The organism is Serratia sp. root2 (genome assembly GCF_031931805.1).
GTDB classification, from domain to species: Bacteria; Pseudomonadota; Gammaproteobacteria; order Enterobacterales; family Enterobacteriaceae; genus Serratia; species Serratia inhibens.
Genome location: NZ_JAUJXB010000001.1, coordinates 342668 through 456352 on the forward strand (window position 1 = coordinate 342668; position 113685 = coordinate 456352).

Annotated in this window: 108 protein-coding genes and 1 tRNA gene (2 of these 109 only partly in view); 58 read left to right on the plus strand and 51 right to left on the minus strand. The window is 55.4% G+C overall.

The window, feature by feature from the left end:
* On the plus strand, positions 1–188 hold the final stretch of the coding sequence (locus QZQ97_RS01570; protein ID WP_311991939.1) for a LysR family transcriptional regulator. The gene continues 739 nt to the left of window position 1, outside the view; the window shows 188 of its 927 coding nt (coding positions 740–927); the start codon falls outside the window, past its left edge; its stop codon occupies positions 186–188.
* A gap of 72 nt (positions 189–260) precedes the next feature.
* Here QZQ97_RS01570 and QZQ97_RS01575 read toward each other — a convergent pair whose 3' ends face one another.
* A complete protein-coding gene (locus QZQ97_RS01575; RefSeq protein WP_311991940.1) occupies positions 261–854 on the minus strand; it encodes an NAD(P)H-dependent oxidoreductase in 594 nt (197 codons plus the stop codon).
* Positions 855–1051: 197 nt separating this feature from the next.
* Between QZQ97_RS01575 and QZQ97_RS01580 the strand changes: the two genes are divergently transcribed.
* Complete coding sequence (locus tag QZQ97_RS01580) at positions 1052–1951, plus strand: AraC family transcriptional regulator (protein WP_311991941.1); 900 nt, start codon at positions 1052–1054, stop codon at positions 1949–1951.
* A 71-nt stretch (positions 1952–2022) separates the two neighbouring features.
* On the opposite strand, the gene katG is transcribed toward QZQ97_RS01580, so the two are convergent.
* Positions 2023–4221, minus strand: coding sequence for a catalase/peroxidase HPI (katG, locus tag QZQ97_RS01585; RefSeq protein ID WP_311991942.1), 2199 nt, complete (start codon positions 4219–4221; stop codon positions 2023–2025).
* A gap of 404 nt (positions 4222–4625) precedes the next feature.
* On the opposite strand from katG, the gene QZQ97_RS01590 reads away from it, so the two are divergent.
* Positions 4626–5189, plus strand: coding sequence for a YagU family protein (locus QZQ97_RS01590; protein ID WP_004946879.1), 564 nt, complete (start codon positions 4626–4628; stop codon positions 5187–5189).
* A gap of 64 nt (positions 5190–5253) precedes the next feature.
* Here QZQ97_RS01590 and QZQ97_RS01595 read toward each other — a convergent pair whose 3' ends face one another.
* Positions 5254–8013 (minus strand): LuxR C-terminal-related transcriptional regulator, encoded by a 2760-nt coding sequence (locus QZQ97_RS01595; RefSeq protein ID WP_311991943.1) that lies wholly within the window; start codon positions 8011–8013, stop codon positions 5254–5256.
* 251 nt (positions 8014–8264) lie between these two features.
* On the opposite strand from QZQ97_RS01595, the gene QZQ97_RS01600 reads away from it, so the two are divergent.
* The 5 genes from QZQ97_RS01600 to QZQ97_RS01620 all read left to right on the plus strand — a co-directional run bounded on the left by QZQ97_RS01600 (position 8265) and on the right by QZQ97_RS01620 (position 14065).
* Complete coding sequence (locus tag QZQ97_RS01600) at positions 8265–9227, plus strand: thiamine pyrophosphate-dependent dehydrogenase E1 component subunit alpha (RefSeq protein ID WP_311991944.1); 963 nt, start codon at positions 8265–8267, stop codon at positions 9225–9227.
* An 11-nt stretch (positions 9228–9238) separates the two neighbouring features.
* The gene (locus QZQ97_RS01605; RefSeq protein ID WP_311993857.1) at positions 9239–10258 is read left to right on the plus strand and encodes an alpha-ketoacid dehydrogenase subunit beta; all 1020 of its coding nucleotides are present in this window, start codon (positions 9239–9241) and stop codon (positions 10256–10258) included.
* A gap of 3 nt (positions 10259–10261) precedes the next feature.
* Positions 10262–11776, plus strand: a complete 1515-nt coding sequence (locus tag QZQ97_RS01610; RefSeq protein ID WP_311991945.1) for a 2-oxo acid dehydrogenase subunit E2 — start codon at positions 10262–10264, stop codon at positions 11774–11776.
* Positions 11777–11786: 10 nt separating this feature from the next.
* Complete coding sequence (lpdA, locus tag QZQ97_RS01615; protein ID WP_311991946.1) at positions 11787–13184, plus strand: dihydrolipoyl dehydrogenase; 1398 nt, start codon at positions 11787–11789, stop codon at positions 13182–13184.
* Positions 13185–13279: 95 nt separating this feature from the next.
* Positions 13280–14065 carry an acetoin reductase gene (locus QZQ97_RS01620; RefSeq protein WP_311991947.1) on the plus strand — a complete coding sequence of 262 codons (786 nt, stop codon included), beginning with the start codon at positions 13280–13282 and terminating at the stop codon, positions 14063–14065.
* A 239-nt stretch (positions 14066–14304) separates the two neighbouring features.
* Here QZQ97_RS01620 and QZQ97_RS01625 read toward each other — a convergent pair whose 3' ends face one another.
* Positions 14305–14781: an SRPBCC family protein gene (locus QZQ97_RS01625; RefSeq protein WP_311991948.1), complete on the minus strand. Its 477-nt coding sequence runs from the start codon at positions 14779–14781 to the stop codon at positions 14305–14307.
* A 15-nt stretch (positions 14782–14796) separates the two neighbouring features.
* Entirely contained in the window at positions 14797–15474 is a 678-nt protein-coding gene (locus QZQ97_RS01630) for a DUF1571 domain-containing protein (RefSeq protein ID WP_442994791.1), read from the minus strand.
* Positions 15475–15791: 317 nt separating this feature from the next.
* Here QZQ97_RS01630 and QZQ97_RS01635 point away from each other — a divergent pair, with 317 nt between their 5' ends.
* Positions 15792–15896: a hypothetical protein gene (locus tag QZQ97_RS01635; RefSeq protein WP_442995183.1), complete on the plus strand. Its 105-nt coding sequence runs from the start codon at positions 15792–15794 to the stop codon at positions 15894–15896.
* A 169-nt stretch (positions 15897–16065) separates the two neighbouring features.
* Here QZQ97_RS01635 and QZQ97_RS01640 read toward each other — a convergent pair whose 3' ends face one another.
* Positions 16066–16989, minus strand: coding sequence for a LysR family transcriptional regulator (locus tag QZQ97_RS01640; RefSeq protein WP_311991950.1), 924 nt, complete (start codon positions 16987–16989; stop codon positions 16066–16068).
* Between the two features lie 371 nt (positions 16990–17360).
* Here QZQ97_RS01640 and QZQ97_RS01645 point away from each other — a divergent pair, with 371 nt between their 5' ends.
* The 12 genes from QZQ97_RS01645 to QZQ97_RS01700 all read left to right on the plus strand — a co-directional run bounded on the left by QZQ97_RS01645 (position 17361) and on the right by QZQ97_RS01700 (position 29497).
* A complete protein-coding gene (locus QZQ97_RS01645; protein ID WP_311991951.1) occupies positions 17361–18374 on the plus strand; it encodes a C-terminal binding protein in 1014 nt (337 codons plus the stop codon).
* A gap of 18 nt (positions 18375–18392) precedes the next feature.
* A complete protein-coding gene (locus QZQ97_RS01650; RefSeq protein ID WP_311991952.1) occupies positions 18393–19418 on the plus strand; it encodes a KamA family radical SAM protein in 1026 nt (341 codons plus the stop codon).
* Position 19419: 1 nt separating this feature from the next.
* The gene (locus QZQ97_RS01655) at positions 19420–20682 is read left to right on the plus strand and encodes an ATP-grasp domain-containing protein (protein ID WP_311991953.1); all 1263 of its coding nucleotides are present in this window, start codon (positions 19420–19422) and stop codon (positions 20680–20682) included.
* Entirely contained in the window at positions 20679–21893 is a 1215-nt protein-coding gene (locus QZQ97_RS01660) for a hypothetical protein (RefSeq protein ID WP_311991954.1), read from the plus strand. The genes QZQ97_RS01655 and QZQ97_RS01660 overlap by 4 nt, the downstream gene beginning before the upstream one ends.
* Positions 21894–22028: 135 nt before the next feature.
* Entirely contained in the window at positions 22029–23369 is a 1341-nt protein-coding gene (locus QZQ97_RS01665) for a KamA family radical SAM protein (protein ID WP_311991955.1), read from the plus strand.
* Positions 23370–23387: 18 nt separating this feature from the next.
* On the plus strand, positions 23388–24197 hold the full coding sequence (locus QZQ97_RS01670; protein WP_311991956.1) for an N-acyl homoserine lactonase family protein: 810 nt from the start codon (positions 23388–23390) through the stop codon (positions 24195–24197).
* A complete protein-coding gene (locus QZQ97_RS01675; RefSeq protein WP_311991957.1) occupies positions 24187–26037 on the plus strand; it encodes an FAD/NAD(P)-binding protein in 1851 nt (616 codons plus the stop codon). The genes QZQ97_RS01670 and QZQ97_RS01675 overlap by 11 nt, the downstream gene beginning before the upstream one ends.
* Positions 26034–26537, plus strand: a complete 504-nt coding sequence (locus tag QZQ97_RS01680; RefSeq protein ID WP_311991958.1) for a cupin domain-containing protein — start codon at positions 26034–26036, stop codon at positions 26535–26537. The genes QZQ97_RS01675 and QZQ97_RS01680 overlap by 4 nt, the downstream gene beginning before the upstream one ends.
* A 26-nt stretch (positions 26538–26563) precedes the next feature.
* Positions 26564–27832, plus strand: coding sequence for an MFS transporter (locus QZQ97_RS01685; protein WP_311991959.1), 1269 nt, complete (start codon positions 26564–26566; stop codon positions 27830–27832).
* Positions 27829–28443 carry a maleylacetoacetate isomerase gene (gene maiA / locus QZQ97_RS01690; protein ID WP_311991960.1) on the plus strand — a complete coding sequence of 205 codons (615 nt, stop codon included), beginning with the start codon at positions 27829–27831 and terminating at the stop codon, positions 28441–28443. Before QZQ97_RS01685 ends, maiA begins: the two co-directional genes overlap by 4 nt.
* Before the next feature lie 88 nt (positions 28444–28531).
* Entirely contained in the window at positions 28532–29242 is a 711-nt protein-coding gene (locus QZQ97_RS01695) for a carboxymuconolactone decarboxylase family protein (RefSeq protein ID WP_311991961.1), read from the plus strand.
* A 9-nt stretch (positions 29243–29251) separates the two neighbouring features.
* Complete coding sequence (locus QZQ97_RS01700; RefSeq protein WP_311991962.1) at positions 29252–29497, plus strand: YfhL family 4Fe-4S dicluster ferredoxin; 246 nt, start codon at positions 29252–29254, stop codon at positions 29495–29497.
* Positions 29498–29682: 185 nt separating this feature from the next.
* On the opposite strand, the gene QZQ97_RS01705 is transcribed toward QZQ97_RS01700, so the two are convergent.
* Positions 29683–29758 (minus strand) — tRNA-Asn (locus QZQ97_RS01705).
* A 222-nt stretch (positions 29759–29980) separates the two neighbouring features.
* A complete protein-coding gene (gene dpiA / locus QZQ97_RS01710; protein ID WP_311991963.1) occupies positions 29981–30667 on the minus strand; it encodes a two-component response regulator DpiA in 687 nt (228 codons plus the stop codon).
* Between the two features lie 312 nt (positions 30668–30979).
* Here dpiA and citC point away from each other — a divergent pair, with 312 nt between their 5' ends.
* The 10 genes from citC (at position 30980) to QZQ97_RS01760 (ending at position 40451) form a co-directional block, all read left to right on the plus strand.
* Positions 30980–32077 carry a [citrate (pro-3S)-lyase] ligase gene (gene citC, locus QZQ97_RS01715; RefSeq protein WP_311991964.1) on the plus strand — a complete coding sequence of 366 codons (1098 nt, stop codon included), beginning with the start codon at positions 30980–30982 and terminating at the stop codon, positions 32075–32077.
* Positions 32078–32182: 105 nt separating this feature from the next.
* Entirely contained in the window at positions 32183–32491 is a 309-nt protein-coding gene (gene citD / locus QZQ97_RS01720) for a citrate lyase acyl carrier protein (RefSeq protein WP_311991965.1), read from the plus strand.
* Complete coding sequence (locus QZQ97_RS01725) at positions 32475–33395, plus strand: aldolase/citrate lyase family protein (protein WP_311991966.1); 921 nt, start codon at positions 32475–32477, stop codon at positions 33393–33395. The genes citD and QZQ97_RS01725 overlap by 17 nt, the downstream gene beginning before the upstream one ends.
* A complete protein-coding gene (gene citF / locus QZQ97_RS01730) occupies positions 33395–34900 on the plus strand; it encodes a citrate lyase subunit alpha (RefSeq protein WP_311991967.1) in 1506 nt (501 codons plus the stop codon). Before QZQ97_RS01725 ends, citF begins: the two co-directional genes overlap by 1 nt.
* Before the next feature lie 4 nt (positions 34901–34904).
* Positions 34905–35453 carry a citrate lyase holo-[acyl-carrier protein] synthase gene (citX, locus tag QZQ97_RS01735; protein ID WP_311991968.1) on the plus strand — a complete coding sequence of 183 codons (549 nt, stop codon included), beginning with the start codon at positions 34905–34907 and terminating at the stop codon, positions 35451–35453.
* Positions 35434–36348 (plus strand): triphosphoribosyl-dephospho-CoA synthase CitG, encoded by a 915-nt coding sequence (gene citG / locus QZQ97_RS01740; RefSeq protein ID WP_311993859.1) that lies wholly within the window; start codon positions 35434–35436, stop codon positions 36346–36348. The genes citX and citG overlap by 20 nt, the downstream gene beginning before the upstream one ends.
* A 48-nt stretch (positions 36349–36396) precedes the next feature.
* Positions 36397–37860: an anion permease gene (locus QZQ97_RS01745; RefSeq protein WP_311991969.1), complete on the plus strand. Its 1464-nt coding sequence runs from the start codon at positions 36397–36399 to the stop codon at positions 37858–37860.
* Between the two features lie 143 nt (positions 37861–38003).
* Positions 38004–39233, plus strand: coding sequence for a bifunctional glucose-1-phosphatase/inositol phosphatase (agp, locus tag QZQ97_RS01750; protein WP_311991970.1), 1230 nt, complete (start codon positions 38004–38006; stop codon positions 39231–39233).
* 116 nt (positions 39234–39349) lie between these two features.
* Positions 39350–39640 carry a nucleotidyltransferase family protein gene (locus QZQ97_RS01755; protein ID WP_311991971.1) on the plus strand — a complete coding sequence of 97 codons (291 nt, stop codon included), beginning with the start codon at positions 39350–39352 and terminating at the stop codon, positions 39638–39640.
* A 58-nt stretch (positions 39641–39698) separates the two neighbouring features.
* Positions 39699–40451: a 4'-phosphopantetheinyl transferase family protein gene (locus tag QZQ97_RS01760; RefSeq protein WP_311991972.1), complete on the plus strand. Its 753-nt coding sequence runs from the start codon at positions 39699–39701 to the stop codon at positions 40449–40451.
* Positions 40452–40478: 27 nt separating this feature from the next.
* On the opposite strand, the gene rarD is transcribed toward QZQ97_RS01760, so the two are convergent.
* Positions 40479–41363 (minus strand): EamA family transporter RarD, encoded by an 885-nt coding sequence (gene rarD / locus QZQ97_RS01765; protein WP_311991973.1) that lies wholly within the window; start codon positions 41361–41363, stop codon positions 40479–40481.
* A gap of 139 nt (positions 41364–41502) precedes the next feature.
* Between rarD and alkB the strand changes: the two genes are divergently transcribed.
* Positions 41503–42150, plus strand: a complete 648-nt coding sequence (gene alkB / locus QZQ97_RS01770; protein WP_311991974.1) for a DNA oxidative demethylase AlkB — start codon at positions 41503–41505, stop codon at positions 42148–42150.
* On the opposite strand, the gene QZQ97_RS01775 is transcribed toward alkB, so the two are convergent.
* Entirely contained in the window at positions 42133–43068 is a 936-nt protein-coding gene (locus QZQ97_RS01775; protein ID WP_311991975.1) for a LysR family transcriptional regulator, read from the minus strand. The two genes, alkB and QZQ97_RS01775, sit on opposite strands and share 18 nt — an antisense overlap.
* Positions 43069–43156: 88 nt before the next feature.
* On the opposite strand from QZQ97_RS01775, the gene QZQ97_RS01780 reads away from it, so the two are divergent.
* Entirely contained in the window at positions 43157–43786 is a 630-nt protein-coding gene (locus QZQ97_RS01780) for an alanyl-tRNA editing protein (protein ID WP_311991976.1), read from the plus strand.
* Positions 43787–43813: 27 nt separating this feature from the next.
* On the opposite strand, the gene idnD is transcribed toward QZQ97_RS01780, so the two are convergent.
* The 3 genes from idnD to QZQ97_RS01795 form a co-directional block, all read right to left on the minus strand.
* Positions 43814–44860, minus strand: a complete 1047-nt coding sequence (idnD, locus tag QZQ97_RS01785) for an L-idonate 5-dehydrogenase (protein ID WP_311991977.1) — start codon at positions 44858–44860, stop codon at positions 43814–43816.
* A gap of 3 nt (positions 44861–44863) precedes the next feature.
* Entirely contained in the window at positions 44864–46228 is a 1365-nt protein-coding gene (locus tag QZQ97_RS01790; protein ID WP_311991978.1) for an MFS transporter, read from the minus strand.
* Between the two features lie 98 nt (positions 46229–46326).
* The gene (locus tag QZQ97_RS01795) at positions 46327–47094 is read right to left on the minus strand and encodes an SDR family oxidoreductase (RefSeq protein ID WP_311991979.1); all 768 of its coding nucleotides are present in this window, start codon (positions 47092–47094) and stop codon (positions 46327–46329) included.
* Positions 47095–47449: 355 nt separating this feature from the next.
* Between QZQ97_RS01795 and QZQ97_RS01800 the strand changes: the two genes are divergently transcribed.
* A complete protein-coding gene (locus QZQ97_RS01800; protein ID WP_073439835.1) occupies positions 47450–48703 on the plus strand; it encodes an enolase C-terminal domain-like protein in 1254 nt (417 codons plus the stop codon).
* Between the two features lie 41 nt (positions 48704–48744).
* Here the strand turns inward: QZQ97_RS01800 and QZQ97_RS01805 are convergent, their stop codons facing one another.
* A complete protein-coding gene (locus tag QZQ97_RS01805) occupies positions 48745–49461 on the minus strand; it encodes a FadR/GntR family transcriptional regulator (RefSeq protein WP_126483922.1) in 717 nt (238 codons plus the stop codon).
* A 305-nt stretch (positions 49462–49766) separates the two neighbouring features.
* Between QZQ97_RS01805 and QZQ97_RS01810 the strand changes: the two genes are divergently transcribed.
* A complete protein-coding gene (locus QZQ97_RS01810) occupies positions 49767–51062 on the plus strand; it encodes an MFS transporter (protein WP_311991980.1) in 1296 nt (431 codons plus the stop codon).
* 15 nt (positions 51063–51077) lie between these two features.
* Here QZQ97_RS01810 and QZQ97_RS01815 read toward each other — a convergent pair whose 3' ends face one another.
* Entirely contained in the window at positions 51078–51326 is a 249-nt protein-coding gene (locus QZQ97_RS01815; RefSeq protein WP_311991981.1) for a hypothetical protein, read from the minus strand.
* A 176-nt stretch (positions 51327–51502) separates the two neighbouring features.
* On the opposite strand from QZQ97_RS01815, the gene QZQ97_RS01820 reads away from it, so the two are divergent.
* From QZQ97_RS01820 to QZQ97_RS01845, 6 genes are read left to right on the plus strand one after another with little or no spacing between them, the layout of a single operon-like run.
* A complete protein-coding gene (locus QZQ97_RS01820; RefSeq protein WP_311991982.1) occupies positions 51503–53128 on the plus strand; it encodes a TIGR04028 family ABC transporter substrate-binding protein in 1626 nt (541 codons plus the stop codon).
* A 10-nt stretch (positions 53129–53138) separates the two neighbouring features.
* The gene (locus QZQ97_RS01825; RefSeq protein WP_311991983.1) at positions 53139–54083 is read left to right on the plus strand and encodes an ABC transporter permease; all 945 of its coding nucleotides are present in this window, start codon (positions 53139–53141) and stop codon (positions 54081–54083) included.
* Positions 54080–54970, plus strand: coding sequence for an ABC transporter permease (locus QZQ97_RS01830; RefSeq protein WP_311991984.1), 891 nt, complete (start codon positions 54080–54082; stop codon positions 54968–54970). Before QZQ97_RS01825 ends, QZQ97_RS01830 begins: the two co-directional genes overlap by 4 nt.
* Complete coding sequence (locus QZQ97_RS01835) at positions 54970–56643, plus strand: ABC transporter ATP-binding protein (RefSeq protein WP_311991985.1); 1674 nt, start codon at positions 54970–54972, stop codon at positions 56641–56643. The genes QZQ97_RS01830 and QZQ97_RS01835 overlap by 1 nt, the downstream gene beginning before the upstream one ends.
* Positions 56633–57679 (plus strand): putative FMN-dependent luciferase-like monooxygenase, encoded by a 1047-nt coding sequence (locus QZQ97_RS01840; RefSeq protein ID WP_311991986.1) that lies wholly within the window; start codon positions 56633–56635, stop codon positions 57677–57679. The genes QZQ97_RS01835 and QZQ97_RS01840 overlap by 11 nt, the downstream gene beginning before the upstream one ends.
* Positions 57676–58788 carry an alkylhydroperoxidase domain protein gene (locus QZQ97_RS01845; protein WP_311991987.1) on the plus strand — a complete coding sequence of 371 codons (1113 nt, stop codon included), beginning with the start codon at positions 57676–57678 and terminating at the stop codon, positions 58786–58788. The genes QZQ97_RS01840 and QZQ97_RS01845 overlap by 4 nt, the downstream gene beginning before the upstream one ends.
* Before the next feature lie 14 nt (positions 58789–58802).
* On the opposite strand, the gene QZQ97_RS01850 is transcribed toward QZQ97_RS01845, so the two are convergent.
* Positions 58803–60710 carry a sigma-54-dependent Fis family transcriptional regulator gene (locus tag QZQ97_RS01850; RefSeq protein WP_311991988.1) on the minus strand — a complete coding sequence of 636 codons (1908 nt, stop codon included), beginning with the start codon at positions 60708–60710 and terminating at the stop codon, positions 58803–58805.
* A 283-nt stretch (positions 60711–60993) separates the two neighbouring features.
* Between QZQ97_RS01850 and ssuD the strand changes: the two genes are divergently transcribed.
* Positions 60994–62166 carry an FMNH2-dependent alkanesulfonate monooxygenase gene (gene ssuD, locus QZQ97_RS01855; RefSeq protein ID WP_311991989.1) on the plus strand — a complete coding sequence of 391 codons (1173 nt, stop codon included), beginning with the start codon at positions 60994–60996 and terminating at the stop codon, positions 62164–62166.
* A gap of 39 nt (positions 62167–62205) precedes the next feature.
* Here ssuD and QZQ97_RS01860 read toward each other — a convergent pair whose 3' ends face one another.
* Positions 62206–62841 carry a flavodoxin family protein gene (locus QZQ97_RS01860; protein ID WP_311991990.1) on the minus strand — a complete coding sequence of 212 codons (636 nt, stop codon included), beginning with the start codon at positions 62839–62841 and terminating at the stop codon, positions 62206–62208.
* Between the two features lie 121 nt (positions 62842–62962).
* Between QZQ97_RS01860 and QZQ97_RS01865 the strand changes: the two genes are divergently transcribed.
* Together QZQ97_RS01865 and QZQ97_RS01870 are read left to right on the plus strand one after the other, a co-directional pair.
* A complete protein-coding gene (locus QZQ97_RS01865; RefSeq protein WP_311991991.1) occupies positions 62963–63841 on the plus strand; it encodes a LysR substrate-binding domain-containing protein in 879 nt (292 codons plus the stop codon).
* Positions 63842–63930: 89 nt separating this feature from the next.
* A complete protein-coding gene (locus QZQ97_RS01870; protein ID WP_065506367.1) occupies positions 63931–64518 on the plus strand; it encodes a nitroreductase family protein in 588 nt (195 codons plus the stop codon).
* A gap of 61 nt (positions 64519–64579) precedes the next feature.
* Here QZQ97_RS01870 and QZQ97_RS01875 read toward each other — a convergent pair whose 3' ends face one another.
* Positions 64580–65149 carry a helix-turn-helix domain-containing protein gene (locus QZQ97_RS01875; protein WP_311991992.1) on the minus strand — a complete coding sequence of 190 codons (570 nt, stop codon included), beginning with the start codon at positions 65147–65149 and terminating at the stop codon, positions 64580–64582.
* A gap of 39 nt (positions 65150–65188) precedes the next feature.
* On the opposite strand from QZQ97_RS01875, the gene QZQ97_RS01880 reads away from it, so the two are divergent.
* Complete coding sequence (locus QZQ97_RS01880) at positions 65189–65707, plus strand: GNAT family N-acetyltransferase (protein WP_311991993.1); 519 nt, start codon at positions 65189–65191, stop codon at positions 65705–65707.
* A gap of 4 nt (positions 65708–65711) precedes the next feature.
* A complete protein-coding gene (locus QZQ97_RS01885; protein ID WP_311991994.1) occupies positions 65712–66155 on the plus strand; it encodes a DMT family transporter in 444 nt (147 codons plus the stop codon).
* A 73-nt stretch (positions 66156–66228) separates the two neighbouring features.
* On the opposite strand, the gene QZQ97_RS01890 is transcribed toward QZQ97_RS01885, so the two are convergent.
* The 16 genes from QZQ97_RS01890 to QZQ97_RS01965 form a co-directional block, all read right to left on the minus strand.
* The gene (locus tag QZQ97_RS01890; protein WP_311991995.1) at positions 66229–67488 is read right to left on the minus strand and encodes an MFS transporter; all 1260 of its coding nucleotides are present in this window, start codon (positions 67486–67488) and stop codon (positions 66229–66231) included.
* Positions 67489–67530: 42 nt separating this feature from the next.
* Positions 67531–68823: an ATP-grasp domain-containing protein gene (locus QZQ97_RS01895; protein ID WP_311991996.1), complete on the minus strand. Its 1293-nt coding sequence runs from the start codon at positions 68821–68823 to the stop codon at positions 67531–67533.
* A gap of 29 nt (positions 68824–68852) precedes the next feature.
* Complete coding sequence (locus QZQ97_RS01900; protein WP_311991997.1) at positions 68853–69482, minus strand: CDP-alcohol phosphatidyltransferase family protein; 630 nt, start codon at positions 69480–69482, stop codon at positions 68853–68855.
* The gene (locus tag QZQ97_RS01905; protein ID WP_311991998.1) at positions 69479–70765 is read right to left on the minus strand and encodes a pyridoxal phosphate-dependent aminotransferase; all 1287 of its coding nucleotides are present in this window, start codon (positions 70763–70765) and stop codon (positions 69479–69481) included. The genes QZQ97_RS01900 and QZQ97_RS01905 overlap by 4 nt, the downstream gene beginning before the upstream one ends.
* Positions 70762–71502, minus strand: a complete 741-nt coding sequence (locus QZQ97_RS01910) for a phosphocholine cytidylyltransferase family protein (protein ID WP_311991999.1) — start codon at positions 71500–71502, stop codon at positions 70762–70764. The genes QZQ97_RS01905 and QZQ97_RS01910 overlap by 4 nt, the downstream gene beginning before the upstream one ends.
* 46 nt (positions 71503–71548) lie before the next feature.
* Positions 71549–72889 carry a hypothetical protein gene (locus tag QZQ97_RS01915; RefSeq protein ID WP_311992000.1) on the minus strand — a complete coding sequence of 447 codons (1341 nt, stop codon included), beginning with the start codon at positions 72887–72889 and terminating at the stop codon, positions 71549–71551.
* 1 nt (position 72890) lies between these two features.
* Positions 72891–74105, minus strand: a complete 1215-nt coding sequence (locus QZQ97_RS01920; RefSeq protein WP_311992001.1) for a pyridoxal phosphate-dependent aminotransferase — start codon at positions 74103–74105, stop codon at positions 72891–72893.
* Positions 74106–74115: 10 nt separating this feature from the next.
* Positions 74116–75036: a hypothetical protein gene (locus tag QZQ97_RS01925; RefSeq protein WP_311992002.1), complete on the minus strand. Its 921-nt coding sequence runs from the start codon at positions 75034–75036 to the stop codon at positions 74116–74118.
* 1 nt (position 75037) lies between these two features.
* Positions 75038–76057 carry a GNAT family N-acetyltransferase gene (locus tag QZQ97_RS01930; RefSeq protein WP_311992003.1) on the minus strand — a complete coding sequence of 340 codons (1020 nt, stop codon included), beginning with the start codon at positions 76055–76057 and terminating at the stop codon, positions 75038–75040.
* Positions 76054–77193 (minus strand): 2-aminoethylphosphonate--pyruvate transaminase, encoded by a 1140-nt coding sequence (locus QZQ97_RS01935; protein ID WP_311992004.1) that lies wholly within the window; start codon positions 77191–77193, stop codon positions 76054–76056. The genes QZQ97_RS01930 and QZQ97_RS01935 overlap by 4 nt, the downstream gene beginning before the upstream one ends.
* A gap of 12 nt (positions 77194–77205) precedes the next feature.
* Positions 77206–78042 carry a phytanoyl-CoA dioxygenase family protein gene (locus QZQ97_RS01940; protein ID WP_311992005.1) on the minus strand — a complete coding sequence of 279 codons (837 nt, stop codon included), beginning with the start codon at positions 78040–78042 and terminating at the stop codon, positions 77206–77208.
* A gap of 56 nt (positions 78043–78098) precedes the next feature.
* A complete protein-coding gene (gene aepY, locus QZQ97_RS01945) occupies positions 78099–80519 on the minus strand; it encodes a phosphonopyruvate decarboxylase (RefSeq protein WP_311992006.1) in 2421 nt (806 codons plus the stop codon).
* A gap of 47 nt (positions 80520–80566) precedes the next feature.
* Positions 80567–81436, minus strand: coding sequence for a phosphoenolpyruvate mutase (gene aepX, locus QZQ97_RS01950; protein ID WP_004946681.1), 870 nt, complete (start codon positions 81434–81436; stop codon positions 80567–80569).
* Between the two features lie 222 nt (positions 81437–81658).
* Positions 81659–82633 (minus strand): iron-containing redox enzyme family protein, encoded by a 975-nt coding sequence (locus QZQ97_RS01955; RefSeq protein WP_311993860.1) that lies wholly within the window; start codon positions 82631–82633, stop codon positions 81659–81661.
* Positions 82634–83016: 383 nt separating this feature from the next.
* A complete protein-coding gene (locus tag QZQ97_RS01960; protein ID WP_311992007.1) occupies positions 83017–83592 on the minus strand; it encodes a TetR/AcrR family transcriptional regulator in 576 nt (191 codons plus the stop codon).
* A 120-nt stretch (positions 83593–83712) separates the two neighbouring features.
* The gene (locus QZQ97_RS01965) at positions 83713–84777 is read right to left on the minus strand and encodes a LacI family DNA-binding transcriptional regulator (protein WP_311992008.1); all 1065 of its coding nucleotides are present in this window, start codon (positions 84775–84777) and stop codon (positions 83713–83715) included.
* A gap of 391 nt (positions 84778–85168) precedes the next feature.
* On the opposite strand from QZQ97_RS01965, the gene QZQ97_RS01970 reads away from it, so the two are divergent.
* Positions 85169–88294, plus strand: coding sequence for a beta-galactosidase (locus QZQ97_RS01970; RefSeq protein ID WP_311992009.1), 3126 nt, complete (start codon positions 85169–85171; stop codon positions 88292–88294).
* A 176-nt stretch (positions 88295–88470) separates the two neighbouring features.
* Positions 88471–89736, plus strand: a complete 1266-nt coding sequence (locus QZQ97_RS01975) for an MFS transporter (RefSeq protein WP_311992010.1) — start codon at positions 88471–88473, stop codon at positions 89734–89736.
* A 102-nt stretch (positions 89737–89838) separates the two neighbouring features.
* On the opposite strand, the gene QZQ97_RS01980 is transcribed toward QZQ97_RS01975, so the two are convergent.
* On the minus strand, positions 89839–91968 hold the full coding sequence (locus QZQ97_RS01980; RefSeq protein WP_311992011.1) for a TonB-dependent siderophore receptor: 2130 nt from the start codon (positions 91966–91968) through the stop codon (positions 89839–89841).
* Between the two features lie 421 nt (positions 91969–92389).
* Between QZQ97_RS01980 and QZQ97_RS01985 the strand changes: the two genes are divergently transcribed.
* Positions 92390–93277: a MurR/RpiR family transcriptional regulator gene (locus QZQ97_RS01985; protein WP_311992012.1), complete on the plus strand. Its 888-nt coding sequence runs from the start codon at positions 92390–92392 to the stop codon at positions 93275–93277.
* Positions 93278–93663: 386 nt separating this feature from the next.
* Entirely contained in the window at positions 93664–94542 is an 879-nt protein-coding gene (locus QZQ97_RS01990; RefSeq protein WP_311992013.1) for a hypothetical protein, read from the plus strand.
* Positions 94543–94830: 288 nt separating this feature from the next.
* Here the strand turns inward: QZQ97_RS01990 and QZQ97_RS01995 are convergent, their stop codons facing one another.
* Positions 94831–95166 (minus strand): hypothetical protein, encoded by a 336-nt coding sequence (locus QZQ97_RS01995; RefSeq protein WP_311992014.1) that lies wholly within the window; start codon positions 95164–95166, stop codon positions 94831–94833.
* 372 nt (positions 95167–95538) lie between these two features.
* Between QZQ97_RS01995 and QZQ97_RS02000 the strand changes: the two genes are divergently transcribed.
* Together QZQ97_RS02000 and QZQ97_RS02005 are read left to right on the plus strand one after the other, a co-directional pair.
* Entirely contained in the window at positions 95539–95970 is a 432-nt protein-coding gene (locus tag QZQ97_RS02000; RefSeq protein WP_311992015.1) for a hypothetical protein, read from the plus strand.
* A gap of 54 nt (positions 95971–96024) precedes the next feature.
* Entirely contained in the window at positions 96025–96654 is a 630-nt protein-coding gene (locus QZQ97_RS02005) for a hypothetical protein (protein ID WP_311992016.1), read from the plus strand.
* A 167-nt stretch (positions 96655–96821) separates the two neighbouring features.
* Here the strand turns inward: QZQ97_RS02005 and QZQ97_RS02010 are convergent, their stop codons facing one another.
* Positions 96822–97175, minus strand: a complete 354-nt coding sequence (locus QZQ97_RS02010; protein ID WP_311992017.1) for a hypothetical protein — start codon at positions 97173–97175, stop codon at positions 96822–96824.
* A gap of 140 nt (positions 97176–97315) precedes the next feature.
* Between QZQ97_RS02010 and QZQ97_RS02015 the strand changes: the two genes are divergently transcribed.
* Positions 97316–97486 carry a hypothetical protein gene (locus QZQ97_RS02015; RefSeq protein ID WP_166728712.1) on the plus strand — a complete coding sequence of 57 codons (171 nt, stop codon included), beginning with the start codon at positions 97316–97318 and terminating at the stop codon, positions 97484–97486.
* Positions 97487–97659: 173 nt separating this feature from the next.
* Here the strand turns inward: QZQ97_RS02015 and QZQ97_RS02020 are convergent, their stop codons facing one another.
* Positions 97660–98568 carry a LysR family transcriptional regulator gene (locus tag QZQ97_RS02020; RefSeq protein ID WP_311992018.1) on the minus strand — a complete coding sequence of 303 codons (909 nt, stop codon included), beginning with the start codon at positions 98566–98568 and terminating at the stop codon, positions 97660–97662.
* A gap of 329 nt (positions 98569–98897) precedes the next feature.
* Here QZQ97_RS02020 and QZQ97_RS02025 point away from each other — a divergent pair, with 329 nt between their 5' ends.
* The 3 genes from QZQ97_RS02025 (at position 98898) to QZQ97_RS02035 (ending at position 101928) form a co-directional block, all read left to right on the plus strand.
* A complete protein-coding gene (locus QZQ97_RS02025) occupies positions 98898–99284 on the plus strand; it encodes a nuclear transport factor 2 family protein (protein WP_311992019.1) in 387 nt (128 codons plus the stop codon).
* 403 nt (positions 99285–99687) lie between these two features.
* The gene (locus QZQ97_RS02030; protein WP_311992020.1) at positions 99688–100794 is read left to right on the plus strand and encodes an ABC transporter substrate-binding protein; all 1107 of its coding nucleotides are present in this window, start codon (positions 99688–99690) and stop codon (positions 100792–100794) included.
* A gap of 234 nt (positions 100795–101028) precedes the next feature.
* Positions 101029–101928: a LysR family transcriptional regulator gene (locus tag QZQ97_RS02035; RefSeq protein ID WP_311992021.1), complete on the plus strand. Its 900-nt coding sequence runs from the start codon at positions 101029–101031 to the stop codon at positions 101926–101928.
* On the opposite strand, the gene QZQ97_RS02040 is transcribed toward QZQ97_RS02035, so the two are convergent.
* The 12 genes from QZQ97_RS02040 to QZQ97_RS02090 all read right to left on the minus strand — a co-directional run bounded on the left by QZQ97_RS02040 (position 101903) and on the right by QZQ97_RS02090 (position 112324).
* A complete protein-coding gene (locus tag QZQ97_RS02040) occupies positions 101903–102709 on the minus strand; it encodes a substrate-binding domain-containing protein (protein WP_311992022.1) in 807 nt (268 codons plus the stop codon). The two genes, QZQ97_RS02035 and QZQ97_RS02040, sit on opposite strands and share 26 nt — an antisense overlap.
* A 15-nt stretch (positions 102710–102724) precedes the next feature.
* Positions 102725–104020 carry an MFS transporter gene (locus QZQ97_RS02045; RefSeq protein WP_311992023.1) on the minus strand — a complete coding sequence of 432 codons (1296 nt, stop codon included), beginning with the start codon at positions 104018–104020 and terminating at the stop codon, positions 102725–102727.
* Positions 104021–104630: 610 nt separating this feature from the next.
* A complete protein-coding gene (locus tag QZQ97_RS02050; RefSeq protein ID WP_311992024.1) occupies positions 104631–105515 on the minus strand; it encodes a helix-turn-helix transcriptional regulator in 885 nt (294 codons plus the stop codon).
* A 28-nt stretch (positions 105516–105543) separates the two neighbouring features.
* On the minus strand, positions 105544–106176 hold the full coding sequence (locus QZQ97_RS02055; RefSeq protein WP_311992025.1) for a YbhB/YbcL family Raf kinase inhibitor-like protein: 633 nt from the start codon (positions 106174–106176) through the stop codon (positions 105544–105546).
* A gap of 179 nt (positions 106177–106355) precedes the next feature.
* Entirely contained in the window at positions 106356–106577 is a 222-nt protein-coding gene (locus QZQ97_RS24525) for an AraC family transcriptional regulator (RefSeq protein WP_330696277.1), read from the minus strand.
* The gene (gene grxB, locus QZQ97_RS02060; RefSeq protein ID WP_311992026.1) at positions 106574–107221 is read right to left on the minus strand and encodes a glutaredoxin 2; all 648 of its coding nucleotides are present in this window, start codon (positions 107219–107221) and stop codon (positions 106574–106576) included. The genes QZQ97_RS24525 and grxB overlap by 4 nt, the downstream gene beginning before the upstream one ends.
* Before the next feature lie 33 nt (positions 107222–107254).
* Complete coding sequence (locus QZQ97_RS02065; protein ID WP_311992027.1) at positions 107255–107608, minus strand: putative quinol monooxygenase; 354 nt, start codon at positions 107606–107608, stop codon at positions 107255–107257.
* Between the two features lie 119 nt (positions 107609–107727).
* The gene (locus tag QZQ97_RS02070; RefSeq protein ID WP_311992028.1) at positions 107728–107925 is read right to left on the minus strand and encodes a tautomerase family protein; all 198 of its coding nucleotides are present in this window, start codon (positions 107923–107925) and stop codon (positions 107728–107730) included.
* 123 nt (positions 107926–108048) lie between these two features.
* The gene (locus QZQ97_RS02075) at positions 108049–108969 is read right to left on the minus strand and encodes a LysR family transcriptional regulator (protein ID WP_311992029.1); all 921 of its coding nucleotides are present in this window, start codon (positions 108967–108969) and stop codon (positions 108049–108051) included.
* A gap of 410 nt (positions 108970–109379) precedes the next feature.
* The gene (locus QZQ97_RS02080) at positions 109380–110411 is read right to left on the minus strand and encodes a methionine synthase (protein WP_311992030.1); all 1032 of its coding nucleotides are present in this window, start codon (positions 110409–110411) and stop codon (positions 109380–109382) included.
* A 26-nt stretch (positions 110412–110437) separates the two neighbouring features.
* Positions 110438–111415 carry a DUF1852 domain-containing protein gene (locus QZQ97_RS02085; RefSeq protein WP_311992031.1) on the minus strand — a complete coding sequence of 326 codons (978 nt, stop codon included), beginning with the start codon at positions 111413–111415 and terminating at the stop codon, positions 110438–110440.
* A 582-nt stretch (positions 111416–111997) separates the two neighbouring features.
* Positions 111998–112324, minus strand: coding sequence for a winged helix-turn-helix transcriptional regulator (locus tag QZQ97_RS02090; RefSeq protein ID WP_311992032.1), 327 nt, complete (start codon positions 112322–112324; stop codon positions 111998–112000).
* 90 nt (positions 112325–112414) lie between these two features.
* Between QZQ97_RS02090 and QZQ97_RS02095 the strand changes: the two genes are divergently transcribed.
* Together QZQ97_RS02095 and QZQ97_RS02100 are read left to right on the plus strand one after the other, a co-directional pair.
* A complete protein-coding gene (locus tag QZQ97_RS02095) occupies positions 112415–112741 on the plus strand; it encodes a nuclear transport factor 2 family protein (protein WP_311992033.1) in 327 nt (108 codons plus the stop codon).
* The gene (locus QZQ97_RS02100) at positions 112741–113520 is read left to right on the plus strand and encodes an SDR family oxidoreductase (RefSeq protein ID WP_311993861.1); all 780 of its coding nucleotides are present in this window, start codon (positions 112741–112743) and stop codon (positions 113518–113520) included. Before QZQ97_RS02095 ends, QZQ97_RS02100 begins: the two co-directional genes overlap by 1 nt.
* Positions 113521–113617: 97 nt before the next feature.
* Here QZQ97_RS02100 and QZQ97_RS02105 read toward each other — a convergent pair whose 3' ends face one another.
* Positions 113618–113685, minus strand: partial view of an NADH:flavin oxidoreductase gene (locus tag QZQ97_RS02105; RefSeq protein ID WP_311992034.1) — the end only. Its footprint extends 1051 nt past the window's final position; the window shows 68 of its 1119 coding nt (coding positions 1052–1119); its start codon lies beyond the right edge, outside the window; its stop codon occupies positions 113618–113620.

A 113685-nucleotide genomic window follows, 5' to 3' on the forward strand; every position in this document is an offset into this window, starting at 1 on the left:
CGTTACAAAGCGGTGAGTTGCGAAGGGTACTTGAGAGCTACACCGAGCATCAGGGGACGTTCCGGGTCATCTGGCCGTCCAGTAAATATCTGGCGCCTAAGCTGCGAGTTTTTATCGATTTTCTTGGCGAACGGCTGCTTTCTCCTGGCGGAGCGGAAGGGGGCCCTGAAAACAAAAAGCCCGCTTAAGTTGCCTTAAGCGGGGATTGCGGCAGATATCGCCAGCGGTCGAAAATGATGAAGCGGGAAATGCGACGCTGCTTAGCCGAACACGTTCGTCAGGTGCTGTTTCAGCCGTTCTATGTCATTGCTGATATCCGGTGATTTCATCACGTCGAAACATGAGAAGGCGGGAAGGATATCGACGCCGCAGAATTTATAATTGGCGGTATTGCTGACGAAAATATCATCGACGGATTTTCCGGCGAAAAGCTGCTGATTATTATCGCCAAATGCCTGTTGCGGGGCATTCCAGGTTAACGAAAGCATGTATTTTTTGCCCTGCATTTTTCCGCCGCTGCCGTATTGCCGGTTCGGGTCCTGTCGGGTTCTGCCGTCATCAACCAGCATACTCTGTTGCATCAACCCGGCGGTAAAGACCTCGTCGACATATTTTTTGTAGATCCAGGGCGTGCCGAACCAGTAGACCGGCGATTGCAGAATAATGATATCGGCCCAGAGGTGCTTTCTCACCTCTTCGGCAATATCGTAACCTTGCTCTATGGCAGTCTGCTGCACGCTATGGCCGCGCGTTTCCATCTCGTCTCGGATCACGCCGAGCAGGGTTGCATTTAAACCGCCTGACGAGATGCCTTCGTATAACTGGTGCGTGTTGATTATCAGAACGTTTTTCATAATTGAACCTGTGTGATGGGGAAGGGCCAAGACGATGTCTTGATGGCGAACAGTATCGCCGGAGCAAGGTGCGGAGCGCTTGCCGGATTCGATTCAATTCTTGCCTGATTCAACGGATTGACATTGATATATGCAATAAGCGGGCGGCGAGATGGTAGACTTTTTACTGACCCTTTTTAGTTGCGAGAGCGAACCCAATGCTGACCCTCACCAGAACGAACCACGAGACGCTGGCCAATCTGGTGGCAGATATTGCCGCTACTGATGGCGATTACCCTACCGCCATACCTGCACTGATGGTTTACCGCAGAAATGCCGTCACGGCGCCGATGCCCTGTATCTATGGGCTGGGGTTGGGGCTAACCGTCCAGGGGGGAAAGCGGGTCACGCTTGGTAATGAGATCTTTGACTACGGGCCTGGGCAGTCGCTGATTACCTCGGTTGATCTGCCGGTGGTGTCTTATGTCACCCAGGCCAGCGTCGCCGAACCCTACCTGGGGGTACGCCTGGAGCTGGATGCCCGGCTTATCTCACAGCTGGCGGCCGATCTTGATTTCGCCGCTGGGGCGAAAGCCTCCGGTGGCAGGGCGGTATCGGTGGTTGAACTGGACGATGGCCTGCTGGAAGCGGTGAGTCGCTTGGTCAGCCTGTTGGATGAACCGGCGTTGATGGCGCCTCTTTACCCGCTGATCTTGCAGGAAATCACCATTCGGTTACTGAATGGGCAACATGGGCCGACATTACGGAATTTGGTCGCGCAGGGATCGCCAAGCCAGCAAATCGCACGGGTATTGTCGTGGCTTAAACTCAACTTTGCGCAGGATTTGTCGATGGAAGCCTTGGCCGCCAAAGCCTGCATGAGCCCATCGACATTCAGGCAGCACTTCCGCGTGCTGACCGGCATGAGCCCCCTGCAATATTTGAAGAGCCTGCGTTTGCAGGAGGCGCGGCAGATGATGATGAATGAAGGGCTGGATGCCGGCAGCGCGGCGGTGAGGGTCGGGTATGAGAGCGCCTCGCAATTCAGCCGCGAATATACCCGTCTGTTTGGCGCACCTCCTTTACGCGATATCAAACGGATACGCGAGGCCGGCTGAGCGTAATATAAATGCAAAAAACCCGCCTGAGTGACCTCAAGCGGGCTGTTTTAGCGATCTTTTAACGATGCTTAAGCGATATCGAAGCGATCGAGGTTCATGACCTTGTTCCAGGCGGCGACAAAGTCCTGAACAAAGCTCTCCTGAGCGTCAGCGCTGCCATAAACTTCCGCCAGCGCGCGCAGTTGCGCGTGTGAACCGAAGATCAGATCGGCGCGGGTTGCCGTCCATTTCAGCGCACCGGTCTGGCGATCCTGGCCCTCGAACACGCCTTCCTCATCCGCCTTTTTCCAGGTTGTGCCCATGTCCAGCAGGTTAACGAAGAAGTCGTTGGTGAGCGTTTCTGGCCGCTGGGTCAGCACGCCGTGCCGGCTTTGGCCGACATTGGCGTTCAACACTCGCAACCCGCCCAGCAGCACCGACATTTCCGGCGCGCTCAGGGTGAGCAGCTGCGCCTTGTCCACCAGTAATGCCTCGGGGGAAATGCGGTAGCGGCTATCAAGGTAGTTGCGGAAACCGTCGCCCACCGGCTCCATGGCCGCGAACGACTCGATATCGGTTTGCTCTTGCGAAGCGTCCATACGCCCCGGCGTGAAAGGAACGCTAACCGGGTGGCCGGCATTGCTCGCCGCTTGTTCAACGCCCGCACAACCTGCCAACACGATCAAATCCGCCAGCGAGACTTTTTTGCCGTCGGTCTGCGCATCGTTGAAGGCGTGCTGAATACCTTCCAGCGTGGCCAGCGTTTGCGCCAGTTGCGCGGGCTGATTCACCGCCCAATCTTTCTGCGGTGCCAGGCGGATACGGGCGCCATTAGCGCCGCCGCGTTTATCGGAACCGCGGAAGGTGGAAGCTGAAGCCCAGGCGGTGGAAACCAGTTGTGAAATCGGCAGACCGGAGGCCAGAATTTTACCTTTAAGATCGGCAATATCCTGTTGGTTAATCAGTTTATGATTTATCGCCGGAACCGGATCCTGCCAAATCAGCTCTTCCGCCGGAACTTCCGGGCCGAGATAGCGTGCGCGTGGACCCATATCGCGGTGGGTCAGTTTGAACCAGGCGCGGGCGAAGGCGTCGGCGAACTCGTCCGGGTTTTCGAAGAAGCGGCGCGAAATTTTTTCGTACACCGGATCGAAGCGCAGCGACAGGTCGGTGGTCAGCATGGTCGGGCGATGTTTTTTCGCCGGATCGAACGCGTCGGGAATGGTCTCGCCGACGTCCTTGGCCACCCACTGGTGCGCGCCGGCCGGGCTTTGCGACAGCTCCCACTCGTATTCGAACAGGTGCCGGAAGAAGTCATGGTTCCATTGGGTCGGGGTAGTGGTCCAGGTGACCTCAAGGCCACTGGTGATTGCATCTTTACCCTTGCCGGTTCCGAAGGTGCTTTGCCAGCCGAGGCCCTGCTGTTCCAAACCTGCGCTCTCCGGATCGGCACCGATGTGCGAAGCGGGGCCTGCGCCGTGGGTTTTGCCGAAGGTATGGCCGCCGGCGATCAGCGCGACGGTTTCTTCGTCATCCATCGCCATTCTGGCAAAGGTCTCGCGGATGTCGCGCGCTGCGGCGATCGGGTCGGGGTTGCCGTCCGGGCCTTCCGGGTTCACGTAGATCAGGCCCATTTGCACTGCCGCCAGGGGGTTCTCGAGATCACGGTCGCCGGAATAACGGCTGTTCTCGCCGCCACTCGTTTCCAGCCAAATCTTTTCCGCGCCCCAGTAAACGTCGTCCGGCTCCCAAACGTCGGCGCGGCCGCCTGCGTAACCAAAGGTTTTGAAGCCCATCGATTCCAGCGCCACGTTACCGGTCAGGATCAACAGGTCGGCCCAGGAAATTTTGCGGCCGTATTTTTGTTTAATGGGCCACAGCAGACGACGGGCCTTGTCGAGGCTTACGTTGTCTGGCCAGCTGTTGAGCGGCGCAAAGCGCTGTTGGCCGGAGCCTGCGCCGCCGCGGCCGTCGCCGATGCGATAGGTGCCGGCGCTGTGCCAGGCCATGCGAATGAACAGGCCGCCGTAGTGACCGAAGTCCGCCGGCCACCATTCCTGAGAGTCGGTCATCAGGGCATGCAAATCTTGTTTGACCGCCGCCAGATCCAGACTGTTGAAGGCGTCGGCGTAGTTGAAATCTTTGTCCATCGGATCGGACAGGGAGGAGTGTTGGTGCAGGTGCTTCAGACTAAGTTGGTTGGGCCACCAGTCCTGGTTCGAATTGCCACGCTGGGGAAGGGTCTTGTTGCTGCCGCCCGAAAAGGGGCATTTGCTTTCAGTTGTCATGATGCGCTCTCTGCTTGTGTCGGATGTTGCGCTAATAGGGGGAACCCCTGAATCAGTCTGATCGTTATTGGGTTTCACGACTTGAACCACAGGCGGGTAGAAGGAAACTCAGTAGTAAGCTTAGACAGTGGTTGGCGAGAGATAAAATAGGAATGCTTGAATTCTGCAATAGCTTCGGACGATTGATTTTTTATGCATTGATAGGTATTGCCAGAAAGGCGTGTGGCGGCCAAAAAGCGAAAAAATGCCCAGGTACCCGGTACTGATTTTTCTGAACCTGTTTCCCTTCTTCTGAAAATATAAGACCAAAGGTAACAAAAAGTGATCGTGATCAATATCACACTTTGGTGAGGATATAACCTGATTGGTGAACGATAAATACTCATTATTTTTAGGGGATGGATATGAAAATTAGGGATTTTTTTGTGCAAACGCCGTTGGAAAGACGCCGTTATGGCGTCGCGCTTTTTGTCGGCGTTATCGCCGGGCTGCTGTCTGCATTCGTTAAGTGGGGCGCAGAAGTTCCGCTTCCGCCAAGGACCATTCTGGATGGACGTGCGGAGTTTAATCCACCGTATCTTTTCCTGAGAGATTATTTGGGCATAGATCCGACGGCAACGGTTTACACCTTTTCGGAACATGTGATCAATCCGGTTATGGTGACGCACATTATTTTCTCGTTGGTGTTTGCCATCGGTTACTGCGTGGTTGCCGAAGTCTTCCCGAAAGTAAAACTCTGGCAGGGCGTGCTCGCCGGCTTAATTGCCACGGTGTGCGTTCACGGCATCAGTTTCCCGCTGCTGGGCCTGACGCCGCCTTTATCCATGCTGCCTGTCGAAGAGTATGTTTCAGAAATACTGGGGCATGCATTCTGGTTCTGGGCGATCGAACTTGTTCGGCGTGACCTGCGCAACAGAATAACGCACCAGCCGGATGCGGAAGTTCCACTCAGTTCACCGTTCCGTTAAGTCAATGCAGAAGGCACAAAAGCCCTGAGAGAGTGCAGGGCTTTTTCTTTTACGTTCATTATCGTTAATCCAGCAACTTCATTTCCCGTGCACGGTTCATGGCTTGGGTGCGGCTGTTGACATTGAGCTTGGCGTAGGTGTTCTTGAGGTGCCATTTCACGGTCTGTGCAGAAATAACCAGGGAACGAGCGATGTCTTTGTTCGTCTGCCCCTCGGCGATCAGGCGTAAGACCTGAATTTCTCGCTCACTGAGACCCCAATAAACGTCATGATTGTTCTGACGCTGGTGTTCACCGGTCTGTGCGGCCTTATCTGCCAGGCGAAGCTGCGCACCTTGCTCGTTGCAGGCTGCAAGGTCTTCCTGCATCTGGATAAGCAAAGGCTGCAAGGTGTCGCCGGCATCAAGAAAGCCTTGCATGAGATGCGGGTGTTCAGCCAGTTGCAGAACCGGTTGCAGCGTCGTGCAGGCAGCCGCGTTTTTACCGGCCTTCCACAAGGCTAATGACCAGAGCGCACGCAGGCGCGCGGCGGTGAGCCAGTCGCGTCGGTTTTCCTGTTCGGTAACCAGTTCGGCCAGCAGTTTGCAGGCTTGCGGCAGCTGGCCGGAGGCCAGCAGCAGGCGACTACGGCTGAGTGCCGCATGCTGAGCGATCGCGCGTTGACAAGGATGTTCGGCATTAATCCTGGCAGGGTGCGCCAGCTGTTCCAGTTGCCGCTGCAGTTGCTCTGCACCGGGGTGATCCGCGCGTTGCAGGCGTACTCTCACTTGCTCGGCCAACAACAGAGCCTGCAACCGGCGCCACCCGCGAGACACCGCCAGTTGCAGTGCATGTTCCAGCAGCCGTTCTGCTTCATGCGGTATGCCGCCATGCAAGGCCTGACGCGCAAGATAGACATAGCAACGGCTCAGTGCATCGGGTGGGCTGAAACGGTCGATGAGTTCGAGCCTATCCGCCAGCAGATGATCGAGCGAGTCAAGACTTCTGCTCTCGTAGGCGATTTCCGCCAATAGCGGCGCGAGCGTTGCTCCGCTGGCCGACTGAGGGCCGGTATAACGTTCGGCCTGGCGCAAGGCGTTGCCGGCATACAGCTCGGCGTTCTCCAAATCCCCTTGGCAAAGATGGCACTGGGCGATGATAAAAGCGCGATAAACCGAGACGAACAGATTGTCCAGCGGGCCGTCCGGGCAGGGCATATGGCGCTGGACCGCCAGGGCCTCGGTATAGCGCTGGTTAACCACGTGGCAGTAGCTGAGAATATTGCATATCAGGCCATCGACCCAGGTATCACCGCAAGGCACTTCGGCCAGCAACGGCTCGACAATCGCCAGGCTTTCAGGGATGTTTTCGGCAAAGGCTTCGCAGATGGCGCGTACCACCCGCAGCTTGATCCAGGCGCTGCGGGCCATCCCGTCACGGTGATTCGCCACCATTTGGTCGAGATTATCGAGTAACTGGCGCGATTCATCGAAGCGGAAATAGTGCGCCAGCGCCCAGGCCAGATTGATTTGAAGGTCAATGCGTGACGGATCGACGCTCGCCGGCAAGTGACGCATCCAGGATACCAGCGTATCTATGTCACCCTCTTCAGCCAGGGATTGTGCGCTCGCGCCATCTTGCCCGGCGCTATGGACCGGCTTGCCGGCTGCCAGCGCATGGCGCACCGCTTCAGCCCACAACAGCTGTTCGACGAACCAATGGCTGGCGCGTTCGTGCAACTGTTTGAGGTTGATATCGGCACGATGGCGCAATGCCGCGCCCAGGGTTTCCTGCAAGAAGGGATGATAACGGAACCAATAGCCTTGCTCGTCAAGGGCCGACAGGAACAGGTTGTGCCGCTCAATCCATTCCAGCATCGCCTCGCTGTCGTCACGCCCGGTGACGGCATTGCACAGTCCGGCATTCAAACGATTGAGAAACGCCGTTTGCATCAGGAAGTCGAGCACCTCCGCCGGCAGCGGGTCAAGCACCACTTCTTGCAGATAACGGGCGATGGAGCGCGTTCCCCCGCGCAGATTGTGGATCAGGTGCCCAGGGTCTTCACGCAATTCGGGGGACAACGACGCGATCTTCATGCCCGCGATCCAGCCCTCCGTCGCGGACAGCAGCCGAAGGGCATCCTGATTGCTGAGCGGCACGGCGACCGTCTGGCTGAAATAGTTCCGGGTTTCTTCCAGCGTGAACTGCAGGTCCCGATCGTAGATTTCCACCAACTGATCCTGGGCCTGCAATCGGCGCAGCGACAGATTCGGGTGGAACCGGCTGCCAACGATCAGATGCAGCGCTGCGGGCGCATGCCTGAGCAGATAGCTCAGGGCTTCATGCACGCCGGCGTCGTTGATCATGTGGAAGTCGTCGATGATCAGATACAGGTCGTGCGGGCAATAGTGCAATTGGTTAATCAGCCCAGCCAGCAACTGCTGGGAACTTGATGGCGTTTGCTCTTCCATGTTTTGCCAAAAATCGGCGTCCCAATCGGCATAGAGCGGCCGCAAAGCATGCAGCAGATAAGGGATGAACTGCCAGACGTCATCGTCATCCTCATCAAGGCCGAGCCAGGCAACGCGTTCACCCTGGCCGATCAACTGTTGGTGCCATTGTGCCAAAAGCGTGGTTTTGCCGAATCCCGCGCCCGCACAAACGACGGCCAGACGCCGCAGGCGCACGTGATCAAGCTGCTTGAGCAGACGCGGGCGTTGCAGCAACAGGATAGAGGAACGCGGCGGGACGAATTTGGTCAGGATCAGCGGCAAGCCTCTCGTCAGCCGCAGAGGCCCCGAGACCAACGATGTAGATTGGGAACCTGCAAAATCCGATTGCTTCATCCGTGGTTGCCTGCCCGTATTTTGTTTTTTCAATTGTACGTCAGAGCCCGGGACGAAACGGGGCCGTCGTTCTGGATAGATAAACAAAATTCATAAACTTTGACCTCGAGCATGAAAACCCCCACTTACCCCCCCATTAGGGTGGCTTCGCAGCTTCCCGAAACACCCGTACATTTTTTGTATTGGTGTGGTTAGGGTGCATTCACCCTGTCAAATAGCCCGCCTGTCCGACCCTTATTGAGGAGAATCAGATGACGCTGAGCAAACAGGCTTTGCTGCAGGCTTACCGTAAGATGCGCGAGATCAGGACCTTCGAGGAGCGCCTGCATCAGGAAAACACCAGCGGCGACATTCCGGGCTTCATTCACCTTTATACCGGTGAAGAGGCCATTGCGGTGGGGGTCTGCGAAAATTTGACCGACGCCGATTTCATTGGTTCTACGCACCGTGGGCATGGCCACTGCATTGCCAAAGGCTGCGATATTCACGGCATGATGGCCGAGATTTTCGGTAAGGACAGCGGTTTGTGTCGCGGCAAAGGCGGCTCCATGCACATTGCCGACCTGTCGAAAGGCATGCTGGGCGCGAACGCTATCGTTGGCGGAGCCCCTCCGTTGGCCATCGGCGCAGCGCTGACGGCCAAGACCCTGAAGACCGGCAACGTCGGCGTGTCTTTCACCGGCGATGGCGGTTCCAACCAGGGCCTGGTATTTGAGGCCATGAACATGGCGGTGGTGCTGCAATTGCCGGCCGTCTTCATTTTCGAGAACAACGGTTATGGCGAAGGGACCGGGCATGACTACGCCGTCGGCGGCCGCGATATCGCCAAACGTGCGGCCGGTTTCGGCCTCCCGGCGGTGACGGTCGACGGCACCGATTTCTTTGCCGTTTACGAAGCCGCCGCAGAGGCGGTCAAACGCGCTCGCGAGGGGGGCGGTCCCAGCGTGATTGAGGCCAAGGCCTTCCGCTGGCACGGCCACTTCGAGGGCGATCCGGCGTTGTACCGCGCTGAGGGTGAAGTCCAACGCCTGCGTGAACAGCACGATCCGCTGAAGATCTTCACAACCAGGGTCAAAAAACAGATTACCCGGGAGGAGCTGGCGGCGATCGACGCGGACGTTGAAGCGCAGGTCGACGATGCCGTAACCAAAGCCCGCGCGGCCGCCTATCCGGCTCCGGAAGACCTGCTGACCGACGTCTACGTTTCCTATTGAGGGTGATAACAATGGCTATAAAAACCTATCGTGAAGCGGTCAAGGAAGCGCTGGCCCAGGAAATGGAGCGTGACGAACGCGTGGTGCTGATCGGCGAAGACTTGCGTGGCGGCCATGGCGGCAATGCCCCGGAAGAGGCGAGGATAGAGGCCTTTGGCGGCGTGCTCGGCGTGACCAAAGGGTTGTGGACGCAGTTCGGTTCTGACCGCGTGATCGACACGCCGATTACCGAGTCGGCGATCATCGGCATGGCTGCCGGCGCCGCGGCGACCGGTCTGCGGCCGGTGGCCGAACTGATGTTCATGGACTTTTTCGGCGTCAGTCACGATGCGCTGTACAACCAGGCCGCCAAGTTCCGCTACATGTTTGGCGGCAAGGCCAAGGCGCCGCTAGTGATGCGTGGCATGATCGGCGCCGGCTTCTCTGCGGCGGCCCAGCATTCGCAGTCGCCCTACAATATCTTCGCCACCACGCCGGGCCTCAAGGTGGTGGTGCCGTCCACGCCTTATGACGTCAAGGGCCTGCTGATCCAGTCGATCCGCGACGACGATCCGGTGGTGTTCTGCGAACATAAAATGCTTTACGACCTCAAGGGCGAAGTGCCGGAAGGTATTTATGCCATTCCGCTGGGGGTGGCCAACTACACCCGCGAAGGGGAGGACGTCACCATCATCGCGTTGTCGGCGATGGTACATAAAGCCAACCAGGTGGCCGACAAACTGGCCAAAGAGGGCATCTCGGTGGAGGTGGTCGATCCGCGGACGATTTCTCCGCTGGACGAGGAAGGCATTCTGGAGTCGGTGGCGTCCACCGGCCGCGTAGTGATCGTCGACGAGTCGGCGGCGCGTTTCGGCTTTGCCCATGACGTCGCGGCACTGATCGCTTCCCAGGCATTCCATTTCCTCAAAGCGTCGATTGTGCTGGTCACTCCGCCGCACACCCCGGTGCCGTTTTCTCCCGCCCTCGAAAAGCTCTGGATCCCCAGCGTCGAGCGTATCGAGGCCGCCGTCCGCCAAGTGCTGGAGGATTGAGCCATGAGTGATATCAAGACGCTTGAAATGCCCAAGTGGGGCCTTTCGATGGAGGAAGGCTTGCTCGCGCAGTGGTCTATCCGGGAGGGCGACAGCTTCACCAAGGGGCAGGAAATCTGCGAGATCGAGACCAGCAAAATCGTCAACGTGCTTGAGGCCCCCTTCGCCGGGACCCTGCGGCGGATACTCGCCCGGCAGGGCGATACCCTTCAGGTGGGGGCGGTGCTGGCGCTGGTGGCTGAGGCGTCGATCAGCGATGCCGAACTGGACGCCTTCACGGTCAGTCTGGCCGCGGCGGGGCCGGCAGCGTCTGTCGCACCGCCTCCCGCGCGCCCTGCGGCAGCCCCGACACTCGACAACGCACTTCCCACGGCATCGGCCCCGTCCACCAAACCGGTGGCCGCCAGTGGGCAGACTGAGGTGCCGATCGGCCTGCAGGGAAGCACCGATGCCGCACAGGTCAATGCCACGCCCCACGCGTTGCGCCTGGCCGCCAGGCTGGGTGCCGATCTGGGCAAGGTGCGCGGTAGCGGACGTGAAGCACGTATCTCCGTGGCTGACCTGGAGAGCGCTATTCTTGCCGCAGGGGGCCGTATCGCATCGCCGACGCCGCCATCGCGCTCAGGCAAAGCGCCACGTTCGCACGCCGACGACAGCCAGGTGTCGGCAACGCCACTGGCGCGCCGTCTGGCCGCCAAACTGGGGATCAACCTGCACGATTGCCGCAGCAGCGGTTCACGCGGGCGGGTCAGCCGCGATGACGTGCAGGCGGCGGCTTTGTTGCTCGACGGGCAGCCGCAGGCCGGTACTGCGCAGAATGCGGCGCCGGCAGCCTTTGAAGATTTGCCCATGTCGGGCATGCGCAGGGCGATCGCCACCCGCTTGCAGGCTTCCAAGCAACATTCACCGCACTTCCGCCTGATCGCCGACCTCGACCTGGAGCGCCTGTTGGCATTGCGCAAGGAGATCAATCTTGGCGCACCCGGCGTCAAGATTTCGATTAACGACCTGCTGGTTAAGGCTTGCGCCCAGGCGCTGGTGGCGGTGCCGGATGTCAACGTACAGTTCGACGAAGCCAGCCAGAGCATCCGCCGTTTTGCCGATGCCGACATCTCGGTGGCCGTTGCGCTGCCGGCCGGGCTGATTACTCCCATAGTGCGCGCGGCCAACCGTAAGTCGGTCAGCGAGATCTCGCACGACATTCATTCCCTGGTGACCCGGGCGAAAGCCGGCACGCTCAAGCCCGAAGAGTTCCAGGGCGGCACCTTTAGCCTGTCGAACCTGGGCATGCTCGGCGTGCGCCAGTTTGACGCCATCATTAACCCGCCCCAGGGCGCGATCCTCGCGATCGGTGCCGGCGAGGTGCGGGCGGTGGCCCGCGACGGGCAGATCGTAGCGCGCCATCAACTGACGGTGTCACTGTCCTGCGACCACCGGGTCATCGATGGGGCACTGGGCGCGGCTTTTCTCCAGGCACTCAAGCGACTGGTTGAAACGCCGACCCTGATGTTTGTCTAGGAGACGAGCCATGCACGACAAATACGATGTACTGGTGATCGGCGGCGGGCCGGGGGGTTACGTTGCCGCCATCCGCGCCGGCCAGCTCGGGCTGCGTACCGCATTGGTGGAAAAACGGCATCTGGGGGGCATCTGTCTGAACTGGGGGTGCATCCCAACCAAGGCGCTGCTGCACGGTGCCGAGGTGGCGCACAGCATCGCCCATGCCGACCAACTGGGTTTCAGTGTCGGCGAGGTGAGTTTCGATCTGCAGAAACTGGTGCAGTTTAGCCGCTCCGTGTCGCAACAGCTGACCGGCGGGGTCGAGTACCTGTTGAAGAAGAATGGCGTAACGGTGTTCGACGGCACCGCCCGCCTGAGTAGCAAGGGGCAGGTGACGGTAGTCGATGCCAGGGGGGGCGAGCGCGACTACCGGGCCGACCACGTGATCCTGGCTACCGGCGCCCGCCCGCGTGCGTTGCCGGGGATCGTACCGGATGGCGAGCGGATCTGGACCTACTTCGAGGCATTGCAACCCAAAAAATTGCCGAAATCCTTGTTGATCATCGGCTCCGGCGCCATCGGCGTCGAGTTCGCCAGCCTCTACAACGACCTTGGCAGCGAAGTGACGCTGGTGGAGTTGGCCGCGCAGATACTGCCGGTTGAGGACGCCGAAGTCGCGGCTGCGGTGCACAAGTCGTTCGAACGGCGCGGTATTCGCGTGCATACCCAGACGCAGGTGACGCAGGTGCAGCTCACGGACGCGGGAGGGCGTTGCACGTTGAAAAACGCCCGGGCCGAACAGGCCGTGGAGGTCGAACATGTGCTGTTGGCGGCCGGCGTCCAACCCAATGTCGAAGGCCTCGGCCTGGAGGCGCTGGGCGTCGAGCTGGATCGCGGTTTCATCAAGACGGATGACGCCTGCCGCACCAACGTCTTCGGCCTTTACGCTATCGGCGACGTGGCCGGCCCGCCGTGCCTGGCGCACAAGGCCAGCCACGAAGGGACGATCTGCGTCGAGACGCTGGCCGGCGTCGAAGGCGTGCACAAGCTTGACCGCGGTTATGTGCCCGGTTGCACCTATGCCCGGCCGCAGGTTGCCAGTCTGGGCCTGACCGAGGCGGCGGCGCGCGCCAGCGGACGACCGCTCAAGATCGGTAAGTTCGCCTATCAGGGCAATGGCAAGGCGCTGGCCGGCGGTGAGGCGGAGGGCTTCGTCAAGACGATTTTCGATGCCGAAACCGGCGAGCTGCTGGGGGCGCACATGGTTGGCGCACAGGTCACCGAACAGATCCAGGGCTTCGGTATCGCCCATCATCTGGAGGCCACGGACGAGAGCCTGCTGTCGGTCATCTTTGCGCATCCGACACTTTCCGAAGCCATGCATGAATCGATCCTGGCGGCCGCCGGCCGACCGCTGCATCAATAAGAAAATACGGGATCTGATCCGATTAGCGTTTTCGGTCGCGGAAACCAACAAAAAACTCTCCATTAGACGTAGTACAAAACGAAACAGGAATAATCATGTCGACAGGTTTGAACCGAAAGGTAGCCATTATCACTGGCGCAGCGCGTGGCATCGGCCGTGGGATCGCACTGCGCCTGGCACAAGAGGGGGTCAATCTTGCGCTGTTGGATTTATCCGCAGATCAGCTTGGTGCAGTCAGGAAAGAGGTGGAGTCTTTCGGGGTAAAAGCGACAACCTACGTTGCCGATATCAGCAAGCGCGAGGAGGTGTATGCGGCCATCGAGCACGTTGTGAGTACGCTGGGTACCTTGGATGTGATGATTAATAACGCCGGTATTTCGCAGGTAAAACCCATCGCAGACGTGATGCCGGAGGATCTTGAGAAGATCCTGAACATCAATATCGGGGGGGTGACCTGGGGGATCCAGGCCGCCGCGGCGAAATTTAAGCAGCTCAACAAAAAGGGCAAGATCATCAATGCTTGTTCCATCGCCGGTCATGAGGGTTTTGCATTGCTGGGCGTGTACTCCGCCACCAAATTCGCCGTACGCGCATTGACCCAGGTTGCGGCAAAGGAATACGCCAGCGACAACATTACCGTCAACGCCTATTGCCCTGGGGTGGTCGGCACCGATATGTGGGTGGAAATAGATCAGCGTTTCTCGGAGATTACCGGTGCCCCGAAAGGCGAAACCTATAAGAAGTACGTCGATGGCATTGCCTTGGGGCGCGCGCAAACGCCGGCTGACGTCGCGGCACTTGTCGCCTTTCTTGCCAGCGACGATGCCGCCTATATCACCGGCCAGTCGATTTTGACCGACGGCGGGCTGGTTTATCGCTAACCGGTGCCGCTCTTTTAAGTTCTCTTAAAGGGTTTTTAGGTGCCTGCCCAACCGTGGCGATTCATTTCGTGCAATTTGGCGGAGGCGGGCAGGCAATCTAATGATGCCAAAGCAAAAATCCCGCTAGGTTTCCCTGCGCGGGATTTTCTGGATTTGGGTTCCTGACTGGGGGCATAAGCACATAGACGCCCCCCTTCAAGATTTTTGCCAGCCGGAAAGAACGCAGGTCTGCTTTCTCTTTAGCTAAAATACACGTCGACATGCGTACCTAATTTGCGGGCTAAACCTTTTGCTCCATCGCGCATCACCCAATGGTGGTTCCACCGGAAAACGGGTGTTGCCAGCGGAGCGAGATAGTTCATCCATCGGGTGTTAGTCCGGATATTCCAATCATACCTAACGATAGTATCCCCCTCTTTGTCAGAAAACGCCCAGACTCCACGCCCTTCAACGTCGCCACTGGCTTTCCCTTCTAAAAGGCAAAAAGGCGTAATATTTAATACATGGATATCAAAGGTTAATCGATAAGGGAGTACACCTTTCCAGGTATAACGATGCAAGGCGCCAATTCCGTGAATATCACCTTTCTTTAACTCGGTAATCTGCTCCAGACTTCCCCACCATTCGGGCCACAGATCCGGATGGCATAGAACATCCCATACTTCCTGTATAGAAGCCTCAACTCGCCAGATGGTGGAGAACTTATAGTCAGCCATAGAGCCAGGCTCCCATTAAGGTGCGAAAAAATCAGGAGGGAAATGGATGTTGATAACCATTGCATCCATAAGTACGGTTTCCAGCATTTTTCCATCCAGTGCGTAACTGACCACCTTTGCAGGAAATCCATATTTGTTATCTAACCAAATGTCATAACGATGAACCGCATCGACAGTCTTTCCTTCTGGGCCGACCACGGATAAATGCAATGTCGACTTCCCCGCGATGATATTTTCCCCGAGGGGAGTTGTTGTACCCCCATTTTGCAGGCTACGAATATTATTCAGCAAAACGCTAAAATCCGATCGATCCACCCGATGACCGTTAGCATCTCGTATCAATGAATCTGTGGGCGACAGGCTCAAAACAGGAAAGTTTCCTACGCCAAATGGCCACAACTTAACTTTGCCATTGACTGGATTATAGATTAGGACTGCACCTGAATGTGGTTCGGTAAAGTCCATCCGTACATAACCCGGTTTACGATAGCTATAGCGGATGATTTTAGTGTCATCAGGCGGTGACAAGGAACGCACCATAACCTGGTAAGATTGGATTTGTTCAAAATGTTGCAGCGAGAGAATGATGGGATCAGTCGTTGTCGAATTCTGCAAAAAAGCGGATGCCACAGCGCTCTTGTCCGCTGCGTGCGCTGTATCGTTAACGTTAAAGATCAGTAATGTTGCAAGCATTACGGCAAAAGAGACTAAGTCGCTAATGATCGTCTCCTGTTTTGAAAGGCCGGTAAACAGGTTATCCCAGCGTTTTGATTTTGTGATTCACTGCCGTCTTCAGAGCGCTGATTAAAGCGATTTTTGCTCCTACGGATCTACCGGGCACATAATCAGTATGTCAGATAAAATCTAAGGCAGTGTTTTTCAATTATTTTAAATAGAAATAAAAAACCTTCATTTCAACATGCCTGGCCGTTATCAGGGCGACGGATAGGCCGACAACAGCCTTAAACGTCAGGGTTGTATAAAAAACTGACGTTGCTGCTTTTATTGTGGTGGGGTACTGGCGGGATCCGGCGGCTTACTGCCATTGGCTCCGTCAGCCAGAGAGCGCCAATTGGTGGTCTTCCGATGAGCGTTTGCAGGATGGCATCGGCTAGCGCCTTTCAACTGATCGATATCCCATTAAGTGTAACGACGCTGCGCAGTAACGGAAAACGCTGGCATCTGACTGTTATCGAGCGAAAGCTACACTGGCACGAACAGAAAAACGCCAAGTGACAAGCATTACGCCGAGGCGTGGTTTTCCAGCAGAACAGGACGGAAACGTCAAACCGTCATCAGGCTACCCAGGGAGACAAACTTATCGGTATCAGGCATCTTTACCGTCTGATTTTTTATTGCCTGGGCAAGATCCTTAAGCATCGATCTGGAGCGCAGATCCAGGCAGTTGTTATAGGTAACGATGTGCGCCGACGGTATTTTCGGAAGACTGACATAGTGACTGGCGTCCGTTAGCTCTTTCAGGTCTGAAACTGTGAGCGCGGTGTCGGGTAAGGGGACGATGCCCAGCCCTGATTTTGCTGCCGCAATGATGGTGTCCATTCCGCCGCCCTGGAAACTATCAAACCATGGGGTTCGAGCTTCAAGTAATAAGTCCAGAATGAGCTTCCTCATACGGCAAGATTCTCTCAGGGTAATCAGCGGTATTTTATCCTGTTTAAAAGCCAATGTTGGAGAGCAATACCATCTATAGTTTTCATTACGTAGATATTCCCCTCCTTTTTTATCGCCATCCTGAGTGATAATAGCTATGTCTATTTTTTTATTTTCGAGTGCGTGCAGGACTTTGGAAGAGCTTTCTACTTTAACTTCAATCATAAGATCGGAATAAGTTTGTCTAATACTTTTAATCGTCTGCATGAGCTGGGTATCCAGCACATGGTCGCTAATGCCAATTTTGATATTTTGGGTATTTTCACCAACGTTGAGCGTTGTTAACGCGCTGGTGTGGGCCACCATCAGGCTTTTAGCCCGAGAAAGGAACGCTTCGCCCTGCGGCGAAAGGTAGATATGACGAGGAGTTCTATGGAAAAGCGGATAACCAAGCATATTCTCAAGTTTTTGAATTTTAACAGTTACTCCCGACTGAGTTATGCAAAGTGACTCCGCTGCCAGGGTAAAGCTATTAAGCTCGGCAACTTTAAGAAAAGCCTCAATTGAATGCATATCCAGATATAAGCCCATCATCATTACCTTTTGTCATTTCTGAAATCAATTTAATGAAATTGTATCACGCTTTTCATTTTGGTAAATATTGTTTGACGGAAAAAGTTTGACTGAAGTACGCGTTCAAAAAAGCATCTTCCCGTGAAAGTTTACCGGAAAATAAAATTTCATCATTCGGGAGTGGCGAGCGGTAAACGTCATTAATCAGGTGAAATAATTACTCATGAATTAGACGCTTTTTCATTCTAAACCTTCCTGGCAACGGAAAGATTAGTCTGGCGGAGTCAATGCTATGAATGTCAAATTCCTGCGGTTCCGAAGAGTGGATTTTATCAAACATATCAAACTCGTGGCGCTTTTAAACGCACAGTTGATCGCCTTATAAGGACGGCAATTTGAACATCGGCAGAGAAAAGATTCTAATCATTGATTCAACGACAGAAAAGCATTTTAAAAAAGCTATTATCGAACAAGAGATCTTGGCCGAGCATGATGTTCAGTTAGTGCATATTAGCCATGTAAATGAACTTCCCTTAACTCTTCTTTCAGAAGTAAATTATCTTATTATCTGGGCATGTGTGCCCGCAGTCAGTTTTGATAAAGCATTTTTATCCAGTTTAAAAAATTGCCGAACTATTGTTAAAGCGGCAGTGGGCTATGACAATATTGATATCTCTGCCGCTCGTGAGTTGGGCATCTCTGTGCTTAACATTCCTGATTATGGGACGGAGGAGGTTGCTGACCATGCTCTGGCACTGATGCTGGGGATTGCGAGAAAACTTGAAGAGATCAATCTCCACGTCAAACAAGGTGGCTGGGATTGGGCAAGTGTCAAAAAGCTCTATCGTCTGCGTGGCCGTAAATTAGGCATTATCGGTTTTGGCCGCATCGGTGGCGCCGTTGCCAGAAGGGCGGCGATGTTCGGTCTGAATGTTCAGTTCTACGATCCCAATGCGGTCAGCGGGCTGGATAAAACGCATGGCGTCGTGCGCTGTGAATCTCTGAAAACGCTTCTGGCGACCTCAGACATAATCTCGGTCAATGCCTCTTTAAATCCCTCCTCCTACCATCTGTTGTCCCATGCAGAATTCGACATAATGAAAAAGGGCGTTTTGCTGGTCAACACCGCTCGTGGCGGAATTATCGACTCTGAGGCCCTTTTTTCAGCCATTAAATCAGGAAAAGTCGCGGCTGCCGGTTTGGATGTCCTGGAAAATGAGCCAAATATTCCCGATTGCTTCAGACAGCTGGATAACGTTCTTCTTACCGCACACTCAGCTTTTTATACGGAAGAATCATTCCTCGAAATGAGAACAAAATCCGCTGAATTGGTTCAACAAAAAATGAACGGGCTACACGTCAGAAACTGCGTTAATGAAAATGCCGGTGAGCAATCTGTACGATACTAAAATATAAAGGCTATGAGCATGTCTATAGATAATAAGATTGAAGTTAAACAGTTTGAAGAAGAAGAAACCCGATTCTCTGAAAAGACCACTCCCTATCTAAGAGAGCTGATTAAGAAAAGCGTAGCAATCAGAGATATGTATGAGTTTAATCCAGAATATGAAACCTTGCCGGCTAATCTGGATGTGGATTTATTAAATGAAAAAACCTCGACACCGGTCTTTGGCACGGTGAGGAAATATGATGGTCAACTGCTGGTGTTGCTCTCCTATACCTGTGCGGCGAACTGTCGTTATTGCGAACGTCAGGATCGAGTCGGGGTGGGTTTGGACGTCGAAGGTAGACTCAAGATGTCTCAGATAGATGATATTGTTGAGTATATTGCCAATGACCCGACCATTTATGAAGTCATTGCCAGCGGTGGCGACCCCCTGACCAACCCTAAAGGACTGCAATACCTGTTTAACAAGCTGAAAGATATCGAGCATGTCAAGGTGGTGAGGATCCACACGCGTTATCCGTTACAAAACCCGGGAAAAGTGCGTATGGAATTAATGGAAGAGTTGGCGAAAGCAAAACCGACGGTCTATTTAAGTCTGCACATTGATCATCCAGATGAGCTTCAGGCTGAGGTTGTCGAGCTTATTCATGCATTCAGAAAAATGGGCTACGTGATGTTAACGCAGACCGTTTTCTTAAAAACAATCAATGACGATAAAGAAACGCTTAAAACGCTGTTCCTGCGTTTATTCGAATTGGGCGTACGACCGTATTATATTTATCATGGCCAGGAAGTGACCTCAACGCGTCGCTTTGTTATGCGTCTGGAAGATGAAATGGCGATCATGACGCAATTACGTAATGAACTCTCCGGTCTGGCTTTCCCGCAGCATGTTATCGATATTCCTAGCGCCTCCGGAAAAGTCGTTGTTCCCAGCGAACACTGGAATACAGACACCGCGACGGTGACTGATTTTTATGGCAAGACGGTAAACACTCACGACTGGTCAACGGTGACTAAGCAAGACGCGCTGGAGGATTGTTAATATGAAAACATTTATCATTCTTCAAAATATTGTCACCTTTCGTACTGACTGGAATAAATTAATCGATCGCGATCAGTTTTCGGTGTGCTTGCTTACCGGCCATCAGGGATGGGGAAATCTCCCTGAAGATCAAAAAGCCTGCTTTGACGATATCAAAATTTGCGATCCTTTTACCGTCGACAGTCTGGAGCAAGCTTGCCGCGATTTGTTCACTGAACGCAATATCAGCGATATGTCTGAAGTGAGAATTATCACCAATGACGAATATTTCCTCGGCCACGCGGCCCAACTGCGTGAAATTTTGGCCATTAAGGGAGCGACATTCGCGCAAATAGAGCCATTCATCAATAAGTTGCGTATGAAGGCGGTAATGGAAGCCGGGAACATAGATGTTCCCAAGGTGCTGCCATTCTCTCCGGCACAGTATCAGTGCGAGCCGGAAAAATATTGTCGGCAGATTGAGAAGGCCGTGGGGTATCCCGTTTTCGCCAAGCAGATAGACTCGGCGGGGAGTGAGAGGATCGCTAAACTCCAAGATCCTGCCGCATTACGTCGCTGGTGCAGCGATAACCGTGACGTCGCCAACTATGAACTCGACGAATTTATCGAAGGGCGTCTATACCATATCGACTCACTGGTTTTTAACGGCAAAATCGAAGAGATTTATATCTGCCAATACAGCTATCCGAATGCGGAATTCATTGAGGGCAAACCTATTGGTAGCCTGCCGCTGGATAAAAATGACCCGCTGTATCAGCTGTTTTATGAATACAATCAGCGCGTATTTGATGCTCTGGGCTATGTGCCGGATGGTGCAACCCACCTCGAAGCCTTCCTCACTAAAGATAATCGTATCGTATTTTTAGAGATTGCGGCCCGAGCGCCGGGAGGTTGGATCCCGCAAATGCATGCACTCTGCTCTGGAAGTAATATTGAAGAGCAGCATTTCCGTTCACAAATGGGGCTATTGCAAAAGTCTGTGCCACAGTCAGAAACTTATGCAGCCTGGGTGTGGTATCCGCACCGTGAAGGGGAATATGCAGACCTCACGAAAGATATCAATATCGTAAATGAGTATAAAACGGTGTGGGAAGTGGAACAGGGTTCGCCGCTGGTTCGTCCACAAAGTGTTCGCGACCGTATCGGCGGTATCCTGCTTTGGGGACCCTCGTTTTCTTCTCTGAAAGAAGATTATCAATGGCTGGTTGATAAATATATTCCTTATCAGCATTTGCAACAGGTCGGCAGTGAGGTAACGGAATGAATACATGGGGTATGTTGAGGTTATGGTGGCCAAGTGCCATTAGCATTAGCTTGCTTAATCTGGAGTTGCCGCTTATTTCGGTGATTCTTTCCGCCTATAGTTTGCAGGCGTCCGGAGATTATGCCATAGCCTTAAGTACCTTTATGTTTGCCAATGCCTTTGTTTTTCCTTTATGCGCAGTCGTTATCAAAATAAAGAAGAGCAGGGAGGCGCTGCTCTTCGCCATGCTGCTTGCTGTCAGCGTCTTTGTTATATTCAATGTCGCCGTCTCAATGTTTAGTGCAAAGATGACGCCACATATTGAATTCATCACTCATTTCTTTTCGCTTTCATTATTGGCCGTAGCCGTTAGGCGTTACTTGCAGGGATGCTGCATTTTGGAGGGAAAAACCGCACTGATGAGCCGAGCTTCATTAGTGCGGGTCCTGGTCTCGGTCATCGGTTGTTTTACCTTGACCCGATTTCAAGTGCCTGTCGATATGGCGGCAATCGTGGCACTTGTTTGCGGAGCATATACGGAGGCGGCCCTGCTATTAGTCATGGTACGCTGGCAGGGGATACGCTTATATGACAACTCAACTCATAACTATACTGAGGTGCTGGCGCCGTACTCCTCGGCTTTCCTTATGTCGGCTTCGTCACTGATGAGCAATATCATCGTTGTGATCTGTTTAGGGCAAGTCGCAGAAGGGGACGCTATTTTAAAGTACTGGCCGCTGACCTTCGGGATGATATGTATTTCGATAGGCTCTGTACTTGATATCGAAAGCATTCTGCTCAAGATCCTTGGCCATCAGCCGAAACGAAAGTCATTATTTATATTCTTTGGTATCCAATGCCTGGCGGCGCCGGTGCTTTTTGTATTGCTGTGTGTCATCCTGAATGGCTTCGATTTATTCCCGGCAGGGGGTAAAACGTTATATATGAATGCTGGTTTCTTTATCGCCATTATCTTTATCTCGACGCTGTGGATTGTACGCGGCTATTTTCGTTCTGTCATAATGACGAATAACCGACTTGGCATTATCAATTTAAGTATCTTCACTGCGTTGGTTACGCCTATTCTGGTCTTTTACCTCTTCCCCATCGCTGATTATGGCTTAATGCTTTCGGTGAGCATTTTTTCTGCCCTGATAGTGGTTGAACTTCTGTGTTATGGGGTTTGTTATCTTACACGTGGAGTAAGCCGATCACAGTGGGTGAAAAATTAGATGATTAAGAAGTGTGCTATTTTTGTTTTCTGTATCAGGTGAATGTAAATATCAATATCAATATTATAAATGCGCCCATTTCGGTGGGCGTTGATGACGTTTTTTGTAAAATTTAAGGCAAGGTGAGTAATAAAGATGACAGCCGTAACGAAATTTATCCCTTATACCCAACGTACCATTAGTAAAGCCCCTCAGTGGGAAAAGTTTACTCCCGAAATGAAACATACCGTTGAGGTGCTGAGTCAGGTTTTACCCTTTCGTGTAAATCAATATATCCTCGATGAGCTCATTGACTGGGATAATATTCCCGATGACCCGATTTTTCGTCTGACGTTCCCGCATCGTGAAATGCTCAGAGAAAACGAATTTTCCCAGCTCAGTGATGCTATCCGTCAGGATAAAGATGAAGCCACGTTGCATGCGATCATCAATAAAATCCGCCATCGCATGAATCCACATCCGGCGGGCCAGCTTACGCATAATGTTCCCATGCTCAATGGCGAAGCGGTGCAGGGGCTCCAGCACAAGTACAAAGAGACAGTGCTATTTTTCCCCTCTGCCGGTCAAACTTGCCACGCTTATTGCACCTTTTGTTTCCGCTGGCCACAGTTTGTGGGTATGGATGAACTTAAATTTGAGGCGCGGACTTCCGCACTGCTGGTTGAATATCTCAAACGCCATACCGAAGTTTCCGATGTATTAATCACCGGAGGCGATCCGATGATTATGAATGCGCGTGCTTTAGGTGATTATATTCGCCCTCTGCTTATTCCAGAGCTTAGCCATATCAAGAATATTCGTATCGGTACCAAGTCAGTGGCTTATTGGCCTCAACGCTATGTCACCGATAAAGACGCCGACGATGTATTACGCTTGTTTGAAGAGGTCGTGGCTGCGGGTAAAAATCTTGCCCTGATGGCACACTATAATCACCCTCAGGAGATCATGCCTGAAATAGCCCAGACTGCGTTGAGGCGTATTATTTCCACCGGTGCTACGGTGAGAATGCAGTCTCCGCTGATCCGCCACATTAATGAAGATCCAAAAGGGTGGGCGACCCTATGGACCACCGGTGTGCGCCTTGGGGCTATCCCTTACTACATGTTTGTCGAACGCGATACCGGCCCCAATGAATACTTTGGGCTTCCTCTCTATAAAGCCTGGGAAATATTCCAACAGGCCTATCAATCGGTATCCGGCCTGGCGAGAACGGTACGCGGTCCCTCAATGAGTGCCTTCCCGGGTAAGGTCATGATTGATGGGATAACAGAAATCCGCGGTGAGAAAGTCTTTGCGCTGCAATTTCTTCAGGCGCGCAATCCAGACTGGGTGCGTCGCCCCTTCTTTGCAAAATATGACCCACAGGCCTCGTGGCTGGATCACCTACGACCTGCCTTTGGTGAGTCGCATTTCTTTTTCGAAAATAAAGACAAAACCACGCCCTTAGAAGAAATGGCCAGAATCGTCACTGCATAAACTGCTCGGAATGTAAAAATGACACCTGAATATGAAGTCTATGCGCTGCGCTACGCAGAACATAAAAACCGGTCGCGCAATGAAAACTTTATTTCGCACGATGAACACGATAACAGTGATATGCCGCTCGATTTTTATTGCTGGTTAATTCGCCATGAAAACACTGTGCTCATGGTGGATACCGGCTTTAATCGAGAGCTGGCCCAGAAACGTAATCGACATTATTACAGCTCGCCAGAGTCGCTGTTGCAAAAGCTGGATGTCGATGCAAACAGCATCGAAAAAATTATCGTCACGCACATGCATTATGACCATATCGGCAATCTCAAGGCTTTTCCCAATGCCACGCTGTATATGCAGGAAAAGGAGATGCACTACTGCACCGGCAGACACATGCTGCATCGCTATGTGAGAGCACCTTATGATCCGGAGAATATTGCCAATGCGATTTATCGCCTGCATGAAGGCAAAGTACGCTATGTCGGCAAGCATGAGGAGATTTTACCGGGTATTAATACGCAGCTCGTGGGGGGCCACACCGAAGGGCTGCAAATTGTCACGGTAAATACCGCGCGGGGCAAAATTGTATTGGCCAGCGATTCCGCGCATTACTGGCACCATGTTGATGCCTCAACGCCGTTTCCAATTGTGATGGATATCCCCGATATGCTCGCGGCGCATAATATCATGAAGCAACTTGTACCCGACCTCACCTATATTATCCCCGGCCACGATCCGCAGGTGAGAACGTTATTCCCGCGCTTTAATGGCGAGGAAAATATTGTACAGCTCCACCTTCCTCCAGAAGGAGAGATCCGTGCGCGTTAATCATCTCGCTATTATTGGTTTTGGTCCTCGTGGCCTGAATGTGCTCGATCGCATTATTGAAAATGTCATTAACGATGGCATTAAAGACCCTATTCACCTGCATATTATTAACCCTGGGAATCCGGGGCAGGGAAGCCATCCTGCAGAACAGCCTGATCACTTATTGGTTAATACGGTCTCGTCTCAAATCACCCTGTTTGCGGGCAATAGCCATGCATTGAAAGCCGGGGGGGAATCGTTTATTCAGTGGGCAAAAACAGCAGGTTACAGGCGCGATAACGACACCTTTATGCAAAATGGCGTCGGGGCAGAGTTGACCGATATGGAGTATTTGCCACGCTCCATGCTGGGTGAATACCTCGCGGATTACTATCAGCGTTTGCTTAAGCTTTTACCGGAAAATATCACGCTTACCGAATATCATCAGTTAGCCGTGAACCTGACGAAAGATGACCGCTTTACTGTGATTCTCGAGGACGGAAAGAGTATTGCCTGTGATTTCGTCTTCCTTGCCACCGGGCACGGCTATCGCAAACCCACGGACAGCGACAGCCGTTTATCGGCATTCAGCGAGCGTCATCGCGATCGCAATCCGCTGCTGGCTTATCACGCGTCCCCTTATCCGGTTAAGCGGCTCGATACTCTTTCGGAAAAATCTCGGGTGCTTATTCAGGGATTTGGCCTGACGGCGCATGATGCCATTTCGGCGTTGACCCTTGGGCGTGGGGGGCGCTATATCAAATCGGCAGACGGGCTTGAATATATCGCCTCGGGATTGGAGCCGAAAATAATGCTGTCCTCACGCCAGTGTCTGCCGTTTGCGGGGCGGGGAGTTAATCAGAAGGGGCTAACCGGCCGTCATACCGGGCAATTTCTGACGCCTGCGGCGGTAGAGGCGATAGGTGCCAGAAATATCGCCGAGCGAAATTCGAAACAGATCGATTTTCAATCGCAGATACTGCCGCTCTTAATTAAAGAGATGGCTTATGCCTGGCAGTGCGCGCAGACGCAAACGCAGTTGGAGCCGAGCACATTCAGCGCCGATGAAAACGTTGTCGAGCAGATTGAGCAGGTGCTCTGGCCGCTGCGTAACAGGACGTTTGATGACTATCAGTCCTGGTGTGCATTCTTCCTTGAGTGGGTTAACCATGACCTGCAACAGGCTAAATCAGGGAATATGAACAGCCCGTTAAAGGCGGCAACCGATGTATTGCGCGATGTGCGAGAAGCCTTGCGCCGGGCGGTTGAATGGAATGGGCTGACGCCAGAGTCACACCGCTACTTTATCGAATCCTTTAATCCGATTATTAATCGCGTCTCCTTTGGCCCTCCGTTACGCAGAAACCAGGAGCTACTCGCCTTGTTTGCTGCCGGCGTGGTCACGCTTGGCGGCGGTCCCGCGACCGAGATTGTTTGCGATGAAAGCCAATCCCGCTTCGTCCTTCGCGGCCAGTTTACGCGGCAGAATTATGAGAGTCCGGTTGACGCCATTATTATCGCCAGGCTCGACGGATATTCACCCCTGACTGATGGCAGCGAACTTAATCGTAATCTGCTGAAGAACGGAATCATCACGCCTTATATGAATGGTGACTATCATCCGGGCGGTATGGCGGTAGATAAAGGTCTGCACCCGATTAATGCCAACGGAGTGGCCGACGAAAATCTTTGGGCGATCGGTTTCCCCATTGAAGGTGCGCATTACTATACCCACGCCTTGCCGCGTCCACATTTGCCATCGCGACAGTTTGAGGATGCGAATATAGGCGTGAAGAGTTGCCTGCGCCGTCTCGTCCGTCAGGAATATCCGCTCGCGATCCCGGTGGAGACATCAGCATGACAGATCAGAATGTCTTGCAGCAGGGAAACTTGCGTTCATTCAGTCGCTATCTGGTGGATAACCAACGTCCTCGCGAAGACAGCGTCATCTGGAAGCAATCGTCCATTCTGCAGGCCCTGCAGACAGAAGAATTCACCACCCGCGGCGCACTGTTTCTTGAAAACCCTCATCGGGAGAAGCAGGGCGAAACATTGCATGACCTGTCCGTCACCGTTCAGGTCATTCATCCTGACGCTCGCACCATGCCACACTCTCACTCTTTTTGGCATCTGTATGTGGTGATATCCGGAAAGGGGGAACTGGTGGTGGATAATAAATCCCCGACGCCGTTGGCCAGCGGTGACATTATTTATGTACCGGCATGGAGTGAGCATCAGTTTATTAATCAAGAGAATGAAAATCTGGTTTTGTATGTGATCCAGAATTTGCCGGGTATGGCAAAGCAGGGAACGCTATTACGAAACGATGGAGATAAAACGTACTCGACTCATTCGCAATAAATTACTTAATTATTAAAGGTATCATCATGGCTGAAATATCTTCGTCCCCATCGTTGAGCGCATCCAAAGTGATGACGCGCATCTTTTTGCCGTTTGCTTTTGGGCATTGCACGTCATTTCTGTTCAGGAATATTAATGCCGTATTATCACCGTTTCTGATTTCGGCAATGTCGCTGTCAGCCGGGCAGCTCGGCATTTTATCCAGTGCGTATTTCTTCTCGTTTTCCCTGGCGCAGTTGCCGGTTGGGCTGGCGCTTGATCGCTATGGTCCGAAACGTGTGCAGCTCTCTTTGCTTGGCGTAGCGGTCGTGGGGGCGGTGCTGTTTGCTGTCGGGCATAGCTTCACCACGTTATTGTTGGCGAGAATACTCATCGGGCTGGGGCTGGCGGCATGTTTTATGGGCTCGATTAAAGTGCTGTCATTTTGGGTGCCGGCACGCAAATTACCGTCGATTCATGGGTATCTCCTCGCGGCAGGCGGGTTGGGCGCGATGTTGTCTACCTTGCCGATTGCCTGGCTGGTGGGGTTTATCTCCTGGCGGACGCTGTTTTTTGTCATGGCTGGCATCACGCTGGCGGTTATGTTGGCTATCGCCTTATGGGTACCGAAAGATCCTGTCGAACACAAAATGGTGAAGTGGCCGAGCCTCGCCTCATTGCTGGAAGTATATAAAGATCGGGCGTTTCGCAAAGTGATCGGCCTGTTGCTGCTCCCTCACACTGTCGCTTTTGGTTTACAGGGGCTGTGGATGGGGAAATGGTTGCAGGACGTGGGGCAGTATAGCAATGCGGAAACCTCTATTTATCTTTTCGTCGGCATGGGGGCGGTCGTGGTGGGGTCGCTGTCCGTGGGCGCGATAACGCAATGGGCCGGAAAATTTAACATCAAACCGCTGGACGTGGGCGGTATCGGCATTGCGCTGTTTTTGGCCGTGCAGGTGCTTTGCGCGTTGAATATCGTGCCTTTGCTTCCCGCATTGTCGATAGGCTTCACACTCATCGGTACCATCGCTGGCCTTGAATACACCATCGTCGCGCAAAATGTGTCACCGGCAATGACCGGCCGCGCGGCGACCTGTCTCAACCTGCTTATCTTGTTTGGAGCCTTCCTCACGCAAACGCTGTTCGGGGTGATCATTGGATTCTGGCCAATGGATACCGCAGGTCATTACCCGCAAATAGCCTATCAGGCCGCGTTTGGTTTCATGATCCTCCTGCAGGCGCCTGGTTTCTTCAAATGGCTCGTCAGTGTGATGAAGCGTGGCTCACTGAAGACCGCGGATGACAGCTTATGATAACGCTCTATGGTTGCCGCACGTCGTCTGCGTCGAAAAGAGTACGTATTGCGTTGTGCTTAAAAGATATTGAATATCAATATGTTGAGGTTGATTTGCAACAGGGTGAGCACCTTGCGCCTTCTTACCGCGAACTCAATGCACAGAAAAAGTTGCCGTTGTTAATGCATAACGGACAGATATTGACGCAGTCACTGGCCATCATCGAATACCTTAACGATATCCAAGCCGGGTACGAGGTCCTGCCGCGCGAGCCGCTGGCGCGGGCCTGGTGTCGGAGTTTTGCTGCTCTGTTCGCGGCCGATTATCACCCGTTGATCACCCGTCGCGTGGTGGACAGGTTGCGGGCGTCAGGTCTGACCGAAAATGCCATCGGTAGCTGGAAACTGCAATGGCTGGACGAATCGCTGAGAGTGGCAGAAAAAACCTTGTCGCAGAGAGCCGTTCAACACGCTTTTTGCTGCGGCACTTCTCCAACGATGGCGGATATTTGTCTCTTTGCGCAGTGTGAGTCGGCGCGTAAACAGGGGATAGATTTGAGCTGTCACAAGACCGTGTTCGGCATTTACGCGCTGTGCAATGAGCTTGATGCCTTCAAAGAGGTTCAATAAAAGGAACTGGACGCCGCCCGGGGGGAGGGTCCAGAAAAATGCGCTTTAGAGTTGAAGCCCATATCTACAATAAAAAGAGAAGCCGGAAATGAATACCTTTAAGAAAACAGCAGTGGCGATAGCGTTCTTGTTGGCAAACGGTGCGGCGAATGCCGCACCGGCAGAGAAAATCAGTGACCCGTTGAAGTGGCCCGCGCAGTGCGATGCGGTCAAATTCTCTGAGAGCGACCTAAGTCTGGACAGGTTGCCTGATATGGATCCGCAGAATGCCAGCCCGGAGCAACTTGCCGCCATTAAAAAAATCAGTGCCGGACCGCGTGGTTGTATTTTCGGGCCGTTTTCGGTGTTGCTGAGAAGCCCTGAATTGCTGACGCGCGTTCAGATGCTGGGTGAGCACGTGCGCTTCAACTCCGAACTGCCTATGCGTATCCGTGAGTTCGCCATTCTGATTGCCGGCCGCGAAGTGCAATCGCCCTACGAGTGGTATATCCATGAGCCGATTGCCTTACGCTCAGGCGTGACCCGTGAAACCGCCGATGCCCTCGCCGCACAGCGCCGTCCTCAACATATGACCCACGATGAAGCCATCGTCTATCAATTTGTCACCGAACTGCATAAAACCCATATGGTGCAAGATGCAACCTATGACGCAGTCAAAGCGCGTTTTGGCGAGTCAGGCGTGGTTGAGTTGACCGCGTTGGACAGCTATTTCGGGCTGCTAGGCCAAGAACTTAACGTCGCGCGTACGGCCGCACCGGAAAATGTACAGCTTCCTTTCAACCCACCGTGGAAATCATAAGGCTGCACAATGTCACTTACCATTACCGAAGAGTGTATCTACTGTGATATCTGCCGCCCGGCATGCCCCAATAGCGCAATCTCCGCAGGCGATGAATATTACGTCATTGACCCTAACCTTTGCACCGAATGCGTGGGTCATTATGATGAACCGCAATGTCAGCAAGTGTGTCCGGTGGAATGCATTCCGCTCTTGCCAGAATTTGCCGAAAGTAAAGAAAGGCTTTGGGAGAAATATGCGTTAATCACCGGGTAGGCTGCTTCCTGACAAAGGCACCTGATAAAAATACGCCGAGGCGTAATGCCGGTCAGTTAAACCTGACTGGCATTTTTTATCCAGTCTCTGGGCGTCCCGGGCAAGAGAAATTGCCGTAAAGAGGGGCGATAAGATCACAAAAGCAAAAAGCCCGCTTAAGTTTCCTTAAGCGGGCTTCTCTAATTTGGCTCCTCTGACTGGACTCGAACCAGTGACATACGGATTAACAGTCCGCCGTTCTACCGACTGAACTACAGAGGAATTGTGTGAACGGCCGCAATCTTAACGGGGTGTCGGCGGCATGTCAAAGGCGGATTACGTATTCTGTGACTGTTTGCTTACAGAATGCGCAAGCCGTTGAGCTTTTGGCAGATTTACCCCGCCATACCTCAAGCTGACTCTGCATTGATGCCCCGCATCGGTGACGGGCGCAGAGAAATAAATCGGTTACCTTCAATCATGCGCGGCGAGCCGAATAGCCGCTTAATTCTCGGTGTTGGCGCGGTAAACCCGCTGTGGGCGGCCAACCTTGCCGTAAATGATCTCGGTGCGGAGCTGTTGGGCGGCAGTGGCAAACTCCAGATAACGGCGCGCGGTGGTGCGGCTCAGCCCCATATTTTTCGCCACGCTTTCGGCGGTGTGATGGGCTGAAGGTTGGTCGAACAAGGCACGTATTTTTTCCAGCGTGAGTTCATCGATACCCGCCGGCAAAGCGGCCTGTTGTTCACCGCGCGAATAGGTATTGAACATCTCGTCAATACGGCGCTGGTTAAGGCGCGCGTTATCTTTCAGCGCCTGGCGCCGCTGGTTGAACCGCAGCAGGGTACCGGCCAACCGGTCATAGGCCAGAGGTTTGATCAGGTAATCGAACACCCCGTAACGCAGCGCTTCGGCTACCGTATCCATATCGCTGGCGGCGGTGATAAACACGATGCCGCCCGTGTAGCCGTTCAGGGTCAACTCGCGCAACAGTTCAATACCCTGGCCGTCAGGCAGGAAGTTGTCCAGCAGGATCAGATCCGGCCTGAACCGCTCCACCATCATGCGCGCCTGCCCCAGCGTGCCGGCCAGCCAGATTTGTCGGCCGCCGCCGTTCTGCTTGATGAACTCCGCATGCATCTCCGCCAGCGGTGTTTCATCTTCGACGATCAGAATATTTAACCATTCCATAATTAAACCCGTATTGGCAAGAAAAATGCAAAGTTAATGTAAGTTGGTCGCGCCTAAAAATAAACGTCACTTTATGAATAAACACCATAAAAATAATTAAGTAAATAAAAAACATTAAATACATTATTGATGGGTGACTGTTTGTGAAACAGGTCAATAATTCGCGTTTTTTTTCTGTTTACCATAGCTTCATCAAATGAATTTATCACAAATATTAATTTCAACTTTATGGTTTTAAAGGTTTTATTTCTTGGTGTTAATGTTAATTAAAATGGTTTTTTGTTATTCATTGGTTATTCCAGAGAGACAGTTATGTTGGGCGGAGCTGTATTTAATCGGGTGAAAAGATCAGATCATAAAGAGATTGCGCAGATTAATGCCTTTCTGCGCAGTAACGATCTGAATATTGATACTACGGTAGAGGTTTTTATTACCGTGACCCAGGACGATAAGTTGGTCGCCTGCGGCGGCATCGCCGAGAATATTATCAAATGCGTCGCCATCAGCCCGCAAATGCGCGGCGAAGGGCTGGCGCTTACGCTGGCGACCGAACTGGTGAACCTGGCCTATGAACGTCACTACACCCAACTGTTTATCTACACCAAACTGCAAAACGAGCCGTTGTTCCGTCAGTGCGGCTTCTACCCGATAGCCCGGGTGCCGGGCATCGTGGTGTTGATGGAAAACAGCCCGTGCCGCCTGAAACGCTATGCGGCCCGGTTGGCAAGCCAGCGGCGGCCAGGCACGCGAATCGGCAGCATCGTAATGAATGCCAATCCTTTTACCCGCGGCCATCAATATCTGGTGCGCCAGGCGGCGGCGAAATGCGACTGGTTGCACCTGTTTCTGGTGAAAGAAGACACCTCGCGTTTCAGCTATGAGGATCGGCGGCGGCTGGTACTGGCGGGTACCGCCGATATCGCCAATCTGAGGGTACACGAAGGATCGCAATACGTTATATCCCGCGCCACCTTTCCTTGCTATTTCATTAAAGATCAGGGCATTGCCGACGACTGTTACACCGAAATCGATCTGAAGATCTTTCGGCAGTATCTGGCGCCCGCGCTGGGCATTACCCACCGTTTTGTCGGCAACGAGCCGTTCTGCGCGGTAACGGCGAAGTACAACCGCGATATGCGCTATTGGCTGGAAACGCCAGAGCTGCCCAGCCCGCCGATCGCCCTGGTGGAAATTGAGCGTTTGCAATATCAGGGCACGGCGATCTCCGCCTCCTGGGTGCGCAAGCTGCTGGCGGCGGGGGATTTCCACGCCGCCGCGCCGCTGGTACCGCCAGACACCCTTTATTACCTGCAAGATTTGCAAATGCAGCGCCGGGCCAAACCGGCGGCCAAACCCTTTGGTTTACTGCCCAAGCCCGTTATTAGGGAGAGCGTGCCGAAGGGGTCGTAACGGCCTTGGCCGTCGGAGCGCCCCTCGGTGCGCCAGGCCCGGGTATCTCGGGCGTGAAGACCATTTTGTGATTAAACCCTTTGTATCCGCACAATCAGGTGAACGATGAAAATTATCCGAGAAGCAATGGCCGGCACGCTGGAATCCAGCGATGTCATGGTGCGTATCGCACCCGCCGAGGGGCCGGATCACGATCTGCTGATCGCCAGCAGCGTGGAAAAACAGTTCGGTCAAGCCATCCGCCAAACGTTGCTCGACGTGCTGCAGCGTTATCAGGTGGAGCCGGTGCAGGTGATGGTGGACGACAAAGGTGCGCTCGACTGCGTGCTGCGCGCCCGGCTGGAAACCGCACTGATGCGTGCCAGCGACAATGGCCAACTGCCGTGGGGGACGCGTGATGAAAACGCTGAATAAACACCGCCTGCGCCGCAGCATGCTGTTCGTTCCCGGTGCCAATGCGGCCATGGTGAGCAACGCCTTTATCTATCAGGCCGATGCACTGATGTTCGATCTGGAAGACTCGGTGATCCTGCGTGAAAAAGACGCGGCGCGGCGGCTGGTGTACCACGCGCTGCAACATCCGCTGTACCGGGAAGTGGAAACCATAGTACGGGTCAACGCGCTGGATTCGGCCTACGGGCTGGCGGATCTCCAGGCGGTGGTGCGCGGCGGGGCGGATATCGTGCGCTTGCCGAAAACCGACAGCGCGCAGGACGTCGTGGAGATGGAGCGCGAAATTGCCGCCATCGAGGCCGACTGCGGCCGCCCGGTCGGCAGCACCGGCCTGCTGGCGGCGATTGAATCGGCGGTGGGCATCACCCACGCGGTGGCGATTGCCCATGCTTCGCCGCGCCTGATCGGCATTGCGCTGGGCGCGGAGGACTACGTGCGCAACCTGCGCACCGAGCGTTCGCCGGAGGGTATCGAACTGCTGTTTGCACGCTGCTCGCTGTTGCAGGCGGCGCGGGCCGCCGGCATTCAGGCGTTCGACACCGTGTATTCCGACGCCAGCAACGAAGCCGGATTCCTCCAGGAAGCGGCGTTGATCAAACAGCTCGGTTTCGACGGCAAATCCCTGATCAACCCTCGACAGATCGAACTGCTGCACAACCTGTATGCGCCGACCGCCAAAGAGGTGGCCCATGCCCAGCGGGTGGTGGACGCCGCCGCAGCGGCAGAGCGGGAAGGGCGCGGGGTGGTGTCGCTCAACGGCAAAATGGTCGACAGCCCGGTCATTGAGCGGGCCCGGCTGGTGCTGCAACGTGCGGCGCTTTCCGGCATCCGCGAAGCGTCGGTTCAGCAGGAAGAGGAAGCATAATGAAACGTCAACAACGACTGATGACCCTGAACAACCTGGCGGACCTGCGTTGCTATCAGGATGCCTCCAAGGCCAATCGGCAGGCACGCAAACCGCGTGACGGTAAACGCTGCGACACGCTGGAACAGGCGGTGCGCCGCAGCGGGTTACAAGACGGCATGACCCTCTCCTTCCACCATGCGTTTCGCGGCGGTGATCTGGCGCTGAATCAGGTGATGGAGACGCTGGCGGCGATGGGGTTCCGCAATCTGACGCTGGCTTCCAGCTCGCTTAGCGAATGCCACGCGCCGTTGGTCGGCCACATTCGTCACGGGGTCGTGAGCCGCCTCTACACGTCGGGCCTGCGCGGCCCGTTGGCGGAAGCGATTTCACGCGGCCTGCTGGCCGAACCGGTACAAATCCATTCCCACGGTGGCCGGGTCAACCTGATCGAGTCCGGCGAGCTGAAGATTGACGTCGCCTTCCTCGGCGTGCCGGCCTGCGATGAGTTCGGCAATGCCAACGGCTACAGCGGCGAAGCCTGCTGCGGCTCGCTCGGTTATGCCAAAGTGGATGCCGAAGCGGCGGGCACCGTGGTGCTGTTAACCGAATCGATAGTGCCTTACCCGCACCATCCGGCCAGCCTGGCGCAGGATCGGGTGGATCTGATCGTTCAACTGGAGCGAGTGGGGGACGCCGACAAGATCGGTGCCGACGCCACGCGCATGACCTCCAACCCGCGTGAGTTGCTGATCGCCCGGCGCGCCGCCGAGGTGATTGCCGGGTCCGGCTACTTTACCGAAGGTTTCTCGCTGCAAACCGGCACCGGTGGCGCTTCGTTGGCGGTGACGCGCTTCCTGGAAGACAAAATGCGCGCACGCGGCATTCGCGCCGGTTTCGCCCTCGGCGGCATCACTTCGACCATGGTGGATCTGCATGAAAAGGGGCTGATTGCCCGGCTGCTGGACGTGCAGAGCTTTGACCGCGCGGCGGCGATGTCTTTGGCGCGCAATCCCAACCACATTGAGATCAGCGCCAACCAGTACGCCAACCTCAGTTCGAAGGGCGCTTCGGTTGACCGGCTCGACGTGGTGGTGCTGAGCGCGCTGGAAATCGACACCGGTTTTAACGTCAACGTGCTGACCGGCTCCGATGGCGTGCTGCGCGGCGCTTCCGGCGGCCACTGCGACACCGCAGCGGCGGCGCGGCTGGCGATCATCGTGGCGCCGCTGGTGCGCGGGCGTATTCCGACGCTGGTGGAGCAGGTGACCACCTGCGTGACCCCCGGCTCCAGCATCGACATTTTGGTTACCGATCACGGTATTGCCGTCAACCCGGCGCGCCCGGAGCTGGCGCAGCGGTTGCAGGAGGCCGGTTTGCCGGTGGTCGGTATCGACGGGTTGCGCGAGCGAGCGCTATTGCTGACCGGCGAGCCTGAGCCGATAGCCTTTACCGATAAGGTGGTGGCTGTGGTGCGCTACCGCGACGGTTCGGTGATCGACGTGGTGCATCAGGTGGCGGAGTAACCCTATGGCTTACGTCGCCCCCGAACTGGCTGCCAATCGCGCCGTGAGCCTGCCGGAACTGCTCATCAGCCGTGATTGCCGCCAGGCGCGCCAACAAGCATGGCTGGCGCGCCATCAATCCACGTTGCTGGTGTTGACGCTGGTCGTGCCTGGAGCGCGAAAAGACAGCGCGCTGACGCGCAACATCTTCAACCTCGGCTGGCAGGCGCTGCAACAGCTATGGCGCGAGCAAGGTTGGCATTGTCTACAGGCTGAAACGCTGGCGCTCGCCACCGGCTGCGAAGGCTTTCTGGCGTTGCAGGCCGATGCCCGGCGGGTGAAAGACTGCGCCGTGCAACTGGAGGTACAACAGCCGATTGGCCGGCTGTGGGATATCGACGTGCTGGACACCCAGGGGCGTATTTTGTCGCGGCGAGATCTGGGGCTGACGGAGCGTCGCTGCCTGTTGTGCAACCTGCCGGCCAAACTGTGCGCCCGCCAACGGCGGCACGGCAGCGAACAATTGCTGCAGCAAATGGAAAGGATGCTCAATGATGCGCTCTCAGCCCGTTAAGCCTGTCAGGCGTGCGCCGCCAACGGCGGTACAGGATTTCGCCCGCACCGCCTACCGCGCACTGCTGGTGGAAGTGAACCTCACGCCCAAACCGGGACTGGTGGATCGCCATAACAACGGCGCTCACCGGGATATGAACCTCGGTCACTTTTATCGCAGCGCCCGCGCCATCGGCATTTGGCTGCCGCGTTTTATCCGGCAGGGCTGCGACGATGCCGCCCGCCCGGCCGAAGAACAGCTGTTGCGGCTGCGCCCGCTGGGCCTGGCCTGCGAAAACCATATGTTCAAGGCCACCGGCGGCGTCAACACCCATAAAGGCAGCGTGTTTTCCCTCGGCCTGCTGTGCGCCGCTTTTGGCCGCCGCTATCAGCAGCAAAAGAAGATCGATGCCGCAACGCTGTGCGCCGACGTGGCGGCCATGTGTCGTGGGCTGGTGGCGCGCGAGCTGCAAACTCGCAACGCATTGCAGACCGCCGGCCAGCGGTTGTTTGCCGAACATGGCCTGAGCGGCGCACGCGGCGAGGCGGAGTCCGGTTTTAGGCTGGTGATCAACGGCGCGCTGCCGTTCTACCGACAACGGCTGAAGGCGGGCTGCGATGAGCAGACGGCGCTGATGGACAGCCTGCTGTGGCTGATGGCCCATAACCAGGACACCAACGTCGCCTCGCGCGGCGGCCTGGCCGGGCTGCGCTGGTTGCAGCAGCGTGCCGGCGGGCTGCTGGCGCAGGGCGGGGCCACGGGCGTGCGGGGCAGGCAACGCCTGCGGCAGTTCGATGCCGACTGCATCCGTCGTCACCTCAGCCCTGGCGGCAGCGCCGATCTGTTGATCGTCACCTGGCTGCTGGCGCAATTACCCCATTCCGATATCCCTGTGGCCATTCACGCGGCAACGTGAAATCCACCGGGTATAGCCAAAAAAATAACCCGTCTTCAGGAGAGTCTTATGTCTCAAACCCAGGAAAAAATCTGGAAAGCGATAGCGCCGCTGCTGGTGCTCGCGATCCTGCTATTGATACCCACGCCCGACGGCATGCCGCCGCAGGCCTGGCGCTATTTCGCCATCTTTGTGGCGATGATCGTCGGCATGATCCTGGAGCCGATCCCGGCGACCGCCATCAGCTTTATCGCCGTGACACTCAGCGTGCTCAGCGCCAACTGGGTGCTGTTTGGCGCGCAGGAACTGGCGGAACCGGGTTTCAAGGCCGGTAAAGAGGCGTTGAAATGGGGGTTGGCGGGCTTCTCCAGCACCACCGTCTGGCTGGTATTCGGTGCGTTCATTTTTGCGCTGGGCTACGAGGCCACCGGTCTGGGGCGGCGTATCGCGCTGTTCCTGGTGAAGTTTATGGGCAAGCGTACCCTGACGCTCGGCTACGCGGTGGTGATCATCGATATCCTGCTGGCGCCGTTTACCCCGTCCAACACCGCACGCACCGGCGGCACGGTGTTCCCGGTGGTAAAAAACCTGCCGCCGCTGTTCGACTCGTTCCCCAACGACCCTTCATCGCGGCGTATTGGCGGCTACCTGATGTGGATGATGGTGGTCGGCACCAGCATCAGCTCGTCGATGTTCGTCACCGGCGCGGCGCCCAACGTATTGGGGATTGAGTTTGTCGGTAAAATCGCCGGGGTGCACATCAGTTGGATGCAGTGGTTCCTTGCCTTCCTGCCGGTCGGCCTATTGCTGCTGATTGTCGCGCCGTTGATTTCCTATTACCTGTACAAACCGGGCGTGACCCACAGCAGCGAAGTGGCTACCTGGGCCAACACCGCGCTGGGTGAAATGGGCAAGCTGACGCGCAAGGAGTGCACCCTGATTGGCCTGGTGTTGTTCAGCCTTGGCCTGTGGGTGTTCGGCGGCAAGTTGCTGGACGCCACCACGGTCTGCCTGCTGGCGGTCTCGCTGATGCTGGCGCTGCACGTGGTGTCGTGGAAGGATATCACCAAATACTCCAGCGCCTGGAACACGCTGGTTAACCTGGCGACGTTGGTGGTGATGGCCAACGGCCTGACGCGCTCCGGCTTTATCGACTGGTTTGCCCAGACCATGAGCACCCACCTGGACGGCTTCTCGCCGAACATGACGGTGGTGGCGCTGGTGCTGGTGTTCTACTTCGCCCACTACCTGTTTGCCAGCCTGTCGGCGCATACCGCCACCCTGTTGCCGGTGATCCTGGCGGTCGGCAAAGGGCTGCCTGGCGTACCTATGGAGCAACTTTCGATGCTGCTGGTGTTGTCGATCGGCATCATGGGCGTGCTGACGCCGTACGCCACCGGGCCGGGGGTGATTATCTACGGCTGCGGTTATGTGAAATCGAAAGATTACTGGCGGATGGGCGGCATTCTCGGCGTGGTGTATATCGCCGCGCTGCTGTTAATCGGCTGGCCTATCCTGCGATTGTGGTACTGAGTTGCCTGCGGCCATCTAAGGATGGCCGCTTGTCGGATCCTCTCCCCGTGATATCCATCACACACTTCAGCGGATAACCTCTCCATCATAGCGAGGCGAAAGCTAACATATTCAAAATAATCACTTTCCGGGAGCCTCTGCGGATGAGAAGAAAAACGTTATTGCTGTGTTTGCCCTTATTATTGACCGGGAATGCCCTGGCGGAAACCAACGACTATCAGCTGGAACAGGTGCTGATGATGAGCCGCCACAACCTGCGCGCGCCGCTGGCCAATAACGGTAGCGTGCTGGCGCAATCCACCCCCAAAGCCTGGCCGGCCTGGGACACGCCGGGTGGCCTGTTGACCACCAAGGGCGGGGTGCTGGAAGTCTATATGGGCCACTATTTCAACGAGTGGCTCAAGCAGACCGGCGTGTTGCCGCAGGAAGGCTGCCCGACCGCCGGCAGCGTTTACGTTTACGCCAACAGCCTGCAACGCACGGTCGCGACCGCGCAGTTCTTTACCAACGGCGCGTTCCCCGGCTGCGACATCGGCGTGCATCACCAGGACAAAATGGGGGAAATGGACCCTACCTTCAACCCGATCATCACCGACAACAGCGAAGCCTTCAACCAACAGGCGCTGGGGGCGATGAACACCGAGCTGGCCTCGCTGAAGCTGGATGCGGCCTACAAGCAACTGGCGAAAATCATCGATTACAAAGATTCCAGCGCCTGTAAAACCGACAAGCACTGCGATCTGACCAAAGAAGCCAGCAAGATGAGCGCGGTGCCGGGCAAAGAGCCGGGCGTCGCCGGCCCGCTGCGGGTGGGCAACTCGCTGGTGGACGCCTTTATGCTGCAATATTACGAAGGCTTCCCGATGAAGGACGTGGCCTGGGGCAAAATCACCACGCCGCAACAGTGGAAACAGCTGGCGCAGTTGAAAGACGGCTACCAGGACTCGCTGTTCACCTCGCCGGTGGTGGCGCAGAACGTCGCCAAACCGCTGCTGACCTACATCAACGGCGCCTTGATTGGCGAACGCAAACCGGATGCGCCGAAACTGACGGTGTTGGTGGGCCATGACTCCAACATCGCTTCGCTGCTGTCGGCGATGCGCTTCAAGCCTTATCAACTGCCGCACCAGTATGAGAAAACGCCGATTGGCGGCAAACTGGTGTTCCAGCGCTGGCACGATAAGAAAAACGATCGCGACCTGCTGAAGATTGAGTACGTCTACCAGTCCGCGGACCAACTGCGCAATGCCGATAAGCTTACGCTGAAAACCCCGCCGCAGCGCGTGACGCTGGCGCTGGAAGGCTGCCCGGTGGATAAGCAGGGCTTCTGCGCCTGGAGCGATTTCGAAAAAACCATGAAAGATATTCTGTAACCCTGCCGGACCTCTCCCTCCGGTTGGAGGGAGAGATAACAGCGCGAGCGATTACGCTTGAAACACCCCAGCCAATCACCTAGCATTTCAATAAGTTTTGCTGAGAGGATTAATCGATGCGGCCATCAATTGTACTTGCTGAAAAACGTCACGCAGTTCGTGAGGTGGTGGGGCTGTTTAATACTGAAAATCCACGTATTTTTGGCTCTGTACTTCATGGAACCGATCGAGACGGCAGCGATCTTGATCTGTTGGTTGATGCATTACCCGGTGCAACGCTATTTGATTTAGGTGGCTTGCAGGCTGAACTTGAGGCTTTACTGGGTATTCAGGTCGATTTATTGACGCCAACCGATTTGCCGGCCAAATTCCGGGCCAAGGTTCTGGCCGAGGCGCAACCGGTATGAGCGAGAACCGGCTTGGCGGAATTATTGTCCCAGTTGCATGCTTTGCGTTATGACGCCGATGACAACACCTGAAGTGCCTGAATTTTCATCACTGCACACTCACCCTGGACGACACGTGTTCTCTTCTTTTATCCCCACCATCGAATGGCTGAACCTGGACGGTTATCCGGGGCAGGTCGCCCGTTGCCGTTTTTCCCTGGCGGACTATCAGGACCGCTGTTTCGGTGATGCCGGAATGGCGATCCCCGATCATCTGGCGCGTGCGGTGCCAAAGCGGCGGGCGGAGTATCTGGCCGGACGCTATCTGGCGCGGGCATTGCTGGCGCCGTTGGGGTTTGCCGATTTTACCCTGCCGCGGGGAGAAGACCGCGCGCCGCAGTGGCCGCCGGGAATTGCCGGTGCGCTCAGCCATAATGTGGATACCGCGCTGTGCGCCGTGCATCGGGAAAGCGGGCGGGGTGGCGTGGGGCTGGACGTTGAAACGCTGATCCCGGCCGAACGGGCCGAAGAACTGTGGACCGTCATCGTCGGCGAAGAAGAGTGCGCAACGCTGCGCCAGCGGCCGCAGGCGTTTAACCAATTGCTGACGATAGCGTTCTCCGCCAAGGAGAGCCTGTTCAAAACCCTTTACCCGCAGGTGCGCTGCTACTTTGATTTTCTCGATGCGCGCATGGTGGCGATAGATACGCAACAACAGACCTTTGAACTGCAACTGCTTAAAACACTCACGGCGCATTGCCACGCCGGCCGCCGTTTCCGCGGGCGTTACTGGCATGAAAGTGACGATGTAACGACATTTATCTATTTATAAATCAATTGAATAAGCAGCGTGACGCTGTCACTGTGCCTGCCGGTGACGCAACAGATGACGCGTACCTTCCGACACCAACAACAGTACCGCCAGCCAGATCGGAATATAGGTCAGCCATTCGTCGCGGCCGATACTCTCGCCCAGCAGCAACGCCACCACCACCAACAGCACCGGCTCCACGTAGCTCAGCAGACCAAACAGGCTGAACGGCAGCAGGCGGCTGGCCAGGATATAACACACCAGCGCGGAGGCACTGAGAATCCCCAACAGCGGGATCTGCACATACAGCAGCGGATGAGTGGCCAATGCCGCCTGCGGCCCGTCTCCGCCAAAGGCGAACCAGCCGGCGACCGGCAGCATCAGCGCCAGTTCGCACCATAGCCCGCCGAGGTTATCGGTGCCGCAACGCCGACGAAGAATAAAGTAAACCGGATAACCCAGCGCCACCACCAGCGTCGCCCAGGAGACGCCGCCGACCTGATACAGCTCATTGCCGACGCCGATAATGGCGCAACCCACCGCCAGCTTTTGCAGCAGCGAAAGACGGTCGCGGAAAATCACTCGCCCCGCCAGCACCATGGTCAGCGGCAGCAGGAAATAACCGAGCGACACCTCCAGCGCCTTGCCGTGCAGCGGCGCCCACAGAAACAGCCACAGCTGAACCCCCAACAGCGCGGAACTCAGCGGCAGAAACAGCAGGCGGCGTGGCCGCTGTTTGATCCAGCGCAGCGTCTCGCTGACCCGGCGCCAGTCGGCGGAAAAAATCATAAACAGCGTCAGGAACGGCACCGTCAGCAGGGTACGCCAGCCGAAGACCTGTTCGCCGTCGAGCGGGGCCAGCGTGGAGGTGTAGTAATACATCACGGCGAACAATACCGAGGCGACAACCGAAAGAACGATCCCTTTAATCACGTGCGATCCTGAAAGGTTATTGATTTTATTGGGGGTACTCTAGAGAAGTTTGGCGCGGACAACAATGGCGCGCATCACACTGGACAATCCTCGGTGGCGAGTTAAAATAAACACTGTGTATTCATACAGGCATTAAGCAATGACTCTCGATCTTTTCGAAGATGCTGTGCCGCCGCCGTGGCGCGAGCAGATCGCTCCGGGCGCGGTGGTGATGCACGGTTTTGTGCGCGATCACGGGCCGCAACTGCTGGCGGCGGTGAAGGGGGTAATCGCGCAGGTGCCGTGGCGGCACATGACCACGCCGGGCGGCCATGTGATGTCGGTGGCGATGAGCTGGTGCGGCAACGGCTGGAGCAGCGACAGCCGCGGCTACCGTTACTCCGAGCGCGATTCGCGCAGCGGCAAACGTTGGCCGCCCATCCCGGCTATTTTTATGGCGCTGGCGGACGAAGCGGCGCAGCAGGCGGGTTTTGCGCCGTTCGTGCCGGATTCGTGCCTGATTAACCGCTACGATCCCGGCAGCAAGCTGTCGCTGCATCAGGATAAAGACGAACACGATTTTGGTTCACCGATAGTGTCGGTCTCCCTGGGATTACCGGCGGTGTTTCAGTTCGGCGGCATGCAGCGCAGTGACCGAGCCCAGCGCATTCCCCTGGCGCACGGCGACGTCGTGGTGTGGGGCGGCCCGTCGCGGCTGTGCTTTCACGGCATTATGCCGATCAAAGAGGGTTACCATTCGCTGGTGGGGCCGCACAGGATCAACATCACCTTACGCAAGGCGCTTTAGCTGCGGCTCTTTGGCCAGGCAGGCGACCAGATAATCGATAAACACCCGCAGTTTGGGCGGCAGATGCTGGTTGGGTGCATACAGCAGCCACAGGCCGCCGTGGTAGCTGCTGAGGAAATCCCACTCCGGCAGCACCTGCACCACTTCACCGCTGTCCAGCGCCTGCCGGGCGGTAAAATAGGGCAGGCTGCCGATGCCGAGGTGCTGTTTCACCGCATCCAGCCGCACGCCGGTATGGTTGGCGGCATAGCGGCCGCGCACGTTCACCGTGATCGTTTTACCGGCGCGACGGAATTTCCAGCGGGCGTCGTTGGGCGTTTCCCCCAAATAAATGCAGCTGTGCTGTGCCAAATCCTGTGGCTGTTGTGGCGTGCCGTGCTGCGCCAGATACTCCGGCGTGGCGCACAACAGGTGTTCTATCGTCATCAACTGGCGGCCGATCAGCCCGGGCGACGGGCGATCGGTAATGCGTAACGCCAGATCGACCCGATCGTCAATCAGGTCCATATAGCGGTCTTCCAGCCGCAGACGCACGTCCACCTTGGGGTAGCGGCGCAAAAATGCCGGGATATGCGGGTGCAGCACGAAGCGGCCCACTGCTTTGGGGACGCTGACGCTGATCAAGCCTTCCGGTTCTACGGCACCCTGGCCACTGATTTCCATCACCGAATGTGCGGCGTCCAGCATGCTGCGGCAGCGCAGGAAGGCCTCTTCGCCCTGTTCGCTCAGGCGCAGCTTGCGGGTAGTGCGGTGCAGCAGTTGCAGCGCCAGTGCCTGTTCGAGTTTCGCCACGCTGCGGCTGGTGGCTGAGGGCGAGGTGCCCAGCTGGCGGGCGGCGGCGGAGAAACTGCCGCTTTCCACCACCTGAACGAAAACGGCCATTTCGGCCAGCAGCGAATGAGATAGATTTGTGCTCACAGCGCAAAGGTCCATTGTAAAGAAGACGGATTATCCTTTGATTATGGCATGAATATACTAGGCAGAGTTCCGTAACCAGGAGAAAGCCATGACCGAACGACTTTATTATTACAGCGACGATCTACAGGGCGAAGCGCAGGTGCTGGCCTGCACCCCGGTCGAAGACGGCGGTTATGCCGTGGAACTGAGCGCGACGCTGTTCCACCCGCAGGGCGGCGGGCAACAGGCCGATACCGGCACGCTCGGCGCCATCCCGGTACTGCGCGTGGCGCAGCAGGGCGACAAGGTGCTGCATTTCACTGCCGAACCCGTGAGCGCAGGGCCGGTGAGCCAGCAGGTGGATGGCGAGCGGCGCCGGTTGCACGCCCGTTGGCATTCCGCCGGCCACCTGATTGGCTGGGTAGGGGAAAACCACGGCTGGCAACCGGTGAAGGCGCATCATTGGCCGGGCGAAGGGCGCATCACCTTTGCACCGGGCGCAGACCCGCATACGCTGGAGCAAGGTGCCCTGCAGGCAGAACTGCAACGGCTGATCGCGGCCGATTTGCCGCGCAGGCAGTTGGACGTTGATGGCGTGCGTCAGGTGGGCTTCGGCGATCTGCCCGTTTACGGCTGTGGCGGCACCCACGTAGCCTCGCTGAGCGAGCTGGGCGCGGTGACCATCACGGCGGTGAAGATGAAAAAAGGGCAATTGATTGTACAGTATGAAATGGGCTGAGCAGACTCAGCCCTGGCGGCAAATCGGTCAGAATCGAATTTGCACCTTGGACGACAGGTTTTTGTCAGCGGCGGCGATCAGCGCATTTTCAATCGCTTCCGGCGGGTATTCGCCGCTGAGCAGGGGTAACGGGTCGATGCGGCCATCCTGTAACCACTTAACGGCGGTAGTAAACTCGTCGACAAAGCGGAACGAACCGACCCAACGGATTTCCTTCACCAGCATGGGCATGACCGGATAATCGACGCTGTTGGCGCCCATGCCCACTTGCACCACGGTGCCGGCGGGGCGGGCCAGGGCCACGGTTGAGGCTATGGCCGCCGGGCTGCCTGAGGCTTCAAACACTACGTCGAAATAGCCTTTATTTTCCTGATAAGGCGCAGCACTGCCCTCATTCAGCGGGTTGAAGGTGGCGGTAGCGCCCATTTGCCGGGCCAGCGTCAGGCAACGGTCACTGACATCGGAGGCGACCAGTTCGGACGCGCCGGCGCTGCGTGCAGCGGCCAGGATCAGGCAGCCGATGGGGCCTGCGCCTATCACCAGCACGCGTTTCCCCACCAGCGTACCGGCAACATTGACTGCATGAATGGCAACCGCCAGCGGTTCGGCAAAGGCCATCACCTGTGGCGCAACGTTATCGGGGTAAGGAATGCATTGCTGCTCCGTTGCCACTACGTATTCGGAAAAACCGCCGTTGACGTGCGGATTAAACTGCGCGCTGCCCATAAAGCGCATGGTGGCGCACAGGTTTTGTTTACCCGACAGACAGTATTGGCAATGATTGCAGGGTTGCGATGGGTTGATCGCCACCCGTTGCCCTACCTGCAGTGCCGATCCGGCGGGGGCCTGGCTGACGGTGCCGACGAATTCATGCCCGACCACCATAGGGTGCTTGAGGACCGACATGCCGGCGCGGCCGTGCTGGTAATAATGGATATCAGAGCCGCAGATGCCGCCGCGTTCCACCTTCACCAACACGTCATTCTCATCGTATTCCAGCTCGCGCAGCTCGACGCGCACGTCTTTTTCGCCGTAGGCGAAGCAGGCTTTGCAGCTTAGGGTCTTTTTGCTCATTATTTATTTTGCCTCAATGTTGTGGAGGTCCGCGTTGGCGTGCGGCGGTAAAGGTGTTTCGGGTTTCGGGGGAACGATCACCTCAATCTTGCCGACCAGGAAGGTATAAGCCAGCAGGCCCATTAACGCGACGGCAGCGATATACCACATCGCATAGTGGAAGTTATTGGTGCGTTGCAAAATGACGCCAATGACGATCGGGCTGACGATGCCGGAAAGGTTGCCGCAGATGTTCAGGCAGCCGCCCATGGTGCCGATGAAATTGCGCGGGATCACATCGCTCCAGACCACCCAGCCCAAATTGGAGAAGGCGTTGGCGAAGAAGGCGATGGACAAAATGGCGATGGCGATCACCGGTTGGTCTTCGAAAAAGTTGACCAGGCAGATAATCATGGTCAGGAACAGGCCCGACATGACCGGCAGTTTACGGGCAAAGGTGCGGGATTTGCCTTTTTTCAGCAGCATATCGCTCAGCGTGCCGCCGCACAGCACGCCGGCCATCGCCATCAGATAAGGGAAGGACGCGCCCAGCCCGGCTTTGGCTATCGGCAGGTGCAGCCCTTTTTCCAGGTAAACGATAAACCAGGTCAGAAAGAAATAGAGCGTGGAAGAACAGGCGAACTGGGCAATGAACAATCCCCAGACGGTGCGTTGCTTGAGGAAGAAGGCGATATCGCTCCAGCGCACTTTTTCGCTGACGTCAGCCTGGTTTTTGGAGCCGTAACCGCCACCTTCGCGAATATAATCCAGCTCCCGCTGATTGGTGTTGCGGCTGTGTTGCGGATCGCGGTAGGCGATCAGCCAATAGATACCGAACAGAATGCCGACGCCGCCAGACAGATAGAACGACATCTCCCAACCGTATTCCGCCACTATGTAAGACAGCGCCGGGGTTAACAGCGCCAGGCCGATATACTGCGCACTGGAGTAAATGGCCGTGGCGCGCGCACGCTCATGGTCGGGAAACCAACTGGCGATGATCTTGGTGTTGGACGGGAAGGAAGGGGCTTCGGCAACGCCAATCAGCGCCCGGCAGGCCAGCAGCATCAGGAATGACGCGGTCGCGGTGGCGAATAAATGGTGCGAGGCAAACCCCATCATGAAGGTAAACAGGCTCCATAAAATAATGGCGCTGCCGTACAGAATACGCGAGCCGATGCGATCCAGCACGTAACCGACCGGGATCTGGCTGGCGGCGTAAAACCAGGTAAACATGGAAAACAGCAAGCCCAACTGGGTGGCGCTGAGATCGAATTCGGACTGAATCTTGCTGCCGGCGACGGACAGGTTGGCCCGGTCCATATAATTTATTGCCGTGACGATAAACAACAGCGACAGAATAAAGAATCGCGACTTTGTTGCTTTCATTTTTTTGTCCTGGTGAGTGACTTGTTTTTATAGGTTTTGTGGGTACAGGGGCGGTATGCCCGCCGTGGGCAAATACGCATTCGGAGGCTGTGGGAAAATTACAACACGGCAAGCCAACCGCCATCGACGTAAATGATTTGCCCGTTAACGTAATTCGACGCGTCGGAAGCCAGATAGACGGCGGTGCCGATCAACTCCTCCGGTTTGCCCCAGCGCTTTGAGGGATTGCTGGCTTTCACCCAGCTGTCGAAGGCTGGGTTGTCAACCAGCGCGGCATTCATATCGGTCAGAATATAACCTGGGCCAATGGCATTGGACTGAATGTTAAATTCGGCCCATTCGGCCGCCATTGAGCAGGTCAGCATCTTGATGCCGCCCTTGGCGGCGGTATAAGGCGCTACCGTCGCACGGGCCGCCTGGCTGGTCAGCGAGCCGATATTGATGATTTTTCCGCCCTTGCCGCGGGCGATCATCCGCTTTGCGGCGGCACGGGCAACGATAAACGCGCTGGTCAGGTTGGTATCGAGTACGCGTTGCCACTGCGCCAACTCCAGATCGACCAGCGGTTTGCGATATTGAATGCCGGCATTGTTGATCACGATGTCGACTTCGACGTGCTCCCGATCGAGCTGGTTGAATACCGCTTCAATGGCTTGTTCATCGGTCACGTCAAAAGCAAAACCGCGTGCCCGATGGCCTTGCGATTGCAAGCGTTCGACCGCTGCCTGTACCGTCGCGGGTTGGGTGCCGTTAAGGATAACGTCGGCACCGGCTGCCGCCAGCCCCTCAGCGTAGGAAAAACCTAATCCGCGGGTGGAACCGGTCACCAGCGCCGTTTTCCCCGTTAAATCAAACAGAGCAGACATATCAACCCCTTATGGTTGGTTAAATGATCCTGATGCCTGCCGGGCCGTTAGGGGCATTATGCGAAATGTTGCGCTAACAGCTTGTATGACATCATTCATATTAAAATTGCGATAAGCCTTGATGGAAATCAATGCGGTTAAACGGTTTTTGAAACTTCGATCACAAAAGAAAATTCCATCGTGGAAATGGATTCCTTTAAATTTCATGCAAAACAATGAGTTATTTTATCTGTGTTTTACAGTATGACGCAGCGCACATAATTTTTAATTGGCGCTTTAGGGCTTGCGTCATCGGTGATATAAGTCTCTTTATCTTGTAGGACAACTTATAAGTTTGCGATCAAAGGAGTTTCCAGTGGGCAATTTAAAAATCACCGGCGTGAAAACCATTCTCACCGCCCCGGGCGGCATCGATTTGGCGGTAGTGAAGGTAGAGACCAACCAACCGGGGCTGTATGGGCTGGGGTGCGCGACCTTCACTCAACGCATACATGCGGTGAAAACGGCAATTGACGACTACATGGCGCCGTTTTTAATCGGTAAGGATCCGGCGCGGATCGAGGATATCTGGCAATCCGCCTGCGTAAGCGGTTACTGGCGCAGCGGGCCGATCATGAATAATGCGCTGTCCGGCATCGACATGGCGCTGTGGGATATCAAAGGCAAGGTCGCCGGTTTACCGGTGTATGAACTGCTGGGGGGCCAGTGTCGCGATGGCATACCGCTGTATTGCCACACCGACGGCAGCGATGAGTTCGAGGTGGAGGACAACATTCGTGCGCGTATGGAAGAGGGTTATCAATACGTGCGTTGTCAGATGGGGATGTACGGCGGGGCGGGGACGGATGACCTGAAGCTGATCGCCACTCAGTTGGCGCGGGCAAAAAACATTCAACCCAAGCGTTCGCCGCGCAGCAGCACGCCGGGCATTTATTTTGATCCGGACGCCTACGTGCGAAGTGTGCCGCGTCTGTTTGAACATTTGCGCGACAAGCTGGGGTTCGGCATCGAGTTTATCCACGATGTGCATGAGCGGGTGACGCCGATCGCGGCCATTCAACTGGCTAAAACGCTGGAACAGTACCAGCTGTTTTATCTGGAAGATCCGGTGGCGCCGGAAAATATCGATTGGTTGAAAATGCTGCGCCAACAGTCCTCTACGCCGATCTCAATGGGGGAATTGTTTACCAACGTCAATGACTGGAGAACGCTGATTACCCACAATCTGATCGATTACATCCGCTGTCACGTCAGCACCATCGGCGGCATAACCCCGGCGAAAAAACTGGCGACGCTGAGTGAAATCCACGGGGTACGCACCGCATGGCACGGGCCGGGGGATATTTCTCCGGTTGGCGTAGCGGCTAACCTGCACCTGGACATGAGCCTCACCAATTTCGGTATTCAAGAGTACACGCCAATGAATGACGCGCTGCGCGAGGTGTTCACCGGTTGCCCGGACATTGAGCGGGGTTACGCCTACCTGAGCGATCGCCCGGGGTTGGGCATAGATATCGATGAGAAAAAAGCGGCGCAGTATCCGTGCATCGGCGGGATCCCGTCCTGGACGCTGGCGCGCACGCCGGACGGCACGGCATCCCGGCCTTAACATCGCTTAGGGGCGCATTTATTGCGCCCTTTGCAAGCGATCTACTCGCTGCCCGATGCTGTCTGCTTGAGTTTTTCGATGGCGATGACGTTCTCCGCCATCGCCTCATTGAGCACCGCAACCGCGGTAGAAGAGTCGCGGTTTTTAATCGCCATAAACACCTTGATGTGCGCCTCGACGCTTTCCAGCGAGATGCCCAGCGCCCGGTTCAGTTCTTCCAGATAGTAGTAATAGGTGTCTTTGATCGAGTGCATCACGTTGTAGAACACTTTGTTCTGCGACGCTTTGGCGATCGCGAGATGAAACTCGAAATCGGCCTGGGAATACTTTTTGTAATCGTCTTTGTTGACCAGCATGCGATTCAGCGCCTGTTCCAGCGCGGTGATGTCTTCCGGTGTGGCGTTTAATACCGCCAGCTCCATGCATTTGAACTCTACCGTTTGGCGGAACACCATCATGTCGTGAAACTCTTCACGGCTGAGATGCATGATGGGTTGCTGTTCGTTGAACAGGTTTTGCGGATTGAGGTGTTTGGCGACGAAGCTGCCTTTGCCCTGATGGGTCACCACAATGCCCAAATCGCGCAACCGCTGCACCGCGCTGCGAATGCTGACCCGACTGACGTTGAAAGAGGCGGTCAGTTCGGCTTCCGAAGGCAGTTTGCTCCCGGGCGGCCAACTGCCGTCCAACAGTTTTTCTTTGATTTGTTCGTAAACCGCGTTGACCACGTTGTGTTTTTGGATTGATTGAAGACTCATGATATCCGTCGCATAAGTTGTCCTACAACATGCCTGTGGTATAGCACGCCACGCTACAGGTGTGAAGTTTTTCACCGCATTTTTGCGTGGCTGGGCCAGGCGAAGGTGCCATAAATTTATTTTGTGATCGCCATTTCAATTTGCAGCACGGGTGATTGATCGTGGTGCAATAGTGATTCATTTTTGATCTTGAATGATGTCATACAAGTTATGGTATGACATGTTGTGTTTTAAAACGATAAACAGAAAAGCCCTGTCTGCCCGTATGGACCGGTATTCATTAAACCTCCCTTGGGAAAACGCACATGAACATCAATTTACCCGTCAAACTGGCGCCAATCCGCTGGCGAAAGCTTATCCCACTGGCTTTTATCACCTATAGCCTGGCATACCTTGATCGCGCCAACTACGGTTTTGGCGCAGCGGCAGGGCTGGCACAGGATCTCAATATTACGCCCGGCATGTCGTCACTGCTGGGAGCCTTGTTCTTCCTCGGTTATTTCTTTTTCCAGGTGCCTGGCGGCATCTACGCCGAGAAACGCAGCGCGAAGGCGCTGATTTTTTGGAGTCTGGTGCTGTGGGGTATTTTGGCCACGGCCACCGGCTTGGTCAGCAATGTGGCGACATTGGCCGTTATCCGCTTCCTGCTCGGGGTGGCGGAGAGTGTCGTGATGCCGGCGATGTTGGTATTCCTCAGCCATTGGTTTACCAAGCAGGAGAGGTCGAAAGCCAATACCTTCCTGTTCCTGGGTAACCCAATCACCGTGCTGTGGATGTCGATCCTGTCCGGTTATTTGGTCGATGCCTTCGGCTGGCGCGGCATGTTCATCATTGAAGGGGTGCCGGCGATTATCTGGGCCGCAATCTGGTGGGTAATATTTGTCGATCGGCCAAAAGATGCTGCTTGGCTCAGCGAGCAGGAAAAAACCGACCTCGAGGCTGCGCTGGCCGCTGAACAGACGGGTATGCAACCGATTAAAAATTACGGTGAGGCATTCCGTTCCCGCAAGGTTTTGGCGCTGTCGTTTATTCATTTCTTCTGGAATATCGGCATGTACGGTTTCATCATGTGGCTGCCGTCGATTTTGAAAACGGCCTCCGGCATGGGCATCGTCGCTACCGGCTGGTTGTCCGCCGCGCCCTATCTGCTGGCGGTGCCGCTCATGCTCAGTGCATCCTACTTCTCTGATAAATATCAGCAACGCAAACCGGTAGTGCTGCTGTTCCTGGGATTGGGCGCGGTATGTTTTTGCGCGTCCTTCACGCTCGGTGCCCATCATTTCTGGCTGTCTTATGTGCTGCTGGTGATAGCCGGCGGGGCGATGTATACGCCGTATGGCCCGTTCTTTGCGGCGATCCCGGAGTTGCTGCCGCGGAACGTGATGGCGGGGGCGATGGCATTCATCGTGAGTTTCGGCGCATTGGGGTCATTTGTTGGCGCCTGGATTGTCGGCTATCTCAATGGCATTACGCAGGGGCCGCAGGCATCTTACGTCTTTATGGGGACGTCGCTGATAATCGCGGTGGCGCTGACGGCTCTGACCCGTTTCTCCAACCCGGTGCAGCGGATTGGCGCGCCTGACGCCGCTGCCTGCCGATAAGGACTGGCCGGGCGGTCATTTAGCCGGCCCGGCCTGTCGCAGCAAGGTGCAGAAAGCGCACTGGCATCCGGCCTGCGGCAATGCAGCGCAGGTGCCGGTGTTGACCGCCTGCGCATCCATCGCGTGAAAACCATAGAACATAGTCTCGAGAGTATTTTCCGCCGCACGCGCCTGTTCTGGCTGCGGTTCCGGCACTTTGGACTGAAACGCCGCTGCCTGCCCGGCCGCCAGGCCAAGGAACAGCAGCGATAGCTGAATCTTCATCTTTTCACTCCCCCTCGCTTTTTACGATACGTTATAACAAAACATCTTTTCTGCCAAGCCGCATCGCCTTGTGCGATTTGCGCCATAGGTTAGCGAAAATAGTTCGTTCTACTCCCTGCCGATTTGGCTTGTTATATCACCCATAACATTCTGAATAAAGAAGGCGTGGCAAATCTATGTTTAAGTTCTCTTTCAACACATTAACCGGCGGGATAGCAGTGGCATTGGGCTTGGCGGCGGGCGTTCATCCGGCGCTGGCGGCGGTGCAGGGCGGCACGCTGGTCTACCTGGAACAGCAGGCGCACACCAACCTTTACCCGCCCTCCGGCGGTTTCTACCCCAACGGCGGCATCCTCAACCAGATCACCGACAAACTGACCTATCAGAACCCGAAAACGCTGGAGATTGAGCCGTGGATCGCCGAATCCTGGAGCAGCAACGCCGACAAAACCGAATACACCTTCAAACTGCGCCCGGGCGTGACCTTCTCGGATGGCACGCCGCTGGATGCCAACGCGGTGGCGAAGAATTTTGATACTTACGGCCTGGGCAACAAAGAGAAACGCCTGCCGGTGTCGGAGGTGATCAACAATTACGACCGCAGCGAAGTGATAGACCCGCTGACCGTCAAATTTTACTTCAAGCATTCATCGCCAGGCTTCCTGCAGGGCACCGCCACCATCGGCTCGGGGCTGGTGTCCCTCAGCACGCTGAACCGCAGTTACGACGAACTCGGCGACGCGCGCCATATCATCGGCTCCGGCCCGTTCGTGGTCAGCGGCGAAACGCTGGGGCGCGAAGTGGATCTCAGCGTACGCAAGGACTACCACTGGGGCCCCACCAAACTGGCGCAGCAGGGGCGCGCCAATCTGGACGGCATCAAGGTGATCGTTACCGGCGAAGACAGCGTGCGCATTGGCGCGTTGCAGGCCGGCCAGGCGGACTTTATTCGCCAAATTCAGGCTTATGACGAGAAGCAGACGCAGGATCAGGGGTTCACGATTTACGCCGCCCCGACGCGTGGCGTTAACGACAGCGTTGCCTTCCGGCCGGACAACCCGCTGGTGAGCGACCTGCGGGTGCGCCAGGCGCTGCTGCATGCCACCGACAGCAAGCAAATCGTCGAGACGCTGTTCTCCGCCAATTACCCGCAGGCCAAATCGGTCATCGCCTCGTCCGCCGCCGGTTTTGTCGATCTGTCCGACAAGCTGAAGTTCGATCTGCAGTTAGCCAACCGTCTGCTGGATGACGCCGGCTGGAAAAAGGGCAGTGATGGCCTGCGCGAGAAAGACGGTAAAAAACTGCTGCTGAATGTGTATGAATCCCTGCCGCAGCCACAGAACAAGGCGGTGCTGCAGCTGGTTTCGCAGCAGTGGGGCAAGGTGGGGGCGCGGCTGAACATCCTGGCCGGCGACGCCGGCAGCCGGGTGGCGGATAACCTCGATCCGCAGAAAACCCCGGCGTCGGTGGTGGAAGTGGGGCGCGCCGATCCGGACGTGATTAAAAGCCAGTTCTACCCGACCAATCGCGATGCGCTGCTGCAAAAGGGCGGCAGCGGCAAGAACAGCCAATTCAGCGATGACAAGCTGAACGCGCTGCTGCTGGGCATCGCCTCCGAAGTCGATGCGCAAAAACGCCTGCAAATCGCCGGCGAGGCGCAAAACTACCTGCTCGATCAGGCCTATGTGATCCCGTTCTTTGAGGAGCCGCAGGTATTTGCCGGCGCGCCTTATCTGAAGGGCGTCAGTTTTGAAGCGGTCGGCCGCCCGAGTTTCTATGGCGCCTGGTTAGAGAAACATTAAGGGGGCAACGATGACCCGATATTTGGCGAGGCGCATTGGGCAGGCGGTGCTGGTGCTGTGGGCGACCTTTACCCTGTCGTTTATCCTGCTGCAGGTGCTGCCCGGCGATGCGATTCTGATTAAATTCCAGAACCCGGACATGGGGCTAAGCCCGGCGCAAATCGCCGATATGCGCGCCGCTTATGGGGCCAACGTGTCGCTGTGGCAGCAGTATTTGCACGCGCTGGGCAACGTGCTGCGCGGCGATCTGGGCTACTCGATTCAGGCCGGCGTACCGGTCACCCGCCTGCTGGCCACCAACCTGCCCGCCACGCTGCAATTGGCGGTGCTGGGTTTCTCGCTGGCGCTGCTCCTGGCGCTGGCGATTGCCTTTATCTCCAATTTGAGCGGTTTTGGCGGGCTGAGATCGGCGTTGCAATCGCTGCCCTCGCTGTTTGTTTCGGTGCCTACCTTCTGGCTGGGCATCGTGTTGATCCAGGTTTTTTCATTCCAGCTTAAGTTGATCCCGGTGATCAACCCGGGCGAGTGGGAAGGGTTGATTCTGCCGATCGTGACGCTGGCGGTGCCCATCTCCGCCCCGCTGGCGCAGATCCTGATCCGTAGCATCGATCAGGTCCAGACCCAGCCGTTTGTCGCCGTGGCGCGTGCCAAAGGCGCCAGCCGCAGCGGGGTGTTGTGGCGGCACGTGGCGCGCAACGCCATGCTGCCTGCGCTGACCATCGCCGGCATTTTGTTCGGCGAGCTGATCGCCGGCGCGCTGATCACCGAAACCGTATTTGGCCGCAGCGGGCTGGGGCAATTGACCCTGCAGGCGGTGCTTAATCAAGACGTGGCGGTATTGCAGGCGATTGTGGTGATCTCCGCCGCCGCCTTCGTCACCATCAACCTGCTGGTGGATCTGCTGTTCCCGCTGCTGGATCCCCGGTTGAAAACGCAGACAGGAGCCGCCGTATGAGCAGTATCTCCTTTGAAAAAGCGACCGTGCCGGAACGCGATCTGGCCGGATTGGAAAGTGAAGGCACCTTGCCGGCCAGCCGTCCGCGCCGCCGCAGGCGCGTGCCGGTGACGCTGCTGCTGGCCTGGGTGGTGATCGCCATCGCGGTACTGTGGGCGCTGGCGCCGCAACTGTTTACCGTTTACAGCGGCACCGAGGGCATTGCCGGCGCGCAGCGGCTGGCGCCGGGCGGCACACACTGGTTGGGCACCGATCAACTGGGGCGTGATCTTTACGCGCGCATTGTTTATGGCGCTTCGCAAACGCTGTCCGCCGCGCTGGTGGCGGTGGCGTTGGGCCTGTTGCTGGGCACCGCGCTCGGGCTGATTGCCGGAGCGGTAGGCGGAGTGGCGGACGATGCGGTCATGCGCCTGGTCGATGTGTTGCTGTCGATCCCCGGCCTGCTGTTGTCGCTAAGCGTGATTATCCTGCTGGGGTTTGGCACGGTGAATGCCGCGATCGCCGTCGGCATCACCTCGGTCGCCAACTTCGCCCGCCTGGCGCGCGCGGAGGTGGTGCGGGTGCGCCACAGCGATTACGTCGAAGCGGCCTATGGCAGCGGCGGCACCTTTTGGGCGGTGCTGTGGCGGCATATTCTGCCGAACTCGCTGACCTCGGTGATTGCCTTCTCGGCGCTGCAATTCGGCAGCGCCATTCTGGCGATCGCCACCCTGAGCTTCCTTGGCTACGGCACGCCGCCGCCAACGCCGGAGTGGGGGTTGTTGATCGCCGAAGGGCGCAACTACATTTCCACCGCCTGGTGGCTGACCACTTTCCCCGGTTTGGCGGTGGTGGCGGTGGTGCTGGCGGCTAACCGCATCAGCCGCGCGCTGGCGAGGACGCATTGATGAGCATTCAAACCGCATTGCAACGGGCCGCCGCCACGCCGGTGCTGGAGCTGGACAAGGTGTCCATCGCCTATCAGGAGGCGACCGGCAGCCGCCGGGTGGTACACGACGTCTCGTTCTCGATCCAACCGGGTGAGGTGGTGGCGCTGGTCGGTGAGTCCGGCTCCGGCAAGACCACCACCGCGCAGGCGATCATTGGCCTGCTGACGGAAAACGGCCGTCTGGAGCAGGGCGCAATCCGCCTCAACGGCACCGACATTGCCCACTGGTCGTCACGCCGGCTGGATGCGGTGCGCGGCGCGCAAATCAGCCTGATCCCGCAAGACCCATCCAGCTCGCTTAACCCGGTAAAAACCATCGGTGAGCAGGTGGCGGAGATCGTCAACATTCACCGTCGCTTGCCGCGCAAGCAGGTGCAACAGCGGGTGGTGGAGCTGCTGACCCGCGTTGGCCTGACGCACCCGGAGCTACGGACGCGTCAGTACCCGCACGAGCTTTCCGGCGGCATGAAACAGCGGGTGTTGATCGCTATCGCCATTGCGTTGCAGCCGGCGCTGATTATCGCCGATGAGCCCACCAGCGCGCTGGACGTCACGGTGCAGAAACGCATTCTTGATCTGATCGACGAGCTGCGGCATGAATTCGGCACTGCGGTATTGCTGGTCACCCACGATCTGGCGGTGGCGGCGGAGCGCGCCGATCGGCTGCTGGTATTCCGCCACGGCCGGGTGCAGGAGCAGGGCGTGACCGCCGAGGTGCTGCGCGCACCCGCCAGCGACTATACCCGCCGGCTGTTCGCCGATGTGCCTTCGCTGACCGGTGCCGCCGCGCCGCGGCTAAACCTTGGCACGCAAGAGCCGACGATCCAGGTTAACGGGTTGGTGAAAGATTTTCGTCTGGCCGGCTCCGGCGGCAAAAGCTACCGCGCGCTGGATCAGGTTTCCTTCAGCGTACCAGGCGGTACTACCCATGCGCTGGTGGGGGAGTCCGGCTCCGGCAAGACCACGCTGGCGCGCTGCCTGCTCGGTTTTCAGCGGCCGGACGCCGGGCAAATCATTATCGACGGCACCGATTTCACCCGGTTGAAGGGGGAGGCGCTGCGTCAGTTCCGCCGCCGTATTCAGTTGGTGTACCAGAACCCCTTCGGTTCGCTCGATCCTTCGCAGACGCTGTATCAGGTCATCGAAGAGCCGCTGCTGAACTTCGAACCCTTGGGCAAAGCCGAGCGTTATCGCCGGGTGCGCGAGCTGTTCGAACGGGTGGCGTTGCCGGACGATTTGCTTGGCCGCAAGCCGCGCGAGCTGTCCGGTGGCCAACGCCAGCGGGTGGCCATCGCCCGCGCACTGGTGTTGCAGCCCCGGGTGTTGGTGCTGGACGAAGCCACTTCGGCGCTGGACGTGACGGTGCAGGCGCAGATCCTGCGCTTGTTGCAGGACTTGCAGCAAGCCTTGGGGCTGACCTATTTGTTTATCTCGCATGATCTGGCGACGGTGCGGCAGATTTCGCACAGCGTATCGGTGTTGCACCGTGGGCAGCAGGTGGACGGCGGCGCTACCCGCGACCTGTTCGCCATGCCGGGCAGCGATTACACCCGTCAACTGATTGAGGCCATTCCCGGCCGCCACTGGCATGCCGCACAGCCAAAGAGTGAGGACGCGTTCCATGAGCAGTAAGAGACTTGGTTTTTTCACCCGGTTGCTGGATCAGGGCAGCGCGCAACAGCGTTACCGGCTGGCGACCGAACAGATCGTGCATGCCGAACGGGCCGGATTTGATACCGCCTGGGTGGCGCAGCACCATTTCCATGAGGATGAGGGCGGCCTGCCTTCGCCGCTGGTGTTTCTGGCGCAGGTGGCGGCGCGCACCCGCCATATTCGGCTGGGCACCGGGGTTATCACGCTGCCGATGGAGTCGGCAATTCGCGTGGCGGAAGACACCGCAGTGCTGGATCTGTTGTCCGACGGCCGGCTGGAGGTCGGCATTGCCGCCGGCGGCACCCCGTCCTCGTTCAGCGCTTTCGGGTTCGATGCCCAACAGCGCAACGCGGTGTTTGCCGACAACGTCAACACCCTGCTGCGGGCCTGGCGCGGCGAAGCGTTGGGCGGCGAGGATAACCGCTTGTATCCGGCAGCCCCGCAGTTGGCACAGCGAGTCTGGCAAGCCACTTTCTCGGTGGAGGGCGGCGAGCGCGCAGGGCGGGCCGGTGATGGCTTGATGCTGTCGCGCACCCAACCGCGCCCGGCGGATGCGCCGGATTTGCCGTTGGACGCGTTGCAGAACCCGATTATCGACGCCTATCTGGCGGCGCTGCCGCCCGGCATCGCGCCGCGTATCATGGGCTCGCGCACGGCGTTTGTCACCGACCATAGCCAGCAGGCACGGGACTTTGCCGCGCAGGGGCTTGGCCGTGGGCTGGAACGCCTGCGCGCCAGTGGCCACCGGCCGTCCGACGAATCGCTCGACGGATTGATCCGCGCCTTTGACGTGCACCTGGGCACGCCGGAACAGGTGATTGCCTCGCTGCAACAAGACAGCGCACTGGCGCGAGTGACCGATCTGGCGTTTCAGGTGCATTCGATCGACCCGCCGCATGCCCACATACTGCGCTCGATCGAGCTGATCGCCCGCCATGTTGCACCGGAGCTGGGCTGGCAACGCCGCAACCCCGCTTCCATCTCCCACGAACATCACGCTGAGGAAAAGGTATGACAGCCACATTGAACACTGAGGATCTGCTGGCGACGCTGGCTGAGATCGCGCCCGACTCCGCCTTGGCGCAGGCCAGAACGACGCGCCAGGCAGCGACAGACGCCATTCAGGCCAGCTATCTGGCGCTGTTTGCTCCCGCCGACGCCGGGGATTTCCCGCTGGCGCAGCGGCTGCAGATCGCGCAACGCATCAGCGAATGGCAGGCCGACCGGCCATTGGCCGCACATTACGCGGCGTTGCTGCAAGGGCAGGGTGGCGCACCGGCTGGCCCGCGTTGGCAGGCGGCGCTGGATCATGCCGAACGGCTGGCGTTCAAGCCCGCCAGCGCCGACGCACAGCATTTGCAGGGATTGCAGCAGGCCGGTTGGTCGCTGGACGACATCGTTACCCTGTCGCAACTGATCGCTTTTGTCAGCTTCCAAAGCCGTCTGCTGACCGGTTACCGGCTGCTGGGCGATCAACCGGTTGAGGTGACCGGCACTCAGGTCAGGGCCGGCGGTTGGCGTACCGAATCAGCCACGTTGAGCGGCCGCCATGCGCCACCGGCGTTTACCCGCCAGGAACTGGGGTGGGAGCCGTGGATCGCCGCCAAACCGCTGGCGGAATTTGATGAGCCGGGCCAGGCGTTGTTGACGCGCTTCGGGCATAGCGATTCGGATTATTTCCGCCTGCTGGCGCGCAACCATCCGGTGCTGGAACAACGCACGCTGGCGGACAGGGCGATTTTCTACACCCCCGGCGGGCTGGATCGTAAAGACCGCGAACTGGCGGCGACAGTAGCCAGCAAGGTCAACGGCTGCATCTATTGCGCCTCGGTACATGCCCGCAAGGCGGCGCAACTGTCGAAAAAAACGGAAGATGTGCAGCGCCTGCTGGACGTTGCACCGGGCGGCGTACTGAGTGAGGGGCAAGGGGATCGCTGGCGGGCGCAGATTGAGTTTGCCGCTGCGCTGTCCGCCACGCCGCCGCAGGTTAACGCTCAGCATCTGGCAGCGCTGCGCGAGCAGGGGCTGGACGAACTGGCACTGTTGGATCTGGTGCAATCAACGGCGTTCTTTGCCTGGGCCAACCGGCTGATGCTGACGCTGGGCGAACCCTTCGACGATTAAGGCGGACGCCCGCCTTACATCGGCCACACCGCATCGCGCACGGTGATCGCTCTGGGCAGCAGGCCCAGGGCGTAAAACCGATCGGCAATGCGTTGTTGTTCGCGAATCACCTGGACATTCATGGCGCGGGTTTCGTGGCTACGGCGAGACAACGCCAGCTCAAGCGAGGCCGGTGGCAACCCCAGTTCGCTGGAGAGATAACGCGCCGCCTCAACCGGCTGTTCGGCAATGTAGCGGCCGGTATTTTGCAGCGCCAGCATTACCTGCTGAAGCAGATCGCCCGACTGCTCGGCAAAGCGACGTCTCGCCAGATAGAACTGCTGATTCAACACCCGCTGCGTGCCGTCGGCGATCACCCGCAATGTCCCCGAGCGCTGTGCGTCGCTGAGCAACGGATCCCACATCATCCAGGCATCTACAGCCTGATAGTCGGTCGCCGACAGCGGATACTTCGGCGGCGCATAGACTATGCGCACGTCGCGTAGCGCCAGCCCTTGCTCGTCGAGCATCTGCACCAGTAAATAGTGAACGTTGGAGCCTTTGTTGACCGCGATGCGCTTGCCGCGCAGATCGGCGGCGCTGCGGATCGGGCTGTCGTTCGGCACCACCATCGCCACGCTTTGCGGCGCCGGTGGTTCATAGGCCACATAGACCATGCCATGCCCCTGAGCCTGGGCGAAAATCGGCGGCACCTCGCCGGTGGTGCCGAAATCGATCTCATCGTTATTCAGCGCATGCAATAGCTGCGGCCCGGCGGGGAACTCGCTCCACAGGATGCTGATGTGCCGGTCGGCGAAGCGCTGCTCCAGACTTTGCCGCGCTTTGAGTACCCCGAGATTGCCGAATTTCTGGTAGCCGATACGCAACTCTCGTTCCTGCTGCGGCCAGGCGGCTGGAGGAGAGGCGACGGTAGCGGCGGTGCGGCGGCGCGGTTTGATCAGCCCGAGGTGCGCCAGGTGGGTGCGCAGCGTATTGCGACTGATGCCAAGCAGCATGGCGGTTTGCAATTGGTTGCCGTCGCTGGCCTCGAAGGCGTTGTGTACCAGCGAGTTCAGCACCCGCTGATAGAGCTGCGTGGTGTCTCCTTGCAACTGGCGGCGCATAAAGTGCCCGATTGCGTCATCGCCGGCGAGGCCGGCATCCTGCAGGCTTTGATTGAGTCGCAATTGGTGGGGGGCGATCAGCGCATCTTTGCTCAGCAGCACGGCGTTGTGCAGGGTATTTTCCAGTTCACGCACGTTGCCCGGCCAGTGATAATCCAACAGCGCCTGCAAGGTTTCCGGCGCCAGCCGCAGCCGGGGCCGCCCCAACCGGTGGCCGTACAGCGTAAGAAAATGCTGGGCCAGCACCGGAATATCGTCCGGCCGTTGGCGCAGCGGCGGTAGCGTGACCGCCGCCACGTTGAGCCGATAATAGAGGTCTTCGCGAAACAACCGTTCGCGGATCGCGCTGGCCAAATCCACGTGGGTGGCGGCAATCACCCGGACATCCACCTTCAGCGCCTTGCGTGAACCGACACGGGTGATCTCCCGTTCCTGCAATACCCGCAACAGTTTTACCTGTAATGGCAGGCTCAGCTCGCCAATTTCATCCAGCAGCAGGGTGCCGCCTTCCGCCGCCTCGAACCACCCCTGATGGGTGCTGGTGGCACCGGTAAAGGCACCTTTCTCATGGCCGAACAGCTCGGCCTCGGCGAGGCTTTCGGTCAGCGCGCCGCAGTTCACCGCCAAAAACGGCTGATGACGGCGCAGGCTGTTGTGGTGCAGATAGCGCGCCACCACCTCCTTGCCGGTGCCGGTTTCACCGACGATCAGCACCGTGGCTTCGGTCGGCGCCAACCGGTCCAGCACGCTTTGAAAGGCGATCGACGCCGGGTCGATCAACACCGGTTTGTCTGGCGCATAGGGTTGCGGGTTATGCATTGGGCGGCTCCAGGCTTGGCCGAGGCTAACGGAGAAAAAATCTTATCCCAGCAGGACGGTAACGGCGAGGGGAGCAAAAGCGCGGGTTGCTGCAAATGCAGCAATTCGTCAGCAACGGCTGTTGCCAATGCAGCAGTTTTGCCTGGGCTGAAAATCGACAACCAGATGATTTTAAACAACTAAAAAAAACCGCAATGCTGGCATGCATCCTGCTGACAGGTTTATAACCAAAGGGTATTTTTCTATCGATTAAAACCAGGAATGGTTATATGGGAAAGGCATAATGACTGAGTCCGTGAAAGAGAATATTAACGTTTTCTGGTTCCTGCCGACCCACGGCGACGGCCGCTATCTCGGCACAGCTCAGGGTGGGCGGCCGGTGGATTTACCCTACCTGCAACAAGTGGCGCTGGCTGCCGACAATCTGGGGTATTACGGCGTGCTGATCCCCACCGGCAAGAGCTGCGAAGATTCCTGGCTGGTGGCGGCGGCACTGGCGCCGATCACCCGCCGTCTGCGCTATCTGGTGGCGGTAAGGCCGGGTTTGCAGCCGCCGAGCCTGGCTGCGCGCATGGCGGCAACGCTGGACCGGCTGTCTGAGGGACGGCTGCTGATCAACGTGGTGACCGGCGGCGACCCGGTAGAGAACAAGGGAGACGGCATTTTCCTTAACCACGCTGAGCGCTATGAGGTGACGCAGGAGTTTCTCGAGGTCTACCAGCGCTTAATGAAAGGCGAAAAGGTTGATTTTGCAGGCAAGCACATTCATGTCGAAGGCGCGGAACTGCTGTTTCCGCCGGTGCAGCAAAACGGCCCGCCACTCTATTTCGGCGGTTCCTCCGAAGAGGCCATCGACATCGCCGCCAACCAGATAGACACCTATCTCACCTGGGGCGAGCCGCTGGAGCAGGTGGCGGAGAAACTGGCGGTGGTGCGCCAACGCGCCGAACAACAGGGGCGCAAGCTCAACTACGGCATTCGCCTGCACGTCATTGTGCGCGAGACGGAAGAGGAAGCCTGGGCCGCCGCCGATCGGCTGATAAGCCATCTGGATGAAGGCACCATCGCCGCCGCGCAGAAAATTTTCGCGCGCATGGATTCCACCGGGCAAAAACGCATGAGCGCACTGCATGGCGGCTCGCGCGATGATCTGCGCATCGGCCCTAACCTGTGGGCCGGCGTCGGCCTGGTGCGCGGCGGCGCCGGCACCGCGCTGGTGGGCAATCCGCAACAGGTGGCGGAGCGCATCCTCGAATATCGGCAACTTGGCATCGACAACTTTATCCTTTCCGGCTATCCGCACCTCGAAGAGGCACATCGCTTCGCCGAACTGGTGATGCCGCTGCTGCCGCTGGCGCAGCCGTTGAACGCGGCGGCGCGCACGGTGAATACCGGCCCGTTCGGTGAAACCATCGGCGGCGACAAACGGCCGGGCCAGGCGGTAAAGGCGGTCTGATAGCAATGCACGCGGCATTATCCTCAGTGGCCGTTTGGGTTATTGTCGCCAAACCTGCGAGCTGCGCGGCGTGTCCATCCGGTAATCCGAATAGGGTCGCGTGAAGATCTCGCGGCCCAGATCGCGGGCGGCCAACAGCGGGTTGCGCGGATCGCGGCTGATTTCGCCCCGACTGTTGCCCGCGCCGTGCACCACCCCGACAAACTCGGAATGCGAGTAGCGGCTGAACTCCTGGATCTGATGCGCGATGCCCATTGCGGCCCCGGGATAGGTTTCTTCCGAGGCAACCGCCAGCCCGATGCGTTTGCCGCTCATGCGCTGATGTACCTGCTTCGCATCCGGGTAGGCGTCGGCGTAATAGCTGAAAGAGCGATCGAAAAAGGCTTTGGTCTGCGCCGACATGCCGTACCAGTAAATGGGGGTGCAAAACACCGCGGCATCGGCCGGCAGAAAATGCTCCAGGAACAGTTCGCCATAGCGGTCGGCCGGCGGTGGGTTGTGGCGCTCATCCGTCAGAAATCCGCTGATATAGTCATCCAGAAAATGCAGGCTGGCCCCGGTCCCCGCCTCGGCGGCACCCGCCATGACGGCTTGCGCCAACGCGGCGCTGTTACCGTCGCGGCGCGGGCTGCCGACCAGCACGATAAGGCGTTTGGGTTGATGAGTTGAATTCATGTGATTCTCCTTTTTCCGAGCGTGAAATTGTCATCGCCACTCTATGAGAGACGAGGTTCAGGCGACAAATGACGCTTTCTCTGCCAGGATGAATTGAATTCATCTCTACGGATTGCCCACCATGTTTGCCACGCTTCCGGTTACCGCACTGCGCACCTTTGAATCCTCCGCCCGTTTGCGCAGTTTTAAGCAGGCTGCGCTGGAGCTGGCGGTTACGCCAACCGCCGTTTCGCACCAGATCAAGGCGCTGGAGCAGCAGTTGGGTTTTGCACTGTTCGACAGGGTACCGCGCGGCGTGCGGCTGACGGAGAAAGGGGAGCGTTTGTTCGCTGGAGTACACACCGCGCTCCTCGATGTGGCAAATACGCTGGATGCACTGCGGCCGGTGCCCAGTGCCGGCTCATTGTGCGTTTCCGTCACCCATTCTTTCGCGGCGCTGTGGCTGGTGCCGCGCCTGGGGCGTTTTTATCAGGCCTATCCGCATTATCTGGTTCGCCTGGAGGCTTGCGCCGAGGTGATTGACCTGCAGCAGGACGCCAGCGTGGACATTGCGATACGCTACAGCAACGCCAATTACCCCCAGTTGCATCAGGCCGCACGGCTGGACGAGCGCTTTGGCGTTTACGGCGCGCCGGGGCTGCCTGTGGCGGAACACCCCGCGCCAACGCTGATCACCGTTCACTGGCAGGACTCTACGCTGTATGAAAACGGCTGGCGTGACTGGTGCCAGGCCGCCGGGGTCGATTGGTGGCAGCGGCACTCGGCGCTGCGGGGTTATGACGAAGAGCATTATGCCTTGCAGGCGGCGGTGGCTGGGCAGGGGCTGGTGCTGGCCAGTTCGGTGATGGTGTCCGATCTGGTGCGTAACGGGCTTCTGGTGGCTTACCGACCGGAAATTTGCGTACCGGGTGCCGCTTATACTGCGCTGTGCGTGCCGGGGCGCGAACGACACCCGCCGGTGCGGGCGTTTCTGAGCTGGTTGCAGCAGGAATTGCGGTAGTGAACAAAGCACAAAATAAAAACTTTTCTGATGTGGGGCGTGGGAATATTGGGTAAATTCGGTATTCCATTCCCATGAGAGAGATGTCCATGAGCCAGCCAAGAACTTCTGATTACCCGATTGATGCGCAGTTTATTGAACGCTGGTCGCCGCGTGCGCTGGCCAATGATCCGATCGACGACGAAACCCTGCTGAGCTTCTTTGAAGCGGCACGCTGGTCGCCTTCGGCGTATAACATCCAGCCCTGGCGCTTTGCTTACAGCAAGCACGGCTCGGCCAGCTGGGACAGCTATCTGGATTTCCTGATCGAGTTCAACCGCGGTTGGGCGCAGCACGCTTCGGCGCTGGTGGTGGTGATCTCCAAAACCACCAGCCTGAACGGCGAGAAGGAAGTCGCTAACCCGAGCCATGCGTTTGATGCCGGCGCCGCCTGGGCGAATCTGGCGTTGCAGGCGCATTTGAAAGGCTGGCTGACCCACTGCATGGGCGGCGTCCACCACGACAAAATCAAGGCGGCGCTGAACCTGCCGGATAACTATGTGGTGCACGGCATGGTGGCGATCGGTAAAGCGGGTGATAAATCCCTGCTGCCGGAGTTCCTGCAGCAAAAGGAGATCCCATCAGGGCGGTTGCCGCTGGAGCAGACGGTGGTCGAAGGGTTGAACTTCACCCTGTAATCGTTCCGTCTGACGCGAAAAAGCCCGCAGAGGGGGAAACTCTGCGGGCTTTTTGCTTTATTCAGGCTTTGCTCATCACCACAACCAGGTAAATGCAGGGCTCGCCGCTCTCGTTTTTGAACACGCAGTCCGCCGGTGGGCCAAGTTCAAGGCAATCCCCTTCTGCCATTTCATGGCGATTTTCCCCTTCCTGGAATACCAGCGAGCCGGCCAGCAGCCAGATTAACTGGCGTTTGAACGCGTAGACCGAGGCTGGCATCGGGATCTCCGCCCCGGCGGGCAGTTCAACGCGCACCAGATCGAGCGGAATGTCTGAGCGCGGGGACACATGACGGCGGACGTAACCGCTTTCGGGATCGACCCAGACCGGTTGATCCTCCCGGCGCAACAGCCGGCCTTCCTGCGTTTCCGCACGCGCAATCAGTTTGGACATGCTCAGGCCGAAGGCGCCGGAAAGCCTGGCCAGCAGCATGGCGGTAGGGCTGCTGTCGCCGCGTTCGATTTTATGCACCATGGCACGCGAAACGCCGGCCCGTTCGGCCAGATCGGACAAGGACCAATGACGGGCTTCGCGTTCGATGCGGATGCGTGCGCCGATGCGCTGATTTAGATTGTCTAATTTATTGTTCATATCGTAGTATGATAGTGGACAGTCAACCAGGGGGTCAACATGCTTATCCGTAACGCGACTATAACCGATAGCGAAGGCATTGCCGCTATCTATAACGACGCCGTGCTTAACACCACGGCGATCTGGAATGAACTCACCGTCGATGCGGCGAACCGTGCGGCATGGATGGCGGAACGCCAGGCGGCGGGGTATCCGGTGCTGGTGGCCGACAATGAGGCGGGTGAGGTGATTGGCTATGCCTCGTTCGGCGACTGGCGGGCGTGGGACGGCTATCGTCACACCGTGGAACATTCGGTGTATGTACGGCGCGACAGCCGCGGTGGCGGAGTGGGGAAAATCTTGCTGACGACCCTGATTGAACAGGCGAGAGCTATCGGCAAACATGTAATGGTGGCAGGCATCGAATCCGGCAATACCGCGTCGATACAGCTGCACCTTAATCTGGGGTTCCAGAACGTGGGGCGAATGAGCGAAGTGGGCGCCAAATTCGGCAAATGGCTGGATTTGACCTTTTTGCAGTTGCAGCTTGATCACGAAAAATCACCGCCGGCCCGCTAATCCTATGAATATCATGTTATTGCTGCTGGTGGCGGCGGGCATCAGCCTGGTCGTCCAAAACCTGCTGATGGTGCGCATCAGCGCAAGCGCATCGACGATCCTGATCGCCCTGGTGATCAATTCCAGCGTCGGCCTGTTGCTGTTGATGGCGTTGCTGTTCGCCAAAAACGGCGCCAGCGCCCTGGCTGAGGTGACCGGCAATTTCAGGGGCTGGATGCTGTTGCCCGGCCTGCTGGGGTCGTTCTTTGTCTTTTCCGGCATTTTGGGTTACCAAAAGCTGGGGGCCGCGACCACCATTTCGGTGCTGGTCGCCAGCCAACTGGTGGCGGGGTTGGCGGTGGATATTTACAAGGCCGGGCCTGCTGCGTTGCGCGACAACCTGCCTGCGTTACTCGGCGCGGTGCTGTTGGTGGTGGGCGCTTTTTTGGTGGCCAAAAGAAGTTTTTGAAGAGAAAAAGCCCGCCGGTTTTTCCCCTGGCGGGCTTGTCGGCGTCAGCGCCGGTTGTGCAATATTCTACAGGTTAGCCGTTTTCGCTAAGGCGGTCGGGTGGTGTGTCTATGCCGAGTAGGGCCGTGCTTTTACGGTATGAGCACAAGATAAAGGCGAGCCCGAGCAGACAAGCGGAAATAATGACAAACCGGCTGTTGATCAACTGCGAAAGAGCACCCCCCAGCAGGGCAGCCGGCGGCATGATCCCCCAGGTGATGAAGCGAAAGCTGGCGTTGATCCGACCCAGCAGGTATTCGGGGCTAACCAACTGCCGGAGGCTGATAATATTGACCACTCCAATTGACGAGCCCCAACCTGCGCAAAACAGGAAGGCACCGAGTAGCAGCTGATCTTGCGGTGCTGCTTGCGTCACGGTGCAAATAGCCAAAGTGAAAAGGCTGTAAATCACCCCGCCCACCATGATGCTGCGCCCGTGCCCCAGCCGTTCGCTGGCCTTGCCGGCACAAAGTGCGCCGATCAATCCACCCAGCCCCTGCAACCCCAGAATCAAGCCGACTTGCGTGGTGGCAAGGCCCAGCGTTCGGGTGAGGTAAACCATGATTTGCGGGGTCGCCGCGCAGGCGAAAATGTTCCACACCGCGCCGATAATCACCAGGCGGCGTAACGGCGGTGAATGGAAAAGGGTGTGAATACCCAGTTTGATTTGGCTGAGGCTTGACGGAGCGGCCCCCTCGGGAGGCGCAGGTTTATTCTTGGGGACGGTCAGGATCATGCCACTGCCCACCAGAAACAGCAGGCTGTTCAATAGCAAGGCCCCTGGAATGCCGGCAATTTTTAACAGCATGCCACCCACGGCAGGCCCGACCAACTCTGCCGCACCGGCAATGGCCGCCAGAGCGCCGTTGCCTTTGGCTATCAGCCGTCCGGGAACCAGAGCGGGGATATAAGTCCAGTAAGCCACTTCAAAATAGACATTGGCGGCGCCGACGATAAAGACCATCGCCGCCAGAGTCATCACTGACAATGCGCCGCTCCAAACGATAAACATGATGATCAGCAGCAAAACGACACGCAGAAAATTAGCGCAAAACAGAATCGACCGGCGCTCCCACTTATCAGCGGACACACCGGCGATCAGGCTGAAGATAATAAAGGGTAAACGTTCACTGGCGGCCAGCAGGCCTATCTCGAACGGTGTCGCATCAAGAAAGGTTATGGCGATGAGCGGGATAACGATAATCACTATCGCCGTGCCGAGCTGAGTGGCAATATCCCCCATACAGAATCGTACGAATGCCGGATAATGAAAAATCGAATCCCGTGTCGTCATTTGAACTGCTTCCTTAACTCGCCAGTGTGCATGCAGTCAGCGTTAGGCAAAGTATTTTGCCGTTTCCAATCCAATCAGCGCATCTATTTCGTTCAGGAAGCGATGCCCTTTTTCAGCCACTTCCTGCGGCGTGTCGGCCAGAATAATGACATGTCCCATAATGCTGAAATTGCCCTCGTAGCGCCCAATCTCCCTGCCGGCATAGATATTCAGCGTATTGTGCGGGATCTCGTAGCGAGCCAGCAGTTCATCGAGCTGTTCCGGTCGGAAGGATGAGGAAATGGTGCCCCCATGTCTGGCCGCCACCGCGAGAGTGATCCCCGCATTGGTAAACTCGTCGTCGTTGACATTGACCGGCTCCCCCAGATGCAGGCGGATCAAATACTCGAAAGGATCGTGGCCTGTCTGAATCTGATACATGATCGGAGACACGCTGCCCATCATTCGGGCATTGATTTCCACCAGCACCGGGCCGCTGTCGGTTAACAGCAATTCTACGTGATACAGGCCAATCTGAATGTTCAGGGCGGTAAACACCGCTTGCAGATAGGTTTTCATCTCGTCACGCGTTTGTTTCGGTAAACCGGAGGGCATTACCGCCGCCAGTTCCAGCAGGTCGTAATAATGTGCACGGTAACGGGTGGTGGTGGCGTAAAACATGACCTCGCCTTCACGCACGATCACCTCCGCGGAGTGCAGGGTGCCGGTGACGTATTCTTCGATGATATATTCATGCGACACGACGCTGTCAATCAAGGCGCTGTTGGCCCGATCGATCTTCAGGTTATCGACATAATTATCGAAATCGCTCTGCGTGCGGCAAATAGCGGAGAACTGTTTGGCAAAACCGCGAATGGGCTTTACCACAAACGGCAGCGCGATTTTTTTTGGCCCTTGCAACAGTTCCTCTTCATTTAACACCTCAAAATCCGGTGAGCGGATACCGTTGTTCTTCAGCGTGGTACGCAAGCGATTCTTAAATATCGCATTGCCCAGATCTTGCGGGCTGGGATAGCGCGTTCCCCATTTTTCGGCCGCACAGGCGGCCGCCATGATGCCGGTCTCGGCCGAACTGATTACCGTGTCGAACGGATTCTCTTTCACCAAGGTCTCGAGCACGGGGAAAAGGTGCTCGTTTTCCAATGTATCTACCTCGATATAACGATCGACATGCCCCAACTGGTTAGCCAGTTTCGCCGGGTCTTTCGACATGATGCTGACGAAGCTCGAAGACTTGGTCGGATGAATAAAGGTGACCTGATGGCCGAGCCGCTGAGCGCTGCGAAAGGCGTTCAGACCGGTCGGGGTGCTGTCGATAAAGATAACGTGAGCCATAAGCATTTCTCCTTGAAATAAAATAGGGGCTAATTTGGGAAACCGCAGATCAACAGATTGATAAAGAACAGCACGCTGAGAGCCGTGACGCAAAAAGTGGCGCTGGGCATACGGATGGGAACGCAGGCTATTTGCAAAATGGAAATGATGGCAGCAACGAGCAGCACCAGACCGTCGGGCAAATAGCCGGCCGTGTTCAGCAACAACATATTGGTGATGATAAAGGCGGCGTAAGGTGTTTGCAGACCATAAGCGCTCTCATCCCCCGTTCCTGTTTGCAGAGTAAAGTGCGACAGGCGTACGCAGCCAAACAGGACGATGGAGGCCGAAATGACGCCGGTCAGAAGGGGGAGATAGGCAAACTGCTGGAACAACAATATGGCGGTAACCACATTGAAATTCAGCATGTCGGCCAATGTATCGAACTGTTTGCCAAATGCCCGTTTCTCCTGCTGATGAGCATAAAAACGCCGGGCCAGATATCCATCAAGGTGATCGAGCAAAATAGCGATAAACACCAGCAGGATCGCCCACCCCGGACGGTGGGCTAAAACCAGCATCAACGCTACGATCCCCGCCAGAACATTGATAGCGGTTACCAGGTTCGCGCCATCTATATATTTACCGGGCATCAACCAATGGCGCTGTTTTGACATCATGGCAGTTCCAGTTTTTGAGTGAGTGTGGCGTGATGGCAATTAGCCAATCGTTCAAGCGCGGTGTGGAACGTCGGTTCATCACAACACAGGACGATCCTGATATGGTCGGCGCAGCTTTGCCCGTAAATAATGCCGGGGACCGTGGCGACGCGTGCAACCTGCAACAAGTAATCTGCGACGCTCTCGCCCACGGTGGCAAAACGTTGCCGTTGCGCCAGCGGCAAACGTTGATAAAGCCCTCTAACGCAGGGAAACAAAAACATTCCCCCCATCGGCGAACGTGGCCAACTGAACCCCAACGCCGGCGTTAACTGCTGTTTTGCCAGGCGTATTCGCGAGTGAAGCATTTTTTGCTTGTCCGCCAGCCAATCGTCGGTTTGCGCGTCCTGGAGTATGCGCAAGGCAATCTGTTCATATTGGCGGTTAACGCCAAGCACCAGGTAGTCGTGGGTTTTGCTGGCCGTGGCGATAAATTCGGCGCTTCCGACCAACCAGCCGATGCGCAGGCCGGGAATGCCGAATTTTTTGGAAAAGCTGTTGGCCAGCACCGTCCTGCTCGCCAGGGGATCGAAGCTGCGTGCAGGGTAATGCGGGCGGTTAAATGCCATGCTGTCATAGACTTCATCGTGAATGACCCAGGCGCCGCTGCGTTCGGCGCAGCGCATGAGCTGTTGCCATTCATCGGCCGACAGCACATAGCCCGATGGGTTTTCCGGGGAGTTGACAATCACCGCTTTTGCCCCGCCGAGTTGGCGTCGGAATGACGGGTCGCTGTCGATCAGGTCGGTGAATTCTGCATCCCCGACCGGGCGCGAAAAGCGCCGAGGCTGGCGGCCGAGAGCCAGCAGGGCGCGTTCATACAACATATAGGAAGGATCGGTGATCGCCAGCGTATCCCCAGGATTCGAGCAGCACAGAATCGCCAGTGCGACGGCTTCAACGCCTCCGTGGGTGATTAAGACCTCGGTTTCAGGATTGACCTTGAGGTTATAACGGCGCAGATACCAGTCAGCGATCGCCTGACGCAGTGCCAGAGATCCCAACGAGTGCCCATAACGTTTCGCCGAGGAAAGAAACGCCTCCTGGGTCAGATCGGTCTGGGCAATCTCTGCCAGCAAATGCGCGGGGGGGCCAAATGCCGGTTCACCGATGCTCATGTTCATGATATCCGGGTTGTCACGCGCGGCCTGCGAGATGGCTTTCGATACGTAAACGCCGATGTCGGACAACGTGCTGTTCAGCAGCGCCGGTTTCACCTGATCCAATGCGTTAGGCTCTCTCATGAGGTTAAGATCTCCTCGGCCAACTGGGCAGCTCGTTGCAGGTCGCCGTGATTGTCCACTTCAATCCAGGGGCGGCCGCCGGCGTCGACGTAGGCTGTCGGAAAACGCGAGAATGCCTGTTCAAAAATTTTGTAAAGCTGCATTTCCCCCTCAAACGGCAGAGTACTCAGCGCATCGACGATAAATTGCCGTGCCGCTTCGCCCAATTTGACGAAGCAGATAAATTCGCCGATGGCCCCGTCGCCCGGTTGGCTTTTTGCCGTCCCATGCTCAATAAACAACAAATGTTCCACCTTGCCATTGGGCGCGATAACCAGCGTATCGATACTGGGATTTTTGCTGTCGGAGTCCACCGCAATACAAATTTCGGCCGGGTTGTCTTTCACCTGCTTGAGCAACGACGGCGGGATAAGCAGGTCGCCTTCATAGTAAATCACCGGTCCAGGGTGTTGACTGAGAGCCAGCCAGGCGCTCCAGTCCAGATTGCGGGATTTGAACTGTGGATTGTGCGAGACAATAAAATGGCTGCCCCCCAATGATTCAAACAGAATCTGCGCGACCTCCGTGGCGCCGTGCCCCAGAACGAAGGTTTTATGCCCGATGCCGGCGCGGTCAAAGGATTCAAGTTGGTAATCCACCATTCGCCGTTTTCCAAGCATCAGACAGGCTTTATGCCGGGATGTGGTCAGTGGCAGCAGTCTGCTGCTTGAACCTGCCATTAAACATGCAAGACGCATTTTCAATCTCCTTGTGTAAAACAGCCGCCGGGTGGCAGGCCGGGTGTTACTCAGCGCGTTCCAGACCGGTTGACCAGCTTGCGCCTTGCGCATGGTTCACAACGACCGCTTTACCGTGATAAGCCTCATCGCGCGAGAAGGTGCCGGTGTAACGACCGTCGATGATGATCGGGCCAATGCATACCATTCTTGGATTGTCCTGTTGATGCGGCAGGGTGTAAGTCCATATGTCATCGACAATGTCCTGCAGGACGAAAGAACCGCCTTCCGTCAGCTGCCGTTCCAGCTGTGCACGCCATTGCGTAGCCGACATTTGTCTGCCAAACATCACCTGGTATCCGCACAGTCCCAGCCCCGGTTTTAAAACCAGATTGCTCTGTTCGCGTATCGCTCTGGCCAAATTGCCCGGCGTTAAAATAAAGGTGGGGGGAATGTGGGCATCGATCAGTGCGCGTTCTTGCTCAGTGAACAGGTGGGCATAATCGGGATCGGTGAGAAAGGCCAGATTTGCTTTGTTGTCGTAAACCGCACAGCCGGCCGGCACACTGAACAGATCTATCTGGCCTTCATCTTCCGCCGCGACCAATGCTGCAATAAACGCGTTGTCGATGTTGTATTGCAGTTGTTCGGCGTACACCAAATCGGTAAAAACGATGTCGATTCTTACGCCGAAAGCATAGACGCCCGTTGGGGTGAAATGGACGTCCGCCGGTTTGCCGGTCAAGAGTCGAAAACCGCCCCGGCGGGCGATATGGCCGAAGTCAGGCCAGCCAAAATTGTCCTCCGGGATCTCGTCCGGATCGTCCAGCAATTCCAACATTACCGGGGTGCTGTCATCCGCCTGTGGCGTGCGGTGACGATGCAACGTTTCGGCCCAGAGGCGCCCCATGTCCGGCGCATGGAGTGTAATCCCGGCTTCCTGCAGCCGATGGCTGAGCGCATGTTCCTGCAAGGTGGTGACATAACGATCGCAGATGCCCAGCCCGCCGAGTGAAGGAGTCACGTTCATTTCAACCAGTTTGAAACCTTCGTGGGTCAGCAATGCATCCGGCCTGGCAAACAGCCGTGCGCGCGCTAATACCTGCGGCGTGCAGAAGGTCAGGATGTCTTCACGCTGTTGCGGCGTCAGGCATTGCGCAGCCAGAAAGCGCGAATAATCCCCGCCGAACAGGCGTTCCGGCAGACTGAAAACGATGGCCAGCAGCCGCGCGGCATCGACGCCGATGTTTGTCAGATGACCGGGCGGGAACACCGCAGGCGGGAAGGTGGCGCGCCAGTCGCCGGGGTGTACCTTGAGCAATGCCTGGGAAAATGCATCGGCGCACTCGGCGCCGTCCTGCGCGGAGTAAAAGTCCATAACTTGTTGATCAAGAATATTTTTAAGCACCTTATCCTCCCAGATTGAGTGATGAAAGACGCGCGATGGCCTGATTGAAAACCTGCTCGCTGGCGCAATTGGTCAATCGTAAGTATTGTCGACTTTCGGCGCCGTAAACGATTCCCGGCACCGTGGCGATTTGCCGCTCCACCAGAAGATATTCCGCGACCGCGCTGCCGGCATCAGGCGAGAAATCGCGCCAGCGGGCGGGTAAGGCCGGATAGAGTTCGGAAACGTCAGGGAACAGGAACATCCCCCCCATGGGCCGGCGTGGCCAACGGAAACCCTGCGTTTCGCCCAACGCCGAAAGCGCGTACCGGTTACGGGCGGCCAGAATGTCCTGCTGCTGTTGCATCCAGTCGTCTACCTCGGGGGTGTTGAGCAGCCGTTCGGCGATAGGTTCGCCAAGAATACTCACCCCCAGACACAGGCTTTCGTGGACCCTGCTGGCGGCTTCAATCACCTTGGCCGGCCCAATCAGCCAACCTGTGCGCAAGCCGGGAATGCCAAACTTTTTTGAGCAACTGTTAATCAGCACGCTACGTTCGCGAAGGGCCGGAATGCACCAGGCGTTAAGGTGACGGCGGGTGAAAGCCAGAGTGTCGTAGACCTCATCATGGATGACCCAGCGGTCGCCTTTGCGACAATCATCGGCGAGCGCTTGCCAGTCCGCGTCACTCATGACGTAGCCGGTGGGGTTCTCCGGGGAGTTGATCAGCACTGCGCGCGCCGAGGCGTGGGGATTTGCCGCCAGCGCCGTCGCATATTCATCTTCGCCTTCAGGGCGGGGCAGCGGATGGCTTTTACGGTTCAACAAGTGAATGGCGCGTTGATAAAGGGTGTACGCCGGAGCCGCCAACAGGACGCCGTCGCCAGGATTGGTCACCGCCTGCAACGCCAGATTGAGTGCTTCAATCCCCCCATGAGTCACCATTATTTCGCTTTCCGGATCGATATCGATAGCGTAACGGCGCCGATACCACGCCGCTATCGCTCTGCGCAGCGACAGCGAGCCGCGTGAGTGTTCATAGCGCTTGACCGCATCCAGAAACCGTTCTTTGTTAAGATCCTCTCGACAGATCACGTCAACCAACGCGGCGGGCGGACCAAAATCGGGCTCACCCATGCTGAGATTCAGGATCGCAGGGTTCGCTTTCGCTCGCAGAGCGACCGTCTTTGATGAGAGCGGGTTCAGGTGTTCCAAATACGCATTGATGGCAGGCATGGTATTCCTCTTATTCCTGATCCATTGACTGAGGGTTCACGGCGATAAGGTTACGCGCCAGCAAAATCAAACGATCGTAATTCAGCATCAGCGTAGTAAGGGTTACGGCGATCAACATACCGGTTTGCCATTGGCCGCTGACCAGCGACTGCATCACGAAGGCCAGCACCGGTATCAACGAATTCATAAAGGTAAACAGGGTGACGCCGACCCACTGCAGGCAGGTTTGCGACAAAAAAGAAGGTAAAACCATATTGGCGACGATAAGGATCAACAGGTTGCGCAGGGTTTCCGGGGCTACCCACAACGCGCCGAACTCGTGATGCGCGAACAGGTAAGCGGCGCTGCAGGCCAACAGCATATAGCAGCGCAAAGAAACGACCGAGACCGGGCCAAGCCCGCTCTGCCGGCTGAAACTCAGCGAGCTGACGTAGTAAAGATACATCATGGCCCCCGCTGACATTGAGGTGCAAAGCACCCGCAACGGGAAGGCCGAGAGCGCATGAATGCACAGGATCGCCATCAGGATGAACAGTGACTTCAGCCAGCGCTTTTCTCGCAGGCAACTGCACAGTGCCGAAGAAAGGAAAAATACGCCGATGAAAAAATCGGCTGAGGCGTGCGTCACGCTGTAATAAGAAAATATCCAGTTCAGCACAAAGGCGACGGAAAGCATGAGCCACATGCGCCAATGGCGGCGCAGCGCGCGGTGATTGCGCCGCAGGCGACGGAACTCCCACAGGTTAAACACCACGCAGGCCGCCAGAGCCATATAGAACAGGCTGATCTCGATCGGTATGCCGCCGCCGACATGACTCAAAAATACCTGTGAGGCGGACGTGAGGGCGATATACAGCAAGGTCAGCAATTGCCCGCGCGCCAGCTGCGCCGAGGGTGTCTGATGGGGCGGGGAGGCGGAGATCACAGGCATGTCAGGCCACCTCCAGCGGGTAAAGGGCCGAATACAGCGGCTGAGATTGGCAACCCAAACGCGCCTTAATCCGGGCATTGGTCCTGCCCGCCTCAACCCGGCGGATACCTTGCGAGAACGCATGCTGCACGCTGGCCGCGATCATGACGGTGTAAGGGCTGAAGCTCGAAAGCCGATAGTCGACGCCCCCGGCCCAAAGATGCAGGCATTGCGGGTCGTTCAGGCAGATGACGGCGGCCACCAACTGGCCTTCGTGTTCAACCTGGACCACGGTAATCAGCTCGCCGCAAGTTTCCAGAAAATGGAGAAACGTCGTTATCGGATAATAGTGCGGCGTACCGTTTCGGGAACTGGTGGCGTGGCAAAGTTTGACCGCGGCGGCAAGATCGGCGTCCCGGCCCGAAAGCACGCGGTAACTGCCGCGATCGCTGTCAAATTTTCGCAGCTGGCGCTTCATCTCCTGTCGACCATCGCGCGGGAGGGCTGCCAGATAATCATCGAATCGGCCAAACGGCATGAGATCGATAAAGAAACGGTCATGCATGAAATTACAACGATAGCCCGCCCGCTCTGCGGCGCTCAATGAAGGCCCTGCGCTGAGATTGAGCAGACCGCAGCCCGGAATGCCCTGCCGGTCGGCCAGCGCAATGAGCTCGGTCATCAAGCGTTGCGCCGCGTCTTCCGAACCTGGCCGATGCAGGATTTGCGTGTCGTAGCAATGGGCCATATGTCCCAAGAGCCCGCCGGTGGGGGCGGCAAAATGAAAGCCGGTGCTTTTTGCCAACGTACCGAAGGGATCGGGTTGCGATTGCTGGTAGACCACCAACAACGCGTCAAGCCGCTCTCCTTGCCATGCCGCCAGGTAATGAGTGGCTAGCGTCGGCAACATGGGGTGACGTTCTGCCGCCGTCAGCAGGTCAGGGTGATAAAAGGCCGGTTGCCTGCAGTCCATCCACAAGTCGGCATAGGCTTGGGCGTTGATTTCCGCGAATTGATGATGGCAAGACAGGTGATAACTCATAGTGCGGGCCTTAGCGAAAGTGGATTCGGTTGCAGGGTGCCGGGGGCGGCCTGTGCGGTAAATTCAGCGAACGCCGCCAGCAAATCATCGATATCCTGGATGTCGAGCTCCCCCATAACCCCAATGCGGAATGAATTTGCCGCCCAGTGTTTGGTGGGGTAAATCACCAGTCCGCGCTGGAATAAAAAGTCGTTCAGCTTGTCGATTTCGCACTGTATTCCCGGGTTCGGCGCCAGCGTGACAATTAACGGGGCGCAGAACTGCGGCTGAATTATCGGGGTGAACCCCAAGCGCGCCATACCGCCGAGCAGGTGTGCCATACGTTGAGCATAGGCACGGTGACGCGCGCGCCTGCCGCCCTGTTGACGGTACTCGTCAATAGCTTGTTTCAGGGCCAGCATAATTTGCAGCGGCGGCGTGAAACGCCACTGCCCATCGCCATCCAGCGCGTTGGCCTGCGCCCTGATATCCAGACTGAGCGTACGTGGGGCGACGTGGGTTGCCAGCACGGCCTTTCGCACTAAAACGAAGGCGATGCCGGGTAGCCCATGCAGGCACTTATTGGCCGAAAGCGCGACGGCGGAAAGCGAGGGCGCGCTGTAGTCCAACGGCAGCACGCCAAAGGTACTGATGGCGTCAATCAGCAGCTGGCAGCCGTACCTGTTTGCCAACTGCGTCAGGCCATCAATATCATTGATCACGCCGAGCGCCGTTTCGAAATGAACGGCGGCGATGTGGGTAACCAAAGGCGTTTGTTTCAGGGCCAGTTCAACCTGCGCCAGGTCAAAACCCTGATGTGGCGGCAACGTCAGCACCGAATGCGGGATCGCGTGGATGCGGCAAATTTCCACCATACGGGCGCTGTAGACGCCATTTTCGATAATCAACACGTGGTCATCTGCCGCCGGCAGAGAACAAAGCATCGCTTCGACGGCAAACGTGCCGCTGCCTGCTAACGGTACTGCGCTCCAACTCGCGTCGCATCCCGCGATATCCACGATGTCCTCACGCAACCGGGCGCTCAAGTGGATGGCGACCGGGCTGCGCGACCCTAAATCTCTGCCGGCGGCCTGGCGAACTTGCGTCGAGGTATTTAGCGGGCCGGGAGTGAATAAACGAAATTCCTGTGATTGCATCGTTGTCACCGTTCAACGGGATTGAGGCACTGTGCCGGCGTTGGTTTGCCGGGCGCTGTGCAAGGTCGGGGTGGAAACGTGAAAGATGGGATTGTCCGGCGTGGCCCATTTACTCCGGTAGTAGTGGTGGTAAAAATCCCCCTCGCTGGCCAGATTGAAAGTAAAGAACAGGATGCGCCGGGTCGAGGACGAGCGGTTTTCGCTGGAGCGATGGGGAATATAGGAGTCGAACAAGATCACGTCGCCGGGGGCGGCATCGATCCTTTGCCAGCGCATGGTGGCGCAGAGACTGTCGTCGATATCCCCGTTGCGCGGCCCCCCCTGGTAGCTGGGTAACTGGGGCAGGATCCCTCGAGGTGTATTCACCAGCTGCGCGCCCTTTGGCGTCAGGTCCCAGTGGGTGGCGATTTCCAACGCTCCGTTTTCTTCCACGGCGGCATCGAGCAGCACGGCGGCGGTCACCTGGTAATTTGAGGCGAAATGACGATAGGCCGTAATATCCTGATGGGGCGTGAACGCGCCACCGCCGGGATGTTTAAAATTGCATTTGTCTTTGAACAGATTGACGGGTTGGCCGAGGTGCTGCTCTATCAATTGCGCCAGACAGGGCACCAGTTCTTGCGCGTAATAAGGCGAACTGCCGGCAAGGTACTCGATACGGCACAGTTGTTCGGCATTGCCGGCTTCGGTGACCACCACCAGGCCCGGCACGTTGCCGGTTTGGTCCGATAGCGCGCGTTGGCTGATTTCGGCCAGCGCGGATTCGATACGGCTCAGATTGAGGTTGGCCCGCGATTTTTCCAGATGGACAAAACCCTGCTGTTGAAAATGGTTACGTGAGGCGTTCATCACTTTCTCCTTATCCGTTTGGCGGCCACTCGGCGGCGGCCGCCGTGTATCCAGGGTTACACCATGCGTTTCATGGCCAGGTCAAAAACGTCGTCCGGCATGCAGAGCACCAGCCGGATGTGGTTATTGCCCTGCGGGCCATAAACCGAGCCGGGGACAACGGCAACGCCGCGTTCTTCCAAAAGGTAATTCGCCACGGCGTCGCCGATATGCTGGCCCGGTTGTCGGTATTTTTCAGGCATCCGTTGGTAGACGCCGCTCACTTCCGGGAACAGGAACATGGCACCGAGCGGTTTACGTGGCCAGCGATACCCACGTTCTTCCGTCAGAGTATTCAGCGCGGTATGACAGCGCTGAGCGATGTTGGAGGACATTTCCTCCAGCCAGGCAAATTTGCCGTCATCGCTAAGCAAACGCTGTGCGATGCGCTCGTATTGGATATTGACGCCCAGATAGAGGTAATCATGCGCTTTGGCCGCCTGTTCGATAACCTGCGGCGGGGCTATCATCCAGCCGATACGCAGGCCAGGCAGACCGAATTTTTTTGAAAAACTGTTGATAATAATGGAGTTGTTGGCCAGGGAGGCGATGGCGCGCGCCGGCTGGTGCGGGCGTTCAAAGTGCATGGCATCGTACACTTCGTCATGAATGATCCAGCAACCGCTGCGCGCGGCGCGTTCCCCAATCACTGCCCAGTCCTGTGGGCTGGCGACATAGCCGGTCGGGTTTTCCGGGGAGTTGACAATCATCGCCTTCACCCCTTCCAGCGCGCCGTCCTGCGCCAGCATTTCCGCATACTCATGGTTGCCGGCAGGGCGCGTTATCCGCAGCGGAGTGCGTTCCAGCGTTTTCAGCGTACGGGCATAGAGCATATAGGAGGGATCGCTGATGGCGACTTTATCCTGTGCCGATGTCGTGACAAGCAGAGCCAGCGTGATGGCTTCCACGCCACCGTGCGTCACCATGATTTCACGCTCAGGATCGAAATGCAGGCCGTAGCGATCGCGATACCAGGCGGCAATTGCCTGACGCAGCGCCAGGCTCCCTCGGGGATCCTCGTAGCGTTTTGAGGCGTCCATAAACGCCGATAATGACAAATCCTCCTGTTCTATCGCCTTCAGCAGATGCTCTGGCGGACCGAAAACCGGCTCGCCAAAACTTAGGTTTGCAATGGAGGGATCGGCCTTCGCTTTCAGCGAAATGGCTTTTGAGGCATAAATATCCATGCCCGTCAGAACAGCATTGAGGGCGTTCGGTTGGGTAGTATCATGAATGTTCATGAGTCCGTTCTCGGTTGTAGGGATTGAGTGAGAAATGCGACCTCCCTCGGGAGGCTGCACGGTATTTGCCATGGTTTTTTCGAACGGTGAAGCGGGGGCTATCGTTTTCAAATGGGATTGCAGGCGGCGTGCGACCTTATAAGGCGAAAGCGTCGGGCGGCCCAACTGTGCCATCGACCCGATACCGATAGGGACATGCAACAGCCGCGGGCCGGAAATACCCGTTTGGCGCAGTGCGTTGGCGAAGCTGTCCGCATCGTTGCAATGCTGTGCGTGGGCATAGCCGGCCGCATAGGCCATGGCGACAAAATCCACGCCAGGAGACGCGGTGGGTTGGGCTCCCGTCGAGTCATAGCTGCCGTTATCCAAAATAATATGTATCAGGTTGTCGGGCTTGCTGGCGCCGATGCCGGCAAAATTTCCCAGATGCATCAGCGCAGCGCCATCCCCGTCGATCACGTAGACCGGCAGGCTGGCGCAGCCCAAGGCAATGCCGTGAGCGATGGCGCTGGCGTAGCCCATCGACCCGACGCAATAAAAATGTTCAGGGCGGTCAGACAACGTAAACAGTTCCCGGCCGGTTTTGCCGGTTGTCGCGATGATCACGCCATCGGGATTAGCGTGAGCCAGCAACGTCGCCAATGCCTCTTCACGGCGCGGATACGCCGTTTGCGGCTCGGGCATTGGCGATTGCGCGGCACAAAACTGATTGCCGGTCAGAACCAATGCATAAGGGCGCTGCTCTGCCTGGATGTAATTGCAGGCGTGCTGCAGGCTGGCTAAGGCACCGGTTTCGTCGTCGGGCAGCACGGCCCACTCGACCCCCGCCAGGCTTAGCAATTCAGGCGTGATCTCGCCCATCAACCTGTGTTGCGGTTCATCTTTGGTGCCGGGCTGGCCACGCCAGGTCACCAACAGCAAGACCGGAATCGAGAAAGGCTCGTTAAGCGATGTCAGTGGGTTTATCAGATTACCCAACCCGGAGTTCTGACACAGGACAACGGCCGTTTTATTGGCAAGCCAAAGCCCGGAGGCCAGAGACAGCGCCTCACCCTCGTTTGAGGCCAGTACGTAGTGGGTTTCATCGCGAGCAATAACTTCATTGATCAGCGGGGTTAAATAAGAGCAGGGGACACCGGTAAAATAGTGTGTACCTTGCTCAATCAATGCATCAACAAAATCGCGGACGTTAATCATCTAACCATTTCCTCACGAATGAATAGAAAAACCGGCTGACTGTCGCGTTAAAGGGTCAAGTATTTTTGTTCGGCCAGTTGTACTTCATATTCGTTGGTGAGTTTGAACACATCGTCCAAAGAGGCAATTTCACGTTCAATCTGTGCAACGCTATTATGTTGGCGAATATTTCGGGTAATAGCGCGCATCGCGGCGATGGAAGCACGCAGGCTATGATTAGCCCAGATAACCGTGGATACACCGACTTCACGGAACGCATCGGTGGCGGTGTTATAGTATTTCGTCGGTACGATAACGATCGGGCAATCATTTTGCCATTGGCGGCAAAAGTCCATGATCTCCGCGCCGTCAGATTGTTTGGAGTGGATCAATACCGCATCGGCCCCCGCACTGGCGTAGGCGTCGGCGCGTTTCAACGCTTCTTCCATGGGGCAGCCGCTGATAAGCGCTTCCACACGGGCAACCACGCAAAAATCGCTGTCCAACTGGCTGTCTTTCGCCGCTTGTATTTTGCCGCAAAATTCACTGATTGAAGCCAGATCCTGCCCAGCGCCAATAAAAGAGTTTATTTTAGGGAATAATTTGTCTTCCAGACACACGCCGGCGACGCCTCGCTGCGACAGTTTTTTAACCAGGCGGCGGACATTATTAAAGTTGCCAAAGCCGGTGTCCCCATCCAATAAAATAGGGATAGCGGTGTTATCCACCATAAAATCGACAACGTCCATAACCTGAGTCCAGGACGCTTCATTTCTGTCGCTAAGCCCCATAGAGGCGGAAATGGATAGCCCGGAAGCCCATAATGCCTCAAAGCCGCTTTCTTCGGCTATTTTAGCGCTCATGGCATTATGGGCTTCCATCAGGAAAGAGAGTTCTTTCTTTTGCAGTATATTCTTTAAAGCCGATGTTTTTCTCATAGCGTTACCTCAATTAACATTGATATACAGTGATGGTTCAATGGCTCTTCATAGTGAAAATGTCAGGTACTAATCAGAATAATCAAAGCAAGCATAAGACCCAATGACGGCGCTTGTCATAATGAAGGATGACGAGAATAGTCAAAGGCACCTGCAATCGCTGAGTAATCTTTTTTCCTTTGCACTGAAAAAGGCGGGTCCGTTTTATTGTTTTATAATTATTTACTTTAAAGTCATGAGGCTGTTTAACAGGTGATTATAATAATTATCCACCGTGTTAAGACGCATATTCGCGCCAATCCATATTTCCGCCATTGCCGCCGGCGATTTCTCTACAATTGGCGTGATCACTTGCTGCAACCAGCCTTCCGCATGGACCACATCAATCCCGATATGCTCGGTGTAGTAGCGCAGATCCCGCTCGGTAAAACCAAGTCGTTGGCTGCCCAGAACCAGTTTTTCGTATTGGCTGGGATCCAGCAATTCCGTAATGGCCAGGGCGCCGATCAGCTTGAAGTAATGTTCGCGGTTGGTGCCCCCCAACATAAACAGGTTGTAACCGCTCAATCCTTGCCAGGCCAGGGTGTCGGCAAAATTGTCTTCCGGCAATTCAATGTGATTGCGCATCAGCAAATCTTTGTACAAATTGACATGAGTATGGCGGTCGCTGCCTTCGCCGCACTCATCCCACATATTGCGGCTGAGCTCACCTCGGACCTCGAGACGTGCACCCACCATCGCCATGGCGATTAAATCAAAAAACAGCAAATTCAATGCGCTGTCGCTTTTGAAGAATGCGTTCATTTGCGCTTTTGACGCGTCATGCTGCAAAAATTCGTAGAGCGGATGCGTCGCCGAGCGGTGGTGTGACCAGAGTTCCCGCAGGCTTTCCGTAAACAGTTGCGGGCTCGTCGCGCTGGGCAAGGCGGCGAAATGCTCCGTCTCATGCGCCAACCACTTCTTTTCTATCATTCGTTTGATAGTGACCATCACAGGGTGATGTTGGTTTTTGCTTTCGGCGGTTAACGGGTCGGCTAAAAATGTCTGGTACAACCAAAATAAGGTTTTTTGCACGGCTTTGCGGCTGTGCTCAATGTCCGTGCTGTGATAGGCGGAGATCAGTTCAGCCTCTGTGGTGGCCAGGAGCATTGCCGGCAGGGTGGGATGACGGCAAAAATAGGCGTCCAAATCCTCCATGCGCAACAGACGTGCCACGAACTCATCCAGGCTGGTGGACAGCAATGGGCTTTGCGTCAATTCAGTATTTACCAAATCTAAACTATCCATCATTTACCCCTATAAATTTTGCTGATATAAAAGCTAATGTAAACAGGTTGGTTTTTCAAATTTAATATTTCAAAAATGTTTCATTTTTGTTTATTGCATTGATTGTTATGTGATTTTATTTTTCTTTCTTTATTTTTACATGTGATTTGAATCACATTTTTCATAAAATGAAACTGATCGGTACACATTAATTATTATTAATTATTATTAATTTATTAATAGAATCGTAGGATTGGCCGGCAATAAAAATGCCGCATTGCTGCGGCATAGGTGCGGCATTGGGGATGCGGAGCTTACAGTACGATGTTTTCGGCTTCGAGGATGGTTTTGGCCGTTGCCCAGGCGATCAGTGCCGGCGAGTATTCACTGTGGTCGGCGTAGGTCAGTTCCGAGATGATCGCGCCGTCCAGCAGCATGACGAAGGTGAAAGCGATGCGTTGCGCTCGTTCTTTTTTAACCAGCGAAAACAGAATGCCGGTGATTAACGCCACCAGGGCCTCTTTCATCTCTTTATTGATACTGGAAATTTCTTTTGATTTGTTGCCAAACTCAAGCAATGAATTGGTAAACATGCAACCGCGAAAGCTTTTGTCTTTAAACCAGGTGTGATAAAAATTGAATAACGAGAAGAGTTTATCTTTCGGTGTGAGATTGTTTTCAATCACTTCCGTGATATTTTTTATGAAATCGTCTTTACGCTGGGTTAATACCTCAATGATTAACTGATCTTTTGAAGCGAAGTTGCGATACAGCGTCAGCTTGGAAATACCCGCCTCGGTAATGATCTTATCAATACCCACCGCTTGATAACCTTCTTTGTTAAATAACTCCGTCGCGACATTCATTATTATTTGTTTTTTAGTTATCATAATATCCCCTGAAAGCTAACGAAATATTTATGATAATATCACAATTTATAAACAAAGGTATCTGCACGGGGAGGCCGTAATGCAATGCAAAAAAGCCGGCATCCGGTTTTTGTTCTCTCGCTAAAGTTGTTGCACCAGCGTTTTCAGTTGCCTGATGAGCGCATTCTCCGAGCCTGCGGCCTCCGGTTTGCCGGTGGATTGCCGGATAACCAGGGTGGTCGGTAACAGATCGTTAAACGCCTGTTGCGGTTGATTCGCCATGTTCAACAAATGGGTGACCGCACGTTTTCCTATCAGATCAAAGTCCTGCCTCACCGTGGTCAGGGCCGGGTGGAAATACTGGCTGTCGGGGGTATCGTCGTAGCCAATGACGGACACATCCTGCGGTATGCGTTTGTTGAGCTGCCGCAAGGCGCTGATGACCCCTAACGCCATCTGGTCGCTGGCGACCAGCATCGCCGTGATATCCGGGTGCCTGCCGAATAATTCCATGGTCTTTACCCAGCCGCTGTTGGCGCTCCAGTCGCCGTATTCGGTATCCGTCTCCGCAATGCCCGCCTGATACAAGGTGTCGCGCCAACAGGCAAGACGCAGCCGTGCCGAAATGGAGCTTTCCGGGCCGGCCAGCAAACCGAATTTCCGGTGACCCAGCGCCAAAAGCAGGTTAACGCTGCTGGCCGTGCCGTCGCTGTGAAGAAAACCAAGGTGACAGACCTCTGCGGCGGGCGGCACGTCCAGAAACAGTTGCTGTATGTCCGGGTTATCCCGCGCCAGGGTTTCCGCATCCGCTTTTTCCAGCGGCAGGCTCATGACCACGCTGTTGATCTTCTGCGCGCGAAATTCATTCAGCGCCGATTGCAGGACGTTCAGCTGCCCGGTTTTCAACATCGATATCGCCACCTGGTAGCCCACCAATTCCGCATGGTGCTTGAACGATGAGGCGATTTGCGAAGGGGCATGCAGCGCAAGGGAGGTGGTGATCAAGCCAAACGTCGGCAAGGTCTTGCCGGCCAGGATCTGCGCGGAGCGGTTAGGCACATAATTGAGCGTATTCATCGCGCCCAGCACCTTATGGCGCGTGCGCTCGGAGACGATATCCGGGTTGTTCAACACCCGTGACACGGTTTGCTGGGAGACGCCCGCCTCTTTTGCCACGTCTTCCAGCGTTGCCTGCCGTTTATTCATCAATTCAATCTCGCAATAAAGTGCGGCGTTAAATAGTGCTACAGGTGAGGAATATGCAGAGCGCCGACACGCCGTGAATCCGTCCATGGCGGCTCGTATCGCGCGTCCATGCGCCCAACGGTCGGCTAACCTGCATGCTCCCACCCGTCTCAAGTTTGGGTGTCGCGGTATTAAACGCAGTTATTTAGCCTGCAATGTACCCTTCTGTCTGAAAATGTATTAAAAAAACATTTGATGTCATGCGCAATACATTATAGGAAACAATCAACAAATAGCGTGATTGAACTCAAATATACCCACCAAATTTATTGCCCGTCAGGCCGGATATCGTATTTACTCGATTGAAAATGTATAGCGCTATACATCCCTCTGACAGCAGGTAAGGATTGGTATGAAGCAGCCCCTTTATTCGGTAAACGATAACCCGTCGGACAGCATTCTCCCTCAGGTTCTGGCCCGGCAGGACTGGCAAAACCCGGCCGTCACTCATCTCAACAGATTGCCCGCCCACCCGCAATTTCGCAGTTGGCGCGCGCTTGAAGAGGCCAGGGATAACCGGCGCTCCGAGCAGCGCGTGTCGCTGGATGGCGAATGGCGGTTCGTTTATCTGGCGCAGCCCGAAGCGGTAGATCCGCGCTGGTTGGTGGAGGATGGTCCGGAAAGCCGGCCCGTCACGGTGCCTTCTAACTGGCAGATGGACGGCTATGATGCGCCGATCTACACCAACGTCCGCTACCCGATCTCGACCGAGCCGCCTTTTGTGCCGCAGGAGAACCCGACGGGATGCTATTCGCGCGAGATTGACATCCCGGAAGCCTGGCTGAAGGCTGGCAAAACCCGAATCATCTTCAACGGGGTGAACTCGGCGTTCCACCTTTTTTGCAACGGGGTGTGGATTGGCTATTCGCAGGACAGCCGTTTACCGGCCGAGTTCGATTTAACCGATGCGCTGCATGCCGGCGGCAACCGTCTCTGCGTGATGGTGATGCGCTGGAGTGCGGGCACCTGGCTTGAGGATCAGGACATGTGGCGCATGAGCGGTATTTACCGTTCGGTGTCATTGCTGCACAAGCCGGATACCCACCTTACCGATTTTCAATTGTCCGCCGGGCTGGATACGGAGTATCGGCATGGCACCTTGCAGGCTTCGGTGCATGTTGCGGCGGGGAAAGCCCAGCCGGCGGGGTTGCAGGTGGAGTTATCCCTGTGGCGAGGCGACGAAAAAATCGCCGGCCAACGCAAGCCGCTGGGCACCGAGGCGATTGACGAGCGGGGAGCTTATGCCGATCGGGTGACCTTTGCGTTGCCGGTGCAGGCGCCGGATTTATGGAGTGCCGAGTTACCCCATTGTTATCGGGCCGTCATTGCGCTTTATGGTGCCGATGGGGAACTGATTGAGGCCGAGGCGACGGACACCGGTTTTCGCCGGGTAGAAATAACGGACGGGTTGCTGAAAGTGAACGGCAAGCCGCTGCTGATCCGTGGCGTAAACCGGCATGAACACCACCCGGAACGCGGCCAGGCGATCAACGAAGAGGACATGCTTCAGGATATTCTGCTGATGAAGCAGAACAACTTTAATGCCGTGCGCTGTTCGCATTACCCCAACAATCCGCGCTGGTACGAACTCTGTGACCGCTACGGCCTTTACGTGGTGGATGAGGCCAATATCGAAACTCACGGCATGGTGCCGATGGCGCGGCTGAGCGACGATCCGAACTGGTTCCCGGCTTACAGCGCCCGCGTGACCCGCATGGTGCAGTGTAACCGCAATCACCCTTCCATCATCATCTGGTCGTTGGGCAATGAGTCCGGGCACGGCAGTTTGCATGATGCGCTTTATCGCTGGATCAAAAGCAGCGATCCCACGCGGCTGGTTCAGTACGAAGGCGGCGGGGCCAACAGTGCGGCAACGGATATCCTTTGCCCGATGTACGCCCGGGTGGATGAAGATCAACTCATCCCTGGGGTGCCAAAATGGTCGATAAAAAAATGGGTCGGCATGCCGGGCGAAAACCGCCCGCTGATACTGTGCGAATACGCCCACGCGATGGGAAACAGCCTGGGGAATTTTGACGAGTACTGGCGGGCGTTTCGTCAGTATCCGCGGCTACAGGGCGGGTTTGTCTGGGACTGGGCCGACCAATCGCTGCTTAAAGACGATGGGAATGGCTCGCCCGCACCGGCCTATGGCGGCGACTTCAACGACACGCCCAATGACCGGCAGTTCTGCCTGAACGGCCTGGTGTTTGCCGACCGCACGCCACACCCTTCGCTCCATGAAGCCAAACATGCGCAGCAGTTCTTCCAGTTTTCGTTGGTGAGCCAGGCGCCGCTCGAGGTGGCCGTCGGCAGTGAATACCTGTTCCGCCGCACCGACAATGAAAGGCTGCATTGGCGAATTGAACAGGATGGGCGCGAATGGCGCTCTGGCGAAGTGGCGTTGGACATCCCGCCGCAGGGCAATGCCGTCGTCACCCTGGCGGAGCGCCTCGATTTGCCGGCGAATGCCCGCAATGTCACGCTGATCCTTGAAGTTATCCAGCCGGAAGCCACCGCCTGGTCATCGGCCGGGCATCGTGTCGCATGGCGACAATTCCGCTTGCCGACGGCGCTGGCGTTGCCGGATGCGCCAACACCCGGCGTTCGCCCGGAACTGCAGATTCACGAGGACGGTTATCGGGTGCTGCAGGGCGAACAGCAATGGTTTATCGACCGCAACAGCGGTTTGTTGACGCAGTGGACGGTGGCGGGTGAAGACAAGCTGATAAGCCCGTTCACCGACCAGTTTGTTCGCGCGCCGCTGGATAACGACATTGGGGTCAGTGAAGTCGAACGAATCGACCCTAACGCCTGGGTGGAACGCTGGAAAAAAGCCGGGCTGTATGCCATGCAGAGAACCTGCACCCAGTGCACGGCGGAGGCTTACGAAGACCGGGTGGAGATCCGCAGCACCTTCCATTACCGGTATGGCGATGAGGTTCTGATCGTCAGCCACTGGCAGATGATGATTGATTGCCACGGCGCGCTGAAGATCAACGTCGAAGGGGATCGCGCTGGCCATTTGCCGCCGCTGGCGCGTATCGGCATGGTGTTCCAGGCTGCGCCGGCCGCGGCCGCGGCAGAGGTAGAGTGGTTAGGGCTGGGGCCGCACGAGAATTACCCAGACCGCCAACAAAGCGCCTGTTTCTCACGCTGGCGTTTGCCGTTGAGCGAGATGGTCACCCCGTACGTCTTCCCCACGGAGAATGGCTTGCGTTGCGACACCCAGGAGCTCCATTGGGGGGGTTGGCGTGTCGACGGGTTATTCCATTTCTCGATCATGCCTTACGGCAGCAAACAGTTAATGGACGTCGACCATTGGCATCTGTTGCGCGCTGAACCCGGTATCTGGATCACCCTGGACGCGCAGCATATGGGCGTGGGGGGCGATGACTCCTGGACGCCGAGCGTGCATGAAAAGTGGTTGTTAAAGGAAACGCAGTGGCGTTATCAGGTCAGTATTAAGCATCAGTAAGCGTGGAGGGGGATATACCCGTCATACTTGAAGCTGCCTCTGTGTTGGCTGCGCTTACTTACCCGAATCACTTACTACAGTAAGCTCATCGGGATGCGCTCCCTTGCCGCCGTGATGCAACTCCAATTATTTTGGGTCTATTTCCCCCATTACAAAATAATAATCCAGGTGACACTATGAAATTGACTCAGCTCTCGGCACAGGAACGGCATAACTTTATTTATTTTATGCTTTTCTTCTTTTTCTACTATTTCATCATGTCGGCGTATTTCCCTTTTTTCCCGATATGGCTTTCGGATGTCAATCACCTCACCAAAACTGAAACCGGGATGGTTTTTTCATTTATTGCCTTGTTTGCCATTATCTTCCAGGTGGCTTTCGGTTTAATCTCCGACAAGCTGGGCCTGCGCAAACACCTGCTCTGGGCGATTGTCATTCTTTTGATTTTATTCGCGCCGTTCTTTATTTACGTGCTTGCGCCTTTGCTGCAATACAATATTTATGCCGGCGCGTTGGCGGGGGGACTTTACCTGGGGTTTGTGTTCTCCGGCGGCGCGGGTGCCGTGGAGGCCTATATTGAACGCGTCAGCCGCACCAACCGTTTTGAATACGGCAAGGTTCGCGTTTCCGGCTGCGTGGGCTGGGCCATTTGCGCGTCGATAACCGGGCTGCTGTTCAGCATTAACCCCAACATTACTTTCTGGATCGCCTCCGGGTTCGGGGTGGTGCTGGCCGTCTTGTTGATTGTTTCCCGCCCGCAACCGAACCAGACGGCGCAGGTGATGGACAAACTGGGGGCGAATCAGCGCGAGTTCTCGCTGGCCATGGCGCTGGAGCTGTTGAAAATGCCGCGCTTCTGGGCCTTCTTGTTATACGTTATCGGCGTCGCCAGTATTTACGACGTGTTCGACCAGCAATTCGCCAACTTTTTCAAAGGCTTCTTTTCATCGCCGCAAAGGGGCACCGAGATCTTCGGTTTTGTCACCACCGGCGGGGAGTTATTGAATGCCTGCATCATGTTCTGCGCCCCGTTTATCATTAACCGCATCGGCGCCAAAAATGCGCTGCTGGTGGCCGGTGCCATCATGTCGGTGAGGATTATCGGCTCGTCCTTCGCCAGCAGCGGCATTGAGGTGATTTTACTGAAAACGCTGCATATGTTTGAGCTGCCTTTCCTGCTGGTGGGCACCTTTAAATACATCTCTTCGGTGTTTGATCCGCGGGTGTCGGCAACCTTGTTCCTGATCGGTTTCAATTTGTCCAAACAGCTTTCGGGCGTGGTGCTTTCCGCTTGGGTGGGAAGAATGTATGACTCGGTGGGTTTCCATCAGGCCTACCTGATCCTTGGCCTGATCACTACCACCTTTACCGTCATTTCCTATTTCACGCTGACGGGGCGCGGCCTGCGTGCATCGGCGGAGGCTAATGCCGCCACGCCGTAACGCCAACGCACGGGAGCCAGGGAACGGCCCCGACAAAAAGCCCGCTCAGGTTTGCCCCGAGCGGGCTTTTTGTTTCGGTCAGGCTAAAGAGGGCGGAACGGCTTAGAACTCAACGCTCGCCTGCACCATCAGATTACGGGTTTCCCCTTCGCGCACGCGCAGATTGCCGCCGCTGGAGGTGTAGTAGTGCTCATTAAACAGGTTGTTCAGGTTCAGCTTCAACTGCGTTTTCTCGCCGAACAGGCGGTTGTTCCAGGCGATGAAACTGTCGGCCACCACATAATTCGGCAGGGTGAAACTGTTCTCCGGATCGCCCGCCCGCGTGCCGACGTAGCGCGCGCCGCCACCGACGCGGAAGTCGCCCGGAATGCCGCCGATCACCAGATTATGGCTCAGGTAGAGCGCGCCTGAATGGCGTGGCGCATTCTGCAGACGGTTGCCGTTATTCGCGGAATTCTCGCCATCGTCAATGATCTTGGCGTTGGTGTAGCTGTAATTGGCGCTCAGCTCCCAGTCCGGCAAGATCTCGCCATTCAGTTCGAATTCCGCACCGCGAGAGCGCGCTTTATTGATAGCGCGCGTTGCGCCGTTGATGCTGAGCGACATGTCGCGTTCGTCAATATTGAACAATGCCACGCTGGCGAACAGGCGTGGCGAAACCTGCCACTTGCTGCCCATCTCCCAGGTGGTGCCCTGTTCCGGCTTGCCGACGTCGCCGTCATCGTCGACGTTGGTGGACGGCGTAAAGGATTTGCTGACGCTGCCGTAAAGCGAGACATCCGGCGTCAGTTTATAAATCAGCCCAGCCTGCGGCAGGAACTTGTTGCCTTCGTCATCCAGCGTTTCCACCACCGGGTTGAAGCCTTTGGAGGCGCGCTGCTCGTAATGCTGGTAGCGCCCGCCCAACACGGCGATCCAGTCCGGCGTCAGCGAAATGCTGTCTTTGGCGTACACCGAACGGCTGTGAATGCGGTTCAGGTTATTGCTGTTGGCGGTGTTTTCCGTGCTGCCGTTGGTCACGGGCGACAGCATGTCATATTGCGGATCGTTGAGGTTAAAGTTGTTGTTGGCCTTGCCCTGGTATTGATGCGCGCGATAGGTCTGGTTCATCTCATAATCTGTACCCAGCACGATATCGTGCGTCATGCCGAAGATATTCTGCGAGCCGAGCAGGTCCCAGGAGACGTATTTGGTTTTATGGTTGAAGCCGCGGTTGGCATCGGCACGGCGCGTGACGGCGCCGGTGGTGGTGTTGACGCCAGTCACCCGGACTTCGTTGTTGTCGTAGCGGCGCTGGTTCCAGCCCAGCGTCAGGCGGGTGCTCCAGTCTTCGTTGAACTGCCAGCCGTACTGGGCATTCAGCGTTTTGTTGTGGCCCCAGGCATGGTTAGCCTTGTCGTCCAGCCGGTTTTTATAGCCGATATCGACCGGTTTGCCGTCAATAAAGGCGGTGCCGCGATCGTAAGGAATGTCGTAGCGATATTCGGAATAGCTGATCAGGAAGTTCGCTTTTTCGCCGAACCATTGCAGCGACGGGGCGATCAGCGTGTGTTCGTCACTGCCAAAATTGCGCCAATAGTCCTGATCTTGTTTCTCGGCAATCAGCCTGAAAGCAAAACCGTTGCCGAGCGGGCCGGTGACGTCTACCGTGCCTGCACCGCCGCCTTCGCTGGCGTAACGGCCGCTGACCCGGGTGTGCCAGTCGTATTGCGGTTTTTTGCTGACGACGTTGATCACGCCGCCTGGATTTTGGATGCCGTACAGCAGCGAAGCCGAGCCTTTCAGCACTTCAACGCGCTCGGTGGTGGCATCGAAATTCAACCCCTGGCTGCTGCGCACGCCGTCGCGGTAAATGGAGCCGTCCGAGTTGGAACCAAAACCGCGGCGCACAAAGCCATCTTCGGTGCCCGCCAGCGTGTTGCCTTCGGTGACGCCGCTGACAAAACGCATCGCATCGGCCAGGCTTTCGGCCTGATAGTCTTCTAACTGTTGTTGGGTGACTACGCTGACGGACTGCGCTTCATTCAGCCTGGCGGTTGGCGTTTTGCCGGCAACGGAGCTGTTGCTGGCGCTGTAACCCTGTTCGTCTGTCGCTTGCCCGGTAACGGTGAGGGTATTGTCGTTCCATGCCGCATAGCTGGCGCCTGAGGTGAAAAACGCGGCGCCATAGATTGCGGCAAGAATGGCCGGATGGCAGCTGCGTTTAAAATAAAACAATGCGTTGTTATTCATCTAATTAAACCCGGTGTTAATGATGTTGTTATTTTCTTTTTGCCAATAAAAACCCGGCTGCTTTTAAGTGAAACCGCCAGGGTAAGGAATGCGCTTGCATCAATGTAATTGATAATCATTCAATCATAGGGCAATGTAGTAGTAAATATGAAAATTAAACCCGCCACTACAGCGGCGTGCAAAAAGATGACTCGTTTTAAGTGGGTGATTATTTTTATGTAGTGCTATGTATTTAAAGTGATTTTATTGGGTTGTCGGTTGCGGATTGGTGATGGTGTTCCGTTGGCCGACCGCGATAGGATTATTTTCATAGCCTGACGGCTACTACATTTAGCGTGGACGAGGCGGCCTTTGCAGAATGGCCTTGGTCAATAAAACGATGAAAAACAAGCGGATTGAAGCAAAAATAATGGTAATGGCGATGACGGGAAATGAAATAAAAAAACGTGTCGATGTTTTTGGCGAACGTTACCGTGCGCGTGCGGCGGCCCTTTCACCACGATTACAGGCGGTGGTGCGCTACATCCATGAGCATCGCGAGGCCGTAATGGAAGCGAGCGCCATGGAGATTGCCGCAGCGACGGGCACCTCGGATGCCACCGTGGTGCGGGCGGTACAGGCATTGGGCTTTGCCGGTTTGCGCGACATGAAAAGCACGCTGGAAGCCTGGTTCGGCACCGCGATTAACTCAGAAGAAAAGATGAACGCGACCGTGAGCGATCTGGCCTGTGACATCAATTCCGGCATCGATTTCGTGTTGGGCGGGCATAAACGCGCCTGCGACGTGTTATCTGAACCGCAAAACCGCCAGGCCATTTCGCAAGCGGTGAGCTTGCTGATAGAGGCACGCCAGGTGGCGCTATTCGGCATTAATGCCTCCGGGATTTTGGCCGACTACAGCGCCCGGCTGTTTAATCGCATCGGCATTCCTGCGGTATCGCTTAACCGCTCCGGCATTGCCCTCGCCGAACAGTTGATCACCCTCCAGCGCGGCGACGTGTTGATTATGATGGCGCAGAAGTCGGCGCACAGGGAAGGGAGGACGACCATTCGCGAAGCGAAGCGCCTTGGCATCCCGATTATTTTGCTGACCAACGCCAGCGACTCATTTTTTGCCGGGGAAGCGCATGTCGTGATCAACGTTCCCCGTGGCGGCGAGAATGGCCGTTTACCGCTGCACGGCACCGTATTGGTGTGCCTGGAAATGCTGATTCTTTCCGTCGCCTCGGCCACCTCTGCACGCACGATGAAAACCATGAAACGCATTCAGGATTTAAATCGCGGGCTTAAAGGGGCGGGGCGGAAGTAGGGGGGCGTCTGGCATCTGGCATTTGGTGGTGTAGTTTTAGGTGAGTGGGCGGAGGGCGTGGGGGAATGTTGTTGGGTAGGACAACCAGTCCGGCGCTCGGCGGGATGAACCGGGGGGCTGGGACTGATAGTCGGGTTAGTGCCAAAAGCGGACATCTAGGACATTACAAACGTTATGTCAGATATCTAAAAGTGCATGGTCCGCTTGGGTGCATACTCACAGAAGAGCCTTACATCCTACTCAGGAAGCGTCGGCAACCTAGCTTGCACGAACCATTACTAACGCACTAATTCTCTTTGATGTAACAGAATAAAAACGGCATTATAGCGATACAAAAGATGCAGTTTCTCTTTCCAAGATGTGTCATGTATTCTAGAGGATTTTGAATGATCATCAGCAGCAAAACGAGTGAAAAACTTCGAGACTTGATAAATGAAGGGACTGAGTATCGTTCTGGACCTAATTTGGTTAAGTTTTTTAATGCCCTAGGTTTTAATCATTCATATGGACAAGGCTTCCCCTCTCGTTGGAAGTATACAGATGATTGTTTAGAAAAAATCAATGGAACTCCACAACTTGATAAGTGCATTAAAGAAGTATTAAATCCTGTCAATTTTATTAGTCGTATTGATGAGTTGGACCGCTATATTTTTGAGTTTAACCAGTACTTAGCTTTTGATAAATGGCAAGTCGTTAGAAACGAAGCTGAAATAACTTTCAAGAAGCTTCATAAAGTGGAGTTAAACGAGAATAGTGTGAAATCCAGTAGCCTATCTGAATCTGACTTTTTAAGTCGCGAGTTTAGTGGCTTCACTATCTCTGATTTAGGCTTAGACCTTAATGTAACTGACGTACTGAACAAGCGAGTAGATGAAATTGAAAAAACTTATAGTTCGGCAGCTTACCTCTCTACGATACTAATCGCTGGCAGTACTTTAGAAGGAGTTTTTCTTGGATTAGCTTCTAGTTATCCGCGAGCATTTAATACGGTGAAGTCTTCTCCTAAGAATCGTGAAGGTAAAGTTCTACCTTTTCATGACTGGAATCTCGCAGCCTTTATTGATGTAGCAAAAGATTTAGAACTGATTCAACTTGACACTTATAAGTTCTCGCATACTTTAAGGGACTTTCGTAATTATATTCATCCTTATCAGCAAATGTCATCAGGCTTCACACCAAGAGAGCATACAGCTAAGATTTGTTTACAGGTACTTAAGGCTACAATCACAGAAATAAAATTTAACATCAAAAAACTACGTACATGACTCGATTAGTCTTCTTTCAAATAATTGACCCGCTTCCCATCAATTAATATGCGTTGCATCGACCCGTTGAACTCACAGCTCATGACGGACCTTTGGCTCAGTAAGCTTGTCCGCTCTGTGCTGAAGCGGACGTTGCTAACAACAGTCTGAGTTGATCAACGGGGAGCAGGTCAGACGCGTTATTTATTAAACAGCGTTCATGTGAAAGTACTTCACCTTTGGTGGCAAATTGCTCGCGAATTCGTTTGCCACAAATAGATAACACTCGCTAAGCCTCTTTCCTGATGCTTACGAACGATCATGCTGTTTAGTCTTCATGAGTAAATCCCGAATTTTCGCAAGGTTTGAATTTTCGGGGACTGAATCCATGTACGGATCACGCTCAAACACTAATTGCTCAGACTCAACAAAAGCCTGCCACTCTACTGGGTCTAGCTCAAATTCCATCGCAGACATATCACTTTCATCTTCCCCCTCGATCCAGCGGACTAAATAAAACAATTCATCATCAGGAGAGTCATCATCGTCATCAACAATATCGACGTCGGTTACAGTAATGCGAAGGGTGGGATCGATTTTCGAGACATAAATCCCTAACTGCGGCATAGATGGAATATTGTTCATGAAAAATCCTTTTATTGGTGTTTGCTATTTGAATAAAAATACGCCAAATAGAGTGCTTACTGTGAATACGGCAAGAATCGTTGTAAGTATCCCGCTTAGACGGCCCATTCTCTTTTAGAGATCCTCTAGCATATGGATTATGTTACCCGAAAACGAGCTTCCGTTCATCGCTCATAGCTGCCCTAAGCTCTTCCTGAGGCGGCTTAGAGCTAACCGGGTTAACCAAGACTGAATATTTTAAAACACAATCAAGCGCCTACAGCGCAAAGGCTTTGATCTTTGCCGTTTGCATAGGTGTAAATTAAGTCGTCTAATTTGATGCAAACAATTGTTGGTCGGTATACACTCATTGCATATACGGAGGTATAAATTATGACCATATATCGCATGCCTGCGCTTACTGCCGAAGAGATTCGCAGCATCGGAGAAAAAGCCGTTGCGGATGTAGCTCGTCAGAAGATTACTACGACAAAAGTAGAAACTTCTGGCGCACTTAAGTCGCAAGAGAACCGCCATGCTAAAGGTAGAAAAGCGGTTCATCACAAGGTATCTAACGGACTGGTGAGCCCAGGTGCTGCTCGGGTGCAAAAATCACTCGCTGGTTCAGCCTTATCGCAGTCAGAAGGGCGAAACACGGGTGCTTCTGGAGTGCAAAAATCACTCACTGGTTCAGCCTTATCGCAGTCAGAAGAGCGAAACATGGGTGCTTCTGGAGTGCAAAAATCACTCGCTGGTTCAGTCTTATCGCAGTCAGAAGGGCGAAACTTCTTCAAAGAGGCCTTTAACAAAGCACGCAAAGGCTAAAAACAATATCTTTTGACGCCCCTATATTGGGGCGTTTTATTTTTGTGGTGAGAAATGACGACGCAGCAAAAAAAATGGGTGTTCACTGAACTCGTTAAAGATTCCGACGATCCAGAACAGTTGATAGCCTATGCAATGTATAAAGCCGACAAAGATGACCGCGCCAACCAATGCCGCTCGCGTAGGATGACTGATGTTCGGGTTAATACTGAGCTTGAAAGCTTTCATGATGGTATCGCTTATTCCGAGCGTCAGTTGGATGATTACCGCGCCAAAGCGCGGAGAGCCGTAGACCAACTGATTTTGACGGTTAGTCAGGGCGTTGAAAGTGCTTATGAACAGCGAATAACTGATATGAAAGCGGCTCATGATGAAGAATTAAAGAAAAAATGGGTTGAATGGGGTGAGAACGCTGCTGTCTATAGCGCCAATTTAGCAAAGCCGCATTTTGCGAAGCGGTTTGGTTCCTGGTTCTTAGGTTGGATAAGTGGTGGTGTTTCCGGACTATTGGCTACGGTGGTTACAACCATTATTTTGGTAGGTATCATTTCTCTCGTAAAACCTGGTATTCGCGATACAGCCCGTGATGCACTTAAAAATGGTGTGGACACATTAATTCCCTCATCGCCGATACCGGGTGTAACCGATGTAGGCAATGTAAACGAGCCAAAACAGCCCCAGTAATGGGCTGTTTGAATTCAGCCAGTACCATAGAATGGAATCAATAGAAATTCTCACCTACCTATATGACTTTAACGTCCGTTTTTCGCTCATAACTGACAAATGGGACCCCGGTAACAAAAAAGCCCCGACCGTTAGCCACTAACGGCAGGGCCTTAATCAGGTATGTGCTATTCAGAGGGGTATCTGGCGGTTAGTGCATGTGCACGTCTTTGCATATCGGTAAGCGTGGGGATGAGCAAACTTATCGCGGTTAGCCCATGCCCCAATTGGCACAAGCTTTCTGGCGTAGATTCGCACACGTCATTATCGGCAAAGGTAATTAATGCATCGCCAATGAAATTCAGACAATGGCAAAGCCCGGCACGGGTTTCGGCGCAATACTCCGCTACCTGCGAGCGTTCGCTCTCGTCGATGTTTGAAAAGTCCAAATGAGCCAGCGCGGCATTCATGGCGGAATAAAGGCTCGCGCAATCCGGCAGTGATTGATAAGACGAGCGCGTGTTACTATCGGTGTCAGCCATAGCATTAGTCCTCATAATGTTGTGGTCAGAAGCCCGGTTAGTGTTCCTAGCACTGCCGGGCTTTGCTCTTTAGTGTTGCAAAATACACTGTAATTGCGGTGTAATTACAACCATCCCATGCTAAGGATTTTGTAATTACAATGTCAATCGAAAAATCAAAAACAGACCAGTATCAAATTCGGCTGTCCCACGAGTTCCGTGCGCAATTAGAAGAACAAGCCCGCAAGGATGGCGACAAGACATTGGCGACCTGGATAAAACGCGTTCTGCGTAAAGAACTCCAAACCCGAGGTATCGAACCGAAAGGTTAGGGGGGCAGTCTATGTAGCCCCAACGGTAATCCTCAAAGCCAACCGCAAGAGCTACCCGCTAACACACTCTCTCAATGCGTGACGCCAGCGATCTCCCCCTGGAACATAATCACTATGTCGGAGATCGCTAAAAGCGCATGGTTGCTTTAAGCAGGATACTTACCCTCGGCCCTCTACTTATCCAAATACGGCGCCAATACCTGCTGCGACCACGTCATGAAACTGCGTACGCGGCGCGATAAGTTTTGCCGGTGTGCGACGACGAATGAAACGGTCAACGACTTGGGGCGCAAATCCGGCAGAATCTCTATGAGCTCGCCTTTCTCAATATATTCGATCAGGCTTGAGCGTCCCGCCTGGATCAGCCCCAAACCGGCCAGACCTGCGGCATGGTAAGTCTGCACGCTATTGACGCTGATGGAGCCTGCCAGCATCAGCGTGGCGTAGCCGTCGCCCTTAGGGTATTCCCATCCAAACGGCCGGCTCCCCAATATTGGCGCGTAGTGAATCATGCGGTGTTCCTGCGCCAATAAATCCTCAAGCGTCTGGGGCACGCCGTGGTTTTTCAGGTAAGCGGGGCTTGCCACGTTGACCATGCTTAAAGCGCCCATCTTCTGCGCGACAAGGGTTTCATCGACAATCTCTCCGATTCGCAGCGCGCAATCTATGCCCTCCTGAATCAGGTCCACACGCCGGTCGGTACTGGATATCTCCAACTGAATTTCAGGATAGGTGGCCATAAACGAAGGGAGTGCGGGCACGATCGGGGTACGGGCCAGTTCGGTGGGCAGATCGATGCGCAGCCGCCCGCGCAGCGGTGTGTTACTGCCTGCGAATAGGCTATTTAATTCTTCGGCATCCGCCAGCAACGCGCGTGCGCGGTTGTAAAAAGCGCGCCCATCTTCGGTCAACTGCACGGTGCGCGTCGAGCGGTGCAGCAACCGCACACCCATGGCCGCTTCGATGCGGCGCACCACGTTCGATGCCCGGCCTTTTTGAATGCCGAGGCTTTCCGCCGCATGGGTGAAGCTCGCCATTTCCGCGATACGTACAAAAATGGCCAGAGACTCGAGATCTTGCATTGTGTCTTTTCGCGATAACTATGGGTTTCGATTGGCATACTTTATGACAAAAATAGAATAACGCATAGTCACCTCTCCGGGAGCCAGAAGGGCTGGCCGATGGCCATTCGGAGCAGATGCAGGGCCGGTTTTGAAGAACCTTAACGTTAAACGCAAAGAGGCAGTCATTGCAGCCAAAGCATTTAACACGTCCAGCCCTGGTCCGCATGAGCGTGAAGACCCGCCCCAACGCGCATGCCGCCGGGGGCGTGCATCAAGCCGAACTGAATCTAACCCGCGTTCAATCCTGAACTTTCAAGCGCAGTACTCACTTAACCAAAAGGTAAATCATGAGCATATCCAGGGAAACCTTTATCGATTACGACGCCGTGATGCAGGCGCCTATCCATCGCGTGTTCGCCGAGCAAGATACGCAGAAGCGCCGTGCGGCGATCCGAGAGATCTATGCCGAAAACGTCCAGGTCTACGAACCGGGCGTCGCAGCTAGCGGGTATGAAGGTATCGAACAGGTCGTCGACGAGGTTTTGTCGAAGGCACCTCCGAGCTTTGTTTTCGGCACCTTCGGGCCGGCGGTCGGGCATCACGGCGTCGGCCGCATGCGCTGGCATTTCGGGCCGCAAGAAGGGCCACCGGCGATAACCGGGCTCGATATTGTCGAGATCCTCGACGGCAAGATCACCAAGCTTTACGTGTTTCTCGACCCCGTGCCGGCCTAAGGCCCGCGTCAGTTGAAACGTTATCGGGGGCATGCAGTCATTGAGCGAATGGCTGGAAAGAAAGCGCTCAATTAACCCGGCGAGGCAGTATCTGGCCATGGTGATATTTTCGCCATGGCCCTCTAAAACCCATTTAACGGCGTAAAAGCGGGACCCTTGCCGATTCTAAAGCGGTATCTCGGTTTTTGTTTTGTTGTGGTTTTCTATGCTGGTTTTGTTTTTTTAGTTGGTTGTTGCTGCTGGGTTTTATGATGAGGCTGGTTTTTTTACACAAAATCTAAAGGGTGAAACGATTGCAGTTGATGTTAATTTTAATAGAAATTATTATCATTTTCATCTTGATTTCAAGAAAATAGAATAAATTATTCTAAGAGTGAACCCAAATCCCGAGGATTTTCATTTTATGGGCGTTCGAAATTTAATCACCTTTATGATGTTCACCGTTATTTTAACGGTGTCCGGCATCGCTAATGCAGCCACCACGACCTTCACCGATGTTATGGGGCGGCAGGTTACTGTCGATACGCCGGTAAAGCGGGCTATTTTAGGCTTTAACTTTGAAGATTACATGGCTGTGGGCGGGGAAGCCGCATTCGATCACGTAATAGGTATTTCGCGGGAAGCATGGCGGGGAAAAGTACCTGCCAATTGGAATATGTATGTTAAACAGATGCCGTCTCTTGCCCGTATCGCCGATATCGGTGAAGTCGATCTCCATAATATCTCGCTTGAGAATATCATCTCGTTAAAACCTGATGTGGTTATTTTGGCGCAGTGGCAGTATGTCGCTTTAAAATATGAAGTGTCTCGCCTTGAAGCGTTGAAAATACCGGTGGTTGTGATCGACTACAATGCTCAAACGGTAGAAAAGCATGTCAGCTCCACTAAAATATTTGGAATACTGACGGGGCAAGAAAAACGGGCCCAGGAACTCGCGGACCTTTACGCCAATAACATTGCGGATGTGCAACGCAGAGTAAATAGTTCAGGCCTGAAAAAACCCAAGGTTTATATTGAGTTTGGTAATAAGGGGCCAGGCGAATATTCATTTACCTATGGCGAGAACATGTGGGGGGCGATGCTGAAACTCGCCGGCGCGAACAATATAGCTGAATCACTTTTTGAGTGGTGGGGCGTCATTAATCCAGAGCAGCTTCTGGTTGCGATGCCGGATGCGATTTTTATCTCGGGAAGAGAAAACAACAAGGTCTCGTCGGCACTGTCAATGGGGGTTGGCGTTGATAAAAACATCGCTACTCAGCAACTTATCGGTTTTTCTGCGCGTAATGGCTGGGCCTCGCTGCCCGCGATAAAAAACAAACAGCTCTTCGGTGTCTATCAAGGCGCATCCAGAACGCTGTCCGATTTCGCCATGATTCAGTTCATTGCCAAATCGCTTTACCCAGAGCAGTTTAAAGATGTGGATCCGGTAAAGAATTACCTGGATTACTATGCTAAGTATCTGCCGGTGAAACCCGAAGGGACATTCGCTATATCTGCATGGAAGTGAATTTTAATCCGCTTTAAATAGCGGATTTCACTATTGGCCCCCGTTAAACGCGTGAACTCATGCCGTGGGGGCTTTATTACCGACGAACAGCATTTTGAATGGCATGCGGTGGGGTATTTGTCAGTGTCTTAAGAGAAGGCTGTCGATCACTTTCTAAAAGGTTGCCGTTGCCCAATAAGCGGCTATCATCTCTTCTCTAAGCCCTTGCCGCCTCTGAAAGGATTGTCTGCCGCTATGCCCGTGAATTTTGATCTCAACGATCTTTATGCCTTCCGAGCGCTGGTTGAATACGGTAATTTTCGGCTTGCCGCGGAGTCCATCTGCCTTTCGCAGTCGGCATTGAGCCGCAGGATAGAGAAGCTGGAATCCGCGCTGGGCATTAAGTTGTTCGACAGAACCACCCGGCGCGTCACGCTGACACTGTATGGGCAGACCTTTGCCGAGCGTTCAGATCAGTTACTGGCGAATGTCGAGTTGGTGTTGGCGGACATCAATAAGGTCAGTCAGGATCGCGTGGGGCTGGTCACCGTCGCCACGGTGCCTTCGGCGGCCTACTATTTCATGCCCGACGTGATCCGCCGTTTCCAGGCCCGTTATCCACGGGTACGCGTCAAGCTTATCGATAGCAGTGCAGGTAACGTCATCGAAGCGGTGGCCAGCGGCCAGGCGGATTTCGGCATCTGTTTCGCGACAAACCTGCAACCCAATATCGAATTTTTGCCGCTGGTGGGGGATGTTTATGTGGCGGCCTGCAGGCGCGATCATCCCATCGCCAGTAAAAAAAGCCTGACCTGGCGCGAGTTTTATCAGCAGGATTATGTGGGGCTGGATAAGACGTCCGGTAACCGTAATTTGCTTGATCAGATGCTGGAACACATCATTCCCGAGCGCCCCAGCATCTGTGAAACCCGCCATGTGACGACCATGCTGGGCATGGTTGAAGCGGGCGTCGGCATCGCCGCCGTGCCCGCCATGTCGATGCCGGCGTCAGAGCATTCGGTGCTGACGCACCTGCCGCTGACCGACCCGGTGGTGAAACGCACGGTTGGCCTGATCAGGCGCAGCGGACGCATGCAGTCTTACGTTGCCGCCGAGCTGGAAAAGTTGATCACTGAACAGTATCACGCTGTTTAACCGGCTGTTCAGTTTTCACGGCTCTCATCCCGGTGGCGCGAATGGTGTTTTGCGCCTCGGCGGAAGACAGGAAATCCAATAGCGCTTTGCCTTCCTGGCGGTGTTCCGCTTTGGCGGTGACCGCGCCGGCAAAGCGGGTAATGTACTGCACATCTTCAGGCAGCTCGCCGATAAAGGTGACGCCCGGCACCGGCAGCAGTTCACTCACTTGCTGGAAACCTACCGCATATTTCCCTTTCGCCACTTCGGATGCCACCGGAATGCGCTCAATCATGTGCGCCTTCTCTTTCACCTGGTCTTCGATACCCAGTTTTTTGAACAACTGGTTGCTGACATAGCGGCCGCTGGCACTGTCCGAATAGGCAATGGATTTGGCCTGCAGCAGGGTATTGCGCAGATCGCTATCCTTTTGGATCGTGGGTTTAGGGTCGCCTTGTTTGACCACCATGCCAATCGGCGAGTCGGCCAGTTCCACGCGTGAACCCGGCTGGATCCAGTTGTCTTTTTCCAGATTTTTCAACGCATCACCCACCATAATCACCACATCGGCCTTTTCTCCGCGAGCCAGGCGCGCGGGGATCGCCTGGGGCGTTTTACCCATAGAAGGGCCGGACACCAAAATGATGTGGTCGCCGCTTTTCGCTTCAAATTGCGGGGCCAGTTTTTCCAGTGCGGCTTTAAACCCGCCTGAAATCATGACGGTCACGTCTTTGGCCAGCACGCACGTGCTGACAGAGGAAAGCACCAGTGTGGCGAGCAGTGAACGATAAATTTTTTGCATGACGTAATCCCTGATTTAACGTGCGGTTTGTAGTGACAACGTGCTGCGGCGGTACAGATAAAGCGTCGCCAGTAATGCGCATAGCGCGGCAAAGCTCATCCAGTAGCCGGGTGAGGCCTTATCGCCGGTGTACTCAATCAGTGCGGTAGAAATTACCGGCGTAAACCCGCCAAAGACGGCGGTCGCCAGGCTGTAGGCCAGCGAGAAACCGGCAACCCGAACCTCCGTCGGCATGATCTCGGTTAATGCCGGGATCATGGCGCCGTTGTAGAGGCCGTAGAGGAAGGACAGCCACAGCAGTACCGTCAGCATCATCGAAAAGCTGGGGGCTTCGGCAAGCAGGCTAAGTGCCGGATACGCAGTGACCAGCGCCAGCAGCGCCATGGTCACCAAGACCCGCTTACGGCCAAAACGGTCCGAAAGGGCACCGCCTACCGGCAGCCAAAGGAAGTTGGAGATCGCGACCAGTAGGGTCACCAGCAGGCTGTCGGAGGCGCTGAGCATCAACACTTTTTTACCGAAGGTCGGCGCATAGACGGTGATCAGATAAAACGCGGTGGTGGTCATGGCGACCATCAGCATGCCGGCGATAACCACCTGCCAGTTCGCCAGGAGCGTTTTAAACACGTCGCGCATCGCCAGGTGGTTGCGGCGGGCGGTGAACTCCTGGGTTTCTTCCAGTTTGCGGCGCAGGAAAAAGATGAAAGGCACAATCAGGCAGCCGAACAGGAAAGGCAGACGCCAGCCCCACTCGCGAATGGCGCTTTCTTCCATGAAGGCATTCAGTGCGAAGCCCATTGCCGCGGCCACCATAATGGCCACTTGCTGGCTGCCGGACTGCCAGCTGGTGTAAAAGCCTTTACGGCCTGGTGTGGCAATCTCGGCCAGGTAAACCGATACGCCGCCCAGCTCTGCGCCTGCAGAGAAGCCTTGCAGTAAACGGCCGGCCAGCACCAGCAACGGCGCCCAGAGCCCGATCGTCTGATAGGACGGGATGAGCACAATCAGGAAGGTCCCGGCGGCCATGATCGACAGGGTAACGATCAGCCCTTTACGTCTGCCGACTTTATCAATGTATGCGCCCAGCACGATTGCGCCGATAGGGCGCATCAAAAAGCCCGCGCCAAAGACCGCGAAGGTCATCATCAGCGAGGCGAATTCACTGCTGGCCGGAAAGAAGGTATGGGCGATGTAGGTGGCATAAAATCCGAACAGGAAAAAATCGAACTGCTCCAGAAAGTTGCCGGAGGTCACACGCAGTATCGCGCTGGTCCTTGCCCGAGTTGTCATTGGTGCGTTAGGTGAATGCATCTTTATCTCCAGTTTGTCATTGACGCTTTTAACCGCATCTGTTTCTGCAGACTGGACCATGAAAATAAAGTAAATAAGCGCAATAAACGCATGCACTGATGCGTTTGGCGCATGAATGAATGTTAACAATTTGGCGCAACAAGCTGTAACAGGCCGTTAACAAGATTGCCCTGTGCTGTCTGGTTCGTTACAGGCTAAAAACTTCATGCGCGTTTTGTGACAGGCTTCATATAAGGCGAAGGGGGCAGAAAAATGCTGAGCGGGGGGCAAAAGGGGGGCGCTTGGGTTTTTCGCGAGAGTAGCCCGGAAATGAGCTTCTGCCCTCCGCAAAGATCAGACATTCGCTTATCTTTATGCAGTGGGCCAAACTTTTTGAGGACTGCATCAAAGAGGCTCAGGGATCTGCAGCAGTACTAATCTGGCGCCGTTCATACTTAACCGCTGGGAAGGTGCGCTGTTGCGTATGCGTGTGGAAAAAGATGACCGTCCGCTACGGGGTTTTTGTGACGTGGTGTTTGGCTCGCTTCTGATCTGACCGCCACAACAAATCTGCCGCAAACCCTTAACCGGCCCCAACCAAACTCGCGCTGATCACACCCTGATGAGAAGGCTAGCGCAGCCGTGAAGGTGGCAGGCCAAAGCGCTGGGTGAATCGTTCAGCAAAACGCGAAACCGATTTGTAGCCGCAGGCATCGGCCACCTGCGCCATGTTCCAGCGGGTGGTTTGTATCAGCATCAGGCCGTGGTGCATGCGTATATCCACGAGCAACTTCTCAAAGCCGCCCCCTTCCTCGCGTAAGCGTCTGCGCAGGGTGGATTCGCTCATCGCCAACGCTTCGCCGGCAGAGCGCGCGGTCCAGTCGGTTTCTGGCGAAGCACGCAGCAGATTGCTTAAGCGCGGTAAAACGCCCTGTCGCCGGGGCAAAGCAAAATGAATGTCTTGTTCTGCCAGTACCAGCAGCAAGTCGAATATCCTCAAACGTATTCTTGCATCACTGAGATTCGGTTGCGCCAGGCTTTTCAGCAGCGTGTGTAACGACTCTCGCAGCGCGCTGTTAAGCGCCATCGCGGTAAATTTCGGCTTCTTTCTGTCACCGGAGAGAGATAAATGGCTTTGCGAGAACTGATAAAAAGATTCCAGCACATCGGCGCTGAAAGTCAGATACAGCGATCGGAACGGGGAGCCGTTATCCGGAGGAAACTTGGTATAATCAGCAATGACGCCCTGATCTATAAACCCCACGGCGGCAGTATCAGCCAGAGTATGGCTTTCTCCGGAGGTCAGAAATTCGATTCTCCCCGCCAGTACGATTAGCACCGTCGGTTCGAAGAAGCAAAATGAGGGTGTGCTTTGTCTCACCCTGAGCTGCGGATAAGCCACCGACACCAGATTATCGCGGCTGAGACTGCTGCCATAATAATCTGACCAGGAAAGGGATTCATTGCTCATGGCGTCCGGTTCATCCGGGACAACTAATCGACTTTCTCTGGTCATGATTTACCTGTTGATGGTTCGTGGTGGGTTAAACGCTGACGTCCGGATTCAGGGTATAGATCCCGGTCAGCGTGGCCGTTGCCAGTACATTGCTGTTTTCCAGCGCACGACGAACGTTAGCGCCAGTCAGCTCTCCTTCTACGTTTAATGCCGGCATCGGAATCGCATATAACGTGAATATGTAATGATGAACCAATTCATCATTCCACGGCGGGCAGGGGCCATCATAGCCATAATATGTTCCGGCCATTGACTCATCACCGGCAAACCACGCGGTGTAATCATTGATACCATGAGTCAGACCGTCTGGCGCGGAAGGCCCCGGCTTGCCTCTGGCAGAAATGCCGCTGGACTGAGCGCCTTCAATGATTTCGCCTTGATCCGCCGGAATGTTCAACAGCGACCAGTGATAGAAATCTGTACGCGGCAGAGACGCCGGAACGGTTTTCCCCGGTTGATTAACATCTTCTGCACTGGTTGGCACATCAGGATCGTGGCAAAGAAGCACCAGCGCCTGTGTGCCTGCCGGCACATCTTCCCAGGCAAGGTGTGGATTGAGGTTATCAGATAAACGAATGCGGTTTTCAGGATCATAAACGGCAAAACTGTTCTTGCCTGGGATGGCCTCACCGTCTTTAAAACTGTGGCTGTATAATTTCATGTTATTGCCTTATCAGTTGCGGAAAACACGATTATACGGTCATTACACATCCTGAGGCTTACTCATCCGGTCAAATTACTTCCTTAAACTGTCATTATGACTGGATGTGTTGGGGTGGTTGAACCCACTGCGGGAAGCGGGCACTCGAACATACTACGGCCGGCTCGTGAGCGCCCGAATTAACCGTGACGGTTTGTTCTTGTCGATATATCAATCGCCTCCCGTATCTGTTGCATGTCGCGCCCGGGAGGCGCCCCGAACTGCCGCAAATATTCGCGGTTAAACGGTGATGTACTTTCATAGCCGACAATAAAGGCAGCGTCAGACGTGCGATGCTCGCCGGTGAGTAACAGCTGGCGGGCCTCATGCCCACACTGAAGGGGTAATAGACGCGGACTCAGATAGCGAGGTCGTCATTGAGATTAACCAGGGATTTAGCAGCCATCTCTCTCCGCCATGCATCAACCAGTGGCGGCCACTGAATCCCTTTAACAATGGATAACGAGCGCAACAGCGGGAAAAGACGGATATCCGTTAGCGAGAAATGCACGGTATCTCTCTCTTGCTGTGCTAACAACAACTCAAGAACCTCAAGTTTTGCATTTATCTCAGGCAACATAGTTGCGGTGTGTTCCAGTAAACGCGGGAAGGGGCCGAAAACGGCTTCTTTCTTGTTGACGAAATATTTTCTCGCCGTATCCCGATGGAACTCTTCAAAGTCAGAGCTTGCCCAGCGCGGGATCGCCAGCGAATAAATCAGTTTTGTCGCCTCTTCCATCCAGGTTTCTATTGCCGGATTGTCAGGCACCGTCAGAACAGACGAACCGTAGGTCTCATCGATGTATTGGACGATATCCAGACTCTCACCGATCGCTTCATTACTTTCAGTGACCAATATTGGAAGTATTTTTTTGCCGATGAGGCGCGTTGGGGTTTCTTCATCATCGTTTGGCAGAGTAATGATTTCACACGCCACATCTTTCAGGCCAAAGATCATACGTGAACGTACGCAGAACGGGCAGTGATCGTAAACATAAAGTCTCATAGCAGTGTTTCTCATGGTATTTACTCTAAAAAATTAACGCGTAAATCCATCAAATGGTTTCATATACACAGCACCAAACGGGTCCAGCCTTGTGCGGATCTCATCATCAGGTTCGCCATAGACTGTCAGTCCGGTGATGGTTACCAAAGAAAGAAAGGTTTCGGCAAAAGGCGCGAACGTGTGATCAACATGGTTCACCAAATCCTCCTGACGGTAACGCTCAACAATGCTTGCCGTTTTCTGGTCGTCGCCGACACTGTAGACATAACTCAGCGTACCGGGTTCTTTACTGGTGGCTTCTACCACGCGTGAAACTAATTCTTTAAACGCAGGGAGTTGTCCGTCATTGACTGCCAGGTTAAACACACAGGTAATTTCATTTTTCATCGTAACCTCCAGAATTATGGGAGCAGGTGAACGTGCAAAGAAGAGAGAGACTTCCCCTCAAAAGGAATATGCCGTTATGCGCGGGGCATAACGGCAGGTAGGCTAAGGAGCGCTGAATGTCAGCTCGATTTTTTCAGCGTCTCAGAAAAAATCTCACCTGAAATTGCCCAGTTGTCGGTGGTTACGTCGTTGAAAATGACATAGACATACTGTGGATCAACTTTGGCATGGGTGGCGATAGCGTCAGTCACTGCTTTAGCAATAGCGGGTTTAGCATCATCACGACCATCGAACATCTGGATATTAACTACTGGCATGGTAGAACCCCTTCATGAGTGGATAAATTGTCAGTCAAACTGACGTTAGAAGAAATCCTACGCTGATAACTTAAGTGGATAAACAGGCTAAAAGAGGACAGAGTGTAGAACTTATATCTACAATCATTCGAATGCTTTTTGTGCGGCTAAATCAATTAACTCATCAATGATGAAGCGTACGCCTGGCAGCAAATGACGAGCGCGGGGCCATATCACATTGAGCTCGGTGGGCGCAGGATTGTAGGCAGCGAGCAGCGGCACTAACTTGCCGCTCTGTATATGTGGCCGCAGTAACGCCTCGGGAAACTGAATCAAACCGGCTCCGGCAATACAAGCATCGATCATCGCATCGCCATCACTGATTTGATGAAAAGGCGCGGGTTTAAGTCTGATGTCCTTCCCGTTCTCGCCACGGATGAGCCAGCTAAGTGGTGCTCCACCACGCCAAGCTAAAATACAGCGGTGGTGTACCAAATCGGCCAGCGTTTCAGGTGTGCCGTAAGTCGAGATATAGGCGGGAGACGCGCAGATAATCAGATGCTGATCATTCAGTTTACGGGCGATGAGATCCTGTGTGTCTTTCACCGGACCAAAGCGGATGGAGAGGTCGAAACCAATATCCAGCGGGTCAATGATGCGGTCGTTAAAAGTTATGGTCAGCTTCAGATATGGGTAGCGTTTTGTCATGTCCATCAGCACCGGCATCATCACCGAGCGGCCAAAGGCCGCAGGCAGATCTATCCTCACTGTGCCAGTGGGTTCTGTAAGCTTTGAACGCAGCGCCATTTCCGCCATTTGCAGGGTTTCAAGCGCACTCTGGCAGCTTGCCAGATATGCTTCGCCCTCGGTGGTCAGGCTTATTTTACGCGTGGTGCGATGAAATAGCGGGATGCCGAGATTATGCTCAAGTCGCTGAATACTCTTACCAATTGCTGATTTCGACACGCCCAACTGTACAGCGGCTTCGGTAAAACTACTTGAATTTGCGGCCGTCACAAAGTGGACGATGTTGCTGAAAGATTCGGTAGAAATCACGGTCGACATCGTAGGCGCCTGGATGAAAATCAGAAGGACACTTTAGCGTAAAGTCGAAACGCAAAACAACGCAAACGAGGAGCAATCAGAGGGTAAAGAAACTGGCACTACGCAGAAAATAACAACCTTTACTACGCCATTTTCATGGATCTTATTTTTCTGACGTACGTTTGAGGGCAACTATAGGGTCGCCGATCAGTGCCAAAACAATCAGGGCAACAATCAAGAAAGCAGGCCAATGATAGGGTAGTTTTCGTTTTGGGCCATAACGTCCGTTCCTCGCTCATCGCAGACCTGACGATCCTTCAGTCTGGCCTGGAAGCGGACGTCACTGACGCGTAGTGTTAAACAACGAAGAACAGCTCAGTCCGCTAACCCCCGGACTGAGCTTCCTTCAAGCCATCTACTCTTTGGCGACGTTATTTGGCCAAGAGTTCTTTTCGGACGATCTCTGCGCCCGCGCTTAACGCATCCAGCTTGCCTCTTGCCACTCCGCGAGGTAGAGGGATCATGCCGCAGTTGGTGCAAGGATAGAGCTTGTCGGCGTCTACAAACTGAAGCGCTTTTCGAAGCGTAGCGGCGACTTCTTCCGGTGTCTCAATGGTATTGCTTGCCACGTCGATGGCCCCAACCATCACCTTTTTACCTCGAATGAGTTCCATCAGCTCCATGGGAACATGGGAGTTCTGACATTCCAGTGAGATGATATCGATATTGGATTTTTGCAGTTTTGGAAAAATTTCTTCATATTGTCGCCACTCTGTTCCCAGCGTCTTTTTCCAATCGGTATTGGCTTTGATGCCATAACCGTAGCAAATGTGTACTGCGGTTTCGCATTTAAGCCCTTCAATGGCTCTTTCTAACGTGGCAATGCCCCAATCGTTCACCTCATCAAAGAAAACGTTAAAGGCGGGTTCATCGAATTGGATGATATCGACGCCAACAGCTTCTAATTCTTTGGCTTCTTCATTGAGAATTTTAGCGAATTCCCAGGCCAGCTTTTCGCGGCTTTTATAGTGGTTATCATATAGCGTATCTATCATGGTCATGGGACCAGGCAGGGCCCATTTAATGGGTTGGTCGGTTTGCTGGCGCAAAAACCTGGCATCTTCGACAAAAACAGATTTTTGGCGACTCACAGGGCCAACGACGGTCGGGACACTCGCCTCATAGCGATTACGGATTTTAACGATCTCGCGTTTCTCAAAATCAACGCCGTTGAGGTGCTCAATAAAGGTAGTGACAAAATGTTGGCGCGTTTGCTCACCGTCGCTGACAATATCGATACCTGCCTGCTGCTGATCTTCCAGACACAAACGCAGAGCATCTTGTTTGCCGTCAATTAATTCCTGGTCTTGCAATTTCCAGGGTGACCAAAGTGTCTCAGGTTGAGCCAGCCAAGAGGGCTTGGGTAAACTGCCGGCAGTCGACGTCGGTAATAACTTCTTCATAATAGATGACCCTGTATTTTTGTTAATCAAAGAACGCAATTGGCAGACCATTGCTCAAGAACAGTTTGGTATGGTTTAATGAAATTCTCTTCGGTAAACTTTCCCTGCTCGATGGCTAACTGGCTACGTTCTTCTCGATCGTAAACGATTCGAGTTAAAGAATAATCCTGTTGATTCAAGCTTGGCTGATAGTATTGCCCTGCTGCAGAATTGGCATTGTAAATCTCAGGCCGGTAAATTTTTTGGAAAGTCTCCATCGTACTGATGGTACTGATAAGTTCAAGATCAGTGTAATCGCTGAGCAAGTCGCCATTAAAGTAAAAAGCCAAAGGCGCAACACTGTTTTTAGGCATGAAGTAGCGAGCCTTTAGCCCCATTTTATTGAAATATTCATCGGTCAATGAAGGTTCATCTTGCTGATATTCCACGCCCAATACAGGGTGCTCATTACCCGTCCGGTAATAGGTGTTTTTACTTGAAACACTTAGGCATATAACTGGGTTTTTATTAAAGTTATCCCTGTACGCCTCTGAATTGATGAAGTATTTAAATATGTTGCCGTGTAAATCACCAAAATTAGCGGGAATGCTGAATTTAGGTTGGTTCTTGTTGTGCGCTGACAGCAATACGCTAAAGTCATAATCCCGCACGTAAGAAGAAAAATTATTCCCTACAATACCTTCAATGCGTTTGTTGGTTTTTTTATCAACGATATTGGTTTTCAATATTTCAATCACTGGGAAGGTATTGCCATTACCTTCAATATTCATCTCAACAGAAATGATTTCGAGTTCGACAGAATAACGATCGCCTTTAGGGTTGTCCCAATGCGCCAGTGTATTGAAACGATTGTCAATCATCACTAACGTGTTGCGCAAGTTCTCCTGGCGGTTCTTTCCTCTGGCCAAATTGGCAAAATTAGTCGTGATACGCGTATTTTCGGAAGGGTTATAGTTTTCATCGAAAACACTGCGCTTAAGCGTAAAAGTAAAATCTTTATTCATAGTGATCTTGCACCCTGAGTTCTGACATGAAAACTGAATTGATTTCTTGATTCCCCAGAAATCACTGACTTTCTCATTCGTCAGTCTTCATGTTGTCAATACGTTAACAATGCATCTTTTATGCCAGAGCCATGGGATGAGTGAAAGCGACTTAATTTCATTACCACATGAGCCATCTTCATGATGTCACGGCCCCTCATGCCCGGCATCGTCAGAAGCCCTCGCTCACAAGATTTGCTGCGGGGATCCATGGTGGCAGAGGCGGCTGACTGAACAGACCTGGTGGTAAGATTTAAAGATATGGGAGGGCGCCTTCATGGCTCAGAAAAGCGTGGCTTGAGCTTCGCTCATATTGCATCGATTTACCTGCACTTTCTTACTAAATCCAACCGGATGCCAGTGAGGTCCGCTTCCGCTCATAGCAGACCTGACAGCATCTCGGTCTGGCCGCTTGGTGTAAGGAGCGGACGTCGACAAAGTCAGTCAACGGGGGACAGGTCACTCTTGTTACCTCGGCAATCTTTGCGCCCTGAGAAGCAATGCAATCGGGTAACGTCTTAATCGGCTCAGTTTTCGGGGCGGTTAAACCTCACGTTTTTCCGCCCATTTCAGCATTGCATCGAGAGCGGGGCACAGCGCTTGCCCCCACTCAGTGAGCCGATATTCCACTTTCGGCGGTACCTGGGGATACACCATCCGCGACACGATCCCGTCGGCTTCCAGCTGTCGCAGTTGCTGCGCCAGCATCTTCTGCGAAATGGCGGGGATCAGTTTTTCAAAATCGGAATAGCGCTGTACCTTTCCGTCGAACAGATGAAAAAGAATGATTAATTTCCAGCGGCCTTCCAGCAGTCGCAGGACTTGCTCCACGCCGCTTGCGGCCGATTCCGGGTTATATAACTTACTCATAATTCAGTAACTCACTTTTTCGTGCGTACTTGTCAATTTCACAGTCTATGTTGAAGATATCCGTACTGTAAATAACGGGAGTACAGAGCCATGTCATTATCACTACCGCAGGCTATTTCTGCCTATTTCTCGATCAGTAATGGTGCCGATATCGCCGGCGTTAAGCAATGTTTTACCGCCGATGCCGTCGTGATCGACGAAGGTAAAACCCATCAGGGGCACGCGGCGATCGAGGCATGGCAACGTGCCGCACAGGCCACGTTTGACTACAGCGTTGAGCCGATTCAGGTTCTTGCCGAAGGCGACCGGGTGACGGTCACCTCGAATGTCGTCGGTAACTTTCCCGGCAGCCCGGTAGTGCTTAAGCATGCTTTCGGTCTGGTCGGCGACAAGATCAACACCCTGGAGATTCTATGATGTCGTTGGATCTTGATTTCCAGGGTAAACGGGTGCTGGTTACCGCGGGTACCAAAGGCGTCGGTAAAGCGGTCGTCGGACTGTTAAAACAGCAGGGCGCCAGGGTGTTAACCACTGCGCGCCACGCGCCCACGGAATGTATTGCAGACATCTTCGTGGCGGCGGACCTGACCACGGTCAAAGGCTGTGCCTCAGTAGCGGAAGCCGTTCAGGCGCACCTGGGCGGGGTCGACGTCATCGTCCATGTCGCGGGCGGCTCTACCGCACCCGGCGGTGGCTTTGCGGCGTTGGGCGAAGAGGAGTGGCAGCAGGAACTCAATCTTAATCTGTTGCCCGCAGTACGCCTGGATCGTGCGCTGTTGCCAGGGATGCTGGTGCAGGGGGGCGGGGTGATCATTCACGTCACCTCTATCCAGCGTGAGCTGCCGTTACCGGAGTCGACCACCGGCTATGCGGCAGCTAAAGCGGCGTTGTCAACGTACAGCAAAAGCCTGTCGAAAGAGGTATCGCCGAAGGGGGTTCGGGTGGTGCGCGTTGCGCCCGGCTGGATCGAAACCGAAGCTTCGGTGGCACTGGCGGAACGCCTGGCGCAGCAGGCGGGAACGGACTACGAAGGCGGCAAGCAGATCATCATGAATGCCCTGGGTGGCATTCCGCTGGGGCGTCCGTCAAAGCCCATCGAGGTGGCGAATCTTATTGCCTTCCTCGCTTCATCTTATGCTGCCACCATTACCGGTACCGAATATGTGATAGATGGCGGCACCATCCCGACGGTGTAACCCTGTATCGCTTACAAAACGATATTATCATTATCCAGACGGCCCCGATTTACAGGGGCCGCCTTATGCATAGACTTGAAACGCCTGCCGTGCTGTCTTAAACCAATTCAGCCAGCGATGCCGGATGAAACCCGTTCAACGCGGTGTAGTTGTCATCTTCCACTT

What these genes read in the sequence shown, in the direction of transcription:
- QZQ97_RS01575 (WP_311991940.1), bottom strand. Translation starts at nt 854, where the DNA reads ATGAAAAACGTTCTGATAATCAACACGCACCAGTTATACGAAGGCATC.
- QZQ97_RS01580 (WP_311991941.1), top strand. Translation starts at nt 1,052, where the DNA reads ATGCTGACCCTCACCAGAACGAACCACGAGACGCTGGCCAATCTGGTG.
- katG (WP_311991942.1), bottom strand. Translation starts at nt 4,221, where the DNA reads ATGACAACTGAAAGCAAATGCCCCTTTTCGGGCGGCAGCAACAAGACC.
- QZQ97_RS01590 (WP_004946879.1), top strand. Translation starts at nt 4,626, where the DNA reads ATGAAAATTAGGGATTTTTTTGTGCAAACGCCGTTGGAAAGACGCCGT.
- QZQ97_RS01595 (WP_311991943.1), bottom strand. Translation starts at nt 8,013, where the DNA reads ATGAAGCAATCGGATTTTGCAGGTTCCCAATCTACATCGTTGGTCTCG.
- QZQ97_RS01600 (WP_311991944.1), top strand. Translation starts at nt 8,265, where the DNA reads ATGACGCTGAGCAAACAGGCTTTGCTGCAGGCTTACCGTAAGATGCGC.
- QZQ97_RS01605 (WP_311993857.1), top strand. Translation starts at nt 9,239, where the DNA reads ATGGCTATAAAAACCTATCGTGAAGCGGTCAAGGAAGCGCTGGCCCAG.
- QZQ97_RS01610 (WP_311991945.1), top strand. Translation starts at nt 10,262, where the DNA reads ATGAGTGATATCAAGACGCTTGAAATGCCCAAGTGGGGCCTTTCGATG.
- lpdA (WP_311991946.1), top strand. Translation starts at nt 11,787, where the DNA reads ATGCACGACAAATACGATGTACTGGTGATCGGCGGCGGGCCGGGGGGT.
- QZQ97_RS01620 (WP_311991947.1), top strand. Translation starts at nt 13,280, where the DNA reads ATGTCGACAGGTTTGAACCGAAAGGTAGCCATTATCACTGGCGCAGCG.
- QZQ97_RS01625 (WP_311991948.1), bottom strand. Translation starts at nt 14,781, where the DNA reads ATGGCTGACTATAAGTTCTCCACCATCTGGCGAGTTGAGGCTTCTATA.
- QZQ97_RS01630 (WP_442994791.1), bottom strand. Translation starts at nt 15,474, where the DNA reads ATGCTTGCAACATTACTGATCTTTAACGTTAACGATACAGCGCACGCA.
- QZQ97_RS01640 (WP_311991950.1), bottom strand. Translation starts at nt 16,989, where the DNA reads ATGATGATGGGCTTATATCTGGATATGCATTCAATTGAGGCTTTTCTT.
- QZQ97_RS01650 (WP_311991952.1), top strand. Translation starts at nt 18,393, where the DNA reads ATGTCTATAGATAATAAGATTGAAGTTAAACAGTTTGAAGAAGAAGAA.
- QZQ97_RS01655 (WP_311991953.1), top strand. Translation starts at nt 19,420, where the DNA reads ATGAAAACATTTATCATTCTTCAAAATATTGTCACCTTTCGTACTGAC.
- QZQ97_RS01660 (WP_311991954.1), top strand. Translation starts at nt 20,679, where the DNA reads ATGAATACATGGGGTATGTTGAGGTTATGGTGGCCAAGTGCCATTAGC.
- QZQ97_RS01665 (WP_311991955.1), top strand. Translation starts at nt 22,029, where the DNA reads ATGACAGCCGTAACGAAATTTATCCCTTATACCCAACGTACCATTAGT.
- QZQ97_RS01670 (WP_311991956.1), top strand. Translation starts at nt 23,388, where the DNA reads ATGACACCTGAATATGAAGTCTATGCGCTGCGCTACGCAGAACATAAA.
- QZQ97_RS01680 (WP_311991958.1), top strand. Translation starts at nt 26,034, where the DNA reads ATGACAGATCAGAATGTCTTGCAGCAGGGAAACTTGCGTTCATTCAGT.
- QZQ97_RS01685 (WP_311991959.1), top strand. Translation starts at nt 26,564, where the DNA reads ATGGCTGAAATATCTTCGTCCCCATCGTTGAGCGCATCCAAAGTGATG.
- maiA (WP_311991960.1), top strand. Translation starts at nt 27,829, where the DNA reads ATGATAACGCTCTATGGTTGCCGCACGTCGTCTGCGTCGAAAAGAGTA.
- QZQ97_RS01695 (WP_311991961.1), top strand. Translation starts at nt 28,532, where the DNA reads ATGAATACCTTTAAGAAAACAGCAGTGGCGATAGCGTTCTTGTTGGCA.
- QZQ97_RS01700 (WP_311991962.1), top strand. Translation starts at nt 29,252, where the DNA reads ATGTCACTTACCATTACCGAAGAGTGTATCTACTGTGATATCTGCCGC.
- dpiA (WP_311991963.1), bottom strand. Translation starts at nt 30,667, where the DNA reads ATGGAATGGTTAAATATTCTGATCGTCGAAGATGAAACACCGCTGGCG.
- citC (WP_311991964.1), top strand. Translation starts at nt 30,980, where the DNA reads ATGTTGGGCGGAGCTGTATTTAATCGGGTGAAAAGATCAGATCATAAA.
- citD (WP_311991965.1), top strand. Translation starts at nt 32,183, where the DNA reads ATGAAAATTATCCGAGAAGCAATGGCCGGCACGCTGGAATCCAGCGAT.
- QZQ97_RS01725 (WP_311991966.1), top strand. Translation starts at nt 32,475, where the DNA reads ATGAAAACGCTGAATAAACACCGCCTGCGCCGCAGCATGCTGTTCGTT.
- citF (WP_311991967.1), top strand. Translation starts at nt 33,395, where the DNA reads ATGAAACGTCAACAACGACTGATGACCCTGAACAACCTGGCGGACCTG.
- citX (WP_311991968.1), top strand. Translation starts at nt 34,905, where the DNA reads ATGGCTTACGTCGCCCCCGAACTGGCTGCCAATCGCGCCGTGAGCCTG.
- citG (WP_311993859.1), top strand. Translation starts at nt 35,434, where the DNA reads ATGCGCTCTCAGCCCGTTAAGCCTGTCAGGCGTGCGCCGCCAACGGCG.
- QZQ97_RS01745 (WP_311991969.1), top strand. Translation starts at nt 36,397, where the DNA reads ATGTCTCAAACCCAGGAAAAAATCTGGAAAGCGATAGCGCCGCTGCTG.
- agp (WP_311991970.1), top strand. Translation starts at nt 38,004, where the DNA reads ATGAGAAGAAAAACGTTATTGCTGTGTTTGCCCTTATTATTGACCGGG.
- QZQ97_RS01755 (WP_311991971.1), top strand. Translation starts at nt 39,350, where the DNA reads ATGCGGCCATCAATTGTACTTGCTGAAAAACGTCACGCAGTTCGTGAG.
- QZQ97_RS01760 (WP_311991972.1), top strand. Translation starts at nt 39,699, where the DNA reads ATGACAACACCTGAAGTGCCTGAATTTTCATCACTGCACACTCACCCT.
- alkB (WP_311991974.1), top strand. Translation starts at nt 41,503, where the DNA reads ATGACTCTCGATCTTTTCGAAGATGCTGTGCCGCCGCCGTGGCGCGAG.
- QZQ97_RS01780 (WP_311991976.1), top strand. Translation starts at nt 43,157, where the DNA reads ATGACCGAACGACTTTATTATTACAGCGACGATCTACAGGGCGAAGCG.
- idnD (WP_311991977.1), bottom strand. Translation starts at nt 44,860, where the DNA reads ATGAGCAAAAAGACCCTAAGCTGCAAAGCCTGCTTCGCCTACGGCGAA.
- QZQ97_RS01790 (WP_311991978.1), bottom strand. Translation starts at nt 46,228, where the DNA reads ATGAAAGCAACAAAGTCGCGATTCTTTATTCTGTCGCTGTTGTTTATC.
- QZQ97_RS01795 (WP_311991979.1), bottom strand. Translation starts at nt 47,094, where the DNA reads ATGTCTGCTCTGTTTGATTTAACGGGGAAAACGGCGCTGGTGACCGGT.
- QZQ97_RS01805 (WP_126483922.1), bottom strand. Translation starts at nt 49,461, where the DNA reads ATGAGTCTTCAATCAATCCAAAAACACAACGTGGTCAACGCGGTTTAC.
- QZQ97_RS01810 (WP_311991980.1), top strand. Translation starts at nt 49,767, where the DNA reads ATGAACATCAATTTACCCGTCAAACTGGCGCCAATCCGCTGGCGAAAG.
- QZQ97_RS01815 (WP_311991981.1), bottom strand. Translation starts at nt 51,326, where the DNA reads ATGAAGATTCAGCTATCGCTGCTGTTCCTTGGCCTGGCGGCCGGGCAG.
- QZQ97_RS01820 (WP_311991982.1), top strand. Translation starts at nt 51,503, where the DNA reads ATGTTTAAGTTCTCTTTCAACACATTAACCGGCGGGATAGCAGTGGCA.
- QZQ97_RS01825 (WP_311991983.1), top strand. Translation starts at nt 53,139, where the DNA reads ATGACCCGATATTTGGCGAGGCGCATTGGGCAGGCGGTGCTGGTGCTG.
- QZQ97_RS01830 (WP_311991984.1), top strand. Translation starts at nt 54,080, where the DNA reads ATGAGCAGTATCTCCTTTGAAAAAGCGACCGTGCCGGAACGCGATCTG.
- QZQ97_RS01835 (WP_311991985.1), top strand. Translation starts at nt 54,970, where the DNA reads ATGAGCATTCAAACCGCATTGCAACGGGCCGCCGCCACGCCGGTGCTG.
- QZQ97_RS01840 (WP_311991986.1), top strand. Translation starts at nt 56,633, where the DNA reads ATGAGCAGTAAGAGACTTGGTTTTTTCACCCGGTTGCTGGATCAGGGC.
- QZQ97_RS01845 (WP_311991987.1), top strand. Translation starts at nt 57,676, where the DNA reads ATGACAGCCACATTGAACACTGAGGATCTGCTGGCGACGCTGGCTGAG.
- QZQ97_RS01850 (WP_311991988.1), bottom strand. Translation starts at nt 60,710, where the DNA reads ATGCATAACCCGCAACCCTATGCGCCAGACAAACCGGTGTTGATCGAC.
- ssuD (WP_311991989.1), top strand. Translation starts at nt 60,994, where the DNA reads ATGACTGAGTCCGTGAAAGAGAATATTAACGTTTTCTGGTTCCTGCCG.
- QZQ97_RS01860 (WP_311991990.1), bottom strand. Translation starts at nt 62,841, where the DNA reads ATGAATTCAACTCATCAACCCAAACGCCTTATCGTGCTGGTCGGCAGC.
- QZQ97_RS01865 (WP_311991991.1), top strand. Translation starts at nt 62,963, where the DNA reads ATGTTTGCCACGCTTCCGGTTACCGCACTGCGCACCTTTGAATCCTCC.
- QZQ97_RS01870 (WP_065506367.1), top strand. Translation starts at nt 63,931, where the DNA reads ATGAGCCAGCCAAGAACTTCTGATTACCCGATTGATGCGCAGTTTATT.
- QZQ97_RS01875 (WP_311991992.1), bottom strand. Translation starts at nt 65,149, where the DNA reads ATGAACAATAAATTAGACAATCTAAATCAGCGCATCGGCGCACGCATC.
- QZQ97_RS01880 (WP_311991993.1), top strand. Translation starts at nt 65,189, where the DNA reads ATGCTTATCCGTAACGCGACTATAACCGATAGCGAAGGCATTGCCGCT.
- QZQ97_RS01885 (WP_311991994.1), top strand. Translation starts at nt 65,712, where the DNA reads ATGAATATCATGTTATTGCTGCTGGTGGCGGCGGGCATCAGCCTGGTC.
- QZQ97_RS01890 (WP_311991995.1), bottom strand. Translation starts at nt 67,488, where the DNA reads ATGACGACACGGGATTCGATTTTTCATTATCCGGCATTCGTACGATTC.
- QZQ97_RS01895 (WP_311991996.1), bottom strand. Translation starts at nt 68,823, where the DNA reads ATGGCTCACGTTATCTTTATCGACAGCACCCCGACCGGTCTGAACGCC.
- QZQ97_RS01900 (WP_311991997.1), bottom strand. Translation starts at nt 69,482, where the DNA reads ATGATGTCAAAACAGCGCCATTGGTTGATGCCCGGTAAATATATAGAT.
- QZQ97_RS01905 (WP_311991998.1), bottom strand. Translation starts at nt 70,765, where the DNA reads ATGAGAGAGCCTAACGCATTGGATCAGGTGAAACCGGCGCTGCTGAAC.
- QZQ97_RS01910 (WP_311991999.1), bottom strand. Translation starts at nt 71,502, where the DNA reads ATGCGTCTTGCATGTTTAATGGCAGGTTCAAGCAGCAGACTGCTGCCA.
- QZQ97_RS01920 (WP_311992001.1), bottom strand. Translation starts at nt 74,105, where the DNA reads ATGCCTGCCATCAATGCGTATTTGGAACACCTGAACCCGCTCTCATCA.
- QZQ97_RS01925 (WP_311992002.1), bottom strand. Translation starts at nt 75,036, where the DNA reads ATGCCTGTGATCTCCGCCTCCCCGCCCCATCAGACACCCTCGGCGCAG.
- QZQ97_RS01930 (WP_311992003.1), bottom strand. Translation starts at nt 76,057, where the DNA reads ATGAGTTATCACCTGTCTTGCCATCATCAATTCGCGGAAATCAACGCC.
- QZQ97_RS01935 (WP_311992004.1), bottom strand. Translation starts at nt 77,193, where the DNA reads ATGCAATCACAGGAATTTCGTTTATTCACTCCCGGCCCGCTAAATACC.
- QZQ97_RS01940 (WP_311992005.1), bottom strand. Translation starts at nt 78,042, where the DNA reads ATGAACGCCTCACGTAACCATTTTCAACAGCAGGGTTTTGTCCATCTG.
- aepY (WP_311992006.1), bottom strand. Translation starts at nt 80,519, where the DNA reads ATGATTAACGTCCGCGATTTTGTTGATGCATTGATTGAGCAAGGTACA.
- aepX (WP_004946681.1), bottom strand. Translation starts at nt 81,436, where the DNA reads ATGAGAAAAACATCGGCTTTAAAGAATATACTGCAAAAGAAAGAACTC.
- QZQ97_RS01955 (WP_311993860.1), bottom strand. Translation starts at nt 82,633, where the DNA reads ATGGAGGATTTGGACGCCTATTTTTGCCGTCATCCCACCCTGCCGGCA.
- QZQ97_RS01960 (WP_311992007.1), bottom strand. Translation starts at nt 83,592, where the DNA reads ATGATAACTAAAAAACAAATAATAATGAATGTCGCGACGGAGTTATTT.
- QZQ97_RS01965 (WP_311992008.1), bottom strand. Translation starts at nt 84,777, where the DNA reads ATGAATAAACGGCAGGCAACGCTGGAAGACGTGGCAAAAGAGGCGGGC.
- QZQ97_RS01970 (WP_311992009.1), top strand. Translation starts at nt 85,169, where the DNA reads ATGAAGCAGCCCCTTTATTCGGTAAACGATAACCCGTCGGACAGCATT.
- QZQ97_RS01975 (WP_311992010.1), top strand. Translation starts at nt 88,471, where the DNA reads ATGAAATTGACTCAGCTCTCGGCACAGGAACGGCATAACTTTATTTAT.
- QZQ97_RS01980 (WP_311992011.1), bottom strand. Translation starts at nt 91,968, where the DNA reads ATGAATAACAACGCATTGTTTTATTTTAAACGCAGCTGCCATCCGGCC.
- QZQ97_RS01985 (WP_311992012.1), top strand. Translation starts at nt 92,390, where the DNA reads ATGACGGGAAATGAAATAAAAAAACGTGTCGATGTTTTTGGCGAACGT.
- QZQ97_RS01990 (WP_311992013.1), top strand. Translation starts at nt 93,664, where the DNA reads ATGATCATCAGCAGCAAAACGAGTGAAAAACTTCGAGACTTGATAAAT.
- QZQ97_RS01995 (WP_311992014.1), bottom strand. Translation starts at nt 95,166, where the DNA reads ATGAACAATATTCCATCTATGCCGCAGTTAGGGATTTATGTCTCGAAA.
- QZQ97_RS02000 (WP_311992015.1), top strand. Translation starts at nt 95,539, where the DNA reads ATGACCATATATCGCATGCCTGCGCTTACTGCCGAAGAGATTCGCAGC.
- QZQ97_RS02005 (WP_311992016.1), top strand. Translation starts at nt 96,025, where the DNA reads ATGACGACGCAGCAAAAAAAATGGGTGTTCACTGAACTCGTTAAAGAT.
- QZQ97_RS02010 (WP_311992017.1), bottom strand. Translation starts at nt 97,175, where the DNA reads ATGGCTGACACCGATAGTAACACGCGCTCGTCTTATCAATCACTGCCG.
- QZQ97_RS02015 (WP_166728712.1), top strand. Translation starts at nt 97,316, where the DNA reads ATGTCAATCGAAAAATCAAAAACAGACCAGTATCAAATTCGGCTGTCC.
- QZQ97_RS02020 (WP_311992018.1), bottom strand. Translation starts at nt 98,568, where the DNA reads ATGCAAGATCTCGAGTCTCTGGCCATTTTTGTACGTATCGCGGAAATG.
- QZQ97_RS02025 (WP_311992019.1), top strand. Translation starts at nt 98,898, where the DNA reads ATGAGCATATCCAGGGAAACCTTTATCGATTACGACGCCGTGATGCAG.
- QZQ97_RS02030 (WP_311992020.1), top strand. Translation starts at nt 99,688, where the DNA reads ATGGGCGTTCGAAATTTAATCACCTTTATGATGTTCACCGTTATTTTA.
- QZQ97_RS02035 (WP_311992021.1), top strand. Translation starts at nt 101,029, where the DNA reads ATGCCCGTGAATTTTGATCTCAACGATCTTTATGCCTTCCGAGCGCTG.
- QZQ97_RS02040 (WP_311992022.1), bottom strand. Translation starts at nt 102,709, where the DNA reads ATGCAAAAAATTTATCGTTCACTGCTCGCCACACTGGTGCTTTCCTCT.
- QZQ97_RS02045 (WP_311992023.1), bottom strand. Translation starts at nt 104,020, where the DNA reads ATGCATTCACCTAACGCACCAATGACAACTCGGGCAAGGACCAGCGCG.
- QZQ97_RS02050 (WP_311992024.1), bottom strand. Translation starts at nt 105,515, where the DNA reads ATGACCAGAGAAAGTCGATTAGTTGTCCCGGATGAACCGGACGCCATG.
- QZQ97_RS02055 (WP_311992025.1), bottom strand. Translation starts at nt 106,176, where the DNA reads ATGAAATTATACAGCCACAGTTTTAAAGACGGTGAGGCCATCCCAGGC.
- grxB (WP_311992026.1), bottom strand. Translation starts at nt 107,221, where the DNA reads ATGAGACTTTATGTTTACGATCACTGCCCGTTCTGCGTACGTTCACGT.
- QZQ97_RS02065 (WP_311992027.1), bottom strand. Translation starts at nt 107,608, where the DNA reads ATGAAAAATGAAATTACCTGTGTGTTTAACCTGGCAGTCAATGACGGA.
- QZQ97_RS02070 (WP_311992028.1), bottom strand. Translation starts at nt 107,925, where the DNA reads ATGCCAGTAGTTAATATCCAGATGTTCGATGGTCGTGATGATGCTAAA.
- QZQ97_RS02075 (WP_311992029.1), bottom strand. Translation starts at nt 108,969, where the DNA reads ATGTCGACCGTGATTTCTACCGAATCTTTCAGCAACATCGTCCACTTT.
- QZQ97_RS02080 (WP_311992030.1), bottom strand. Translation starts at nt 110,411, where the DNA reads ATGAAGAAGTTATTACCGACGTCGACTGCCGGCAGTTTACCCAAGCCC.
- QZQ97_RS02085 (WP_311992031.1), bottom strand. Translation starts at nt 111,415, where the DNA reads ATGAATAAAGATTTTACTTTTACGCTTAAGCGCAGTGTTTTCGATGAA.
- QZQ97_RS02090 (WP_311992032.1), bottom strand. Translation starts at nt 112,324, where the DNA reads ATGAGTAAGTTATATAACCCGGAATCGGCCGCAAGCGGCGTGGAGCAA.
- QZQ97_RS02095 (WP_311992033.1), top strand. Translation starts at nt 112,415, where the DNA reads ATGTCATTATCACTACCGCAGGCTATTTCTGCCTATTTCTCGATCAGT.
- QZQ97_RS02100 (WP_311993861.1), top strand. Translation starts at nt 112,741, where the DNA reads ATGTCGTTGGATCTTGATTTCCAGGGTAAACGGGTGCTGGTTACCGCG.